The following is a 115343-nucleotide window of genomic DNA, read 5'->3' as shown; positions in this document are numbered from 1 at the left end:
GGTTCGGCGGCGTCCAGCACGCGAAGCTGTTCGTCGTCGACGAAGACGAGGCCTTCGTCGGCAGCCAGAACTTCGACTGGCGCGCGCTCCGCCACATCCAGGAGATCGGCGTCCGCGTGCGCTCGCGCGCCGTCGCGGGCGGGCTCCTCGACGTGTTCGAGACCGACTGGGCGCTCGCCGACGCGAGCACGCCGTCGACCACGCGCGTGCGTGCGCATCCGGCGCGCCCCGCCGCGGCGAGGTTCGCGCTCTACGGGAGCCCCGCCGCGTGGCTGCCGGATCCGTCGATCGGCGATCTCGATCGCCTCGTCGCGCTCCTCGACGGCGCGGCGCGATCGATCGAGCTCCAGGTCCTCACGTACTCGACGACGATGCGCGACAAGAGCACCTTCACGACGCTCGACGACGCGCTCCGCCGCGCGGCCGCTCGCGGCGTGCGCGTGCGGCTCGTCGTGTCGAGCTGGGCCGACAAAGAGGACAACCACGCCCTCCGCGCGCTCGCGTCGGTCCCGAACGTCGAGGTGCGGGTGATGACGATCCCGCCGTGGTCCGGCGGCGAGATCCCCTTCGCGCGCGTCACGCACGCGAAGTTCCTCCTCCTCGATCGAGCCAGCGCGTGGATCGGCACGAGCAACTGGGAGGGCGACTACTTCCTGAAGTCGCGCAACGTCGCGATCGTGACCGACGCGCCGAACGTGGTCGCGCCGCTCTCGCGCATCTTCGACGGCGACTGGGCGTTCAGCGCCGCTCTCGCAGCTCCACCATCAAGCAGCGATCCTGCACGACCGTGATCCCGGCGGCGGAGAGCTTCGCGGCGAAGTCGTCGTTCCGGATCCCGGACTGGAGCCACACCGCCTTGGGCTTCGCGGCGAGGACGTCGTCGAGGTGCGCCATCAGATCGGTCGGCCGGCGGAACACGTCGACGAGGTCGATCGTCCCCGGCACGTCGGCGAGCTTGCGGTAGACCGGCCGCCCGAGGATCTCCTTCGCGTCGGGGTAGTAGACCGGGACCGGGACGATCTCGAAGCCGGCCTCCGACGCGAACTTCGGCACGTAGTACGCGGGCTGCCCCGCCGCGTCCTCCGTCTTGATGCCGAGGACGGCGATGCGCTTCGTGGTCGCGAGGAGCTTCGTGATCGATTCCGCGTCGTCGATGATCGGCATCCTTCTTCTTTAGCGCGCATCGAGCTGGGCGAGGACGTCGCTCGCCTTGCCGCGGAGGCGGTGCTGATAGAGCTCGCTCATCGCGGTGTCCTCGAGGTTGACCTCGACCGTCACCGCGCCGCGCTCCGCGGCGATGCGAGGCAGCTGCGCGGCGGGGTACACCACGGCGGAGGTGCCGATCGAGACGAGGAGATCGCACTCCTCGAGCGCCTCGCGCGCGCGCCGCACGACGCGGTGATCGAGCTGGTCCTCGAACCACACGATGTCGGGGCGCCAGTAGCCGCCGCACTCGCACTTGCGCGGGCTCATCGGCACGCTGTCGTCGTCGCGGACGATGTTCTGCGGGTCGCAGCGCACGCGCCAGAGGCTGCCGTGCAGCTCGGCCTCCACCTCCGCGCCGGCGCGCTGGTGCATGCCGTCGATGTTCTGCGTGACGATCTTCGTGCCGGGCTGACGCTCCTGCACCTCGGCGACGATGAGGTGGCCGCGGTTCGGCTCCTTGCTCCGCACCATCTCCCGCCGCTTGTCGTGGAAGTCCCAGACCTTCTCCGGGTCCCGCTCGAACGCGCGCTGGCACGCGTAGTCCTCGTAGTTGTACTCCTTCCAGATCCCGCCGCTCCCGCGGTACGTGGGGATCCCGCTCTCGGCGGACATGCCCGCGCCGGTGAAGAAGACGATGCGCCGAAAATCACGGAACCGGATGGAGGTGGTCGTCATAGAGTAAATTATACTCTAACTCGCCGTCGCGAACGCGCAAGCTCACTCGTGACGCCGAAACACCACCGTGCGGCGGGCCGCCTTCGGGGGCAGCCTCGTCTTCGGCGCGGGGACGAGCACGATGCGTTCGAGCGGCTTGATCGGCGCCGAGCGCGGCTCGCCGTCGAGCGTCCACGGGGGGGCGTCCTTCGCCGCGAGCGGGAACACCCACGGGTCGACCGGGGCGATGGTGAGGGCGACGACGGCGTCCTCGTTCGCGCGGCCGAGCACCTCGGCGCCGGCGTCGGTCTCCGTCACCGCCTCGATCGTGGTCGGCTCGAAGCCCTCGCGCTTCAGCCGCCGTGCGAGCGTGATGAGCTGCGTCTCGCGCATGAGCGCGGCGGGCTCGGTCGCGTCCTTGAAGGCGAAGAGCCAGAACGGCGTCTTCGCGCGCGCGAGGCCGGTGACCGCGTCGCCCTCCACCCGCCAGCGCGAGAGCCCCGAGAACACGCACAAGCTCGCGACCGCGCTCTCGAGCGGCGGATCGCAGAAGGAGAAGATGCCCTCCGCCGTCTCGGGGTTCAGCGTCCCGGTCTTCGCGACGGAGAGCGACGCGATGCGCAGCTCCTTCTCGTCGTCGACGCGCTCGATCCCCGTCGTCACGAGCGACGCCGGGACCCAGCTCGCGGTCAGGAGCTCCTTCGCGATCCACTCGCGATCGTTCGGCGGCACCGCCGTCGCCGCGATCGCGACGCCGTCCTTCTTCGCCGCCTCGTGCATCCCGAGGAGGCCGCCGAGCTTCCCCGCCGGCGCGATCAGCACGTCGACGGCGCTCTGCTCGTCGGTGGGCGCGGGGCCCGGTTCCCGCTGAACGAGCACCGTCGCCGCCGCCGACGTGCACCACCCGATGTTGCCCGCGTGCGGTCCCATCGCGAGCGCGCCGCCCTTCTGCCGCAGCGACACCGGCCGCGGCTCCGACTGCAGCACGAGCGCGCAGCTCGCGGCCGGCACCTCGACGAGCCCGAACGGCTTCGCGGGCGGGATCGTGATCGCGGGCTTGAAGCCGGCCGCGCGGAGCGCCGTCAGGTCCGCGTTCGCGCGCTCGCCGCCGGCCGCGAGCGACGGGGCCTTCTTCGCGTCGAGCCACGCGTCGAGCTCCGCCTCCGCGCACGCGGTGTCGATCGTCGCCGTGGTCCCGGGAGAGAACGGCAAGAAGGGATACGCGCGCGACCCGCCGATCGCGCTCGCGTCGACGCGGAGGAGCACCATCCCTTGCGCGGCCCTGTCGCTCGTGATCGTCACGCTCGCGGGCTCGCAGAGGCAGGTGACGATCGGCGCGCTCCCTTCGATGACGCCGCCAGGATGCGCGAGCTTCAGCTTCGACGACGGCGTGACGGAGGTGGCGACGATGCACCCCGTCTCGACGCTCGCGGCGAGCTTGGTCGGATCGCCGCGCGCCGACGTCTCGACGACGGTGAACCCGAGCGCGGCGAACGGCGCCGCCGCGGCGTCGAGGGCCTTCGTGCGGTTGGTCTCGCGGATCAGGCTCCCGGCGATGACGCCGAGCGCGCCGAGGATCACGACCGCCACCGCGCCGAGCCGCAACCGCCGCCGCAAGATGCGCCTCGCGACGGCGCGGTGCTCGACCTCGTGCTCACGCGCACGCGCGGCCTTCTGCTCTTCGCCCTCGCGCCGCACGCGCTCGTGCTCCGGGTGGCGTCCATGCAAGATCGAGAGCGCGCGCTCGACCTCGGCCAACTCGGGAGCGTCCTTCTTCGACTCTTTCTTCTCCGACGACGACATACGGGCAGCAGCCCATCGTCGCGCGCCCCACTGCGAGCGCGCCAGTTCTTACTCAACGTCGGGGGCTTTGCCCCCGACACCCGCGCGAGGGCCGTGTCTGGGGTGGAGCGCTCGGGGCGCTGCGCGCCCGCTTTCGCGGCCGCTTCTGGGGCTCGGGCTCGATGGGCGCGGGGTGGGGTGGATTAGGCGCCGCGGGCCATCCATTTTGCGCCGCGGACGCTTTGGGCTTGTTGGACGGGTTCGTGTCCTTCGTCCTGGACGTCGCCTTCTTCGTCGACGGGGAGACTTCCGTCGTCGGAGAGGACGAGGAACGGTCCACCTTCCTCCTCGTCGACGACCTCGTCGCGGGCGGACTCGGACACCGACTCCCCGGTCGTCGCGGACCCGATGTACTCCTCACCGAAGAACTCGGCGTCGGCGGCCTTCGCGGTCACGCCCGGCGAAGCGTCGTCCGCGATGTCGGGGAGGAAAGCGTTGCCGTCATCGACGCGCGTGGCGGTCTGTCGTTTGGCTTTCATGGTGACGCGTGTGTGCAAGCGATGAGCCCCGCTCGCGCGACGACCTCGACCGCACGAACCCACGCGATTCCAGCGATCTCACGCGCCGGTCTCAGCTGTGGCGCAATTGCACTTCGTCACTCCCGTCTCACTCGTGAACGGAGAGTGACGCGGACGCGGTGCACGCGCCGGAGCAGCCCTGACCGCGGAGCACATAGTCCACGTACCGCCACTCGAGCTTGCCCCGCACGTCGCGCGGGACCGCTCCCGCGATCGTCCCCGTCGTCCCCCAGCGGCAGCCGTCGCCGTCGTAGTCGAGCTCCGTCTTCGCCTCGAGCGCGAGCTCACCGTTCGACACGCTGCCCTCGTAGCGGAGCGCGCCGAAGACGGCGTGGGCATCGCCGTCGCCGCTGCACGGGTACCGAAGCGTCCCGCCGCCCTCGACGCTCTGGTCGAGGTAGCAGCCGAACGACGACTTCTTGACCGCTCCGGCCACGAGCCGCGCAGTGCAGATCGGCGCGTCGGGATCGGGTGCGGGGCGCGGCGCCTCCGGCTTCACGCCGAGCGGCGGCACGACGAGATCGGAGGCGACGGCGACGGGCGGCGGCGGCGCCTCGTGCCCGCAGGAGGCGACGAGGACGGCCGAGATCAGGAGACGCTTCATGGGGCGGAGAAATGGATCGTGCGCGCGGTCGCGTCCGCGCCGGCGGCGATGCTACCCGAGTACAGGACGACGATGCGTGTCCCGCTGCGCGCCGCGATCACCTTCGCCGCCGCGCCGGACGGGAGCTCGAACGACGCGGTGCTCGCCCCCTTCGCGTCCACGACCCAGGCGCCGTTCGTCTTGTCGTAGGCGGGGCTCGCGATCGCGACGCCGACCGAGCGCACCCACGCCTCGCGCTGCACCCGGCTCGACGCTCCGTAAAACCGATATTCCCACGACGCGGAGAACTGCCCACTATAAAGAGGCTGCCCTTCGTAAATCCAGAATCGATTCCGCTTCGGATCGTCGTCGCTGATCCCGCGCTCCTTTTCGTGCGTCGCGGCGACGAGCGCCGTCGGCGAGCCCGTCCGTACGAGCTCGAAGCCGGCCCCGCCGAGCACGGTAGCGATGTCCCATTGCGTCTCCGTCGTCACGTTCGTGTGCCCGAACTCGAAGAAGCCGACCTTCGGCAGGTCCCCGCTCGTCTTCACGTAGGCGGTCGCCTCGACGATGCGCCCGTCGGCATAGATCGCGTACGTCGTCGTCGCGGTGTGCACCGAGCCGTGCGGCGGCCGGTGCGCGAACGTGGTCTTCAGGATCGCGCGCGCGGCGTTCTCCTCCACGATCTCGACGGTCCCGCCCTCGGAGCGCTGGGTGCCGTACGACAAGCCGTCGTACCCGACCTGGATCGGCTCGCTGATCGCGATCGGCTCGTAGCCGAGGTCGAACGCGGCCCCTCCTTCCACGCTGAGGTCATGCCACGAGACGAGCTGCCACGACCGCTTCGCGGTGAACCCGAACGACACGCGTCCGTCGACCACGAAGGCGATCGCCGGCTCGCTCGGCGATCCGCTCCGTCGAAGCGGCGTGGCATCGACCGGCAGCGGCGCGACGCCACCCTCACCACCGCTCTCGCTCTCGCCATCGCTCTCGCCGTCGCGCGGGAGCGCCTCGGCGTCGGGCGCTCCACCTTCTTCCGCCGAGCTCGCGCGATCGCCGTCGCTGAGGCCGTCGAGCGAGACGACGAGCTGACAAGCGCAGGCCGCGCTCGCGAACGCGACGATACCGGCGATGCGACGCAACATGGCCACGTTACCCCGCTTCTCCGGCCGCGACGTACGGCGCGACGCGGGCACGGAGCTCGTCGCTCCAGGGCGCGGGCCGGCGCGTCGCGGGATCGACCGAGACGAGGACGCGGGTGCCGCGCGCGTGGTCGACGTCCTCCTCCATCGGGAGGATGCGCATCGCGAACGTGAGGCTGGTGCGTCCGAGCTTCTCGATCCAGATGCGCACGCGGACCTGACCGAGCTCGCTCACGGGTCGCAGGTATTCGACGTTGTTCGCGCGGACGAGGTGCACGCGATCGGGGTTCTTCGTCTGATCGAGGACGCGGTCCCATCCCATCGTCCGCGCCCAGAAGGCCCCGATCGTCCGCTCGAACAGGAGCAGGTACTTGGCATTGTGGAGGATCTGGAGCGCGTCCAGATCATCGAAGTACACGTCGTGGATGGCCTCGAAAAATCGCATAACTCAATAAACGCAGCGAAATCCGATGGCGTAATAGCCATTGGGCTCGTCGGGCCAGTTCGTACGCCAGCTCCGATTGAGGAGCGAGGTGCCGTGCGCCTCCCACGAGCTCGTATAAATGAAGTTGTATTCGGTGTCGGAGGCCCAATGCAGCAGGTTGCCGGCGATCTCGACCCCCTGCAGGTTCCTGCCGGTGGGGAAACGGCCGGGAGGAGAGACGTGCCACGCGATGTCGGCGGCGTCGCCGCCGGCGAGGAGACGCCGCCCGGCGACGTTCGGGAATCCGTAGTTGAACCTGTGATTGAGGCGCGAGTCCTGCTGATCGGCGCTGTAGGGGCCGCTGCCCCACGGATGGGTCGTCGTACCTTTGTTGGTATATGCGTTCGTGAGCTGCGCGAGCGTCGGGAGCGCGCCGCCCTCCCACGAGCAGAACGCGCGCGCGAGGTGCCAGCCGACGCAGTTGAGCGCCTTCACGTCGAGCTGCTCTTGCGTGAAGTCGCTGAAGTCGTCCCCGCTCCGCGGCGTGAAGTAGGTGTGACCGCCGAAGGATCCCGGCGCGCAGGAGCGCTTCGACTGGTTGTTGGGGTTCGCGTCGTTCGGCGCGCCGACCCAATAAGAGCCGAGCATCCGGTTCGCCTCTTCGACGCTCGCCGGAACGAGCGCGTCCCAGCTCGCGTTCCAGCCCGCCGTCGTCTTCGCGAACGCGCGCACGTTGCCGTTCGTCCGCTCGATGAACGCGCGCATCCGTCCTGCGGTGACGTGGTACTTGTCGATGCGCGCCGCCGTGTCCACGATCGGCGCCCGCGCGCAGCAGCTCTCGTGGTTGGCGCCGGCCGCGCCGACCTCACCCACGCCGCAGGTGACGCCGCCGTGCTGGAGGGTGCAGCTACGGCCGGCCGCGCACTTCTTGTCGAAGGCGCAGCCGTTGGACGCGCAGTCGGTATGGACGGCGCAGCCCAGCCCCGCCGCGCAGCGCGGGGTCCCGGCGCCGGCGCCGCCGCAGTCGACGTCGGTCTCGTCGCCGTTCTTCACCCCGTCGTCGCCCTTCGGCTCCTGGCAGACGCCGGCCTTGCAGACCTTGCTCTTGCAGTCGCGCGCGCCCTCGACGCACGCCTTGTTCGCGTCGCACGCGGGCGCGGTGCCGCCACCGCAGTCGACGTCGGTCTCGTCGCCGTTCTTCACCCCGTCGTCGGCCAGCCCCGCCTGGCAGACGTCGTCCTTGCAGATCTTGCTCGTGCAGTCGCTCCCCTTCGCGCAGCCCTTCCCGGCGACGCACGCGGCCGCGACGGCGCCGCCGCAGTCGACGTCGGTCTCGTCGCCGTTCTTCACCCCGTCGTCGGGTCCCGGCGCGGCGCACGCGTCGTCGGCGCAGATCCCGTCGCGGCAGTCCTTGCCGGCCTTGCACTTCTTGTTCGTCTCGCACGGCGGCGCGGTCGGCCCGCCGCAGTCGACGTCGGTCTCGGTGCCGTTCTGCACCTTGTCGTTCGACGTCGCGGCGACGCACACGTCTTTCACGCAGACGAGCTCGTCGCCGCAGTCGCCGTCGCCCCTGCACCCGACGAGCGCCGCGCAGCGCGTCGCGCACGCCCCGCCGCAGTCGACGCCGGTCTCTTCCCCGTCCTTCTTCCCGTTCGAACACGACGCGCCCGGCGTCACCGGCGCGTTGCCGCTGCTGGCGCTACCGTCGCCATCGTCCCCGGCCGGATCCGCGTTCGTGCTCGCCGAACACGCGACGACGACGATGCCGAGCAGCGCCGGCGCCCAGAGTGCTCGCAGCATTCCTAGAATGCTACGTGACCCAGCGCACCCGCCATAGCGCACACCGCAGAAATTCGAGCCCACCGGCGAGCTGCTCGCTTCCTCTCTTCGTAGGATGACGACGCGCCCCGACCGCCATGGTCCCCCCACCTCCCGCGCCGACCTCGACGCCAACGCTTCCCGAGCTGAACGATCTCCAGCACGGTCCAGCTGACGATCACGAAGCGCACCGCCGAGCTCGTCGAGAGCATCTACGACGGCCGCTCCTCCAGCGCCGCCATCCTGACCGCGCACCCTTGCATCGAGCCGCTGTCGCACCTACGTTGTGGAGGCTCATCGCCATGGGGGCGATCGGTTTCGACGGAGATCTCGACCAACTTGCTGCGTGCCGTGGGGCTCGACGAACCACGTAAAAACTCGACGGGAACCATAATTGCGAACGACAACGCAATCGCTCTCGCTGCCTAAACAGCAGGTCTGAAAGCCGGTCGACCGATGGGCCCGCCAGCGCCCGCGGAAGCCCGTCAACAAGCTGGCTAGCCAGAGCCCGGGACACCGGGGCCGAGGCGAGATCAAACAGGTGCCTAGTCCCAGTGCGAGCGCGTCGGCCCGCGCAAACTGAGACGACCCAATAGGCCGAATACGCACGTAGACGCAGCTGGCCTCGAAATTTTCGGACCCGGGTTCGATTCCCGGCGCCTCCACCACGCCTCGCACCTTGTTTTCTAGGTCGCGAGGCGTTTCTACGTCCACCTGAAGACGATTCCGGGGACGATTCAGGGTCGTCTGGCAGGCCCAAGAGCGACCGCGGAAGAGGCGGGAACGGCGTGCCGAACGTCGCAGGGTCGAGGTTCTCCGCCTCGCGGATGTAGCCCTCGGTCGTCTCGTAGCGGTTGTGCCCCGCCCTCCTCTTGATCACCTGCGGCTTGTCACCTCGAACCGCCATCCACGTGATGCCGGTCGCACGCAGGTCGTAGAACGTGATCCGCTTCTGCGTCTTCGTATTCGCGAACAAGACGGAGCGCTTCACCTTCGCCGCCTCGAGACACCGATGAAGGAACGGCGCCAGCTTCGCGAGCATCGGCGGTGCGACGCGCCCCGTCCCACCCGCCTGCTTGTGCATCACCTTGAGGAGCGGCATCAACGTCGGCTCGATCGGATTGCGACGTGGCGTCTTCGTCTTCGTGGTCGTCACCGCGCCCTTCTTCCGATCGAGCGACGAGTGGATGTCCACCACCTGATGTTCGAGATCGACGTCTTCCCACTGGAGCGCCTCGAGCTCGCCAGGGCGAACGAAGAGGTACACCGCGAGCGCGATGAGGCGTCGATCGGCGAGCGGCACGTCCTTCGACGAGACGACCTGAAGGAGCTCGTTCGGGTAGAGGTAGCTCTTCGCCTTCTTCCCGCCGCGGTCGGGGCCTCGAACACTGAGACATGGATTGACCGTGAGGACTCGCAACGCTCGCGTCTTCGAGCTCACGGCATCGGCGAACATCGTCGTCACCACGCTCCACGCGTTCGCCGCCGTCTTCCACGCGATGTCACCGTTCGCGATGAGCCGGTCGAGGTCTTCGACGATCGACTCGACATCGTCGCGCGTGATCTCGGACATGGCGTCGTCGCCGAACTTCTTCAGCACATACTTACCGAGGCACCAGCGAACGTTGTCCGTATCGGCGAGACCGCGCGACTCGCGATCGGCAAGCCACCGCTCGCACCACGTCTCGACCTTCTCGTCCGACGTGAGATCGCGCTCGGCCCCGCGCGCCACCTTCACACGATTCTCGCGACGAGCACGCTCCGAAGCGGCCTTCGCCTTCGCTTCCGCCTCCTCTTTGCTCAAATCTTGGCGGAAGTGGACGTACGGGCGCGTCCCGTCCTTGAGCGTGATGCGCGCCTTGTAATGATCCTTGTCCCAAACGACGGTCCCTGTCGCCTTCCGCGGCATCTCACGCGCTCCGAAGAGGTAAACGCGTTCTTCTTCGTAGGCCGGTCCTCGGGCGCCATCCTTGGCCAACTCGGAGAGGTGACCCGGACCATCTGTAGGGGTGAGCCAAGTTAACCCCTCCCACGCCCCATGGGGGCTCGCTTGCGTGCTGGGGTCGTCACCATCTCTTCGTCGAGCAGTCGCTTCGGGTCGTCCTCCAGGGCGGAGAGACCGATCTTCAGCGCGGCGCGGGCGAGGGCGTGCCTCGAGACGAACGGAAGACGTTCGGCGAGGACATCCAGCCGCTCGTAGTCCTCGGGGAGAACCCGGATTGCGATCATCTCGCTGAACTTCGCCGCCTTCTTCTTCGCTGCCATCGGCGTTCCAGAGTACGCAGCGGAATCGGGCACGTCGATCTTCGCCGTCATCGCGCCTCCCTCGCCATGACTGCAACCTGCCGGAGGGCGAACGGACGTCCCGTGCGAGAGGTGAACCCCTTCAACTCGCACTCTGCGACAATCGCCCGGAGGCTGACGCCATCGCTACGGCGCCTCCTCACGTACTCGATGACGTGCCGCTCCTTCGGGCAGTCAACCAGGGTGCGCCGGTCGTCGGCGAGCGCGAAGCCGAAGGGCACGGCGCCAGCGCGTTCACCCCTCGCACGCTTGGCGGCGAGAGCGGCGCGTGTCCGTGAGGCAATCAGAAGCCGTTCGTATTGAGCGAAGACGTCGATGATCCCTCGAAGGAGAAGACCCTCCGGTCCGTTGGCCGCGCTCGTCCCGTCGGCCGCCGACACGCGCGCCCCGCATCGCTCAACGAGACGCTCAATGGCCGCGACGATGACGACATCGCGACCAATCCGATCTCTCTTCGCGATCACCAGGTGACCCGCGCGATGCATCTTCAGGTCGTCGATGGCGCGAAGGAGGATGGTTCGCTGTTCAAGCGGGGTCGCGCCGCTAACGCCCGCTTCCAGGTGCCAGGCGATGACGTTCACGCCCTCACGGGTTGCCCAGCTCGAGATCGCCGCGCGCTGCGCCTCCGGTCCGAGGTGCTGTTCGTCGGTGGAGACACGCATCAGAGCGACGCCGATCGCAGGGTCGCCAGCCTGTTTTCGTGGATGGTTGATTGTTTTCATCTGTTACAACATGAAGACTTTCACCTCTTCCCACCGTGTTCCAACCCCACGGTCGTTACACGGCGTCACGGGGTGTGGAAAACCTCGGGAGTCGGAGAACGCACCAGGACGCGCCCGTCCTCGCGTTGGTAGGTCCCCCCTCGCCTCCCGCATCCGGGGCGCTCCAGGGGCGTCCTGGCGCCCGGAAAGGGGATCCAAACGCGTCCCACCACGAACGGCGCTTTCCGAAGTATCCCACCATGTAGGATAGTGCGTCCCGAGACCTCCGCCGCGGACCACGGAGAGGCGTCGCAGCGTGGCGCCATCACCCGGCGCCATCCACGTCACGCGCGCCGACGCTACGCTGGCGTCATGCAGTCGCTGCGCGAACAGCTCGAAGCGGTCTACCGGGGCGAGCGCACGTCGATCACGATCCCGAAGGCGTGCAAGGTGATCATGCGGAGACCCCGTGGTCGTCCCCGCGTTCATCCCGCTGGCGCTCATCCAGGTCACGGCTACACGCTTCGTACGGCGAGCGGCTACCCCATGCGATGTCGGGCGCGAGGCTGCACGAAGATCCTCCCGATGCGCGCCACGTCGATCGTCTGCTCGTACCCGTGCGAGGAGCTGCTTCGTCGCGAAGTCGAGGAATGCCTCGCGATCATGAACGGCGAGATGCCCGCCCGCGAACTCGCTCCGTACTTCCGCGGGCGCCAGATGTCCTACCGTCGCGTGCGCCCCTGATCGGCGTGCGAGGCTGGGAGCCCGGACGCAAAGCGGCCACTGCCAGATCGTGCGCTCAGGGGTAGCCGCGACGACGAACGACCGGCATCAACCTCGCGGGTTTCTGAACGGGCGGACTCGAGAGAAGTTCGAGGCTCCGCCCTCTTCTTCGGCGCAGATGCGTCCATTCGCTGCCTCCTTTGCCCCTCCTCCTCGCGGGTCTCTTGCTTTTCAATAGCCGAAAGTGGCCTCCAAACCCCTGACCGCACCGTCCATCCGCCACACGCCTCGAGAGGCCCGTTGCCGTCGCCGCCCTCGTCACTCGACGAGCTCGCAGTACCGGATGATCACGTTCATCACGAGCCCGTCGACCTTCCCGCGAACGCGCACGCGGTCGCCCTTGTTGAGCGCCTTCACTTTCTCGGTCTGCGTTCGCTCGAAGAAACAATGCACTTGGGGATGCTCGAACGCCTTACCCGTGCCGATCGCGAGGGTGATCCCGCCGATGGTGCCACGTTCGAGCGCACCCGCGACGCCGCCGAACTCGACGACGTGTCCCTTGAAGGAGTCATCGGCTCGAACTTCGTTGCTGCCGTACTCCTTCAGTAGCTTCGCGAGATCGATCTCCTCGGGCGGAGCGTCACCGAGCTTCGACGCCTTCAACTCGGCGAGTCGCGCCGCCTCGTCCGTCGTGAGCGTCCCGATCAACGCAAGGCGCTCGAGGGCTGCTCGTTCTCGAACGAGATACGGTCGTACCGGCTTCGCGGAGTTTTCCCAACCTATCGGGCCGCCGCTTCGCGCGGTGATGAACTCGCGCATGTAGTCGGCGTCTTCGGGGTTGAGGTAGTACGCGAGTCCGGCGAAGTCGATCGGAGCTGTTCCCGCCTTCTTCGGCGACCAGACTCCGTGACGCGGCTCGGATGCCAGGCTCGAGATCGATCCCTTCGCCTTCGCAGCGAAGTCGCCAGGGAGCGCGCCCGTCCTCGGGATGATCGCGCTCACCTTCAAGACCATGTTCATCAGCTTCCGCCGCTCGAGCTCCTTCACGAGGTTCTCCGGGATGAAGACTCGATCGCTCTCAAGCTCCTCGGTGATCAGGAGCTCGGAGATGGCGCTGAAGACGAGGTTGCGATCGTCCAGATGCTTCTCGTCCCAGATCGTCGTGTACGACTTGTCCGCTACGAGCTCCGCCTCGAGCGCCGGCGCCTCCGAGGCTTTCGCCGAGAGGTAGGGCGATGGATCGGGCGGGAGCTTTCGCGGCGCCGTTTTCGGTGTCGCTGCGCTCACGATGCTCGTCGGGGTTTGGTCCCCTGCATCAGCGGTGGACGTCACACCTTTAGCTTTGCACCCGGTCTCCATGGCGCAAAGAACCGCCATCCCCATCAAGCATCGCCCGATCTTCATGCTCATCGCTCGCCTCCTCACGCACGCCCGAATCGGTGTTCATCGCCGATCGAGGGATCGTAGGGACGCGCATGAGATGACGTCAATCATTGCGTCTGTTCAGTCGTTTTACCTCTGTCCGTCGAGAGGTAACCGCGTTCAAGATGGCGCGAACACGCGGCGAAGATGTCCTTCAGAAGGTCGCCGCGAACCTTCGCTCGCTTCGCCAGCGACGTGGACTCACGCAGGCGGCACTTGCGGAGATCGCGGACATGGAGCTGCGTCAACTCCAGCGAGCAGAAAGCGGGCGGATGGACTTCGGCTTGGTCACGCTCGACATCCTCGCTCGTGCGCTGGAGGTCTCGCCGGGTCGCTTCTTTCGCAAGGCCGCACTGCCTGAACCTCGTCGCGGGCGACCGCCGAAGAAGAAGACACGAGCTGCGACGGCCACGCGGATCAAGCGAGGGTGATCGCTCTGCCCCACCGAGGGAGACATCAACAGGATCATCCCGCTGCATGCACTCCAAGAAGGACGGATCAATCCCCATACAAGAGGACCGACGACGAACACGGCGCACGAATCGTAGAGAGCCAGGCTCATTCCACGCTGCGCGGCGATGCTGAGATGAATCGCTTCACCAGGCGTGGGGATCGACGACGCAGCCTCGTCGTCGACACGCCGACCATCGCGGGCACGCGACGAGGAAGCCCCACGCACCATCCTTGGTGAGGTACTCCCCGCCACGTCGCTCGGGATCGAAGGGCTCGAACTTGTTCACCGTCCCGCACCGCTTGCTGAGATCGCGCCACCGCTCCTCGGCGAGCTTCGGATCGAAGCGGTCCGCGTTCTGGTGGACGTGAAGGAGCACGTGGAAGTGCGGCGCCTCGCGTTGCTGAAGCTCCATTCCGACCGCGAGAGACAGGTGCGTCTTCATCTCGCGAGCGAGACCCTGCGCCCACTCCTTCAGCAACGACAGCGCGAACGCTCCGCTGACGACGTGCCTGAACGTCAGCGTGATCCACCAGTCCCACGGGCGATACGATTGAACGAGGTCGCCGTCGCTCTGGCCGGGCAAGCGCTCCCACGTCGCAGAATGAACCGGAAACAGCTCCGCGAACTCGCTGACCGTCATCGTGCGCAGCGAAGCTCGCGTCTTCGCGGTCGCCTTCAATGGCTTCTTCCCTCGCCGACCACTGGCGTTTCGCTTCGCCGTCTCCCGTCCCTCGCCCGCCGCGCGTCGCTCGCCGACCAGCGGATCGTACTCGCTCGGGCAGGCTCCCGCCCGCTGCACCTTCCAGCGCTTCATCGTTGCCTCCGACGCCGGAGGTTTGCCTCGTCGAGGAGACGTCCGATCTCGTCGTCGTCCGTTCTCGTTCCCGCAGGGACCGCCGATGGTGTCCGCCGTCGCGACTCGATGAACCGATGAACGTCGTCGCGCAGCGCGTAGACGCGTCGCTTGATGACGAAGCTCGGGAAGTAGTCGGCGCGGGCCGCCGCCAAGAATGCCTTGCGCGGGAGTGGACTCGTCTGCGCCGTGTAGTACCGCGACGATTCGGTGCCAGCCGTCATCGCGCGGAGTTCGCCTGCCACGAACTTTCCGACGAGCGCCGCGAGAGGTTCAAGAATCACTCGGACCTCTCGCCCCATCGACTTCGCCTTGACCCCCTCGCGTGTCGTCGCTCCCCTGCTCGCCGTCTCTTGTCGCCGTTTCGCCATGCGAGAAAGCTGACTCAGGACGACGGCTCCGTGGAGCTGACATCGATTCGCCGGGGACGGCGCCAGGATCGCCGGGGAGGGCGGATCTCAGCGTGCCGGGGTCTGTCTTCGTTTGGTCATCAAGGCGCGCCACCGCCGCGGGATCGTCTTCACGTCCACCTCGACGAAGCCGAGAGTTCGCAGGAGGTCGACGACTGGCTTCCATCGCGGATGCGATGCCTCGCCCGCCTTCGCTGGCGACCACCCAGCAAGCGCAGCGGCGATCATCTCGTCCGTAGCGTTCGACGCCTTCGTCCCGAGGCGCCGCCGCAAACGCAGACGCATGAACCGAACGCGGTCCTCGGGCTCCTCACCCAGCGCGGCGTCGAGGTCGAGCAGGATCTCGTTGCGTGCGAGATCGGCTCCCTCGACGAGTCGGTGCAACTCCCGCAGCACGCGCCCCGCCGTCGCGCTCTCCAAAGATGCAGGTTCGTCCACGAGCCACTCCTGAACGCGCAGCGTCAACGCGAGTACCGCCTCTCGGGTCAGGGGCACACCTTCGGCCCATGCGCCATCGCGCTCGAGTCGGCGCGCGAGAAGGTCTCGCCAGACGACGGGATGCACACCACGCCGGTAGGCCCTCGCCTTCCGGTCGATCTCGAGGAGCCACCGTTCGTCGCCGGTCAGTTTGCTAGGCTCAACCGGCTGCGGATGAACACGCCATCCTCTCGTGGGACCCGGAGCGTTGCTCTCGTCGGCGGTCGATCTCGCCGTTCTCGTTTGCCTCGCGCCTCTCTTGGTAGTCGCCATCGTTCTCGGCCAAGCGGACAGAAGAGATGAAGAGGTTGAACTCTCGCACACCGCGCCCGTCGCCGGCGAGGATGAACGAGACTACCTCTGGAGCGATGCGCCTCCCTTCCGTCTGGGATCCGGCTCCGTCAACCACGGTGCGCATGTCGCGCGTCAGACGGTCCGGGTCGACTCCCGAGCTCGTCGTCCGCAAGGTCGTTCGTGAACTCGGCGGGACCTATCGCACGCAGAACCAGGATCTCCCCGGCTCTCCCGACCTCGCGAATCGCACGAGACGCTGGGCCATCTTCGTTCACGGGTGCTTCTGGCACCGGCACTCATGCCGACGCGCCACCATCCCTCGTCGGAACCAGTCGCTCTGGGAGGCCAAGTTCGAGCGGAACCGACGACGCGACCGTCGAGCCATTCGTGCGCTGCGTGACCTTGGATTCCTCGTCGTCGTCGTTTGGGAGTGCCGGGTCAAGGACGAAGCACGTCTTCGCCAGCGTCTACGTGCGCAGCTTCACGGAAGATTCCCGCGCCGACGCTCTGGTCTTGCTCCGTAGCTCAGGTTATTCTGCCGCCTCTCCATCATCCGTGAGGATGTAACCGCTCACGCATTCGTGGCTCGGCAGGTGGTCCTGGTGGCGCACAAGTACACGATGACGATCTCCCGGCTCACCGTCGACAAGCTCGGCGTGAAGCTCTACGATCGCGTGTCCGCCGTCATCGCAGAGCTCATCGCCAACAGCTACGACGCAGACGCGCGGAGCGTGCGGGTCGAAGCACCGATGGGTGAGTTGCTCGCGAACAAGGTCGGCGACGAGCTGCGAGACAAGGGCTTCGAGATCGTCATCGAGGACGACGGCATCGGAATGACGCCGGACGAGGTGAACGACTTCTACTTGCGCGTCGGTCGCGAGCGGCGCCTCGATCCGAAACGGGGCGACGTTTCCAAAGAGCTCGGACGCAAAGTCATGGGCCGAAAGGGGGTTGGAAAACTCGCGCCCTTCGGAATCTGTCAGTCGATCGAGCTCATTACGGCAGGCGGCGAGAAAACATCCGGGCACGATCTCCGCGGCAAGAAGAGCACCGGCTACGTGACCGCTCATCTCTTCCTCGAGAAGAATCGGATCCTGAAAGACACCGACGACGACTATCACCCTCGCGCCGGCGACCGAGACGGACTGATCAGCCCGACGCGTGGCACCAAGCTCATTCTGCGCAACTTCGCTCATCGACACGTCCCAGACATCGAGGACTTCGCGCGCCAGGTTTCGCAACGGTTTGGAATCCAGCAAGCAAGCTGGAAGATCGCGCTCATCGACAATACGAAGACCACATCACACGCAGATCGTGAGCGTGTCGTCGGTTCCTTCGACGTCGAACTGATGGAGGACACGGCGCTCTTCTTCGAGCAGCGACCTGCAAAGCGTGCCGGGCAGGAGCCCTCGTACGTCACGAAGGGCGCAGACGGAAAGGTGCGCGAAGACATCCCCGCAGGCGTCGCGCTCGACAACCGCTTCTACCCGATCACGGGTTGGCTCGGATACTCGAAGCATCCCTACAAGGACGACCTGATGGCCGGCGTCCGCATCTACTGCCGCGGGAAGATCGCTTCGCAGACGAGCATCTTCAACCGGAAGGCAGGCTTCACCGGAGAGCACGACATTCGGTCTTATCTCGTCGGCGAGTTGCACACCGACTGGCTGGATGAAGAGGAAGACCTGATCCAGACGGATCGCCGAGACATCCTCTGGTCGCATGAACTCGGCCGCGCGCTCGAGGAGTGGGGCCAGCGCCTCGTCGTACAGCTCGGGCGAATCGCCCGCAACCCGATGAAGAAGCGGACGTGGGATCTCTTCCTTGAGGTGTCGAAGATCGAACAGAAGATCGATCGTGCGTTTCCTGGCTCCGACCAGGCCCCGATTCGGGACGGAGCGCTCGGACTCGCGAAGTTGATGGCGCAGAACCTCCGCCACGATGAGCTCGATGATTCCGACCACGTGAAGTCGCTCGTACAGCTCACGATGAACCTTGCACCTCACGTGACCTTGAACGAGAAACTCCGCGAGGCCGCGGAGGATGTCGACTCGCCGCTGGCGGTCGTGAGTCAGATCCTGAAGACCGCACGCATCGCCGAACTCTCAGCTTTCGGTCTCATCGCGGACGAGCGTGTCCGGGTGATCACACGCGTCGAAGAGCTGAAGGACGACAGCGAGACCTTGGAGGCGGCGATGCAGGAGCTGATCACGCATGCGCCCTGGCTCGTGAACCCGCAGTGGTCACCGATCGTTTCCAACCAGACGTTTGCCACGCTCCGCGAAGAGTTCAGGAAGCTCTACAAGAAGAAGACCGGGCAGGATCTCGACCTGACGCCGATGTCGGCAGCAAACAAGCGCGCTGACTTCGTGATGGAGCCCTACGAGGGCACCGTGCAGATCATCGAGATCAAACGCCCCTCCTACAAGATCGGCGACGACGACTTCGGCCGACTCAACGTCTACGTCGATCTGATGACTGAGTTTCTCGACGCCAACCCAACCTTCAAGACCCAGTACGTCGGATTCCACATCACGCTGGTCTGCGACGGCGTGGCCCTCTCGAGCGTCTCGCGAAAGGCGTTCGATGGGTTGAAGAAGGATGGAATCCTAACGCAGATCAACTGGACCACGTTCTTGCTCCGAACACGCAAGATGCATGAGGACTTCCTTCGTGAAGCCGAGAAGCAGAAGAAGAATGCCGCAAAAGACGAATAGAACACGTCGGGCGATTGACCTCTTCTGCGGGTGTGGCGGTTTGACCGTTGGACTGAAGGCGGCTGGCTTTCAGGTCGTCGCTGGCGTGGAGCTCGAACCTCACGCCTTTGCGACGTACAAGACGAACCATCCAGAGGTCCACGCGTACCGTCAGGACATCCGAACCGTCGATGGTGCCAGCCTTCTCGGACACGCTGACGATGGTGTCGACCTCCTCGCGGGATGCCCTCCCTGCCAGGGATTCTCGAGCCTGACCGCAAAGTGGAAACGCAGCGATCCGCGGAATGCGCTGGTCGCCGAGATGACCCGACTGATCGGCGAAGTGCGGCCACGCGTCGTGATGATGGAGAACGTTCCAGGGCTTGCTCAGAAAGGGAAGCGACGTCTGAATGCCCTAGTCCGGGCGCTCGAGGATCTCGGGTATCGAGTCACGTTCGACGTCCTTCAAGTCGCCGACTACGGTGTGCCGCAACGTCGTCGCCGTCTTGTTCTCCTCGCTGGTCTCGGTTTCGAGATCCCGCTCCCGTCCGCGACGCATTCACGAACAGGTGCAGAGGGCCTGCCGAAGTGGCGATCCCTGCGCGACGCCATCGGTGCCCAACACCCTCGCCCGATCACGCTCGCCGAAGCCCAGAAGAAGGGCGGCCCAGCACGGTTCGACTGGCACGTAACGCGGACGATGTCGCCGCAGAACGTGCGACGGATGGCGCACGCAAAACCTGGCCGCGTCTGGTCGAGCATCCCGAAACGCCTCCGACCTGCGTGTCACCAAGATGCGGTTCGCAAGATCGGCTTTCGGAGCGCGTATGGCCGGCTGAAGTGGGACGAACCATCCGTCACGATCACCGGAGGCTGCACAACGTTCAGCAAGGGGCGTTTCGGGCATCCGACCCAACCTCGCACGATCTCCGTCCGCGAAGCGGCACTCATCCAGACATTCCCGCCGTCCTATGTATTCGACACGCCGTTCATCGACTACGCGTGCGAGATGATCGGGAACGCTCTTCCCTGTACGTTCGCCGAGGTGGTCGCACGACAGTGCTTGGACGCGCTCGAATCGCATCAAGCCGCTTCATCGAGGCGAACGCCGAAACCTACGAGCGCACGTCGTCCAGCTCGATCACCGTCACACCGCAGCCGTTCGCATTCGTGATCTCTGCGAGGGTTCGTACGGCGATCTGCACGAGGGCGGAGTCCCCGCTTGCCGCCCCTGCGCGCACCGCCGTTGCGAGCGCCGCGATGAGTACGCGACGAGGGTTCTCTCGAATCGTCCCCGAATCGTCTTCGACAGGTATCGAACGGTCGCCAACGGGACCAATCGGCGCCCTCGCATCGTCGCCGATCCCGCCGTTTGCGCCCGTTGGGTCCCCTTCGGTCGCCGCTCCCACGATTCGATTCCCGGCGCCTCCACCACGGGACCGCGGAAAAACCGCGGTCCCGTTGCTTTGTGCGGAGCGTCGCACGCCCGTCGCAAGGCGGGCCGGCGACGGCGCGACCACTAGAAGACGTGACGACCGCACGCCGGCAAAGTCGCCCCAGAGGAGCCTCACGGGCTCCGTCGAAGGCGTATCCTGGCCAAACCGTGGGTTCCGGCAGCACCTTCCGTAGGACGCCGTTCGCGGAGGCTATTTTGCGCCACGCACGTGAGGACCGCGCGCGGAGAGAGGGCCTTGCGACCGGGGCTGCCGCGCCGATGTTCGACCTCTGGACCGACGGCATCTTCCCGTCGTTGGCAGGCCACGCCGAGCGCGTCGCTCGCGACGATGGGGTCCGCCTTCACAGTCACGCCGCCGCGGTGAACTCGTCGATGGCGTTCGGGTTCAACCTCTTCCTCCCTTTTCGCTTCCAGAACCCCGCTCCTCTCGCCGCACTCTTGTCGCGAGCCACGAACCTCGACCTTCAGATCGAGCGGATCGCGTTCGAATACGGACCGACCGAGATCCTCGCGGAGACGCGCACGGATCCGCCAGGAAGCGATGAGGCATGGACCTCGTCTGACGTCGGCATCGAGGTTCGAGACTCGCTCGGTCGGCGCGGGATCGTCCTCATCGAGGTCAAGCTGACCGAGGACGGGTTCTCGCGGTGCAACGGGCGTACGAGCTCGGGGAACCGACGCCCCGAGGTCTGCGGCTCCGCACGCGCGTTCCTCGCGGAGCCGACTGCGTGCTACCTGACCCGCCCGGTTCGTGCGCGTCGCGATCGTCGCTACTGGGAGATCTTCGCTAGTGCACACGGCTCCGTCACCTCCGCGTTCCCGGGCGTCGACCAGAGTGGCCCTTGTCCGTTCGCCTTCGATCTCCAACAGCCGATGCGAAACCACGCACTGGCGCTGGGCCTCGTCCAGCAGCGCCGCTTCGACTTCGCGCGGCTCGGCCTCGTTCATCACGACGACAACCCCGACGTCGTCCCCCACTGGGAGCAGTACCGCGCGGCCGTCGCCGATGCCGAGACGCTCTTCCGCGTACCGGCGAGCCGGATGGTCGAAGCTGGTCGTGCTTTGAAGGCAGTCTGGTCGGCCGAGTGGGCCGACTACGTCTGTGCCCGATACTTGCTGACTCCGGGAACGGAACGATGAGTGGGATCTCCTTGGACGCGGCTCTGGATGGTCTCGGACGACGGTTGGGACGCCGCATCCGTGTCCCGAGCAGCGCGCGGTGGCGCGTCGAGGCCGGTCCAAGTCCCGTCGTGGTGGCGGCGATGCCGGCCGCAGACCTAGCGCTCAACCTCCAGAGCGACGCTGCCGCCGTTCCGTCGTTCGCCGTCTGCCTCGCGTGGTGGTTCGAGCAGTTCGAGCTCGTCGGGGCCGGCAAGATACGAGCGCGCGTCGAGGTGGTCGGCGAGCTACCAGCGGGCGAACACGTGAGACGCTCGCTCTTCCTCCTCCACGAGTTCGAGAGCCTGCTCGGCGACCGCTTCACGTGCGCGCCAAGATTCGCGGTCCCCTGGCCGCAACAGCCGTTCGTGAACGAGGCCGCAGTCGTGCGTGATGGGGGCGCGCCTCCGGCGGGCATAGACGACGAGCATGCGTTGGAGTGTGCGTTCACCTCGCAATCCCACGTCGTGGACGAGTTCGCGAAGATCGACACCGTGGACGAGTTCAGGCGGCAGCTTCCAGTGGGCATCTTCGACGGCACAATCGGCAGAGCGAGCCGGTGGAGCCCTGGCGGAAAGAGCCAGATCGATCTGTGGGCCGTCGCGGTCGACGGTCGGACCGTCCACCTGTTCGAGCTCAAGATCGCCAACAACGTGAAGCTCGGCATCCTGCCCGAAGCGCTCTGGTACTCACGGCTCCTGCATCGAATTCGAATCGGGGACTTTGGAGGAAGGGCCGTGGGCGGCGGTGGGCCTGCTATCGACGCCGTTCGCAAGGCAGATCGCGTCAGGATGTGGTTGCTGACTCCGAAGCTGCACCCGCTTCTCGAACATCAGGGGCGGTCTCCCCTCGAATGGTTCCGCGCAGGCCTCGCCGGGTCCGGCTTGGATCTGGGCATCCTGCCTTTCGAGATCGAGGGCGACCGCGTGCGGCTCCGAGTGGACCGCCAATGGCCTGCTCTCTCCCGTGGATGACGCGACCAACTACTTCTGCGCCATCAACTCGTCAGGGATCCCAGCGGCTGCACCAACTCGACCGAGGAGGGACCATGCGTACAGTTGCAGCTGTACGAGCAACACGTTCCGCACGTCACCGCCCTGCACGTCGGTCGCGGGCTTGTTCACGCTGTACGCGGTTGGGTGGACGAGTTTCGAGTACAGCTTGAACATCCCGACGTATTCGTCTCGACGCCCCACGGCTCGCGCGAGGTCCCCAGCTCCAAGCAGCTTGCCGTCGCTCTTCACGCCGTGTGCAGTGCCGAGGGTTCGGAGCCTCTGGAGTTCAACTTCGAGGACCTTCGCGTGCGACTCGGATTCGGGTTGCCGCAGAGTGAGAAGGCCTTCGAGGATCTCGATGCTGTCGCGCAGGAACTCCGCCTTCCATCCTTCTAGGCCATCGGGGACATGAAGCAGGTGATGAGCCCTAAGCTCCAATTCGAAGATGCTGCGGGTGCAGAACGCGAGCACTTGAGTGGGGCCTTCCGACTCCCTAGCCGCCACGTCAAGGTACGGCAGCGCCGCCGCCACGAGATTGTGGAGGAAGAGGTTTCGCTCGTCGCGAGCACAGTTGCCCTGAATCCACTCGGCAGCGCGACGGGTGACGTCGCGCAACTCGTCGAGTCGCCGACGGACGTCCGCCATCGATCCAAAGTCGACAAGCTCGCGGAGTCGGCGTGTGTCTTCCCCCATCGTTCGCCTCGGCGCGAGAGTCTATCCGAGAACCGCGGGCGAAGGCGTTGACGTGAAGAAGGTCATTCGAGTCCGGCTGGTCGTCATGCCTCAGACCGCTGGCTTCGCAGCAAGGCTTGTCTGACGGCAGGGGTGCCAAGCGGGATCAGAGCGTCAGGCGGCTCTTCGGGCGACGACAACGGCCTCGCCACGCTCAAGGGCCTCCGCGTTCAGAACGCGTGTTCGCGAAGAAGCAGTGGCGTCACCCCCGTTTGCGGATCGTCGCTTCCGCGATGCGTTCAAGAGCTTCCTTCAGCCACTCGGGCTGCTCGAAGACGCCCGTCACCGGCGAGTACGACTTGCCGCATTCGAGGCAGACGCAGTCCTTCATGTGCCAGGCGCGGACGTCCAGATCGGTCTCTGTGCAGGATGAGCACTTCGATGGCGGGCGCAGGAGCGTGCCGCTTGTGACGTGTCCGTTCTTGCAGCGCCAGAACGGCACGTCGCCTTCGAGGAATGCCCCCGCGTCCTTGCCACAGTTCGGACAGGGTGTAGACCTCATCGTGACGCCTTCACCCGCGGTTTCGGCGGAGCACTTTGCGGCTTGAGGGCGATGACGTTCGCGAGCAAGGTGACCTCCGCGTGAAAGGTCGCAGCGACGAGGGCCCACGCCTTATCGAAGCGCTCGCTTTGGTCCCAGCCACGGGGCGTGAGGATCGCCTGCGCGCCCGGCACACTCCATCGCATTCCACTTTGCTTGAGGCGCTGAGTGACGAGCGTTTTGCAGGCGGCTTCGACGACTCCCGAGCCGATCATGAATCCCCGCGTCTTGAGCTCGGCGTAGCGCATTCGCTTCTTGTGCTTCCGAAAGTATTTGAGCTCGCGTGCGACAACCTCTTTGCGAGGATGCTTCGTCGTGAGGTGCTTGCCCACCGACTTCATCGACACCGTCTGGTGGAACAGGTCGAGCGCTTGCTCGTTCTCGATCCCGAACCGACGGCGAAACGCGGCGCCGTAGCGCGGGAACGAATCCTCCACCTCGTGCCCGGCCTTCCGAAGGAGCTTCTTCAACAGGTTGATGTCGTGCCCGATCCGTCGGTTCTCGAGCCAGGCTTGGTCATCAAGGTACCGCCGAAGCTGTCCGGATACGCGCGCGACCGTGCGCTGCGTTACCTCACCGGCCTCGAGCCAGTCATAATGGATCCGGAGGAGCCGGCGATCGGGCTCGAACTCGCGTACAGCGGGGAGCGCGAAAACCTTTTCGAGCATCGCGGAGAGCTCGTCCTGTCGTTCCGGCGACATGAGCAGGTCCCAGAACGCGCGCAAGCTCGCTCCCTGATCGGAGTCGCGGATCGCGTCGCGCTCCCCGAAAATCTCGTCGAGCAGGGATCCCTTCGATCCCCCCCATGTTGCGATACGCTCCCGAAGGCCGCGGTCGAGATCACGGAAGTTCTGCTCCACCTCCCGGAAGTCGGAGAGAAGGCCGCGCGCGGTCGCCGCCATTTGCTGGAAGCGATCCTTGACCTGCGCCCCGTCCATCAAGCTCAGATTCCCGCCGCGCACGTCGGCAATCTCAGCGTCGACTTGCGCACGGCGCCGTTCGAGATCGGCGATGCGCGTCGCCGGATCGAGCTCCGTCCCCTCGGTCATCTGCCGGAGCAGCTCGAACACCATCATGAGGCGAGACTCGGTTCCGACGAAGTGACGCTGCTTCAGGCTCGCGAGCCAATCGATCGCCTTCTCTGTTGCCGGCGTCATGTCGAACCACGGCTCGTCGCCGTCGGGCGGGTAGTACTTGCGGAGCCACGCGTGCTCGTCGTCGGCCCACGTATCTAGATACTGTGCTGCGGACCGAGGGTACGCATCGGCGCCCTCCCGCTGCCTCGCCTGGTAGAGCCAGTCGTCGAGACGGGCGATCAAGACGCCCTGAGCCATCGTGCGTACATTCGGGTGAATGAACGTCGCGTGGAGGAAGCTCACGATCATCGGAGCGTGGTCGGCGGCGAGGAGCTTCCAACCCGGATGACCCTTCTTGAGCGCTTCGAGGGTGGCTTGGTCCATCGGCGGTGTTCCGGCGAGACTCCGCCCCGACCATAGCGCGGCAACCTTCGGAACGTGAGCCCCTAGCAAGGGCTGCGACACGCCTTGTCGCTGCTCACACGCCTTCGAATGTGGCTCTCGTCCGGGACGAGACTGGAGCACTGAGACAGCGACTCCGTGACGATCCGACTCGACGCCGTACGTACCGTCGCGTCGACCAACGCCATTCTGCGATGAGCTCGCTCTTCAGTTCGGGCGGAAGGAGCGCCTCGACTTCGACACGCGCGGCGCGCTCGTGAGGATCGCCGCTCGAACATCGCTCGGGATGCCCTCACTGCCGAGCTGGGGCTCGTCGCGCGCGCTCGATCCAGCTACGCGAACCGAATGATGCGCCACACGACGATAGTTCGATCTTCACGAACACGGGACAGCACGACGAAGTACGGGGGCACGAGCAGGATATCTTCAAGTCGTCCTTCAATCGCCGCGCGCCGCGTCGGGCCTTCGCCGGTCTCGGCTAGGCGCTGGACGGCCTCATCAATGCGCTCGGCGCTGCGCCAATGAGGGACCGCGTGAAGGTCGCGCAACGCCGCTGGTGCCCAGAGAAGTTGCCATGGCTTCACTTGTTGAAGCGTTCGCGCGCGCCTCGCATGACTTCGGCGTGGGGGATGAGTTCCGCCCCAGCCTCCACTTCCGCGCGTGCCTCTCGCAAGAGGCGCGCGACTTCCTCCGGGTTGTCGAGCTCGATCACTGGCGCATTCTCGAACGCTGCGTCCACTGGGTCGTGTTGAGCGACAGCGTTGGCGGGCAGCAACTTGGCGGTCATGGCCTACTCTACCACGCTGAGGACGTCCGGCAGAACGCCGATGCATCGACCTCCTCGCTCCAACCGTCAACCGCCACGGCAGCAGTAGATCATCGTCAGCCACGCGCTCGGCGGCGCAGACACGCTCGAGAACGTTCGGCTCCTCTGCCGAGCGCACAACCGGCTGGCCGCAGAGCAGACCTTCGGCACCGAGCACGTCGCGCACAAGATCGAGGAAGCCCGCGCCACGCGCCACGCCACCGCCGAACGCAGCGCCCGGCCGAACCTGACCGCCTCGCGAGCCGAGACAACCTCTCCGACCGCCCACGCCCACGCCTCACCACCGCCGCCGCGCCCAGCAGCACCGACGGTCGCGAGCGTTGCCGTCGCGACGAACGCGCACGCCCACGAAGACGCGAGCGCGAACCACAAGATCATGGACAAGCTCGGCGTGCGCTGAGCGATCGATCACATGGCCAAGAAAGACTTCTCCGTCACGTTCAAGTCCGAGCTCGACGGCATCGATGATCTCACGAGGCTCGACGTGCACCTCGTGACGGGCGAGACCATCTCGGGCGAACTCCAACACAAGTGCGCCGACTCAGCCCCGCACCCTCGTGCACTCAAGCCTGGAACGCTGGCGCCCGCAACCGCAGGCGCACGGCAGATCGAAGCTCCGCGTGACAACGTCCAACCGTTCTCTCACAATGAAGGCCATGAAACGCCCGGCCGTGTTCGCTGAAGCGTTGGCGCTGCCCACGGAGGATCGGCTCGAGCTCGCGGCGGAGCTCTTGGCGAGCGCACCGCCCGTACCTGGTCTACTCGTGGAAGGCACCCCCGAGTTCAGAGCCGAGCTTGCACGGCGGGTCGAGGAGGTGAAGAGCGGGAAGGCTCGCCTCATCCCGTGGGAGGACATCCGGAAAACGCTGCTCGGCAGCTTCGAGTCCAAGGTGTCGCGCAAAAAGAGGACTGCGCCGCGCGTCGGCCGCACTGCGAAGTGAAGCTTCAGGTTCTCGCGCGTGCGCGTGCCGAGATCGAGAAAACTGCGCGGTGGTACGAGAAAAAGGCCGGCCTCGGCGAGGCCTTCGTCAGCGAGATTGACACGATACTCCGGCGCGTCGCAGCACTTCCCCTGTCGTATCCGCCCCATCCCGATGATCGTGATGCTCGACGCGCGCTCGTCGGTCGGTTCCCCTACGCTGTTGCCTTCGTCGTAGAGGCCGACCAGATCGTGGTCGTCGCAATCACGCACCTCAGGCGACGTCCGCGACGTCGTCCCCTACCGCGAAGCTAGAGTCGATCCCGCGAGCGTGAGATCGCGAACCTCAATACTCGCTCTACCGCGGTGAGAAAGTCCTCTCCGAGATTGCGATCGTCGTCGTCGTCGTACCCGCGCATCCCCTCGCCGATTTCAGCGCTCATGCTGATCAAGCTCTCCCGTCCCTTCGATTCCCGCTGGAGTCGCCACGTTCGCATCGTACGATACGGCGTCTCGTCCACCTCGCGTGGCAACGAGGCCGTTCGTCGTCACGGACGGGGGGAGACGAGTTGGGAGAGGCTGCCGCTGGTCAGCTCTCGACGTCGCGCCTCCAGCGACGGCGCGCACGGGTGAAGGAGCTGGGATCCGAGAATCCGAGGAGGAACGCGATCTCCTTGTCGCTCGCCCCGCGAAGCGCGAGTGAGCGCGCACGCGAGCGGCGAAGAGCGTCGACGATGTCTGCCCAGGACGTTCCCTCCGCCCGAAGGCGCCTCTGAAGTGTCCGACTGCTCATGCGGAGGCGACGTGCGACGTCGGCCACGGCCAGAGAGAGCGCCGTCGGGTCCTCGTCGCAGATGGCGCGCACCCGGGCGGAGAGCGACGCCAACGCGGGTAGCGCCGCGACGGCGCGCTGGGCGATCATGTCGAGCCCTCGGGCGAGAGCTCCGTCGGGAAGATGGATCGGCGCGTCGAGGATCGCCGCGGGCAGGACGAGCTCACTGTTATCCGCGCTGAACGATGGTTCCACCCCGAACGCCTCGGCGAGCGCCGTCGAATCTCCGAGCGGCTCGTGCGCGAACCTCACCGCGACAGGACGAGCGTGAGGGTCGACGAGCGCACGCGCGCCCGACAGGGTCTCGAAGAGTGCGACCTCGGCGAGAACGGCGCGTGCGATTGCGTTTGACCCGGGATGGCGGAACCGGAGCACGCCGCCGCGGCGTGCATCGTCGGCGCGCCGCAGCGTGAATCGCTCTCCGTCGCCCCAGAGCCGCTGGTACGTCAGCGCCCGTTCGAGGCCCTCGCCGAACGTCGCGCCCGACATGAGCACGAGCGCGGCGACGTCGTATGTCGTCTCGTCGGAGACCCTGGAGAGCGCGAAGGAGAAACCCTCCACGCCAAGCTCGCGGACGCACGCCTCCAGAAACGCGTCGGACACGCAATACGGGATGCGGGCAGAGGGGTTGCTCACCTCCTCGATCTCGACGCCAGCTGCGGCGCATACCGCGGCTGCGTCGCGTCCGCGCTGACGCAGCAGGTGCACGAGCCGAACCGTCATGCGACCGGAGACGCCTCCTGAAGGGTCCGTGGCGCGCGCGGCCCGCCTTTCTGGCGCGCGCGGCTCGCCTCCCCCGTCCGCACTCGCCCTAGCTTCGGAGCCAATGATGCTCCGGGTCATGTGGTCGTTCCTTGTTTCCTTCATCAAGACGCTGCGCCTGCGCCGAGCGCGAGGTCCCGCGCGTCCGAGCTGGCCTTTGACGTTCGAGTGGATCGTACGTTATCTCCGGCGCGACTGGGAGCAGACGAGCGCGTGGCCTCTCCCGAAGTTGCGGGCGGAGCTCGACGCGCGGCCCTACCCACGAACGTTCGTCCGTAAGCTCGACACGCGCGACGGCGCGCTCGGCGGCGTCTCCGCTCGTTGGTTCATCCCACCGGGGGCTTCGGACGATCGCCTCGTACTCTTCTTCCACGGCGGCTCGTTCATCTACGGATCGGGGCGCACCACCCACGCGGACCTCGTCGCTCGCCTCGCGCTCGCGAGCGGCGTCACGGTGATCGCCGTGGACTACAGGCTCGCGCCAGAGCATCCGTTCCCGGCGCCGCTCGAGGACGCGCTCGCGGCGTTCGACGCGCTCGTGGAAGGCGGGACTGCGCCGGAGGCGATCGTCGTCGCCGGCGACTCCGCCGGAGGCAACCTCGCCATCGAGCTCCAGCTCGCGCTCCGCGATCGCGGAGGACCTCAAGCGGCCGGCGCGGTCCTGGTGTCGCCATGGTCGGATCTCACGATGCCCGCGCGGTCGTTCGTGGACAACGATCCATACGACTACGGGACACGTGATGTGCTGGAGATCCACGCGCGGACGTACGCGGGCGACGCCGCGCTCGACGACCCGCGCGTGTCCCCTGTCCAGGCGCGACTCGACGGCCTCGCGCCCGTGCTGATCATCGTGGGTGAAGTCGAGATCCCGCGCGACGACATCCTCGCTCTCGCGACGAGGCTCACGGATGCGAAGGTCGACGTCGCCGTGCACGTCGCCGAGGACATGCCGCACAACCCGCCCGTGTTCGCTGCGTACCATCCGAACGGGCAGACCGCGCTCGAGGAGGCAGCAAACTTCGTGCGCAAGGCCATGAAGAAGCCGTTGTCGTTGTAGAGACACGCTCTCGCCAGTCGCCATGACGGACAATGGGCCTCTTGTCCCGTCTTTCCGACGATGGATCCCCGCCCGCCCCCCTTCGGCTCGCGCATTCGGACGGCGCTGCCGTCAACCTCGTGATGTCGGGGTCAGAGGCAGAGATCGGCTAGGCCCTCGCACTGAAGGTCGTTGATCTTCAGATCGGCAGCGCAGGTGTTGCACGATGCCGGAGAGGTGACGGAGGCGCACGACGCGGGCGGCTGGACGCCGAGGACGTCGAACACCGCCTTCATGCACGCGCCTTCCTTCGCGCCGAAGCTCGATGCGCGCGCGCAGAACTGCGTGCAGCTCGCCACGCCGGGTCCTGGCTCCGCCGCCGGCGCCTTTCCTTCGAGCATGGTCCACGTCGCGGCCGTCGCGGCGCGCACGATGTCCGCCGCATAGTCGTGATCGAGCGTCGCGAGCGTGTCTGCGCTCTGCTTGCAGTGGTAATTTGGATTACGCAGATCTCCCGTGTCACCGATATGCGCGGCCGGGAATCCCGCCGCCCAGAACCCGGCGTGGTCCGTATTCTGGAGCTCGACGCGCGACAGGAGCGCGGTCGGGACCTGAACGCCGAGCTCCGCCCGTGAGACCGCGGCGCTCTGCTCTTCGAGCGCCCTCACGAACGGACGCGAGCGCTTGTCGTAGAACGTCCAGAGGAAGTCGCCCTTGAACTGACGCGCCTCGAGCGCCGCGTACTCCTTGCGATAGATGTCCTTGTACGTCGATGGCATTTGCTGCGAATTGGGCTCGCTCTTCGCATATCCGATCATGTCGAAATTGACGTACTGGACGACATTCGTATCCGTCGACTTGGCGCGCTTCACCCATGCGCGCGAGCCGATCTCGCCGCGCTCCTCCTCGTCCCAGCACGCGACCACCAGCGTCCGTGGATGGGTGTGGCCCGAGAGCACGCGCGCGAGCTCGAGCATCCCCGCCACGCCCGTCGCGTTGTCGTCCGCGCCGAGGCAGCCGTCGAGATGATCGTAGTGGGCACCCGCGACGACGACCTCCGTCGCCGCCGTCGTGCCCGGGAGGGTGCCGACGATGTTCGTGCCTGAGCCGTACGCGTGCCGCTCGACCGTGAAGCCGTGCGCCGAGAGCACCGCCGCGCAGCGGTCGCCCGTCGCCCGCGCGTGCGGTGAGCCTGGCGCGCGCATGTCGCCGGCGATGAACGTGACGTCCTCGGTGTAGCGATCCTTCGACACGCACCCACGCACGCCCGCCGCGTCCGTCGCCCCGCACGCGGTCGGGTTGTCGGGCCGACCGGCGCCTCCGCCCTCGATGATCGAGCCGCCTCCACCTCCATCCGTCGAGCCGCTCGAGCCGCTCGAGCCTCCCGGAGTCGACGGCGGCGAATCGCTCGAGCACGCCGACCCTGAGCCGGCCAACAAGACGAAGAACACGAGGAACACGAGGAGAGAAGCAGGAGACCGTACGTGCATGGCCGTGAGCATAGGTGGATCGACGCGCCTCCTGGAGAAGCGAGCGTCACTCGAGGCGGAGGCCGAAGAGCTCGGTGCCCATCTCCCCGGGCATGTCGCCTCGGTTCGCCCTGTCTGCGATGCCGAGGTTGTAGTAGCCGTTGTATCCCCAGCACTTGATGGTTCGGTCGTCGAGCGACGCGCAGACGTACTCGTGGCCAACGGAGAGCTGGCGGGCGAAGCGGCCGGGCCCGAGGTCGACCGACGCGAAGCTCGTCTCCGCTGGCTGATCGCCGCGCGGGGACGTGTCGCCGAGTCCGAGCTGCCCGCTCTTGTTGTCGCCCCAGCACTTGACGGCTCCGTCGTCGAGCAGGGCGCAGGAGAAGAAGCGCCCGCTCCCGACGTACCGAGCGGGGCGGTCGAGTCGGACGGCGGGGAGGTTGGCGCCCATCTCTCCGGACAGGCCGCCGCGGATCTTGGTGTCGCCGAGACCGAGCGCTCCGCGGACGTTGTTGCCCCAGCACTTGACGGTCGCGTCGTCGAGCAAGGCGCACGTGTGCCCGTCGCCCGCGGCGACGGCGCGAGCGGTGCGGCCGGGCCCGAGATCGACGCGCGGAAGGTTCGCGCCCATGTGCTCGGGCGCCGTCCCGCGGTCGACGACATCGCCGAGCCCGAGCTGTCCGATCATGTTGGCGCCCCAGCACTTGACGCTCGCGTCGTCGAGCACCGCGCAGGCATGACGGACCCCCAACGAGATGCTCCGCGCGATGCGGCCGGGTCCGAGGTCGACGGGCGGGAGGTTTGCGCCCATGTCCTCCGGCGCCCTCCCGCGCGGCCTCGTGTCACCGAGCCCGAGCTGGCCGACGTCGTTCCTGCCCCAGCACTTGACGCTACCGTCGTCGAGGATCGCGCACGTGCTCTCACTTCCGGCCGCGACCTGTCGGACGGAGCGACCTTCCCCGAGGTCGACCTCGGGGAGGTTCGCGCCCATATGCTCGATCTTGCTCCCACGCTCGAGCCTCTCGCCGATCCCGAGCTCGCCGCTGAAGTTCTCTCCCCAGCATTTGAGCTTCCCGCCGTCGAGGACGGCGCACGCATGACCGTAGCCGACTGCGATCTGCGTCGCGACGCGACCGGCGCCGAGAACGACCGGCGGGAAGTCGGCGCCCAGCGTCTTCGGCGAGGAGACGTAGCTGTCGATCTTGCCGAGCCCGAGACGACCGAACCGATTGTCGCCCCAGCACTTCACGACGCCGTGACGGAGGAGACTGCACGTGTGCGTCGTGCCGGCGACGACGACGGGATGAGCCGCCGCCGCGTCGGTCGCGGCGTCGACGGTCGCGTCGTCGCTCATGGCGCTTCCGTCGACGGCGTCCCGCGTCGCGCCGTCCACTGCGTTGTCGTCGCCAGCGTCAGCGTCGCCCATCGTCGCCGCGACCTCCGGGTCGCCACACGAGACCGTGAGGCCGATCCGCGCGAACGTGATGAGCACGAGGCCGACGATCGCAGGTGTGGAGGCTCTGGTCATGACCACCCGGGAGCAAGCACCGCTCCAGCGTGTTCTCCAGGATTCGTGAGGGGCGGCGTCGACCCAACGACCGGGATGTCACCGGATCGCGACACCACCTTGGAGTAGAGCTTCGCCGGATCTTCCGGGGTTGGACGGGGGTTGGACGGTAGAAGCGTCGAGCGTGGTTGCGTCGCCTCCTCCTCTGCATCACGTAATACGGGGGGCTTTTGCGCTCTCGGCGTGAAGAGAGAAGGAATCGCATGCCAGATGGAAGCAGCGGAACGGCGAAAGCGGCGATGTCGGAGAAAGGCACGGCGGGACGTAGGGTCGTCGTCGCGGGGGCCGGGATCGCGGGGCTCGCGGCGGCGCACGTGCTCGTGGACGCCGGGTTCGAGGTCGTCGTGCTCGAGAAGGCCGCGAGCGTCGGGGGGCGCTGCGCGTCGTACGTCGATCCCGACCTCGGGCACACCGTCGAGCACGGCATTCACGGCGTCTTCCCCCGCTACGAGAACCTGACGCGCCTCTGGCGGGACGTGGGGATCGACCTCGAGAAGATCCTGACGCGGACGAAGACCACCGGCGTGCCGGGGCCGGGCCGGACGATGCGGAGCACCGAGCTCGCGCACGCGCGTGGCCCCGCCCCGCTCTTCCTGACCGCGATGATCCCTCCCGGCGTGCTCCGCGCGCGCGACTACGCGTTTTCGCTGTTCCTCTTGATGCGCACGTACGCGGCGCGCAAGCCGATCGGTGGCGAGCTCGACACCGAGACGTTCGCCTCGATGATGCGCGCGGCGGGCGTGTCCGGAAGGATGGCGAACCTGCTCCTCGTGCCCTACGTGAAGAACCTCACCTACGCGCGCGGCGACGAGGTGAGCGCGCGGCTCGCCGCCGAGGCGCTCAACTACTACGTCCTCGAGGACGCCGAGGACGTGAAGGCGCAGTGGATCGACGGCGGGATGGTCCCGCTCCTCTTCGAGCCTTGGAAAGCGGCGCTCGAGAAGCGCGGCGTTCGCTTCAAGCTCGGGGCTCCCGTGCAGTCGATCGTCTTCGACGGCGACCGCGTCGTCGCGCTCGCGACGCAGGCGACGATCTCCGATCGCGAGCTCGGAGACGCGCCGAAGCTCTTCATGCGGAAGCTCGGCACGCGGAGCCTCGGCCTGAGCTGGGAGCCCTCCGACCGTCGCCTTCGCGCGTTCGACGCTGCCTGCACGCACATGGGCTGCCCGGTCGACGTACGGACGAGCGACGGAAAGAACGTCTTCCACTGTCCGTGCCACGGCGGTCAGTTCGACGCGAACGGCGAGGTGCTCCGCGCACCGCCACAAAAGCCGCTCACGCCGGTGCGCATGCGCCACGAGGCACAAGGTTCGGTGTGGGTCGTCGACGAGCCCACCAACGCCCCCGCCGCCGACGACGGGCTCGAGCGCGCCGACTATGCCGTGCTCGCGATGGACCTCGGATCCCTCAAAGCCGTCTTCCCTCGCGAGATGTCGCTCAATTCGTCGACATCGGGTATTCCACTATTGCGCACCACGTCGGTGATGGTGTTGCGCATGCACTTCGCGGCGCGGTCCGGTAAACCGAAATGGTCGGGCCCCGACAGCGGCGTCTTCGCGGCCGACGACCTGCTCGACAACTTCTTCGCGCTCCACACGATGCAGGAGGAGTTCGCGGAGAAGGACGCCCTCTTCTTGGAGTGTCACATCGGCGACTGCGAGCACATGTCTTCGCTCGAGGACGACGACATCTACGATCGCGCGCTCGACGTCCTCGACGCGTACTTCCCGGACGAAGGGCTCCGCGGGCGCCTCGACCGCGAGCGCAGCCGTCTCCTCCGCCACGTCGACGTGTTCCCGCTCTTCGCGCCCGGCGATCGCGAACGAACGCCGACCGTCAGCGACGCGTCCCGTCCCAACCTGATGCTCGCCGGCGACTGGGTGCGGACCGACGATCCCGAGGCGGTGAGCTTCTTCATGGAGCGCGCCGCCGTCACCGGGATCGAGGCCGCCAACGCCATCTTGCGCGCAGCGGGAGCGCCGGCCGCGCAGCGCGAGATCGCCCGCCGCGCGCCGCCGGTGACGAGCTCGCTCCTCGGCTTCCCGACGCGCGCCGTCGACGTCCTCACGCGTGGCCTCCGCCGGCTGCTCGGGGTGAGCTACGAGTGACCGCTCCTCCGACCCCGACCCCGACCCCGCCCCCGCTCGACGACTTCCATCCGCCGTATCACCTCGGCGCCTTCGGCTGCGTCGTCCTCGGAGCATGGAGCGACGCGCCCGACGAGCGCGCCGGCTTCGAGCCGCTCTCGTGGGGTCGCGGCTACCTCGGAGCGGCGTTGGTGCTGCGCTACGACCGGCCGCCGGCCGACTATCCGGTGCCTTACAGCGAGGTCATCCTCTCCTACGTAATGAGGCGCGGAGCGCGATGCGCCGCGCTGCCGTTCGATCTCGTCCTCGATAATCCGTTTTACGTGGAGGCGGGAATTCGGCATTACCATCTACCGAAACGCCTCGATCCGACGTTGCGGATCGAGCTCGACGCCACGCGACGCATCACGTGCGCCGGGAGCGACCTCGCGTTCGAGGCCGAGCTCGGCTCCGTCGCCGTCCCGGGCGCGAAGGGGATCGTCTCGATGCTCCTCCGCGGCTTCACCGGCCACGTGCCGATCCTCGGCGCCGCGAGCCGGCCCTTCCTCCGCACGATCATCCGCGTGAGCCCGGAGCCGGCGACGACCTACCGCGCGCGCGGCGCGCACGTCGCGGCGCGAGGGCGAACGCTGAAGCCGCTCGCGGCCTTCTTCTGGCGGTCGCTCGCCATCACCGTCGGCGCGCCGGCGCCGCTCTGAGCCGCTCACTCGGCGGAGGCGCCGTCGAGCGCGACGTCGTCTTGCGCGCTCTTCTGCAGCGCGTCGATCCGGTACGGGATCGCGACGGAGAAGCGCGCGCCTCGCGCCGGCTCGCTCTCGCACGTGATCTGTCCGCCGTGGGCGATCACGATGCCGTGGCTCACGGAGAGCCCGAGGCCGGTGCCCTCGGAGCCCTTCGTGGTGAAGAACGGATCGAAGATGCGGTCCGAGAGCGTCGGATCGAAGCCGTCGCCGGTGTCGCTCACGCGCACGACCCACCACGGCTCGCCCGCGCGCGTGATCTGCGAAGCCTCGACCGTGATTCGCTTGTCGTCCGTCCGCGTCGCGGCGCGCGAGAGGACGGCGTCGCGCGCGTTGGTGACGAGGTTCATGATCACCTGCTGCACCTGCGCCGCGCGGCAGGTCACCTCCGGCAGCCCGTCGTCGATGTGGACCTCCAGCGTGATCCCGCGCTGGGCGAGCGTGCTCCGGATGAGCCGGAGCGGTCCTTCGAGGAGCTGCGAGACGGGGACGGCGATCGCCACCGCGCCCTCCGCCGTTCCCTCCGCGCGCGCGAAGCGGAGGAGGTTCTGGACGATGTCGGCGATGCGCTTGCTCTCGACCGCGATCTCGTCGGCGAACCGGCTCACCGTCGTCTCCGGCGCGGCCTCGCGCTTGATGAGGAGCGCGTAGTTCATGATCCCCTGAATGGGGTTGTTGATCTCGTGTCCGACCCCCGCGGCGAAGGTGCCGAGCGAATCGAGCTTCTGTTTGTGGAGCATCGGCGCGGCGATGAGGAGGCGGTTTCGCTGATGCTCCAGCCGCTCGACCGCGCGCTGCATCTCGGAGATCGCCTCCTCGAAGCGGTTCGAGATGACGCGCCAGCATCCGATCACGAGCGCGAAGAAGCCGAAGTGCTGCGTGAACGGGAGGTCGACGATGCCGACGCAGATCCCGAAGTCGGAGATCGTGGCGCTGAAGTAGACGATGGCACCCACGACCATGGGGAGGAGGTCGCGCCGCGTGCGGTAGGCGCCGAGCAGCGTCGCCGCGAAGCACGAGAACGCGACGCCCACCCACGCCAGGTAGGCCATTCCGAAGCCGGTGAAGACGAACCGGTGCCGGTGGAGGCTCTCGAGATCGGTGAGGATCTCGGGCTTCATCGTGATCGACGTACGGAAGAGCATGTCCACGACGACGCCGGTCGCGAACGTGGTCGTCAGCCCGAGGTTCACCTGCTGGAGCCGCACGAGCCAGCGCGGCCGGCGCTCCGAGAGGTCCATCGTGAGCTCGCCGAACACCCAGGTGATGAACGGCGCGAAGGCGCAGAACGCCTGACCCCAAGGCAGCGCGCGCGCGCCGTCCGTCAGCATGAAGTAGCGCCAACCGACGAAGCAGTAGGCCGCCTCGAGCAGGGCGAGGAGCATCAAGTAGACGTAGCGAAGGCGGCGCGTCTGAACGGCGAGGCTCGCCGCGTGCATCGCGAACCCGATGCACACGCCCCCGACGATCAGGAAGCTCACGAAGTACTGGTCGGTCACTTCATGCCTCGCTCACAAAGCTACAACAGAGCCGGCCGCGCGTTGCGGTGCGCGTGCCGCGGAAGCGTCATATTATCGGAATTGACGGAATCAGCTTTGACGCGTAACCGCTCGAGTCACGGTGACGCGAGGCTCTGGAGGAGGTCCATCGCCTGCGTGCACTCTGCGTCGTAGCGCGCGGCGGCGGCGCCTCTGCAGACCTGTTTGGAGAAGCGGGTGAGGTCGAGGACGGCCTCGGACTTGCGCGCCGGGACGAGCGACGCGAGCGTGGCGCCGCGGTGGAAGTAGACGAGGCTCTGCGCGCCGTCGCAGGTCCCGCACGCGACGCGCGCCGACGTGTAGCGGTCGAGCGCCGCCGGCAGGTTCCGCTCCTCCGTCTCGAGGGCGCCGAGGAGCATGTAGAGCGGGAAGCGGTCCTGTCCGTCCGGCACGAACGAGAGGGCGGCGACGAGCACCGCGCGCGCGGTCGGGCGGAAGCCGAGGCGCATGTAGTGATCGCCGAGGCTCGCGTAGAACGCGGCGCGGTCGGGGCGGAGCTCGATCGCGCGCGTGTAGTGGAGCGCCGCCTCGCGGTCGCGCGCGCGGCGCTCCCTGAGATGAAGGAGCGCGGTGCCGAGCTCGTGGTGCGCCTCGGCGTTCGCCTCCTCGATCGCGAGGAGCTGCTCGTACGTCGCGACCGCCTCGCTCCAGCGATCGCTCGCGCCGTGTGAGCGCGCCGCCTCGAGGAGCGCCGGCACCGACGGCGCCGGCGCGACCTTGCACTCGGCGCGCGCCGGCGCGGGCAGGAGCGAGAGCGCGACCAGGAGCACGTAGCACGCCGCCTTCATCGCGCGCGATCGTGCGCTCGAAGCCGCGTCGAGCGCAAGGTGCTGCTACCCTGCCCGCGTGCGTGCGTGCGTGTTCGCTTGTGTCCTCGTCGCCGCGTGCGTCGAACCTGCCGCGACCCCCGCGCGTCCGGTCGCGACCGTCGCGCCGGTGCGCGCGCCGCCCGAGGACTGCGACGCCGGACACGAGATCGCCGCCGCGCCGGCCGGGCCGAAGCCGCCCCTCCCCGCCGTCCCCGACATCCAGGACGCGCCCGCGCGCGACGGTGACGTCTTCAGCGTCGCGGCCGCGATCCACGCGCTCCGGAGCGCGGTCGAGAGCGCCGAGCTCGCGCGCGGACCGATCACGATCGAGGGGTACATCATCGACACGAACCTCGCGCGCGCGCCGAAGTGCGCCATCCACCGGGCGGGCGTCCGCGATCCCGCCGGCTGCGACGCCGAGCTCCCCGCGTTCACGCTCGGCGATCGGCGCGGACAGGCGCCGGGCGCGAACGACGTCGTCCGCGTGATGGGATGGGCGTCGAGCCACGCCCAGGTCTTCGAGGCACGCCAGCAAGGCGGACGGAGCTACGTGGACGCCCTCTGGGGGATCGAGCTCCCGTCGCCGCTCCCCGCCGTCGGCGCGAAGGTCCGCGTCACCGGCCGCTACGCCGAGACGTTCTCGAAGTCGTCGCGCGGCGTCGTCACGGATCGGTATTCCGGAATCCTCACCTACGAATCGATGACGGTCCTCGACTGACCATCACGTGTTGCCGGTCGCCTTCAGGACGTCGGCGAGGAGCGCCGAGGCGGTCACCGCGCCGCCGGCGCCGGAGCCGCTCACGACGCGTCGCGAAGGTCGCGTCGACCTTCACGCGCGGGAAGGCGCGCATGGCACCGTTCTCAGCTTTTGGCTCCGGTTCGGACACCGGTCCCTACGGCGTAGGGTCCAACTCGCCGGCCTGTCAACAGTAAGACAGACACTCGTTCGCTATACTGAACCAGACCGCGCCGAGCCTCGACGGCGCAAAACGTGTATTCAGGAGCGATGAAGCCCCTGGTCCTCGGAGCCGCGCTCCTCGCGTTCGTCAGCGCATGCAAGGACGCGCCGCCGCCCGTCGTCGCGTCGCCGCCGGTCGCTCCGACCACCACCACCACCGCCGTCGCTCCGCCGGCGCCGGTCCTGCGAGGCCGCGTGCTCGGACGCGACGGCGCGCCGATGCCGCTCGCGCACGTTCACCGGCGCGGACCGGACGACAAGATCGCCGAGGAGATCGCGGTCGCGGCCGACGGCGCGTTCTCGCTCCCGCTCCCCAAGGACGCGCGGGGCATCGTGAAGATCGAGCTCACCGGCGCCGGCCACCGGCGGAGCGAGGTGCTGATCGTCCCGAGCGACGGCGCCGTCGACCTCGACGTGCGGCTCGGCACGTACACGCCGCGCACGCCGCCGGCGACCGAGCCCGTGGCCGTCCTGTTCCGCGGCCGCGAGCAGCTCGGACGTCACCGGATGAAGCGCCAGGACGACGGGACCTTCGTCGCCGAGGTCCCCCTCGCCGACGGGACGTACGGCTACGAGATCGCGGGGCTCGTGAACCAGAACGCGTCGTTCGCGGTGGTGGGCGACGGCTGGCAGTACGACGACGGCGGCGACTACACCGCGGCGTTGACCGCGAGCGGCGGGACCGCGCGCGTGATCTACGATCCCGCGAAGCTGCCGCCGGCGACGGAGGCCGTCGTCCGCGCCGGCGCGCCCGGCAGCATGACCGCGCGCGTGAACGAGATCGAGAAGCTGCGCGCGGCGGCGCAGGCGGAGGTCCTCGACGAGCTCAAGGCCGGCCGGAAGGCCGGCACGCCGTCGAAGCCGGAGCAAATCGCGCCGGCGATCGCCGCGAAGCGCGCGGCGTACCTCGCCGCAACGAAGGACGACCGGCCGCTCGTCCGCGCGTTCGCGACGATCGGCTATTTTTCGATCGGCTTCACGAACGACACCACCGACGCCGAGCGCGCGATGGCGCGCGAGATCGCCCACGCGCTCGCGCCCGACGATCCGCTGTGGAGCCCGAGCGCCGAGGGGCTCCTCGCGGTGGCGAAGGACGAGGAGGTCAACACGGCGCTCATCGAGCAGCACCCGAACGCCGACCTCGTCGCGATGCTCCTCCGGATGCGCCTGTTCGAGAAGAAGGACCTCGACGAGAGGCGGCGCATCATCGCGCTCCTCAAGACCCCACGCCTGAGGGGCACGTTCGAGGCGACCTTCGCGATGAGCCTCGACCCCGACCGCGTCCTCGCGGCGGGGAAGCCGATGCCGGCGTTCGAGGTCCCCGCCCTCGACGGCGATCGCTTGAAGGGCACGCACTCGACGAAGGCCCTCGCCGGCAAGGTCTACCTCATCGACGTCTGGTCGACGTGGTGCGGGCCGTGCGTCGACCAGATGCCGAAGCTCCACGAGCTCCACGCGAAGTACGGGAAGCGCGCCAAGAAGCGCTTCGAGATCCTGAGCGTCGCCCTCGACGAGAAGCCGGAGACGGCGGCGAAGTTCCGCGCCGACAAGAGCCACCCCATGCCGTGGCTCAACGGCGTCGCCGGCCCGGAGGCGAAGAACAACCCGTTCTACGCGGCGATGGGCTGGGACGAGCGAGCGGCGGGGATCCCGTTCATGGTGCTCGTCGATGCGAACGGCAAGATCGTCGACTCGTCGCCGGACCTGCGGATCGAGGCGCTCCCCGCCCTCCTCGACCGCCTCCTCCAATAGCTACTCAGCGGCGGCGCGCGCGGTCTCCAGCGGGGCCTTGCCGACGCGGCTCGCGCGCTTCATCGAAGTACGGCCGACCGCGATCGACACGAGCTGCTTCGCGCGCTTCCAGAGGCTCTCCTGCACGTACGGAATACCGTGTTTCGCGCAGAGCGCTTGGACCTTCGGCTGGATTTTCCGATAGGCCAACATCGGCAAATCGGGAAAGAGGTGGTGCTCGATTTGATAATTGAGCCAGAGCTGCGCGTAGTCGACGAGCTCGGTGCCGGTCGCGTAGTTCACCGAGCCGAGGACCTGGCGGACCGCCGACTCCGCGTGCGACTCCGACGGAGCGTCGAAGCGGTACACGTCGTCGCCGGTGTGGTTCGGGGCGATGACGAGGAACGTGTGAATGCCGCATAGCGCCTCGGCGCCGAGCGAGTTCACGAACGCGCTCATCGCCGCGAAGGGACCGAGCGGCAGGAACAGCGCCGGGAGCGCGACGAAGTGATGGAAGACGTACGGCGCGTAGCACTGGAGGTAGAGCGTGCGCCGGTAGCGCGGCACCTTCTCCGCCGTCTCGTCGGTGAAGGCGAGGCTCTTGCCGCGCGAGAGCCACGTCGAGACCGTGTTCGGCGCGTAGTAGAACGGGCGCCACGTCATCGCGAGGAGACCGATGATGCCGGCCTTCACCGCGTCCGGGACGTCGAGGCCACGGACCCAGTGCGTGTTGCGCTCGACGAGGTCCGGGTCCTTGAGCTCGCCCGTGTTCGTGTGGTGGAGCACGTTGTGCTCGTACTTCCAGGCCTCCGGCAGCATCCAGTCCGACCAGTCGACGAAGCGGCGCCAGCCCTTCGCGAACGTGCGGCTCGTGAATTCCTCCGGCACGCCCGGCACGCGGTCGTAGCCGCGATGGCCGATGTGATGCATCACGATCCAGCGCGTGCTGCGCCCGAGCGCGAGCGCCGCCATGCTGAGCGGGTTCGGGAACCACGCCGTCGCGAGGCCGACCGCGGTCGCGGTGCGCCCGTAGAGGATGGTCCGCCGGAGGTGGCGGATGTCCTCTTCGCCGAGCGCGGCCTCGGCTTCGAGCCGGATCGCCCGGAGCTCGCGGAAGAAAGCGTGACAATCGATGGTGCTGGGGTCGACGTTCGGTTGCGGCACGAAGCCACGCACTCTACACGATTGTCGCTCCGCCTCGCGCGAATCTCGACACGCGATCGCAGCGCGCGGGCTACGATCGGCGACCGATGAACGAGGAGCATCCGGCGGCGCACCTGCAGGAGTCGGTCGCGGCGCTCCGCCGTCGCGCGACGTTCGCCGTCGTCGGGCTCGCCGCGGCGATGCTCGCGCGCGGGATCGACCTCGTGTTGCGCGAGTGGTCCATCGTGCTCCTCGAGCCGGTCCGCGCCTCCGGCGAGGCGGCGAGCCCCGAGCTCCTCGCGCAGCTCACGACCGCGGACGCGACGATCGACGCGATCGTCGTCGCCGTCACCGTCACGTTCGTCGTGACCGGGTTCTTCTTCATTCGCTGGATGCACCGCCTCGTCGCGCTCACGCGGGCGCTCGGGGCGACGATCCCGTGGACGCCGTCGCAGGCCGGCTGGGCGTTCATCATCCCGTTCATCAGCCTCGTTCGCCCGTACCAGGTGCTCTCCTCCACGCGCGCCGCGCTCGAGCCGGAGAACGTCGCGCCGCCCGCGCCGCGCGTCGATCCGTCCGCGCAAGGCGACTACCGGAGCACCGCGTTCATCGTGCCCGCGCCCGCGCAGAGGCTCCCGGCCGCGTTGATCGGGCTGTGGTGGGGCGCCTTCCTCGTCCTGAGCCTCGGCGGCCGGCTCCTGCCCAAGGACATGAGCACGGTGGACAAGGTCGTCTCCGCTTACCAGATGAGCATGTTCGTGGACGCGGCGGCCCTCGTCGCGGGGGCGCTCGCGATCACGGTCGTGCGCGGCCTGACCGCGCGTCTCGAGGAGCGCTTCCGCCGGATCCGCGCGTCGACGCCGGAGGCCCTCGCGGCGCAGGGCATCGAGCTCGGCGCCTGAGCCGGGGCGCCTGAGCCGGACCCGGGCCGGCGCTCAGTTCTTCGGCGCGCCGCACGCGAGCCAGCCGTCGACGGCGACGACGAGCGCAGCGGGGACCTTGCCTCCGAGCGGCGGCATCTTCACTCCGCACTTGCCGGCGAGGTGGCACTGAATCGCGGAGGCGTTCGGGTCGATGGTCCCCGGCTGCACATAAGGCTTTCCGCCGAGCTTGAACCCGGTGAGCTCGGTATACGTGATGTCGGGGTTCTTCACCTCGATGCGGATCGCGCGGCCGAAGCGTGTGCCGTGGCATTGCGTCGCCGCGCAGCCCGCCATGTCGAACGCGGGCAATACGTCCTTCTCGAAGCTCGACGTACACGCGACGGGCTTGGCTCCCGCGTCGGCCGGCGGCGGCGCGTCCTCCTCTTCCGGCTCCTCCTCGGCGCCGGCGTCGACGGGCTCCACCTTCTTCGAATTCGAAAGGTCCAGGTCTTCGAGCGAGCTCGAATCGCGCGGAGGTCCACACGCGACGACGACGAAGGCGAGCACCGCGACCGTGTTGCTGCGGACAGTCATGGCCGCCTCGAGAGCAATCCTCGCGCCGCGAGCGCTGATCGATAATTCCGTAATTTGACAGTCACGCCATCGCGCCGCCGCACCCGAGTGGTGTCCACTTCTTTGACAACGTGGTCCGTCCACGGCTCGGTCGGGCGCGCACAAACGAAAACAGCCGACGTGCCCGGCTGGGCGCGTCGGCTGCGCGGGACGACGAGAGCTCGTTACTCGCAGGCGAGCCACGGCGCGCTCGCGTCGGTCCGCATGTAGCGCTTGCCGTCGACGACGCGGACGACCGCGGCGTGCGACACGAGGTCCTTCTCGTAGATGTCGTCCGCGATGATCGTCCCGTCGTGGCGCTCGGCGCGCACGGTCAGCGTCGTCACGTTGCCGGAGGGCGCGGTGCGCTGGAGCGTGCCCTTCGCGCTCCCGCCCTGCCACTCGAGGACGAGCTGGGTCGTTCCTTGCGTGAGGTCCTTCGTTCGACAAGCGACCTCCGTCGCCGTCGCCGACGTGGCGAGCACGAGGGTCAACACCGCGAGGAGGCCCGAGACGACGAGGGTGCGCATGCTCTTCGGTCTAGCAACCGCGCGCACCTCGTCCACCCAGACCGGACTTTTCCACCCTCGTGAGACGGCGATGAGTCGACTGGATCACCGCCGCGTCAGGCTCACGGCATGATCACGAGTCGCGGACCGATCGTGAGCCAGCTATGCACGGAGCGGCCGACGATCGGGCCGTCGACCTTGCCCGTCGTCGCGTCGGCCGAGAGCTCCTGGCGCGAATAGGTGCCGAGCGTGTAGTCGACGAAGACGCCCGCGCCGAACATCCGCGAGAGGCGCAGATCGAAGCCGAGGAGGAAGTGCGCGAAGTCGAGCCCGCGAAAACGCGCCTCGCGCTGGCCGTCGCCCGCCGTCATCCACGACCAGCCGAAGCCGTAGCCGACCCACGGCGTGAACCACGCGTTCGGCGAAAACACGTAATGGACCTGCGCGCCGATCCGCGTGTTGGTGGAGTAGCAGTCGAGCGGGAGGCGATCGCACGCGTCCGCGAGGGCGCCGGCGGTGAAGCCGCGCGCGTAGCTGATGAAGCCGCCGATGAAGACGTGCTTGTTCGGCTTGCCGCCGATGTCGACGATGAGCGGGACCTGCAGGCCGGTGAGATCGCGGAGCGACGACGACCAGTGCTCGGGGCTCGTCTCTTCTCCCGCGAACGAGTCCTTCGCCGCGCCGAACGGCAGCGACGCGCCGCTGCGGATCGCCATCTGGAAGCCGCTGTGCCCGATCGGCGGCGGCTCGGGCGGGGACTTGTGGACGTACTCCTCCGGCGGCGGGCGCACGTTCGCGGGCGTGATCGGCGCGGGCGGATCGCCGTAGGCCGGAGGCGCGGGGCGCGGCTCTTCGACCTCGACCTCGTCCGCGAGCGCGGCCCCAGGCACGAGCAGCACACACGAGACCAAGACGAAGCGCATCGCCCGGAAGCGTACCACCGCCGCGCGAGCGGCTCGCGATTACGGCGCCGCGGTGAAGCGGACGTTGTCGATGCGCCATCCCGGCGCTGTGTTCTCGCGGTGATGCCCGACGTTCGGCGTGCTCACGCCGGCCGCGGTCGAGAAGCGGATGCGCGTCCTCGTCGTGATCAGCGCGGACGGCACGACGATCGAGAAGTCGACGGCGGTGAGCTGCGAGCCGGTGAAGCCCGGCTTGCCGTCGGTGTGCCACGGCGCCGAGACGCAGTTGGCGCCGCCTTGTCCCTTCAAGATCTTGAGCACGCCCGGGAAGGTCGCGCTCGGCGCCGACCACGCCGTTCCGCCGTTGCCCGACAGCTCGACGATGCCGCCGTCGAACCAGTCGTTGCTGCCGACCCGGCCGGTCCAGAACCGGTAGGCGTGCGCGAACGTCAACGTGACCGTCGCGGCGGCGCAGGCGCTGAGGTCGATCGACGGCGACAGCAGCTCGCCGCGCGAGCACTGCGCGTAGTTCTGCGTCCGCTCGCCGGCCCAGCAGATGCCGGACGGACACGAGATCGTGCTCGCGGTGCCGCGCGACCACGGGTCGAAGGGCCAGCTTGCCTGGTTCTCCGCGCCGTCGGAGGGCCTGTGCGTCCAGCTCGTGTCGGCGGTCTCGAAGTCCCACGACGCCTTCGCGATCGCCGCCGCGCACGCCGCGCTCACGCCGGTCGGATTGGTCGGCCCCGCGTCGGCGCCGCCGTCGGGCTTCGGGCCGCCGTCCGGGCCGGTGTCGTCGTCATCGTCTCCGGGGACGACGTCGTCGTCATCGTCGTCCACCTTCTTCGGCGGGAGCTTCGCGCCGGTCACGTCGGGACCGGCATCGTCGGCGGCCGGACCGAACGGCAGGTCCTCCTCGCCGCCCTCCGCGCACGCGGCGACGAGCGCGAGCCCGAGCACGACGAGCCCACCACCGAGGAGCCAGGCCGAGCGTTCCGCCCCCATCCCCCTCATCATGACACGGCGGACGTCGGGCGGCATCAAAGCTACTTCTCAGGGCTTCCCGCACGGCGCGGGGATGACGCGCGCGAGCTCCGTCGCCATCTCGTCGTACGCGGCGGGCGTGGGGTGAATGCCGTCCTCGGCCCACTGCTTCTTGTCGGCCTGCTGGCGATAGAGGAGACGCAGGTCGACGACCTCCGCGCCGCTCGCCTTCGCTTCGTCGAAGAGGATCGCGTCGTAGCGATCGCGCTTCTCGAGCGTGCCGCCGTAGCCCGGCCCGTCGGGCGAGCGGAACCACTCGTTTTGACCGAGCACGATCACGCGCGCGCCGCTCTTCTTCGCCGCGGCGAGGATCGTCTTCACCTGCGCGCGGAACGTATCGGGCGGCACGTTGGTCGCGACGTCGTTCGAGCCGACCTGGAACGTGATGAGCGTCGGCTTGAACGTCTCGATCTGGGGGACCTCGTCCTTGATCACGTCGGCGGCGGTGTAGTGCGAGACGCCGAGGTTCTCGAGCGTGACCTTGCAGCCCTTCGCGCGCCACCGCTCGGAGAGCTTGCCGGGGAACGAGACGGCCTCGGGGTTCGGCGCGCCGCCGCCCTGGCTGATCGAGTCGCCGAGCGCGAGGTAGCGGATCTCCTGCGTGACCGGATCGGCGCCGCCGTCGGCGCTCGAGACGACGGGCGCCGGGGGCGGCGCGGGGAGGCGATCTTTGCAGCCGATCGCGAGGACGGCGAGCGCGAGCGAAAAGGCGGACCTCACCGTCCGAGAATAGCGCTATGAGGCGGGACCATGAGCAAGCGTGACTTCGAGCCCGGCATCGTCGTCGACCTGGCGACCGGGACGACGTACGGCGACTACCTCTGCCTCGATCAGATCCTGACCGCGCAGAAGCCGCGATCGACGGAGGGTCGTCACGACGAGATGCTCTTCATCATCCAGCATCAGACGTCGGAGCTCTGGATGCGCCTGATGATCCACGAGCTCGACGCCGCGATCGAGTCGGTGAAAAACGACAAGCTCGAGCCGTGCTTCAAGATCCTCGCGCGCGTCGGGCAGATCCAGCGGATGCTCTTCGAGCAGTGGAGCGTCCTCGAGACGATGACGCCGAACGAGTACCTCACGTTCCGTCCCGCGCTCGGCCCGGCGAGCGGCTTCCAGTCCTTTCAATACCGCGCGATCGAGTTCGCGCTCGGCAACAAGGACCCGAAGACGCTCGGCCCGCACAAGAACAACCCCGCCGTCCACGCCGACCTCCAGGCGCGCCTCGAGCGGCCGTCGCTCTACGACGAGTTCCTCCGCTACCTCGCGCGCCGCGGCCACCCCGTCCCCGCCAACCGCATCGAGCGGGACTTCACGCAGCCGTACGAGTCGAGCCCCGCGATCGTCGACATCTTCCGCGCGGTCTATCAAGACACCGCGCGGTACTGGAGCGAATACGACATGTGCGAGAAGCTCATCGACGTCGAGGAGCGCTTCCAGCTCTGGCGCTTCCGCCACGTGACGACGGTGAAGCGCGTCATCGGCTTCAAGCGCGGCACGGGCGGGAGCTCGGGCGTGCCCTTCCTCGAGAAGGCGCTCCTCACCGTGTTCTTCCCCGAGCTCTGGGACGTCCGCACGTCGCTCGAGAGCCCGCGCCAATGAACCAGGAGAGGCTCGACGCCGCGCGGCTGCGACCGTTCTACTCCTCCTTCTTGCAGCCGGGGCGGCTCTTGCTGACGGGGCACTCGCATCAAGCGTGGCCCGACGTCGCGCGCGAGGGGCTGCTCGAGGCCTTCACGCTCGCGGCCGCGCACGTCGACGACAAGTGGGACGCGGTCTTCGCCGCGCAGTCCGAGCTCCGCGCGCACATCGCGACACGCATCGGCGCGCAGGCCGACGAGATCGCGTTCGCGCCGAACACGCACGAGCTCGTCGCGCGGTTCCTCTCCGCGCTGCCGCTCGCGAAGCGGCCGCACGTCGTCACGACGACGGGCGAGTTCCACTCCGCGTTCCGCCAGCTGAAGCGGCTCGCGGAGGAGGGCGTCTCCGTCACGTTCGTCGACGCGCTGCCGGCCGCGACGCTCACGGAGCGCCTCGCGGCCGCGGTGACGGAGCGCACGAGCGCGGTGCTCGCGTCGACGGTGCTCTTCGAGACGAGCAGCGTCGTGCACGGCGCCAGCGAGCTCGTCGATCGCGCGGAGCGCCTCGGCGCGCGGGTGCTCCTCGACGCGTACCACGCGTTCGACGTCGTGCCGTTCACGGTGCCGGAGCGCGCCTTCCTCGTCGCGGGCGGCTACAAGTACGCGCAGTGGGGCGAGGGCGTCTGCTTCCTCCGCGTGCCGAGCGGGAGCGACCTGCGTCCGGTGTACACCGGCTGGTTCGCGGGCTTCGCCGACCTCGCGAACCGCCGCACCGACGGCGCCGTCGCGTACGCGGCCGACGGCGCGACGCGCTTCGCCGGCTCGACGTTCGATCCCACGAGCACGCTCCGCGCGCGTGCGGTCGCGCGCTTCTTCGAGGAGCAGGGCATGACGCCGGAGGCGCTCCGCGCGACGTCGCTCGCGCAGACGGCGCGGATCCTCGCGGCGGCGCGGGAGCTGCCGCGCGTGAGCATCGCGACGCCGGTGGAGGACGCCGATCGAGGTGGTTTCGTCGCGCTGCGAACACCGGAGGCGGGAGCGCTCTCGAAGGCGCTCCGCGCCGACGGCGTCTTCACCGACGCGCGCGGCGAGATGCTGCGCTTCGGCCCCGCGCCGTACCTCCTCGACGACGAGATCGACGAGGCGCTCGCGCGTCTCCGCGCGCGCCTCTGACGCACGCGCTCCTCACGCGCTCTTCACGACCGCGCGCGTTCGCGGCTTCGGATCATCGGATCAGAAGCAGGTCTCGGGCGAGCGGTTGTTGTTGACCGCGGAGATGACGCACGCCTTCTTCGCGCAGAGGTTCCGCGGGAGCTCGCGGCCGGAGCGCGACTGCTCCCAGGAGCGGAGCTTGAGGAGCGTGTTGCGCGGCATCGAGCAGACCCAGTTGAGCCGCGCGTGCTCGGCGAAGACGTAGGGATCGCCGGAGACGCCGCCTTCCCACGCCTTGTCGCCGGGGAGGTCCGCGCCGTTCGGCATCTCGGTCGCGACCCACGAGCCGAACATCGCGACGTTCGACGCGCCGTGGACGACGCCCGGACGCTGCGCGCCATTGGCGGTCGGGTAGTCGACGTCGACGTACTTGCCATCGACGCGGTCGTACTCGTTGATGACGCGGACCTTGATGCCCGCCGGCGGCGTGTAGCTGCGGTCGCCGTCGTAGACCTTGCGCATCGACATGCCGAGGACGTGCGCGACCTCGGTGACGTGCTCGCCGAGCATGCGGTTGCAGCCGTGCGAGACCTTCCCGCGCTTCAGGTACCAGACGTCGAAGTCCGGGTTGTCGCGGCTGTCCTCGTAGGAGATCGGCCCGTGCATCGCGATGCCGCCGTGGTACGCGAGGAACGGAAACCCGCCCCACGTGACGTAGCTCGTACCGAACGACGAGGTCGTCTGCCCATCGGGCCGAAAGAGCGTCGCGCGATAGAGCGAGTACTCACGCGGCCGCGCGTTGTAGCCGTTCGATTCACCGGTCGCGATCGGATAGACGAGGTCGACCTGCTGCCTCCCGCCGACGTTCCGCGCCTTCGCATGAGGCAAGCTCGACACGTTGACCGACGTGAAGCCACGAACACGCGCGGTGTGCCCGGTAAGCGAGATCGTGACCTCGGGCGACCCGAGCGCATCGAGCGGCCCGTTATAAAACCAGTGCTCGTTGCTCTTCCTCGCGAGGTCATCCTCAGCGACGCCGGCCGTCTCCTCCTCCGACTCGACCGCGCACCCCACCGCCATCAACGACCCCACCAACAGCCCAAGAAGAAGATGTGCGCGCATGAAGGTATGTGTGACCTATCTCACGACATGCGCAAGAATGATCTCAACCGTCATGCCTGGGGCGGCGGCTCGTAAGCAATGGGATCAACAAGACATTTTCTTCTCCCACGACATCAGAAAATCGTGTAGCTCCCTCCAAGATCGTCGCAACGCTCCGCAAGAGGGCGAATCGACGCGATGTCTCGCATCGCGTATCAGGTGCGCGACGTCGATGGCCTTCATCCGCCGCTGGACGCCCTCGTTGAACGTTGAACAACCATCTGCGTTCCGAGACGCGCAAGGCGGCCGAGGCCACGCCACGCCGCCTGCGGACGCGGCTGACCAAGGGGCGAGAAGCGTCATCGCAAGCGAATGGCGCAGGTCGCGGCGGTGTAACACCGTCGCGACGTACGTCCGGACCGTGCAGGACGTCGTCGCCGAGCTGCAGCCTGTCCGCGATACCGCCAAAGACTCGCGAGCGACCTCGACCGACAACAGCGCGTATGGGCCAGTATCGAGAAGGAGTCCGAGACCGTCATCGATACCTGAAAGGCGGCGTACGCATTCCATCCAGACGGCTCGAAGGAGTTCCACGAACGCATGATGGACGCCAAGCGCGACATCGTGACGTCGGAGATGGCGTGGCCCATGTCATCACAGCTACTTTCTTATGTTCTTCCTTCGTTGGCTCGTTGCTGAAGCCGGCGCGGACTGAGTCTGCGTCTTCTTCGCTCGGCGCCCCGCTATTCGAGCCTGGACAAGCTTCCTCGCCTCCTCATCCACCAATCGCTCTGCATGCTTGCTGAACTCAAGGCCGAATACGTCTTGGATCGTGCGTGGGATGCCGCTGTATCCAACCTCCCCTCCCAACCAGGTGAACTCCACGTCGAGTCCTTCGAGCCAGCTGCGCAATGCTTGAGCTGCCAGAAGGAGTGCCTGCAACGAATCAGCCCCCAGTGCCCGGCCCCAATACGCCGTCGAGAGGCCTCGCACGACGAACGGCGCAGCCCACTCGTATGCGCCAACCTTATAAGGTCGATACAATTTCGCCGTCAGTGCTCGACCGTCTTTTCTCCTGAATGTTCGGGTCGCCACAACGTCGTTCTGCCGAATTTTGTCGCTGGACATACGATACTCAGTTGCTGAACTCACCATCGCACCAGTTCTCGCAGGCCTCGATGGAGGTTCCATTTGTCGCGATTTGCCAGCACCGCGCCTTTTGCGCTGGATCCTTCAGCTTGCGGCAAACGCTTCGCGTCCAACCGCCCCCTGGTGGCAAGCATCTTTGCACGCGCTGAGCTTCGACCTCCTCGCTCCACAGATGCCTCCACCCGAGTCGAGCGGCGTATCGGCGTCATCCTCGGGTATCGCTGGAGCTCCGCCCGAGCCACCGGGGATGGGGGGCGCGTTCGGATCGAATGGCGCGCCATCGGATGGTGTGCAATTCCAGATTCCCGTCACGCACATGGCGCCAATCGTCGTCCCCAGGCCTGCGCCGAGCGCCGCCCCAATCGGGCCGAATGCGGCTCCCGCCGCAGCTCCAGCGACGGTCGGGCTGCGTCCGCTTTGGTCGACGAAGTTGGCCGGATCGTTGTTCGCGTACGCGTAGAAGTTCAGGCCACCACCAAAGCGGCTTTGGTCCTTACTGGTCCACCGCCCGGTCGTCGGGTCGTAGTCCCGCGCTCCGAACCGCACCAGCCCCATGTCGCGATCCCACAGCCCTCCCGCGAACCCGAAGGGCTGGAAGCCCGGGTTCGTATCGCTGGTCCCCCCACGCATTGAAGTCCATTCGCTGCGCGACGGCACCCGTCGCCGCGTCGACGACGAGCCTTGGGCTGCCGAGGTGGTCCTTCACGAAGCGATACGTCGCGCCGCTCTTGAGCATCGCGTCCGGCGAGTGGCTGCTCGTCGCGTACACGAACCGCGCGACGACCGCGCCCGTGTGGTCCAGCTCCGCGACGACCCTCCTGCCGTCGTACACGAAGCCTTGCATGAGGCTTTCACCCAAACGCTTGCCGATACGGCGGTTCTGGCCGTCGATGACGTACTGGAGCCGCTCGAATGGCGCGGGGCGCGTCACCTCGCGAAGATTGCCGTGCGTGTCGTAGCTGTAGAGCGTCTCCGCCAGCGTCGCGTCGTCGGTCTTCTTCGAGAGCTCGCCGTTCGGGCCGTACACGAAGGAGAGGCCACCGTGCGTCAACTGCCGATCTTGCGCGTCGTGCGTGCCATCGTTGCGGTTGCCGTTGTCGTCGTAGCCGTACTCCTGCTCTGGAGAGGAGGCTCCGTTGACGAACACTTGCCAGAGTCGGCCCGCCGCGTCGTACGTGTAGCGTTCGCTGCGCGCGACGCCGCCGAGCGTCTCCGCCTTCGTGTCGATACGCCCCGCCGCGTCGCGTGTGTACGTCGCCGCGTAGCTCGTCGCGCTGCCAGTCACGGCGTGTCCGACGACCTCGCCGTAGGCGTTGTAGATGGGCCCCCACCCGCGCGGCTGCGCCGCGCGGGTGGGGGAGGGCATCCTGATCTCCATCGCGGCCACACGCGCTGCGCGAGTCATCCAGTCCGTGCCGGAGTCGTCGCGCGTCGTGGAGACGCGATCGCCGTGGATGACGCGGGCCGTCAATCCCTCGCGTGCGGCCGCCGGCGCCGTCGAGAGCAGCGCGGTGAGCAGACAGAGGAGCGCGAGCAGCACGCTGCGCGCTTGTCCGCGCTGTCGCGTCGACGGCATCATCCCCCGCTCTTCGGCTCGGCAGATGGCGGCTTCGCGTTCTCGGCGGATAGCCGCATGAGCTCGACGACGAGCTGACGAACATGCGGTCATGCCGTCAACAGTAGTCGAGAACCGCACTGCGAGCATCCTGCGACGATTGGCCCTCACGTCCGCCCCCAGGGACGTCTGCGTCTCGGCGCTCTCGCGACATGCCACGCAACCGATCCAACCGAGCACCCGATAGGCCGGATGACCACACCGAGGGAGATCCTACCGGGTCGGACCTACATGATCACGCGCCGCTGCTCTCAGCGGCAGTTCCTGCTGCGGCCGGACAAGAAGACCAACGCGATCCTCGCCTATTGCCTCGCCGAGGCCGCCAGCCGCCATGAGATCTGCCGTGCCGGCCGCCTCGGCCTTCGACACGCCCAAGACCTCGGAGCCGCGCAGCAACCTCCGACCCGCCGTCGCCTGCAAGGACAAGGAGCGACGCATCGAGGCCCTCCGAGGACAAGGCACTTCCGGCGCCGCCGAACGATATCGCGCCCATCAGTCGCTCCAGTTCAGAATCGTATCGTACCAATGAGAGATTGCTTCGTCGTCCGGCTCCGCGAGCTTTGCCTTTCCGATCTCTCTTTTCGCGAGTTCAAGATCGCCGATTTGAAAGAAGGCTCGTGCGAGAGAGAACGATTCGACGGCAGGGGTCACCGGCACGTGTTCGGCCACAAGTGCCGACGGAACGAATATCTGACCTCGCCGTGCGATGAGGGTTTGCCGGGCGGGTATCCAGATCAATGCCCGAATGGAGCGCGCCAACTCGTGAATGACCGACGAGGCAACTTCCTCGTGAAGCTCGAAGGCGACTTGCTCCCTTTTTCGGTGGATCAACCGTTGGCCCACGCCACTCCAGTCGACATGAGCGGTACTCCTCGCCCCGGCGGGCTGGACCATCGCCTCTCCCAGAATCCGCCCCTCGTCCGTAACGACGACGGCCTCGCGTTCTGCAACTGCGCGGATGTGACCGGTCTCGGCGAGGCAACGAACTGGGTTTGTTTCGGAGCGGCATAGAACGAATGACCCCAACCACGTGACAATTTCGTGTTGTTGAATTGCGCGAAGTCTCGCCACAGTCGACGGTGCCGAGAAATCTTCGACCAGACGCTCCCTAGCATTGGCAACATCCCGCGCTCGATGCCTTGCGTTAATCGCTTCTCCGACGAATCCATTCCACTCAGCGGCCTCCGCAAGGGACGACCAGTCGCCATAGTTCCCTCGTTCACCTGCCGCGCGCCGCGCAAAGCGAAGGCGTAGTGCCTCCTTGTCGAGGTCAAGGGCACACGTTGCGACACATGCTGCATACTCAGCAGCATCTTCCACGCGGCGCTCTCGAACGGCTCGAAGACGTTCGCGCAGCGCGAGCCTAAGCGCCAACTCTGGATCCTGACGCAGAAGGACGATGAGGTCGTCGGGCGACATTGGCCGATTCACGGCGTTGCACTTTCACTCAGAGTTTCGGAACTCCATCCCCCATGCACGCGCTGAAGACGGCATCGTACGCTCCGCGAGGCCTGTCCGGTGGCCCCGCTTAATGAGCTCATCGACGGCGTCTTGGGCTCTCTTCTTACACGCCTCCCGTTTCTTGTCGGTGCATTGAATCCCCGACTCGGGGGAGCGTCATCCGTCGTACCGTCGCCGTCGCTCGCGTTCTGGTAACCGCCGGCACCGTCCTTGCGATCGCCGTGTGTAATGGTCGGGGGCTCGAAATCATCAAGCTGATGGACGATGTCCCATGCGGCCAATCCGATGAATCCCGCTCCGGCCAGCACGAATCCGCCTGCAAGGATGGCGCCTCCGGCCGCACCGGCGCCCAGGCCCACTCCGATTGCGGCAGCTGCTGCATGCCCGGTTGGATCGACGAAGTTGATTGGGTCGTTGTTGGCGTACGCGTAGAAGTTCAGCCCCCAGCCGAACCTCGAGGAGTCTTTACTGGTCCAGAAGACGATCAGCTCGACGGTCGTAGCGGGTACTGGTCCCTCAATGCTTCGGGCGCGAGAGACGGTCTCTCCCGATAGAGCGGGTCGAGTGCGTCGATGACGAGCGCGCCCACGATCCCGGCAAGCCGCTCTCGCCAGATCTCGAACTCATCGGCGGAACACTCCTCCTTTGCAAGTCGAATCGCGAGGCCCAACTCTTCATTCGCCGAGCGAAGATGCCGAACCAATTTCTCTGCCGTCTCGTCCGTCATTAGTCACCTCGCCATGCATTCGGCAACGCATCGATGGAAGTTCGAACTCTGAAGATCGCCTTGAGGATCTGGCAGTAGGTGCCTACATGCCGCGATACACTTGTTTCGCTTACGGTCGTCCTTCTTGTTCTTATCACCGCCGCAGATGCCGCCACTGTCGTCGAGCGGTCCAGTGTCCGGGACTGGAGGCGCTGGCGGATCCCAAGGTGGAGCCGTCGTCGGCCCGCCCATCGGCATCTCCGGGTCGTAGGGCATGTGTGGGAAGTCAGGCATCGAACCTGGCCGCGATTGGCTATCCGCGTAGTTCTGCAGCGCCGTGTACGTCAAGTAGCCAGCCACGAGGCCGATGCCGACCCCGATTGCTACCGCCACGGCGGGAGTGTGTCCTGTTACGTCGACGTAGTTGATCGGGTCGTTGTTCGCGTAGGCGTAGAAGTTCAGGCCGCCGCCAAACCGCGAAGCATCCTTCGTGGTCCACCGCCCGGTCGTCGGGTCATAGTCCCGCGCCCCGAACCGCGCGAGCCCCGCGTCGCGATCCCACAGCCCGCCCGCAAACCCGAAGGGCTGAAAGTCAGGGTTCGTGTCGGTGGTGATGTTGCCCCAGGGGTCGACGTCGAGGCGCTGGACGAGAATGCCGGAGGAGTCGAAGACGAGACGCGGCGTGCCGAGGTGGTCCTTGACGAAGCGATAGGTGACACCGCCCCGCACCATGAAGTCGGGGGAGTGGCCGCCCGTGGCGTAGACGAAGCGCGAGACGAGGACGCCGCTGGCGTCGAGCTCCGCGACGATGCGTGCGCCGTCGTAGAGGAAGCCCTGCACGAGGGTGCCGCCGACCTTCTTTCCGATGCGACGGCCGCGACCGTCAATGACGTAGTCGATCGGCGCGAGCGGCGCCGGTCGTGTGACGCTCCGGAGGTTGCCCTGCGCGTCGTAGTCGTAGAGCGTCTCGACGTGTGTGATGTCGTCGGTCTTCTTGAAGCGCTCGCCGTTGGGTCCATAGGCGAACGAGAAGCCTTCGTGCGAGAGCTGACGGTCCTGCAAGTCGTATGAGCCGTCGGTGCGGTTGCCGTTCGCGTCGTAGGTCCACTCGGAGAGCGGTGTGGAGGCGCCGTTGACGAAGACCTGCCAGAGGCGCCCGGCCGCGTCGTAGGTGTAGCGCTCGATCGTCGAGACGCCGTCGATCGTCTCCGTCTTTGTCTCGATGCGTCCGGCGGCGTCGCGCGCGTAGGTGACGGCGTAGGTCGTGGCGCTGCCGGAGAGCGCGTGGCCGACGACTTCGCCGTGGGCGTTGTAGCCGAACGTTTCGGTGAGCGCGCCGAGCGTCGTGCTCTTGAGGAGACCGGCGCTTCCACGCGTGACCGTCATGGGGCCGGCAGCGGTGACGAAGCCGTCGCGATCGTAGGTCAGCGCGACCGTGTCCGCGCCGTCGACGTTGGACGCCGAGACGCGCAAGAAGTTGTCGTACGTCTTGTTCAGCTCGTGGCTGAACGGCCCGGTGATGGCCTGCCTCGCGAGGAGCGAGCCGTCGTACGTGTTCGTGAGCGTGACGCCGTCGCTCGTCGTGATGCTCGAGAGGCGTCCTTGTGGATCGTAAGCGTACGTCCTCGCTACCGCGTCCGTCCTCTGGTGGGGTCGACCGAGCGCATCGTATGCGAACGTCGTCGGCGTCCCCGGCTGTGCTACGTGAAGGAGGAGTCCGTCGTTGTCGCGCGTGTACGTCGTGTCTTTCGGTGCGAAGCTCAGGTCTGGTGGCGCGTACGCGGCGAGGCGATTGGTCGGATCCCACGAGAAGGAGTGCGGGGGCTTGCTGGGCGGGGTGACCGAGAGCACGTTCCCGCTCGGATCGTAGCTTAGGCCGAGGGCGCGACCGCCCGGTAGGTTGATGAGCGTGGGGCGGCCGTTCGCATCACGGGACGCGTAGCTCACGTCGAGACCGGCGGGATTCGTCGTGCTCTCGACCCATCCGGTAGCGGGATCGTAGCTCGTCGTGTACACGCGAGTCCCGTGCGTGATCTGGTCGACACGACCGCGATCGTCGTAGTGGTAGTGGATCGGGTGAAGGACGGGATCGGTGCCGAGCACCGAGACGCTGCTGAAACGGTCGAGGGTGTCGAGCGTCACGCGCGTCTGGCGGCCCACGGGGCTCGTGGTGGTCCAGGTCGCGGGGGAGCCTGCAGCGAAGACGCGGGTGGAGGTGGCGTTCGGCAGACCGGCCCCGGCAACCGTCGTGGTGATGGTCTGGCCGCTGACGGCGAAAGGATTGTCGGGCGTAGCGAGCGTGGCCGTGCGCGACTCGCTGCGGAGCATCGAATGCGTCACCGCCGGGAAGCCGACGTCGGTGCGTATCGATGATGCGTACGTCGTTCCCCAACGCGGATCGGTCGCCGTCGCGAGAACGGTGACCTTCGTGCCGTCGGGCTCGGACGCGTTCTGGAAACCGCTCACCAGGCGATCGAGGACCGTTGCAACCGGTGAGCTCGTATTCGGGCCTCTGGTTATGGTCCGCCGCTCGACGATCTTCGTATCGCCGAAGCTGATACCGCGATCGACACGGTGGCGCGTCACGCGGTCCTCGGGTGACGTGACGTCAACGGACCAGCCCATGCCGTGGGTCGACGCGGCGAGCCGTGTGCCACTCGACCCGGGAATGGCATCACTGTCCTTGATGAGCCGGCCGTCATCATCGTAGTCGAAGTGATGGACGCGGCCGCCCGGACGGACGAGGTCGGTCAAGAGGCCGCCGGTGTCGTGTACGACATCGATGACGTCGGTGGACATCGGGCCGCTCAGACGCGCAAGGTGGCCCTTCGAATCGAGCATGAGCGTCGTGATCTGTCCGTGTGGAGCAGTGACCGTCACTCCGTCAGAGGTATAGGCAAAGCGCGTCTCGTTGCCGGAGGCATCGGTGACGGACTGGAGGTGACCGGTCGCTGGATCCTGGACAAACGTGTAGATCGGTGTGCCGCGCAGCGCAGAGAGCGTACGGAGATGGCGACCCGCAGCGTCCACTTCGTAGATCTCGCTACCGTCCTCACTAGAAATGCGGAACGACGAAGGCCCAGCGGCAGGAAACGTTAGCGGTCGTAGCCTGCGGATGTAGGGCCTGCCGTTGAATGCCATGCCAACGAAGAGCTCACCCTTCTGTCCGAAAGCCAGCATGCTGAGCTGCTGAAAGTGTGCATGGATTGCAGGGCCTCCATCGCCTGACAGACCGAAGACGTCCGGCTGACCGGCAATCCGAACCATCGCTCCTTGGGGCGAGCGCCGCAGAAGGTGACCGTAGCAGCCGACCATGAACCCGCCGTTGTCTAGTGGAACGATTTGCGTTGTGCTCGGCCCCGATGATTCTTCACACCACTGCTGAAGCTCCAATGGAGCTTGCGTTACCGGATCGCGCACAGTGGACTGGGTGCCGCTCGGGTCGATGCGAGAGAGAGCCGAGAAGTTTTCCACCAGGAGTGTGCCGTTGGACTGCAAATGGAGCCCAAACGGTAGCGATGCAACGCCATAGGTGGAGATTGTGCCCTCCGGCCCGATCCGTCGAATCCACTGATCGCTGGTCACGAAGACCGTTCCGTCGTTTGCGACCGCGAGATGCCTGGGAAACGGTAGGTCTGCTTGCCGGGCATCACCACCGTCACCGCAATTGGTAAAGCAGTTGCGATTAGGCGCGGGCTTGCCCGCGACGTGTTGCAGTGTGGGCGTGGGCCCTGGCACTATCTTCCATACCTGGTGAAGGGCTTCTTCGGCGAAGTAGATAGCACCATCGGCGCCGACTGCTATTCCGGCGGGGCGTACCTCGGCATGAAGCGCGGGCGCGCCGTCCACCTTCGGTACAGTCGGAGGCACTCCGGCGAGCGTCGAGATGCTGCCGTCCGTTCCAACGGCGCGCACGCGGCTGAGGCCGCTGCTACTACCATCGGAGACGAAGTAGAGCGTCCCGTCCGGTCCCGTTGCCATCTTCAATTGGGTGCCGAGATACGCCTGCTGGGCATCGCCACCATCGTTGAAATTCGGATAGATGCCGCCGCCCGCAAAGGCGTCAACAATGTAGCCAGAGTCTGGTTGGCGCTTGGTCCGGCCGTCTCCTCGATACAGCGTGAGCGCTTCCATGTCCGCCGCATGCTGAACGTCGAGCATCCAACCGCCGAACCCCGCCGGCGCGATCGGGCGCATGACGGAGCTCGTCGCAGTCTGCCATATTGTTATCGTACGCGCGTCGCGATTGCCGTCGATCGGGAATCCCGAGATCGCGCCGAAGACGGCCGTGCTGAACGTCGTAGACGCCGCATACTCGTAGCCGACACGGACGCGCACGTCAAACCGCCCGGCACCGACATCACGCCCGTACGCGTCCCGATTGTCCCAAGTCCATTCGAACGTCTCTTTCGGCACAATAGGGGGATACTTCACGAAGGTCTCTCTCCGGCCAGCGACCTCGATCTCTATTCGTACGCGCTGGAGGGAGGACGGTGGCGGCGTGTCACCCGCAAGCCGCATCCGAATTCGAGACTTGAACCCGGAGCTTCGGGAGCTCAGGTACCGAAGGTTGAACGGGGTGCCAATCAGCGGGAGTGTCTCCCCGAGCGTTCGTGATTCGCATCCAATGATCGAGCCATCCCGCTCACACGGGTCATCGACCTCGTCGTCGGCCGGGTCCGGAGTTGGAGGCGGCACCGCTCCATCTGGGGGACCGAACCCCCAATTGCAGTCCCACGCTGAGAAATGGCTCATCGTCACGCGCCAGAGCTCGGCTCCGACGGGGTGTTGTCCCGCGAGCGCCGATAGCTCGCTCGTCGTGATTCCGAGATCCGCGAGTGCAGCACCCGTGTCGGCAACGCCATCGCCGGTGACGTCGACCATCGCCATGCCGCCGGTCACACCCACGATCTTCAGAATGCGTCCGGACTTCTCGGCCATCCACGCGCCCTTGGCGCGGTCGTAGTAGCCAAGAGGCACCGTCTCGCCGACGGGATAGTGCGTGAAGTTGTCGACGTAGACCGAGACATCTCGATCAAACGTCACATCGGCGACGCCCGCAGCCGTCGCCGCTGGGAAGCCCAACTCGAAGGCATAGGTGTACCCACTCGTCGGAGGAAGCTCCCCGGGCATCCGACTCTGTCCTCGCGGACCACGCGTGTACTCGGTGACTTGGACTTCGAGCGGCGTCCCGTCGGGAACAGCATAGTTGGTGAAATGGGTATTCGGTGGAAAGACAATCAGCGCCTGCCGTTCGCCGTCAGCATCTTCACCACTCGGCGTTACAAGACCACGAACTACTTGAGCTGCGTCGCTGCCGCTGATGAAGAGATCGGCACTGGACTGAGGCCGCGTAAGGACGATGTCCTCGACGATTCCCCAACCATGCCAACCGACGCTTCCGCGACGCTGCACCGGCAGGTAGCCTGCACCTCGAGCGTCGACGACGTAGCTGGTCCCGCCGTTGACGGCGAGGTCATACGTCCCGTCCGCGCGGGTTATTGTCTGCCCGAACTCCGGGTGTCCATTGATGCGGACGGTTATCCCGGCCCTTGGCGTCACCTCATCTGCGTCGAAGACGCGTCCGCGAAGGACCGCGACGCGCTCCGGCGCAATGATACCGACAGCAACACCAGTCTGCACGGGTGACGATCCAGAGTAGAGGAACGCCATGCGGTCAGCCGTGCTTGCGGCCACAGTCGGATCAACTGGCGGTGGTTCGAGAACCGGCGCACAACCAGGTGCGCCGACAACCGGCGTGAGCGTGCAGCCGGTCGTGGGTTCGCACGAACCAACGAAACACGGATCCGCCGAGGCGCAACTGGGCGCTGCCTCGGGCTGACATGCACCCGCGGCCGTACACCTGGCCGTGCCATTGCAGACGTTCATGTCCACATCGCATACGGTCCCTTCGGCGACAGGGGTGAGAACGCATCCAGCCTCCAAGTCGCATGTCGCGGTGAGACACGCAGATGTCGAAGTGCACGCGATCGGCGCGCGGGGCACGCAGGCGCCAAGCCCGTCACACGTGGATTGACCCGCGCACGCAGGCCCTCCTCCGCAGACAGTCCCTGCGGGCACCGGCATGAGCTGGCAGCCGAGAGTCGGATCGCACGTCGCGATGACGCACGGCTCCGGTGCTACGCAGGCGGGTGGCGACCCGTCGATGCAGTGGCCGCTTCCATCGCAGGACGACGTTCCGTTGCAGGCGTTGCCGTCGGTCTCGCAGCTCGTCCCGGGCGGTGCATTCGAAACGACGCAGCCAACCAGTAGGCGTTTGGCTGCGCGTAGGACGAGCCGACCGTCGACCGGGACCGCGCAGCCGAAACGTCGAGTTGAACGAAGCCGAGCTGGGTGTTCGCGGTGGGTCCGCTATGGGAGAAGTGGCCAGCGGCTCGGCGTCGGTGAGGGGGCGCGAGCAGATCGCCGGGCGGGACGGCGCTGGGTGGATCGCGAGATCGTGGTGTCGTGCGGCGTGCGGAGTGGGACCGACCGGTCGCCCGACGTCGACGCCGGAGACGCGGGCAACACGTCGCCGTCGACGGCGGCCGGAGCGACCTCGCGGGGCGACACGATCGGGAAGCGGAAGTTCGTGCTCATGAAGTGTCCGGCGGCGTCGGCCCGGCGAGGGTCAGGGGGAGCGGGTGGCGGCGCATCGCGAGCTCGCCGCAGCGGGGACAGCTCCGGAGGTCGACGCCGGTGAGCGCGAGGAGGAGTTCGCGGAAGTCGGCGGGGCTCCGCGAGACCTCGGGAGCAGCGGGCAGCGGGGCACGATCAAGGAGGCGACGAGCCGCGACGAGCCGAGTCGTGACGTTGCTCGCGGCCATCAGGCCGTGGTGCCGGATCTTGACGTAGCCCTTCGGCAGGACATGAAGGAGGAAGCGCCGGAGGAACTCGTCGGGCGCGAGGGTGGCGGTCCGCTCGCCGTGCGTGCGGAATGTGACGCCGCGCTCGTCGAGCGAGACGAGGCGGCGATTCGAGAGGCCGACGCGGTGCGTGTAGCGGCCGAGATAGCGGAAGACCTGCTCGGGGCCGCCGAAGGGGCGCTTGGCGTAGACGACCCATCGCGTCCGATGGAGCTTGTCCTTCACACGCGCGAAGCGCGTCTTGTCGGCGAGCCCCGCGGCGGGACCGTCGAGCCGAAGCGCGCCGCGATCGTAGAGGCGGGCGAGGCGGTCGAGGAACTTGCCGCGGAAGAGCGCGCCGAGGACGCGGACCGGGAACAGGAACTCGGGACGCGCGGCGATCCATTCGGTGCCGTCGGGGGAGAGGCCGCCGCCGGAGACGACGCAGTGGACGTGGGGGTGGAAGCGAAGGTCGCGCGTCCACGTATGCAGGACGCTCGTGATCCCGAGCTCGGCGCCGAGCCACCGGCGATCGCGCCCGAGCTCGAGGAGCGACTCGGCCGCTGCGGCGAAGAGGATGTCGAAGATCTCTTCGCGGTTGACGAGCGCGAGGCCGTGGAGCTCGGAGGGGATCGTGAAGACCACGTGGAAGGCGTGGGTCGGCAGGACGCGCTCCATCCGCCGGTTGATCCATCGCGACTGGCTCAATGCCTGGCACTTTGGGCAGTGACGGTTGCGGCACGAGTTGTAGGCGATCGCGCCGTAGCCGCACGCGTCGCACACGTCGACGTGTCCGCCCAGCGCCGCCGTCCGGCACCGCGCGACGGCGCGGAGGACGGCGTGCTGATCCGGCGAGAGGGCGTGCGCGCGCACGAAGGCCTCACCGTGGAGGCGGACGATATCCGCGACCTCGAGAACGGGCCTACCTTCGGCGTGCACCCCGGCGGGCGGGTGCGCGTGCGCGACCAGAGCGCGTTAGCCGATCATCTTCTGCTTCGGCGTGCCGAGGACGTCGGCTGGGCTCTTCGTCTTGGCGAGCACGCGGCTCGTGACGCGCGTGTAGCGGACGGTCGTCCGGATCGAGCGATGCCCGAGGAGCATCTGGATCACGCGGATGTCCGTACCGAGCTCGAGGAGGTGGGTCGCGAACGTGTGCCGGAGGATGTGCGGCTTCACGCGCTTGGCGACGCCCGTCTTCTTGGCCGCCGCGTCGAGGTGATACCGCACCGACGCCTGCGACAACGGACAGCCGGCCTGGGCGCCACCGAAGAGCCACGGTTTCGTCGGGCGCTCGACAGCCCAGTATCGCCGCAGAAGGAAGAGCACCCGCTCGGGCAGCGGGACGTACCGCGCCTGGTTCCCTTTCCCGTGGCGGACTCGGATCGTCATCCGCTTGCTGTCGATGTCCTCGACGCGCAGCCCGCAGACCTCGCTGATCCGGAGCCCGGCGCCGTACGCGGTCATGATGACGGCGCGGTGCTTGACCGACTCGACGGCGTCGAGGAGCGCCGCGACCTCGCTGCCGCTCAGGATCTCGGGTACGCCCTGCGGCACCTTCGGCCACGGGATCCTGGCGACGACATCCGGCCGCCGCAACGTGACCTGGTAGAGGAACTTGATCGCGGCGACGTGCATCTTCCGGTGGGCCGGGCTCACCTTCCTCTTCTCGACGAGGTGCATCAGGAACTCGCGGACCTCGAGCTCGCCCATCTGCTGCGGCGGCTTGCGGTGGTACGCTACGAACGCCCGCGCGCAGTCCACGTACGACCTGCACGTTTTCCGCGCGTAGTCGCGAAGCTGAAGGTCCTCGATCATCTGGTCACACAGCTTTCCCATGGCGATCTCCTTGGTCTGCTCGGCGCTGGAACGCCGAGATGGACCAGGATCGCCGCGCTCGAGGACGGACGGATCGCACGTGACGCTGCGCGCGGGCTCTTCCCCGCCAGCGGCTACGCCGACGACGTGATCAGCTCGTCACGACCCCGGCCGAGCTGCCGGCGAAGCCGGCTTCGTTCAACCGTCGGATCGCAGACGGCCGTCTCGCATGGGCCAGGAGACGTGCACGTGACCGGAGTACCGCCCGTACACGCGCCATTCGCGCAGAACGCCGCGACGCAACGGTCGCCGCTATCGCACGGCTGGCCGTCCGGCGCAGGTGGATTCGAGCACGTTCCCGTCGACGGATCGCAGGTGCCCGCGACGCGGCATGGATCGAGCGGAGCGCAGATGACGGGATCTCCACCGACGCACGTGCCGCCTTGGCACGTATCCGTGAGCGTGCACGGATTGTCGTCGTTGCAAGCGGTTCCATTCGACACAGGCGTGTGCTCACAGGAGCCGGACGAGCACGCGTCGGTCGTGCAGGGATTGTTGTCGTCGCACGAGTCGCACGTCCCCGAGGAGAAGCCGTCCTCGAAGGTCACGCGCGCGTCGAGGTTGACCAAGACGTCGCGCGCGAAGAGAGCACCGGTCGCGTTCGTGCGATGCCCCGTCTGCAGTGTCCCGTTCGGCACGAGCACGAGCGCGCGGACGACCGTGTCGTTTCCGAGCACGGCCGCACGCGGCGTCGCGTTCAGCGCTCCCGAGGCGCCGTTCTGGCCGTGGACCTCGAGCCGCATGTCCTTCGCCGTGAGCGAAATCCCGCTCGGGACGATGCGTGCGCGATCGCCCGTCGCGAGGCGGCCCGCTATGCGAACCGTCGACGACGCGAGGGCCTGAAGCCTGGCGTCGTTGCCGAGCATGAGCGACGCGAAGTCATACGTGCCGCCGCCGAGGTTGAGGGTACCGTTCACCGTTACCGCGGCGTACGCGCCGGCCGCCAGCGTCTGCGTTTGTCCCGAGGGAACCGTTCGGGGCGTGCTCCCTGGGATCGCCGCAGCGGCCTCTGGAAATGCGGGCATCGGCGGGAGCGGATACTGCTGCGCGAACACACCAAACTGGTTGGTGATGTGTGTCGCCTCGACGTCCCCCACGGTCGCGCGGTCCTTGAGCAAGACACGCTCCGCGAGGAGATCGCGGCTCGTATCGACGCGCGAGTCCGCGGCAAGGGCGGCCTGGTAGCCGTTCACGAGGAAGGGCCCGCCTGCAGAGAGCTTGACGCCCACGTGACCGCCGGCGACGACCACGCGATCCATGAGCGCCACCGAGTTCGACGCATAGACGGCGAACTGCGAGATCTCCGGTGTGGTCACGAGCGCCGTGCGGGCGCTCGCGACCAGCGGCGACGCGTTCGTAGTGGCCGACTCGTCCCGCTCCGGACCGCACGCCACGAAGAGCCCAAGCACGACGAACGGCCACACCCCACGACGACGCTCGGACATCTTCCCCTCCCGGACCATCTGCGAAAAATCGCAACGACGGCAGGATCGAGAAGTTACTTTATGACCTATGCATCGTAAAGCACGAAAATACCGATACGTAAAAGCACGAGTAATGCGACCACAGCGCCTGTCACGCACCCACCGCTCCGCACCAGCATGGTGGATACTCTCTGTCCTTTTCATGGCCCGCACGACGTCTTCGCTTCGTTTCGGCGTGATCGCGTGGGGCGCGGGTGGGTCTTCTCACCTGGGGCGTCTCACGGGGGAATCGGGTACGTGGGGGCGGCGTTGAGCGCTCCCATGCTTGCAACATGCACGCGACGGCGGCTCCTTGCGGGTGCGGTTGCCCTTCTTGCTTCGGCTGGCTGCGCGCCGGCCGCGCGGGGAGGGGCGTGCGCGCCGCGGCGTGAGCCGATCGGGCGCGGAAGGGCTGTCGCGGCGGGCGCGACGATGCCGCGACGAGCGGAGGAGCACGTCGCGAGCAGCGCGATCGCGAGCAGCGCGATCGCGAGCGGCGCGATCGCGGAGGTGGAGCGGCGGGTCGGTGGGCGGGTTGGGGTGTTCGCGATCGATACTGCGAGCGGGCGCGCGATCGCGCATCGGGACGATGAGCGGTTCGCGATGTGCTCGACGTTCAAGTGGGTGCTCGCGGCGCTGATGCTCGAGCGCGTCGATCGAGGTGCGCTCGACCTCGGCGAGCGCCTCGCTTACGGCGATGGCGAGCTGCTCGAGCACTCGCCGGTGACGCGGGAGCATGTCCGCGACGGAGGCATGAGCGTCGAGGCCCTCGCGGAGGCGGCGGTCACGGTGAGCGACAACGCCGCCGCGAACCTCCTGCTCGCGCGGCTCGGCGGCCCCGCCGCGCTCACGAGCTTCGCGCGCGCGCACGGCGACGAGGTCACGCGGCTCGATCGCACGGAGCCCTCCTTGAACGAGAACGCGCCGGGCGATCCGCGCGACACGACCTCGCCCCGCGCGATGGCGGGGCTCATGCGCGCGCTCCTCTGCGGCGAGGCGCTCACGACCACGAGCCGCGAGCGACTGCTCGGCTGGCTCCGCGCATCGACGACAGGCAAAGACCGCCTCCGCGCCGGCTTCCCCGCCGACTGGAGCGCGGCCGCCGGCGACAAGACCGGGACCGGCCCCCGCGGCGCGACGAACGACGTCGCGATCGTATCGCCGCCGGGACGCGCACCGATCCTCGTCACCGCCTACCTCAGCGACGGCCACGCGGACGCCACCGCGCTCGCCGACATCGGCCGCATCGCCGCCACGCACTTCGCGTAGCGACATAGCGACCGACCCGCGGACGCCACCGCGCGGCGAGACCGGCCGCGTCATCGCGTAGCGACCGGCATGCGGACGCAGCGGTCGCCGAGATTGGCCGCGGCGTCGCCGCGCGCGGAGCGGCCTTGGCGTGGCGTGCGCGCTAGGGGCACTCCGTCGTGATGTTGCCCGTTTGATCGCCCTTCAAGAAGATGCCGCTCACGAAGCCGACGGCGCCGTCGGCGTCGATCTTTACCCAGCGGTCGTGCTCGTAGCCGTTCGAGGAGACCGTGTCGCCGGTCGTCCAGCAGACCGCCGGGTAGCTCTTCTTCGCCGTCGCTTTGCCGATGACGTCTGCGTCCGTCTCTGCCGAGGCGCGGACGTCGGTCGTCTTCCAGACGTCGACCGTGACGCCGTCGTTCTCGTCGTCGCCGTCGGCGCCGTCGTCCTTTGCGCCCGGCGGGGCGACGTCGTCGTCCGTGAGCGTCGCGCCGCTCGGCTTGCAAGGCAACGAGACGCCGCGCGCCTTGAGGTACTCGGTCGGGCTGATGCCGTTGCCGGAGCCCGTCTTGTTGGCGCTGCGGTACGTGCGGAGATGGAGATGCGGACCCGTCGAACGACCCTCGGACCCCATGAGCGCGATGCGCTGCCCCGCCTTCACGCGAACGCCGACCTTCACGTCGCGCCGGTACATGTGGCCGTACTCCGTCATGCTGCCGTCGTCGTGCTTGATGCGGATCCACTGGCCATAACCCTGCGCCGGACCCGACGCCGTGACCACGCCGGCCGCGACCGCGAAGATCGGCGTCCCCTTCGCGTTCGCGAGATCGACGCCGTCGTGACCCTTCTTGAAGCCCTGCGACATGCGCCCGTCGGTCGGGCACGCGCCGCCGGCCGCGGAGACGATGCTGCTCTCGGTCGAGCCTTGCTCCTCCTCCTCTTCTTCGAGCGGTACAGCACAGCCGATCGGCGCGAGGACGGTGAGGCAGACGAGCAGCAGAAGGAGCCAGTTCTTCATCGCACTTACGGCGATGTGGAGCACGCTGTATGCCGCATATCTGAATCTGAAAGAGCCTCGTTTCGGCCGTATTTTCCGGCTTCAGAATACGAATTGCGCAATCGCCTCCGGCGCGTGCCCGAGCCGGCGGTCCACGATCCGCGCGATCGGACTGGTGTCTTCCAGGACTGGTGTCTTCCAGAAGAGACGCGCGCCGCGCGATCGTGCGCGCACGATCCAGGACCCATCGCTGCTAGGCTCGCCGCCCATGCGTCGCGCGGTCCCCTTCGCTCTCGTCTTCACCCTCGGTGTGGCCTGTCACCTGCCAAGCACCAGCACCTCCGCGCAGACGCAGCCACCACCGCAGCAGCCGTACCCGTACTACTACCCGCCGCAACAGCAGCCGCAGCCCTATCCGTCGTACCCGCAACCCGGCTACCAACCCGCGCCCGCGCCCGCACCGGCCCCCGCGCCTGCGCCGGCACCCGCGCCCGCGCCGGCACCCGCGCCTGCGCCTGCGCCTGCGCCGGCACCCGCGCCTTCGCAGCAGCCGGGCCAACCCTACAACCCGTGGCTCACGCTGCTGAACGATCTCCTGAAAGGCGGCGCCCCGCCGTTGCCGTGGCCCGTCCCTCCGCAGCCCCAGCCGCAACCGCAACCCCAGCCGCAACCGCAACCGCCGTCCGGGATCGACGCGCGCGGGCTCGAGCTCGCGAACGCGATCAACACGTACCGCGGCCAGAACGGCCTCCCGCCGATCCCGATCTCGAAGTCGCTGTCGAAGGTCGCCGCCGCGCACGTGAACGATCTCCGGTCGTCGCCGCGCGTCTCGCCCGCGTGCAACGGACATAGTTGGACCTCCAACGGTCCGTGGACCCCGTGCTGCTACACCGCCGACCACGCCCAGGCGAAATGCATGTGGTACAAGCCGCAGGAGATCGCGGGCTTCAAGGGGACCGGCTTCGAGATCACGATCGGCCAGCCGGGCGAGATCAGCGCGGGCCTCGTCCTCGACTCGAGGCAGGCGATCTCGATCTGGCAGAGCAGCGCGCTCCACAACGACGTCATCCTCAACAAGGGGTCGTGGACGTCGATGACGTGGCGCGCGATGGGCGCAGGCATGATCGACAGCCACGCGAGCGCGTGGTTCTCCGATCAGGCCGACACCGCGCCCTGAACCAGAGCCGAATCAGAGCCGAATCAGAACGACCAGCCCGCGGAGAGGAGGAGCCGCGGCAGCACGTGCGGCGCGGTCACGTTCACGTTCGGCGCGCCCGGCGGCGGCGTCGCGGACCTCGGCGGATCGTAGGCGAGGTACATCGCGCCGATGCCGCCGCCGACGGTGAAGCCCCAGCTCGTCTGCACCTGCACGCCGACGTCGAGCGCGCCGCCGAACGCGTGGAACGACACGACCTCGGAGCGGAAGTCCGGCGTGAGCCGCGGCAGCGCGAGCGGCATCGCCACGCCCGAGACGCCGGCGAAGAACCCGTGCGCGCCGCGATCGCCGGAGTAGACGCGGTAGCCGAGCTCGCCGCCGAACCTCGCGTCGGCGCCGCGGCTCACGTCGACCACCGAAGGCATCAGCACCTCCAGCATCCGCGGCGTGAAGGTCTGGTAGAACGCCGTCCCCACGATCGCGTGATGCCGGAACGGCAGCACTTCGACGTTGACGCCGTAACGACCGGCGATGATCGGCAGCGGATTGATCCCCACCGTGAAACGACGGAGCGGATCGGGCGGCGGTGCGATCACCTTGTCCGTATCGTGCGCCACGAGCACCGGTGCCTGTACAGGTGCAGGTGCAGGCTCTACAGGTGCAGGCGGCGCGACGGGCGTGACCTTCTTCGTCGCAGGCTTCGGCTTCGTCGTGCGCGCGCGCGGACGATGACGCGGCGCCGCCGCGACCGTGCTCACCAGCGTCAGCGTCGCGAAGAGCATGCCGAAGAGCATCGCCGCGCGCACATCGTGACTCGTTACAAGTCGCGTGCCGCCGCGCGCTCGCTCGGGAAATCACGCGTTCTCGTCGTTCGCGTCGCGCGCCTGGATCGCCGATGGCTCGAATGTGTCCGCTTGTCCTTCGAGGTGGGTGTCGGACATGACCTCGAGATTTCGGTGCAACAGGTGAGCACCGGCACGTGTCTTCTTCGCGATGATGAGAAGCGACGGGCACGGGGTCGCGATGTACGATGCGCAACGTCCCCCACGAGGCAACAGCATGGACGCGATTTACGGCATGACGATGGAGATGCTCGCCGAGACGATGAGCAAGCACGGCGAGCTCCGCGCGCAGTTCGGCGAGCAGCAAGGGATGGTCGAGTTCGACCGCTGGCTCGGCGGCAAGGGCTTCAACCAGCACACCTGGTCGATGGCCCACAACGCGTGGCACGACCGCTTCAAGGCCGACCCGACCGGACGCCAAGAAGCGCAGTTTCACATGATGCTGCAGCAGCTCACGGCGAAGGCGCACTTCGGGGACGTGCGCGACATGAGCCAGGACAAGGAAGAGGGCATCACCCTCGACCAGTACGCGCAGATCACGGTCGCCGTGAGCCGGCAGGGCGCGGACGTCGATCAGATCGTGAAGGGCTTCGGCCTCCAGGACGCCGCCCACTGGCAGCGCGCCAACGCCGCGTGGTCCGCCAAGATGGGGCAGGACACGACCCACAAGCTCACGATGCAGTTCGGGCAACTCTACCAGAAGTACGCGGGCCCCTCGTTTCAGCAAGAGATGGTGGACCAGACCGCGGGCTTCCTCGCGGAGGCGAACAAGCCGCGCGACGTCGTCGACGAGCCCGAAGAGGAGCTCACCCCCGACCTGTGTCTCCAGAAGATGCAGTCGCCGAGCCGCAACGAGCGCTGGAAGTACGCGCGGCACTACGCGCACATGGCCGACCTCGGCAACGTGCCCGACAAGGCCGCCGCGATCGCGACGGTGACGCCGATCCTCATCGACATGATCGAGCAGCACGACGAGCACACGACGAGCGACGCCGAGGACGGCGCGCGCAAGCTCTGGGACCTCGGCGTCCGCCACGACGACTTCCGGGGCGCGATCGGCCGCTGCCTCAACCGCGCCGAAGAGAAGCTCACCTCGCTCCAGGCGGCGTTCGCGCCGATTCAGAATCAGGCGGTGCCCGAGCGCATCACGCTGCAAACCCGTATTCAGGATTACCAATCGCTCATCGGCACGATGCGCGATTACATGAACGAGGACTGGAGCTCCGGCGGCGGCGGCGAGGTCCCCTCCCCGTTCGGGGCGCCTGCCCCCGCGCAGGCGCCGGGCGGCTGGGGCGGCATGCAGAGCTCGCCGGGCGGCTCCGGCCCCGTCGGCTTCCCGTCGATGCCGGGGATGTCGGCGATGCCGGGGCTCCCGAAGATGGGCGGCGGATTCCCGAAATGGATCATCGCGCCGATCGTCATCGTGCTCGTCGTCGGAGGCATCGCGGTGTCGAGGGGCCGCGCGATGCTGAACAGCGCCAAGCACGAGAAGGCCGTCGCGAGCGCCGCGGCTCAGGCGTCCGCGCCCGCGGCGGTCGCCGCGAAGACGCCCGAGAAACAGGAAGAGAAGCCGGTCGAGAAGGCGGCGGACAAGGCCGAGGAGCCCGCGGCCGAAGCGCCCGCGCCCGTCGCGGCACCGAAGGCCAAGGCCGGGAAAAAGAAGAAGAAGAAGTAACGATGAATTGTCCCCACTGCGGCGCGCCGCCTCCGCCGGGGTTCGTCCCCCCGCCCGGTCAATTTTCGTACACGTGCCAGTACTGCCGGCAGACGTCGATGCAGGGACAGGCCGCCGCGCCGCAACCGCAACCGCCGACGACGGGACCGATCTACATCGTCATGGGTCATCACGGCCACGACGACGACGACGACGATCATCACCCGCACCATCAGTACCAGCAGCAGTACCACTCCGCCGTCGCGCACGCGGCCGCGGCGCGGAGCATGTCGTGGATCGTCTGGCTGATCGTCGTCCTCGTCGTGAGCCTCGGCGGAAGCGGCGCCGCGATCATGCGCTGCACGAAGCACAGCACGGTGCTCTCGAGCCTCGTGTGGGACGGGTCCGAGCCGCTCCACTGCAGCGGCAACGAGAAGATCTCGGTGAGCGGCGTGACTGCCAACTTCAACGCCGGAGTGGCCATTTCGGCGGGCGGCAATTGCCAAGTTCGTTGTACGAACTGCACCATCACCGCGCCCACCGCGATCGAGGCCGGCGGCAACGCCGAGGTCATCATCATCAACGGAACGATCACGGGCACCGCCTTCCTCGCCGAGGCGAGCGGCAACGCGCGCGTGAACATCTCCGGCAACGTCACCGCGTCGGGCGAGGTGAAGAAGTCCGCGAACGCGAAGGTCTCCGCGCCGACGCCGCCCGCCGCCACGCCGGCGGCGCCCACGACGCCGACGCCCGCCCCGACGCCGAGCCCCCCCGCCGCAAAGGCCGCGAAGCCCGTCGCGAGGCCCGCCCCGAAGCCGAAGCGGTGATGACGAGACGCGTCGCGGTCCTCTCCCTCGCCTTCCTCGCGGCCTGCACGCACGCCCAAGCCGCGCCGCCGCCGCCACGCCCCGCGCCGCCACAACGCCCCGCCGCGCCCGCGCCCGCGCCGCCGCGTGACGATCCGCACCGCGTGCACGTCGAGGCACGCGCGCGCGCCGCGCGGTTCGCGGAGGCGGGGGACTTCGAGAGCGCCGCGAGCGCGATCGTGTCGATCATGCCGGCGCTCGCGAAGCACCCCGAGCTCCCCGACGAGTTCTGGGCTCACAACGCGATGATGATGATCCGCGTCGCGCAGGGCGATCCCGCCGCCGCGCTCGCGGAGAACGATCAGGCGACGCTCTGCGCCGCGCGTGGCACGTGGGACCCGGAGGGCCGCGCCGAGCTCGCGCTCCAGAAGGACCGCTGGCATCGCGCCTACCTGACGCGCATGCTCGCCGAGTCGCGCAGCGGATCGACGAAGACGGCGCTCGTGCAATACGCGGAGGCGGCGCTCGCCGAGTACCGGCCGATCGGGTACCCGGACTCGATCGCGATCCTCGACGCCTACTTCGCCGCGCTCGACGGCAAGAAGGACGAAGCGCTCGCCGCGGCCCGCCGCGTCGACGCGACCAAGAACGACGACATCGAGGACCTCTACCTCGTCGTCGTCGGCCTCGAGGCGGGCGGCGATCGCGACGGCGCGGAGGCGGTCCGCAAGGTGATGCGGAAGACGCCGGCGGGGAGCGTCGCGCGTCCGATCATGCTCCGCTGGCTCGAGATCGACGCGCGCGCGCCGAAGCCGGGCGACTTCTCGCCCTGGCGCGCGCAGACCCGCTGAGCCGCGCGGCTACTTCTTCCCCGCCAGCGTGTCGAGGCGTCGGCGCGTCGCGAACCTGGCGTCGCTGAGCCAGAGGCGGCACACCGCGCGCGCGGTGAAGACGTAGCCGAGCGCGGTCGTGCTGAGCCCGAGACCGATCTGGTTGTCGTTCTGGCATCGCAGCGGGAAACCGGGAGCGAACTCCTGCGGCGGACGCTCGCCGTCGAGCGCGAGCACCTTCTGCGCCCAATCCTTCGCCGCGGCGGCGTTGGGCTCGTTCTCGGCGAGCCAGCGATAGAGGAAGATCGCGGTCTCCTTCATCCCCTGCTCCATCGCCTGCGCCGCGGCGGGCACGGCGTGCGGGCGGAGGTCCGCGAAGGTCGCGCCGCGCGCGAGGCTCACGTTGAGCCAGGCGATGACGTGCGGCTCCCCCGCCGCGCCGCCCTCGGCCGCGCCGTCCCACAGCGTCAGCGCGTCCTGTCCCGCGCGCCGCAACGCGTAGGCGCGGTTGTTGCGGAGTCGCGCGCGCTGCGACGAGAGCATCGTCTCCGCCCGCTCGTAGAGACGCGCGACCTCGTTCCACGACGCGCCCTTGTTCCCCAGCGCCTCGAACATCGCGACGTCGGCGAGGAGCGACTGGCGGAGCCCCTCGCGATCTTCGTCGGTGTCGGGCGGGATCGCGTCGAGCGCGGCGCGCATGGACGGCAGCGCCTTCGTGTCGTTGGCGTCGGCCATCAACGTGAGCACCGTGCCGACGCGCTCGAGCGCGACGTCGACGTCGCGCGGCGGCGAGCCGTACCCGGCGTCGTCGAGCGCGAGCGCGAGGCCGCGCGCGGGCTCGGGATGGCGCGCGGCGTACACGAGCGCGATGCGCATCAGATCGACGTTGGCCGGCAGCCGCTTGCGCAGCGCGGCGATCTCCGTCGCTCCGTCGCGCATGACGCGGTCCATCTTCTTCGCGCGCTCCTTCTCCGTGAGGGAGAGGAGATCGCGGACGCGGTTCGCGGCGTGAACGACGCCGGCCGCGCTGTCGGCGTCGAGCTTGGCGAACCGCTCGAGCGACGCGTCGACCGGCGCCATCGCCGCGACGAGCTCGCTCGGCTTCGAGCTCTCGCTCAGCTTCGCGGTCGCGGTCGCGATCTCCATGCCCGCGAACGCGAGATCGAGCTGCGCGTCGTCGAGCGAAGGCGCCGTGATCGGCACCGCCTTGAGGACGGCATGACCGTCGCTCGCCGCCTCGATCAGGCCCTTCGTCACGAAGCCGCGGCGGAACGCGCGATGAGCGAGCCGCGCGCGGACGCGTCCGTCGCCAGGCGCCGCGCGCTCGAGCGCGTCGAGCTCCGCGTCGGCGTCCTTCGTGCGCGCGAGGTCGTCGAGGAGCGTGTAGCGCTCGAGGCGCGTCGCGACGTCGTCGCCGCGGAGCGTCGCCAGCCGCTCCACCGCCGCGCGCTTCCGCTCCGCCCGCGCGACGCGGGCGAGGAGCGGACGCTTGGCGCCGTCCACCTTCTCGATCGCGGCGCGCGCGGCGGCGACGTCGGCGTCGAACGTCGCGCGCGCGCCGTTCTGGGCGTGGAGCTCCGCGATCCGCGTGAGGTCCTCCGCGTCGAGCACCGGCTTCAAGCGGCGGTACTCCGCGATCATGCTCTCGAAGCTGCTGGCCTCGTCGGCGTTGCGGAGGAGCTGCCACAGCACCGCGACGACGGCGGGCCGCGGCGCGCCGGCGCGGAGCACGCGCGCGGCGTGGAGCATCGCGTGCGTCATGAGCTGCGGAGCGAGCGCCTCGTAGCCCTTGAGCATCGCGGCCACCTTCTGCGCCTCGGCGTTCTCGAGCGAGGCCGCGGACGAGCGCAGCATCGCGGCGACCCCTTGCCGGGCCGCGAGCCGCCAGAGCTGCTCGACGAGGAACGCGCTCGCCTCGATCGAGGCGGGCGGCTCCCCCGCCGCCGCGCGCTCCGCGAGGGCGATCGCGAGGAGCGTGTTCGTCACCGTCGTCGCGTAGTCGTCCCGCGACGCCTGCGACGGCGGAGGCACCTTGTCCTCTGCGCGGCGCAAGAGCTCCGCCGACGAGAGCGCCTCCTCTTTCGGCGGGAGCGCGACGCGCAGCTCGAGCGGCATCTGCGGCTCGAGCGGGTTCGCCTCCTTCGGCTCGATGTCGTTCGCGAGCGCGACGAGCGGCGAGACCGGCGCGGGAGGCGCGACCGGCGCCGGCGGGCGGGGCGGAGGGGCCGGCGGCTTCCCGCAGGCTCCGAGGACGACAAAGGACACGAACGCGAGCGCGCGGATCTTCACGGATGCAGTCTACGCCGAAGAACCGCGGTATGAGGGTGCCGTGCAGCCGCGCGAAGAGCGACCGAGTGGAGCGATGCTCGCGCTTGCGCTGTTCGCGGTCTACGTCGTATGGGGCTCGACGTACCTCGCGATGCGGATCGCGATCGAGACCGTGCCGCCGTTCCTCATGGCCGGCCCGCGCTTCCTCCTCGCCGGCTCCGCGATGTACGCGTTCCTCCGCCTGCGCGGGATGAAGGCGCCGACGCGCGCGGAGTGGGGCGCCGCGGCGAAGGTCGGCGTGCTCCTCCTCACGTTCGGGAACGGCGCGGTCGCCGTCGCGGAGCAGTCGGTCTCCTCGGGCGTCGCGGCGGTCATCGTCGCCTCGATGCCGCTCTGGGCGGCCGTGTTCGGGCGGCTCTTCGGCGACGCGCAAGGCCGCCGCGAGTGGATCGGCCTCGCGCTCGGCTTCGCCGGCGTCGTCATCTTGAACCTCGGCGGCGATCTCGCATTCGATCGCCGCGGCCTCGTCTGCCTCCTCGCGCCGATCACGTGGGCGTTCGGCTCGGTCTGGGGCAAGCGCCTGCCGCTCCCGCGAGGCGGGATGGCGACGGCGGCGCAGATGATCTGCGGCGGCGCGGCGATGATCGTGCTCGCGATCGTCACGGGGGAGCGGTTCACGCAGGTGCCTTCGTTGCGCTCGCTCGGCGCGATCGCGTACCTCGCGCTCTTCGGATCGATCGTCGCGTTCACGGCCTATACCTGGCTCCTCCGCCACGCGCGCCCCGCGCTCGCGACGTCGTATGCCTACGTGAACCCGCTCGTGGCGGTGCTCCTCGGGCGCTTCGTCGGCGGCGAGCCGCTCGGCCTCACCGTCCTCGCCGCCGCCGGCGTCAGCATCGCGGGCGTCGCGCTGATCGCCCGGCGCAATTCATAATTCCGCAATTCGCATTTTCGTAACTCGGTATTTCAGCTCGCCATTCGGCGGCCGGCGTCGCGGAAGGCCGCCTCGACCGCGTGGACGACGGCGGTGACGACGCGCTCCGCCTCGTCGATGCGCGCGTCGTTGCATTCGCGCCCCGGCCATTCGAGCGTCACGCGGCCGCGCCGATAGGCAAGTACGACGTCGTCGCGCTGGCGGAAGCCGAGGAACGCGCGGCGCGTGGCGTCGTCGAGGACGCGGGTGGAGAGGCCGGCGGGCTGCTCGCTGACGTCGGGGGTCGCGGCGGGGCGGAGGACGAAGCTGCCGAGGATGCGCCCGCGCGGCCGCGCGCCGAGGCGCGTGCGCGCGTTCGCTTCGACGCCGAGGGCGGTGAGCTCGTAGACGACGTCGTCGTGCGTCCAGCGAACGCCGGGCGAGCTCCGGTTCGGCCACTCGCCGCGCGCGGGGACGTACTCGCGGACGCGGCGCGCGGCGAACGTCTCCCACGTGTCCTCGACGTGACGTCGCTCGCGGCTCGTCATGATCCAGAAGACCACGAAGCCGAGGATGACGAGCGGCGTCAGCGCGGCGAAGAAGAGGCCGCCGAGGAGATCGTAGCCCACGGAGGAAAGACTACTTGGCGGCGCCGAGAATGAAACCGATGCGCCTCCACGAGAATCGTTCGCCCGCGAATGGGATCCGCCCGGCTCCATCAGGCACGACGCAGGCGGAAAGCGCGCCGTCCGCGGACCTCAGCGACGCGGCGGCCCCGGCGGGTTGTACGCCGGCGGCGCGCCGTACCCCGGAGCGGGGCCGGGCCCGAACGCCGGCGGCGCGCCGTACCCCGGAGCGGGGCCGGGCCCGAACGCCGGCTGCTGCGGGTGCTGCGCCGGCGGCGGCCCGAAGCCATGCGGCTGCGGAGGCGCACCGTACCCGGGTTGCGGAGGCGCACCGTACGCGTGCTGCGGAGGCGCACCGTATGCCGGTTGCGGAGGTGCGCCGTACGCGGGCTGGCCGAAGCCGCCGGCGGGCTGCATCATGCCTGCGGGCTGCGGTTGGCCATATCCCATTTGTGGCTGCGGCGGGCCATATCCCATTTGCGGCTGCGGCTGTTGCGGGACCTGGTACGCCGTCTGCGGGCTCGCGCCCGCGTGGTCGTCGATGCCGAGGGTGGCCATGAGCTCGGCGCGACGCTGCGCGGAGCAGCTGCCGAAGATCTTCCCGAAGAGCGGGAACGCCCCGACGGAGAGGCCGGCGACGACGGCGGCCGCGACGCCGCCGATGACCTCGCCGTCGGCGAACGCCGCGATCGCGCCGATCGTCGACCCGATCGCGGACATGAGCGCGCCGCCGCGGAGCCAGCCGCTGACCGCGGCCTTGAAGCTGAACGGGAGCTTCACGCCGCGGTCGTCGCCGAGGAGGAACATCGTCTCGATCGGAACGAGCGGCACGAACATGATGTGGACGAACCTGCACGCCACGTGGCCGACGCCTTCGACGGCGTCCGCATGTCCCCAGAACCGCGTCCCGTAGACGATGATCATGAGCCGAATGGTGCATGGAAGGCCCGACCGCGCCAAGACACGCGAAACGCGCCGCTGCAGATGCGTGGGGACAGGTGGGCCTCGGCCCGCCATCGACTCGTAGCTCATGACGACGAGGTCCTTCCGTTGCTAAGCAGACGCCATGACGCCCGCCGCGCGCTCGCTCGATCTCGTCCGCTCCGCGCAGTGCGCGACGCTCGCCACCCTCGCGCGCGATCCGGCGGGGTACCCGTTCGGATCGCTCGTCGCCGTCGCGGCCGACGCGCGAGGACGCCCGCTCCTCCTCCTCTCGAAGCTCGCCGAGCACACGCAGAACCTCCTCGCGCGCGCGGAGGCCTCGCTCCTCTTCTGCTCGGAGGTCCCCGCCGGTGACGATCCGCTCGCGGCCGGACGCGTCACGGTCCTCGGCCGCTGCGAGCCCGTCCCCGCCGCCGAGCGCGACGACACCCGCGCGCTCTTCCTCGCCCGCCATCCGAACGCGACGGCGTACGTGGACTTCGCGGACTTCGCGTTCTACCGCCTCGAGCCGGAGGCGCTGCGCTGGGTCGGCGGCTTCGGCCGCATGACGTGGGTGACCGCGGACGACTATCGCGCCGCCGCCGCGGCGCCGTCACCGTAGTACGCTCCGCGCATGTACGACGATCGCGATCTGAAAGGATCCGAGGTCCGCCTCTGGAAGATGATCGAGGAGCGCGCGCGTCCGGGCGCCGACGTCGAGCGGATCGACGAGCGCATCTGGGACCTCTTCGGCGAGGAGCGGGCGATCGTCTTCACGGACCTCTCCGGCTTCAGCCGCAAGGTCGCCGAGTTCGGGATCGTCCATTTCCTCCAGATCATCTTCGAGCAGAAGCGCCTCCTCCTCCCGATCGCCGCGCGGAACGACGGAATCCTGATCAAGGTCGAAGCCGACAGCTTCCTCATCGTCTTCAAGCGCGCCGCGGCCGCGGTCCGCGCCGCGATCGACATGCAGCGCGCCTGCCAGCGCCACAACGAGGGGCTGCTCCCCGAAGAGCGGGTGCTCCTCTGCGTGGGGATCGGCTACGGCCACATCCTCCGCATCGGCGACAGCGACGTGTACGGCCAGGAGGTCAACGCCGCCTCGAAGCTCGGCGAGGACACGGCCAAGGCGAACGAGATCCTCGTCACGGCCGCGGTCAAGAACGCCGTCGAGCTCGAGGGAATACGGTTCGAGAAGCTCGACCTCTCGGTCCCCGGCTCGGAAGACAACTACCGCCTCGTCTACGATACGAAGTAGCGATGCTCGATTATCCGGAGCCCACCGTCTACGCGACGCCCTTCTTCATCGCGACGGTCGCGATCGAAGCGGCGCTCCTCGCGCGCTGGAAGCGGGACGGTCGCGACGTCGTCGGCTACGAGAAGCGCGACACGTGGGCGAGCCTCGGCATGGGGATCGGCTCGCTCGTCACGGTGACCGCGATCAACGCCGGCATCTTCTTCCTCGCGACGTGGCTCTGGAGGCACCGCCTCCTCGACCTCGGCACCGGCGCGCTGGGCTGGCTCGTCGCCGTCGTCGGCTGGGACTTTCTTTATTACTGGCATCACCGCGTGGAGCACGAGAGCCGCTTTTTGTGGGCGAGCCACGTGAACCACCACTCGAGCCGCCATTTCAACCTCTCCACCGCGCTGCGCCAGCCCTGGACGCCGTGGACCGGCCTCCTCTTCTTCCCTCCCCTCGCCTTCTTCGGCGTGGCGCCGTGGATGATCATGGTCTCGGCCGGCATCAACCTCATTTACCAATATTGGATCCACACCGAGGCGATCGGCCGAATGCCGCGCTGGTTCGAGGCGGTCTTCAATACCCCGTCCCATCACCGCGTCCATCACGGCTCGAATCCCGAATATCTCGACAAGAACTACGCCGGAATCCTGATCGTCTGGGACCGGCTCTTCGGGACCTTCACGCCCGAAGACGCGCGCGTCATTTACGGACTCACGAAGAACATCGAGACGTTCAACCCATTCCGCATCGCGTTTCACGAATACGCGGCCATCGCGCGCGACGTCCGGGCGGCGCGCACGTGGCGGCGCCGCGCCGGCATCGTCGTACGCGGCCCCGGCTGGAAGCCGAGCGACGACGTCACTTGAAGTCGTCGACCTCCTTCGCCGCGCGCTTCACGTACCCCTCGAGCGTGTCGAGCTGATAATCGGCATAGTCCTTCGCGCGCTTCAGGTCGTCGGCCGCCGCGGCCGAGATCCGGTCGATGCTCGTCTTCGCCTGCACGCGCTGATCGTCCACCGCCTTGAGCGCGTCCCGCGCCTTCGTCGTCGCCTTGGCCCCCGCCCGCGCGACGACGTCGCGGAGCTCGTTCGCGCGAGCGTCCGCCTTCTCGAAGCGCTCGAGCGACTTCGCCTTCGCGACCTCCCGCTCCTCGACGAGCTTCGCGTCGGCTTCCACGCGCTCGCGCGTCGCCTCGGGCTGCCCCGCCGCCGACGCCGTCGTCATGCGCCGTTCGTGCTCGGCCTGGTCCTGCGCCTGATCGCTGCGGCGGTCCGCGGCTTCTTGTTGTGCCTTCCGCTGCGCCTCCGTCTCGGCGTCCCGCGCGTCGGCGGCGTTCTTGTTCGGATCACTCGCGCAAGCCGACACCGCAAGCGCGAGCGCACCGAGGAGGAAAATGGATCGCTTCATCATGCCGCCCGCCAAGCGAGCCACGTGCCATCGCCCAACTCCCGCCCAACCACGGTCACCACGACAGCGCCCAAGCCACAGCCGAGACAACTCGCCCCCGCCACATCGCCGCGCGCTCGAGTCGTTCAGTGCTTTTTAATGGCCTCGCACTGACCTCGTCTCCCGCTTCGCACGTCTCGGAGTGGGGCGCTTCACCCCTCGTCTCGACCTACGAGGTCCTCACGATGCCCCGCCTCACCGCGTGCTCGCGCGGCACCACGTCGTCGGGCAGATGGCCGAAGTCGCTTAGTCTGGTCCCATGCGGGCCGCGCGACGCATCCTCATCGTCGCCGTCCTCACCATCGCCGTCACCGCGTGTGCCCGGCGCCCCGCGGTCGGGGCGAGAGTCGACGACGGCGGGGCGCTCGTCGCGGCGGAGGGCGACGCCGCGGCGTCGGTGGATGCCGTGCGCGTGCTCGAGGGTGCGGAGCAGATCGAGCTCGCGGTCGACGGCGGGGCGCCGCTCGGGGTCGTGGCGGTGCCGGTGGGCGCGCGGGCGCCGCGGCCGATCATGATCGCGCTCCACGGCGGGAGCGATCACCCCGAGTGGGCGTGCGCGGCGTGGCGCGGGATCACGAGCGCGTATCCGTTCGTCGTGTGTCCGCGCGGGGTCGGGGCGACGAACGCGCTCGCGTGGTCGGGGCCCGCCGACACCAGGGCGCGGGTCGACCGCGCCGTCGCCGCGACGCGCGCGCGCTTCGGCGACTGGGTCCGGCCGACGACGACGCTCGTGCTCGTCGGCTTCTCGATGGGCGCGACGCAGACGGCGCTCCTCGCGCAGTCGGAGCCCAAGCGATACCCCCGCGTCACGCTCGCGGAGTCCGCCTACGCGCCGGAGCCCGCGCTCGCGTTCGCGGCGCCGTGGGCGCGCGGCGGCGGAGAGCGCGCGATCTTCTTGTGCACGACCGACGGCTGCGAGGCCACCTACCGCAACGCCGCGCGCAACGTCGCGGCGCAGCGCTCGCGTGCGCGCCTCGTCATCGCCGGCACGCACGCGCACGGCATGTGGGACCAGGTCGTGCGCGCCATGCGCCGCGACTGGCCCTGGCTCGTCGAAGGCGCAGAAGGCTGGAACGAATACGTCGCCCCGACCGAAGATTTCCCCGGCCGAAGCGAGTCCTATTGAGCGCGCCGGTAGTGCATGGCGACCGCGCCGCTGCGGAGCGGCTTCGCCGAGACCAGCTCGAGCCGTCGCGTGCCGGGCAGCCCGCCCTGGTACAGGGTCGGGCCGTGGCCGGCGATCCTGGGGTGGACGAGGAGCTGGTACTCGTCGATCAGATCCAGCCGGTCCAGCTCGGTCGCGAGCTTGCCGCTACCGAGGAGCACGCCGGCCGGGGTCGCGTCCTTGAGCTTCTGCACGCCCGCGCGCAGGTCGCCGGCGACGTGGTGGCTGTTGGTCCACGGGAAGTCCTTTCGCGTCGACGACACCACGTACTTCGGCTTGGCCTCCAGCTTGACCGCCCACTCGCGGATCGCCGGCGGCGCCTCCTCGTCGCCGCGGGCGACCGCCGGCCAGTAGCTCTCCATCATCTCGTAGGTGACGCGGCCCCACAGCATCGCCCCGCCCTCGTCCATGAGGCGGGTGAAAAACGCGTGCGTCTCGTCGTCGGCGATCCCCTCCTGATGGTCGACGCAGCCGTCCAGAGTGACGTTGATGCTGAAGGTCAGGAGTCCCATGCAGCGACTCTACGCCATACACTCCTGGCGCTGGAACGGCAGGCCGTCGCCGGCTCGGTTCATTCACGATGAACAAGCAGCTCCGCAAGAAGAAGCACGTCGGCGACTGGGTCGCCTCCAGATAGGGTCGCATCGCGCGCTCGACGTGGCGCATGCGGGCGTACTTGATGCCGAGCTGGTTCCGGTAGCGGAAGCAGTCGATGAGGGTCTTCTCCGGGTCGTAGATGCGTACCTGTACGCCGTCGAGCTCGTGGGGTTCGATGCCCTCGTGGAACGCCGGCCCGAAGTGAATTGGTTTTGTCTCCAATGCCCGGACGATCCCTATTGAGCGAGGCTCACGCGGAAGCGGGAGCCTCCGAGATCCCACGCGCGGAGGCGGAGGCCGGTGAAGGCGCGGATGACCTCGATGTTGGTGCGGGAGTGGAGCGTGAGCTCGTTCGTGGTGTAGCTGCCGGCGCCCGCGAGGGCGATCGGGAGCATGACCTGATCGGCGAGGTGGCCCTCGACGCTCGTGCCGCTCTCGCGCCACGCGAGGAAGGACTCCGCGACGCCCTTGCCGATGTCCTCCGCGCGGACGCCGACGTCGCCGATGCCGGAGAACACGTTCGCGACGCCGGTGGCTTCGTCGCGCGCGACGAGCCACATCGCGTTGCCGGGGCCCGCGCTCTTCACCGTCTCGCTCGTGAGCGTGAGCTTCGTGCTCGCGAGGAGCTCCGCCGCCGCGGTGAGCTCGCGGCGCGCGATGCCCTCCGCGAGGTGACTCACGATCGCCTTCGCCTCGAGCGGCGCGAGGACGCCGCCGTCGCCGAGGTGGAGCGGCGCGAGCTTCTCGGAGGGCTGCGTCTTGAGGATCACCTCGCCGCCGCCGGCCGGGTAGAAGCCCACCGCGGTGAGCTCGATGTCGACGCGCGCGCCCGCGCGACGAACGAGCGGGAGCCACGCGTGCTCGAGGAACGGGTACGGCGGCGCCCACTGCGCGTGCGTGCCGCCGCGGATCTTCACGCGGCTCGGGTGCGCGGAGAGCGCGAGGGGAAGCGCGATCGTCTGGAGGACGAGCGCGACGGAGCCTGCGCTGCCGATGTCGAGCGTGTGATCGCCCGACACCATCGCGCCGGGACGGAACACGATGCGGGAGCTCCCGAGCTCGGCGCCTTCGACGTGCGCGCCAGAGAGGAGCGCCGCCGCCTTCACCGAGGTGAGGTGCTGCCGCATGAGGCCCGGCTTCTTGCGGCCGGCGCGGATCTTCTCGAGGACGAAGGGCGTGCCCGTCGCCATCGAGAGCGCGAGCGACGTGCGAAGCATCTGCCCGCCGCCCTCGCCCGCGCTGCCGTCGATGACGAGCGGGCTCGCGTCGCTCGCCTCGCGGAGGACGACCGGGATGTCGATCGCGACCTCCGTCCCCGCGTTCGCGGCGGGCTCGGGCGGCGTTGCGTCCGCCGCGGTCGCCGCGACCGTGCGCGGCGTGGCGAGGCCTCCCGTCTTCGACCAGATCTCGGCGCCGTCCGCCCCGACCACCGCGAGGAAGCGATGGTACGGAACGAACACCGCGTCGCTCTCGTCGTTCTCGGGCGTGAGCTCGATGCCGGCCGAGCGCACCGCTGCGATGCGGCTCCCGCCGATGACGCGCCGGTCGCCCGGCGCGCCCCGGTGGAGCACGTGGATCTCGAGCGCGTGAAGACCGGCGTCCTTCCAGCGTGCTCGATTCAGGATGTCGCGTAGCGATGACATGGCTCAACCCTTCACACAAACGACCTGCCGCAGCGTGTGGACGATTTCGACGAGGTCAACCTGCGCTGCCATGACCGCGTCGATGTCCTTGTACGCGAGCGGCGTCTCGTCGATGACGTCCTCGTCCTTACGGCACTCGATCCCCGCCGTCGCCGACGCGTGGTCCGCGAGGGAGAAGCGGCGCTTCGCCTCCGCGCGGCTCATCGCCCGCCCTGCGCCGTGCGAGCACGAGCAGAACGAGTCGGGGTTTCCCTTCCCGCGGACGATGTACGAGCGCGTTCCCATCGAGCCCGGGATGATCCCGAGCTCACCCGCGCCCGCGCGCACCGCACCCTTCCGCGTCACGAAGACATCCTCACCGAAGTGCGTCTCCTTCGCGACGTAGTTGTGGTGGCAGTTCACCGCCTCGGCGTCGAGATCGAACGCGCGGAGCTCACGCCCGAGCGCGGCGATCGTCGCCTTCATCATGAGCTCGCGGTTCTTGCGCGCGAAGCGCTGCGCCCAGTCGAGCGCCTCGACGTAGTCGTCGAAGTGGCTCGTCCCCTCCGCCAGGTACGCGAGGTCCTGGTCGGGGAGGTTCACGTGCCACGTGCGCATCTCGTTCTTCGCCAGCTCGATGAAGTACGAGCCGATGCGGTTCCCGACGCCGCGCGATCCGGAGTGCAGCATCACCCAGACGCGGTCCGCCTCGTCGAGGCAAAGCTCGATGAAGTGGTTGCCCGTGCCGAGCGTCCCGAGGTGCGCGACGTGGTTCGACTTCGCGATCTTCGGGTGCTTCGCGCAGATGCGCTCGAAGTCCGCCGCGAGGTCCGCCGACCACACGTCCGTCACCGCCGCCGGCGCGTCTCCCCACGCGCCGCGGTCGTTCGTGCCGGCCGAGCGGCCGTGCGGGACCGCCGCCTCGATCGCGGAGCGAACCGCGAAGAGGTTGTCCGGCAGGTCCGCCGCGCGGAGCGTCGTGCGCACCGCCATCATCCCGCAGCCGAGGTCGACGCCGACCGCCGCCGGGATGATCGCCTTCGACGTCGGGATCACGGACCCGATCGTCGCGCCCATCCCCCAGTGCACGTCCGGCATCACCGCCACCCACTTGTGGATGAACGGCATGCCCGCGACGTTGAGGAGCTGGCGGCGCGCGTCGTCTTCGACCGGCACGCCGCGCGTCCACATCTTCACCAGGCCGGAGCCCACATTCATTACGTCGTAGTTCCGCTCGTTCATAGTGCCGAGCCGTAGAGCGACGAGCGTGCCGGCGCGTTTTCCTCGTGATTTTGCGGATCCGGCTCGGCGAGAGCTATCTGCAAGGATAAATTTGTATCCTGGCCGATAAGTTAGAGCTCGGCGCGCTGGAAGCCGTGCCGCTCGACGAGCTCGCGGACGTAGCCCGGCACGTGGGCGCGGCCCATGACGACGACGGCGGCCTCGGGGTCGGGGTGCTCGCGGAGCATCCGGACCGTTCCGTCGGCCATGAGCGCGTCGCGGACGGTGACGAGGCCCACCGCGGGGTGGATGAGCCACGCCCACGGCTCACGGCGCAGCAGGTAGGCGGGGACCAGCGCGAGGAGGTGGAGCTGTAGCAGCGCGGCCGCCGCTACGAGCCACGGCACGAAGACGCCGAGCAGGTTCAGGATCGCGGTCGCGTAGAGGACGCTGAACAGGACGGTGAGGTAGACGGACGCGACGTGGAGGGCGAGCGGGACGTCGCTCGTCGGCTCGAGGTCCGCGGTGTGACCGTGGTCGAGCGCCTTCGCCTCGGTGATGGTGCTGCCCTTCACGAGGCCGAACGTCGCGACGCGGAGCAACGTGCGCGGCGCCTGGATGAGGACGCCGAGCAGCGTCCCGAGCACGACCTGCTTTCGCTGGAACGTCTCGACGCCGCGCAGCTCGAAGCGCGAGACGACGCCCTTTCCGAGCTCCGCCGCCTCGGCGAGCTTGATGTGCGCCTCACCGAGGACGACGACCGCCCGCGGCCGCGGCCCCGGCGCGACGACGTACGCGGCGGTGTAGCTGAGCGGCCGCGCGAGCGCCTTCTCGATCGCAGGGCGGGCGCCGGCGGGCAGGAGCTCGTGAACGTGCAACGCTTGCATCGCTCATTCGTAGCGCGTTCGCGCGCCGCGTGGGCGAACGCGCTCGTATCCTGAGGGATAGCTTCTTATCCTATGGGCGATGGCTCGCCCCGCGAACCTCCCCACCGTCGTGATCGGGTTCTTCGGGACCACGATGGACTCGGCGCGGGGGCCGAAGCGGTGGGAGCGGTGGCGGCCGACGCTCTCGGCGGTCGCGCAGCCGGACCTGCTCGTCACGCGGCTCGAGCTCCTCAGCGTGAACGCGGAGCCCGACGCGGAGGAGACGCTGATCGACGACATCCGGCGCGTGTCGCCCGAGACCACGGTGAACGTGCATCACCTCGCGATCGAGGATGCGTGGGACTTCGAGGAGGTCTACGAGGAGCTCCTCGAGCTCGCGCGCGCGTACCCCTTCGACCCGGACAAGGAGCGGTACCTCGTCCACATCACGACGGGCACGCACGTCGCGCAGATATGCCTGTTCCTCCTGACCGAGACCGGCTTCTTTCCCGGCGCGCTCTTGCAGACGGAGCCGCCGAAGAAGCAGGCGGTCACCGGCGGCTACAGCGTGATCGAGCTGGACCTCGCGCGCTACGACCGCATCGCGCGCCGCTTCGAGGCCGAGCGCCGCGAGCGCTCCGGCGTCCTCAAGGCCGGCATCGCGACCGCGAACCGCGAGTTCAACGCGCTCATCGATCGGATCGAGCGCGTCGCGAGCACGTCGCGCGCGCCGATCCTCCTCGGCGGGCCCACCGGCGTCGGCAAGACGCGGCTCGCGCGGCGCATCCACGCGCTCAAGCACCAGCTCGGACGCGCGAGCGCCACGTTCGTCGAGGTCAACTGCGCGACGCTGCGCGGAGACCAGGCGATGAGCGCGCTCTTCGGCCACAAGAAGGGCGCGTTCACGGGCGCGGCCCTGGACCGGCGCGGGCTCCTCCTCGCGGCGGACGGCGGCGTGCTCTTCCTCGACGAGATCGGCGAGCTCGGGCTCGACGAGCAGGCGATGCTCCTCACCGCGATCGAGGACCGGCATTTCACGCCGGTCGGGGCCGAGCGACAGGTGAGCTCGGACTTCCAGCTCGTCGCGGGGACGAACCGCGATCTCCGCGTCGACGTCGCGCGCGGGCGCTTCCGGGAGGACCTCCTCGCGCGCATCGACCTCTGGCATTTCGAGCTCCCCTCGCTCCGCGACCGGCGCGAGGACATCGCACCCAACGTGGAGCACGAGCTCGAACGCATCGCGCGCGAGACCGGACGCCGCGTGCTCTTCCACGAAGACGCGCGCCAGCGCTTCCTCCGCTTCGCGACGAGCGCCGCCGCGCTATGGCGCGGCAACTTCCGCGACCTCGGCGCCGCGCTGACACGCATGGCCACCCTCGCACCGTCGGGCGGCATCCGCGTCGCCGAGGTCGACGACGAGATCGCCCGCCTCGAAGCGAGCTGGCGCCGCGACGCCGGCGCCGCCGCGAGCGATCCGCGCGAGCGCGGGCTCGGCGGCGCCGCCGGCGACCGTGTCGTCGAGGTGCTCGGAAGTGAACGTGCGAACGGGCTCGATCTCTTCGATCGCGCGCAGCTCGCGATCGTGCTCGACGTCTGCGCGACGGAGCCGAGCCTCTCCGCGGCGGGGCGCCGGCTCTTCGCGAACAGCCTCGGACAGCGGACGAGCAAGAACGACGCGGACCGGCTCCGGAAGTACCTCGCGCGGTTCGACCTCGACTTCAAGTCCGCGCGCGGCGAAGGGTGAGCGCCGAGGTCCGCCGCGAGGGCACGCCCGGTAGGCGCGTTGGCCGTCGCTTCGAAATCGACGGCTGAGGACCCGCGCGCGTATCGGTGGGGCGACCGTACGTGTACGGTGCAGCATGGCGGATTCGGAGCGTGAGATCGTCCTCGAGGAAACAGCGCGGGGGACGGCTCGTTCGTGGACGACAGGCTGGCTCCGATCGCTCGCTGCCGATGGCCGTCCCGTCAAAGGCGGCTGGCCCGGAACGATGAACGAAGCGCGCGCGCGCTTCGAGGGCGACGCGTCGCGCGCGCTGGGTAGCGCGTCCTTGTCGCCGCTCACGCGCGACGAGCTCGCGCGCCTCACGCGCTTCACGTACGACGAAGCACGCAGGCTCTGGCGCACGAACGTCGTGCCGAGCGGTTGAAGCCTCGAACGCGACGAGCGAACGGCCGCCTGTCGCGCGACTACTGGAGCGACACCACCGCGACGTCGGCGCTCGGGTTGGAGAGGCGGTTCGCCTTCACGCGCAGGTCGGAGATCGAGAAGACGACATCGTCCATGATCACGCTGCGCTTCACCTCGGAGCTCGCGTTCGTCCACCAGTTGTAGCAGCCGCTCGAGTTGTAGCCGTCGCCCGTGGAGACGCTCGGGTGCGCGACCTGGCCACGCTTCTGGAAGCCACCGGCGGTCGTGACGTCGTAGAGCATGAGGCCGCTGAACGACATCGTCATGCCGTAGCTGCCGCCGCCGCCCTGCGAGTCCTCGCAGACCGTCATCGGGAGCGCGAGGAGGTTCTTCGGCGCGTAGTACGTGAACGCGAGGTGGTTCGTGAGCGCCTCCGAGCTCGAGCCGCGCGTGCCGATGATCTCCTTGTGCGCGAGGCGCGGGTTCTTCATGTCGGAGACGTCGAAGACCTGGAGCATCACGCCCTGGAAGTACGCGAAGGAGCCCTGGTCGTCGGCGTCGTAGCCGATCGTGAGGAGGTGCGACGCGTCCATCATGTGCATGTACGTCGAGAAGCCGGGGATCTTGAGCTCGCCGGTGATGCGCGGGGCCGTCTTGTCGCCGAGGTCGAAGACGTAGAGCGGGTCGGTCTTCTTGAACGTGACGATGAAGCCGCGCGAGCCGTCGAAGCGCACGCTGCGGATGTCCTCCGTCGGCGCGATCTGGTCGACCTTGCCCGTGAGGACGAGGCCGGGGCCGCGGCGCTCGAGGACGGACATCGTGCTGTGCGTGTCCTTGCTCGGCGCGCGACCCGTCGTCGTCGCGACGCGGAGCGCGCCGTCGTGCTCGTCGAGCGCGAACTGGTTGAGGACGCGGCCCTTCACGACGCCGCTCGCCTCGTAGCCGGTGAGCGCCGGCGTCGCGCCGACGCGGAACTTGTGGACGACGCTCGCCTGCTTCTCCGACTCCATCCCGGTGTACCAGGACAGGCCCTCCGAGCGGCGGTGCGGGACGCTCATGTAGAGGCCCGTCTCCGAGGCGTAGACGACGCCGGGATCGCTCACGACCGTCGCCACCGTCGACGCGCCGCCGTCGATGTCGACCGAGACGAGCGACGTGAGCGTCGTGCCCTCGGCGACGTTCGGACGGAAGTAGCCGCCGCACGCCGCGAGCGCAGAGGCGCCGTTCTCGGTCACGGCCGGGAGCTGCTTCATGACGTCGACCTTCGCGATGACGGCGAGGTTCTCGGCGCGGAGCGCCTCCCAGGACCTGATCGCGCGCGACCGCCAGCTCGCGGTGTCGTCCGCCTCGCACCAGTCGCTCGTGTCCTCGGGGTACGACCTGAGTCCCTCGACCCGGGGCGGCGTGTCGACGACGACGGTGTGGACCGCATTGCCGATGCGACGCGCCGAGAGGAGCGAGCCGGAGAGCGCGATCTCGCGCACCTTCTTCGGCGCGCGGCGGTCGGCGATGTCGAAGACGACGAGCTTCGTCGCGGTGCCGTCGCCGCTCGGGACGCAGTCGTAGCCGTAGGTGCACTCGGAGCCGGAGGAGTACCCGACGCCGTTCGCGTACGAGTCGCCGTTCGCGTCGCCGATCTCCCGCGGGACGGAGACGTACACGAGCGCGCGGTCACCTTCGACGAAGAGCTTCTTCGGCGTGCCGTCGATCGCGATCTTCGCGACCTCCGCCATGCTCTCCGCCGGCCACGCCTCGACGACGCGGAACGCGCCGTTCGACGCGAGGTAGAGGTACTTGTCGTCGTTCTTGATGAAGTCCGCCTCGTCGACGCCGGCGGTCTGGTTGTTCGTCGAGGACGACTCCTTCGCGCTGTCACCGCTGCTGCTTCCGCTGCCGTTGGTGTTGGTGCCGGAGCTGCCGCTCGACGAGCCCACGCTGCCCATCGCGTCGTCGTCGTCATCGCCGTCGTAGCCGACGTAGCGCGAGCAGGTCTCACGCTCGTTGACCGACTTGATCGCGGCGTCGATCCGCCGGTTCACGGCGTCGGCGAGGCGCCCGCGGAGGTACTGCTCGACCTCGCCGCAGCCCTGCAGCGGGACGAGCGCCTCGAGCGGTTGCGCGACGTTGCCGGGCGCGCTGGGATCGTTCGGGTCGGCCTGGAGGTAGCCTCCGCCGCCGGCACAGGCGAGGAGCGTCGAGCCGGCGATGAAGGCGAAGACGGCACGGTGGGAGCGCATGACGTTCGCCATCAGCAGAGGTCGTGCCGAGCGCGATCTCGCGGAAAACATGCGCTCTCGAGCGCGCGTGCGCCACCGGCGTGTGCCACCGTGAGCCGAGCGGGCACACGCGGATCGCCGATGCACCACGGGAGCGAGAGGCCTCGCGATCATGAGGGGCCGAGATCGTGCCGGTCGGTTGCCACGCGCGCCTCGCGGTGCCGCCGTTGCGGCAGCACGAGGACGGCCACCGCAAGCCGCGCTTGAATCGCCGACGCCCAGCGCGTAGGGTCCCGAAGACGGCCATGGCCGAGCGGCAGCGCGTTTCGGTCGGCGATGAAGCTACGAGGCGCCGCGCGTGAGCGAGCGTGCGCGTGTCGATCGCCGAGATCGGGGAGTCGCTGCGAAGCGGCTCGTCGCGCAGAACCGCGCGGCGACGTTTCACTACGAGATCACGGAGCGGCTCGAGGCGGGGATCGTCCTCAAAGGCAGCGAGGTGAAATCGCTCCGTGAGGGGAAGGCGTCACTCGTGGAGGCGTACGCGGCGGTGGAGCGGGGGGAGGTGTGGCTCAAGCAGATGCACATCGCGTCCTTCTTCGCCGCGCGCGCGTTCCCGCACGCCGAGCGCGGGGCGCGGAAGCTCCTCCTGCATGCGCGACAGATCCGTCACCTCGAGCGCGCGGTGTTGCGTGAGGGATACACGTTGATCCCGCTCGCCCTCTACTTCCAGAACGGGTGGGTGAAGGTGCTGCTCGGGCTCGGACGTGGGAAGAAGCTCCACGACAAACGACGAGCCATCGCCGCGCGGACCGAGGAGCGCGAGGCGCTCGAGGTGATGCGCGAACGCCGCCGCGACGGACGCGACTGACGCGACCTCCGCGGGAGCTCGACGAACGAACACGGCCGGTGAGGACCATGCCCCACCGGCCACGTCGGTCGGCGTCAGCGCCGGCAGGTCAGGTTCTGCATCGGTGAGATCGCGGCGGCGGTGCCCATCGTCCAGCGCGCGCCCGCTGCGTCCCACTTCAGGTAGGGAGGGGTCGACAGGCCGAAGCCGCTCGCCGTGTCGTAGCCGTTGCCCGTGATCGAGCCGCAGATCGCGTTCGCCTCCACGGGCCCGAGGTACACGTCGATGCCGTTCAGCTTCAACCCGCGGCACTCCGTCGTCGCCGGCGTCTCGTTGACCGTCGTGCACGTGACGACCGCTCCCTTCGCGACCTGGCTCGGAAGGAACTGGCCGAGCCGCGTCTCCGATCCCGACGCTCCCGGGTCGCCCTTCTCCCCCGGGTCGCCCTTCTCCCCCGGGTCGCCCTTCGTCCCCTGCGCGCCCTGATCGCCCTTCGCCCCCTGCGCGCCCTGATCGCCCTTGTCGCCCTTCTCTCCCTGCGCACCTTGCTGGCCCGTCGCGCCGGTGTCGCCCTGATCGCCCTTCGCGCCGTCGAGGCCGTTGCAGGCGACGAGGCTCGTGCCGTCGCCCGCGTCGATCGCGACGCCGCCGTTCGGGCAGCGCGGATCGCCGGGGAGGATCTCCTCGACGCTCGTCGACGCCTCCGCGCCGTTGCAGACGAAGGAGCGGCTCGTGATCTCCGCGTCGTCGAGCGTGCCGTTGCCGTTCGTGTCGACGCCGACGGAGAGCGCCTGCCCACCCTCCGCGCAGCTCGCCCCCGCCGGCTCCGCCGTCGCACGCACCAGCGTGCTCGCGCCGCGCGCGCCGTCCTGTCCCGCCGCGCCCATCGCGCCGTCCTGTCCCGCCGCGCCCGCCGCGCCCATCGCACCCGCCGCGCCTTCCGCGCCGCTCTCGCCGGCGCAACCGACGAGCGCCGCCATCCCCACCACCGCCACGAGACCACCGAGCCAACCCTTGCGCGACATCACGAAAATCCCCTTCGAATTGAGCGGGCACCGTTTGCGCCGCCGAAGAAGGATTGAGCAACGCGCGGGCCAGACGTCCCGACCCACGAAATGCCGTAAATCACGCCCGACTCGAGGCGTTCATGCGCGATACACGCTGATACAGCGAGACAGGCTCAGGGCACCGCGACGTCGAAATGCACGGACCAGTTGTGGAGGTCGTAGCCGTGCTTCGACGGCGTGTCGTCGGAGTCGCGGAGGTTGCCGCGCGCGCCGCGCGGCGTGCCGATGCAGCCGCCGACGTCCTGGTTCATCGCGTAGCGGAGGCGCTTCTTGCCGCCGGTCGGCGCGGCGGCGAGCGTGATCGTCACCGTGTCCGGACCCGAGAGCTCCACCTTCGCGATCGACGGCGGGCTCGCGTCGTCCGTGTACGAGAAGCCCATGTCGGGCGCGGCGGCGACCTTCGTCGTGTCGAGGACGAGCGGCGGCTTCGGGACGTGGAACGTGACGGTGATGACCGCGCCCGCGAGCGTGATCGACTTCGGTCGCACCGGCTCCCACGCCCTTCCTTCGAAGACCACCCGCGCGTAGGCCTTCGCGAAGTACTCGCCGAGGCGCCGCGAGCCCTCGTTCGTGTAGTGGAGGCAGTCCTCCTGGCTGAGCGGGATCGCGTAGGCAGGCGTGACGAGCACCACCTTCCCCGGCGCGCGCTCGTGGGCGTCGAGCTGCCACTGTGCGATGCGGCTCGCGACGAGGTCGTTCCAGCCGCTGATCTGCGAGACGAAGAGCGGCACCGGCTGCGCCTGGCCCGTGATCGCCTTCACGCTCGCCTCGTAATCGCGTTGCCACTCGACGAGACCGTCCGCGTAATCCTTTATCGCGTCCTTGGTGCCGTCGGTGCCGTCGAGCGGGAACTCCTGCGAGCCGTCGGAATAGGAGTAGTGGTCGCTCTCGCCGTGCACCGCCACGACCGCGCGGACGACATACGACTTCTTCGCCTCCTCCGCGAGCTTCTTCGCGGCGGCGACCTCCTTCATCCCTTGCTCGAACGGCTCGAGGTATCCTTGTTTGTAATTGCAGCCGTCCTTCCGGAGGCACTGATAGGTATTCCCGCTCCGGCCGTGGACGCTCGCGAGCACCACGTGCCCGGCGCGGAGGTGCGTCACCTCGTTCGCGAGCCCGGCGGCGGGGGTCTCGACCGCGTAGTCGAAGAACGTGTCGCCCTCGACGAGCGGCACGAACGACGTCGGCTCGTTCCACGTCTTGCAACCTTCCCCGTCGCAGCGGCTCATCGGCATGACGCCGGTGTCGAACATGAGGTTCGCGAACGGCTGCGTCGTCGAGAGCGGAGGCGTCCCGCCGTTCGCGACCGAGTTCGACTGGCCGGTGACGAGCACGTGATTGACGTCGAAGTCGACGTACGGCTCGGCGGGGGCGCCGCTCGTGCCGCCCGAGGACGAGGTCGACGTCGAGCCGCTCGACGACGAGGCGCCGCCGTCGGGAAGGGCCGTAGTCGCGGGAGGATCGCTGCTGCACGCGCCGAGCCCGAGCACGACGAGGGCGACGCGGAGCTTCATCGCTCCACGTTAGCAGCGGACGTGCACCGGCAGGTACACGCCGAACGTCAGGCCGGCCCGCGCCGTGCTCTCGACGTCGATCGCGCCGCCGCACTCCTTCACGATGCCGTACGTCGACGCGAGCTCGGGAGCGTCGCCGCCGCTCCCCGCGCCGCGCACCGTGAGCTGCACGTAGGTGCCCGGCGCGACCGCGAGCTCCGCCGCGCGCTCGGCGCCGACGGCGGCGTTCTGCGTCGCGATCGTGATGCGGCCGCCGCCGGGCATCGCGTCCCGCGCGTGGACGACGAGGTTCATGACGACGTGCTCGATCCGCGCGCGATCGAGCCTGAACGCGTGGAGGTCGTCGCTCCGCTCGATCCGCAGATCGACGCCCTCGCCGAGGACGCGGCGCAGGAGCGGCGCGAGCGTGTCCACGACCTCGTCGAGGAGGAGCGGCGCCGACGGCGCGCGCTGGCGGCGGCCGAACGCGAGGAGCTGGCGCGTCCGCCGCTCCGCGCGGCGACCCGCGCCGGCGATCTGGGCGAGGTCCTCCTGCGCGGCGTGCTCACGCGGGATCGCGTCGCGCGCGAGCTGGGCATACGAGACGATGACGGTGAGCAGGTTGTTGAGCTCGTGCGCGACCCCGCCGGCGAGGCGGCCGATCGCCTCCATCCGCTCCTCCGCGAGGCGACGATCGCCGAGCGGCTTGATCGCGCCAGAGAGGACCACGTGCCCCGTCGCCGGATCGTGCGCGAAATACGTCTGCGCCTCGATCCGCATGCGGCCGCCGTCGGCGCGGACGACGTCGAGCTCGTCGACGTAACGCGCGCGATCGCCGGCGAGGAACGCGGCGTGGCGCGCGGGCTCGACGCGACGGAGGTACGTCGCGGACTCGTCGCTCCACTCCGCCCCGCGCGGGAAGCCCTCGAGCCGACGTTCCACAGCCCTCCTTTAACGGCGGGACGCGCGCCGCCTTCAGTCCTCGCCGCGGTATGCTGCGCCGCGATGTCGCCCCGGAAGCTCTTCCTCGGTCTCTCTCTCTTCGGGCTCACCAGCTTCGGCGCCCTCGCGTGGTGGACGCCGGCCGGGTACGTCCCGCTCGCCCTCGTCGCCGGCGTCGTCGGGCTCGGCCTCTACGACATGATGCAAAGGAGCCAGAGCATCCGCCGGAACTTCCCGGTCGTTGGGCGGCTCCGCTACCTGTTCGAGGCCTTCCGGCCGGAGCTCCAGCAGTACTTCGTCGAGTCGAACTCCTCGGGCCGGCCGTTCAGCCGCGACCTTCGCTCGCTCATCTACCAGCGCGCGAAGAACGTGATCGACACGGTGCCGTTCGGCACGGAGAAGGACGTCTACGAGACCGGCTACGAGTGGATCAATCACTCCCTCGTCGCGAAACATCCGCACGATCCGCACCCGCGCGTCCGCATCGGCGGCCCCGACTGCAAGCAGCCCTACGACGCCGCGATCCTCAACGTCTCGGCGATGAGCTTCGGCTCGCTCAGCCACGCCGCGATCCGCGCGCTCAACCGCGGCGCCAAGCTCGGCGGGTTCGCGCACAACACCGGCGAAGGCGGCCTCTCGCCGTACCACCTCCAGGAGGGCGGCGACGTCGTCTGGCAGATCGGCACCGGCTACTTCGGCTGCCGCGACGAGGACGGGGGCTTCCACCCCGAGCGCTTCGCGGAGAAGGCGGCGACGCCGGCGGTGAAGATGATCGAGATCAAGCTGAGTCAGGGCGCGAAGCCCGGCCACGGCGGCATCCTCCCCGCGAGCAAGGTCACGCCGGAGATCTCGAAGATCCGCGGCGTGCCGATGGGCGCGGACGTCCTCTCTCCGCCCTCGCACCGCGCGTTCAAGACGCCGCTCGAGCTGTGCGCCTTCGTCAAACAGCTCCGCGACCTCTCGAAGGGCAAGCCGATCGGCTTCAAGCCTCGTCTTCGTTCACAACGCGCTCGTCGGCTGCGACCTCCGCGATCGGATCAAGGTCATCGCGAGCGGACGCGTCGTCACCGGCTTCGACATCGCGCACAAGCTCGCGATCGGGGCGGACCTCTGCAGCTCCGCGCGCGCGATGATGTTCGCGCTCGGCTGCATCCAGGCGCAGAAGTGCAACAACAACACCTGCCCGACCGGCGTAGCGACGCAGGACCCCGACCTCGTCGTCGGCCTCGACGTCGACGACAAGGCGGTGCGCGTCTTCAACTACCAGAAGAACACCGTGCGCGCGTTCACCGAGCTCCTCGCCGCGGCCGGGCTCGACAAGCCGCACCAGCTCCGGCCGTGGCACGTCATCCGCCGCGTCAGCCCGACCGAGTCGAAGCACTACGGCGAGATGTACGAATACGTCGAGCCGGGCGCGCTCCTCCGCGACGACGTGCCGAAGAGCCTCGAGCGCGCGTGGCTCGCCGCGCAGGCCGTGAACTTCGAGTCCGCCACCGCCGATCCGCCGAGCATCCATAGCCAGTGAATCTGTGCCGGCGCGGGAGCGGCGCGGCTGTGCCGCGACGGGCGCCGGCGCGGGCTCTACGCTCGGGCGATGATCCGGATCGTCGGGCGGAGCAGCTCCCACTACACGCGCGTCACGCGGATGTTCGCCCTCGAGCTCGGGGTGGAGCACCGCTTCGAGCCGATCCTGCAGCTCGGATCGGTCGACGCGTCGACCTACGCCGGCAACCCCGCGCTGAAGATGCCGAGCCTCGTCGACGACGAGGGCCCGCTCTTCGGGACGGAGAACATCTGCCGACGCCTCGCGCGCGGACGGCGCGACGTCGTGCTCCGCGGCGACGTGGAGGTACGCGTGGTGGCGAACGCGGAGGAGCTCACGCTCCACGGCATGGCCGCCGACGTCGACGTGATCCTCGCGAAGCTCGCGGGGCAACCGGCGTCACCGAAGGTCGTGCGCGGGCTCGAGAACAGCCTCGCCTGGCTCGACGAGCACCTCGCCGCCGTCCGCGCCGCCCTCCCGGCCGGGCGCGCGCCGAGCTTCGTCGAGGTGGCGCTGTATTGCCTCGTCGAGCATTTGCCCTTTCGCGAGGTGGTCGACGTCGCGCCGTATTCGCGATTGGCGACGTTCTGCCAGGAATTCGGCGCGCGCGCGAGCGCGGTCGAGACCGCTTATCGCTTCGACGCGAAGGCCTGAATCAGGAAATCGCCCGTCCGCTGCCACATATCGGCCCACTCCGGCTCTTCGACGAAGTGCGGCGTATTTGGATATTCGTGGTGGACGAGCGACGCGCCCGCGCCGGCGGCCTCGTAGAGCGGGCGGAGGCGCGCGGCGAGATCGCGGGCCGGGCCGGGGCGGACGTTGTCGTCGGCGCCGCCGTTCAAGAGGAGGAGCGGCCGCGGCGCGAACGCCTCCGGGCGGTGATGGGGAGACTCGGCGACGGCCTCCCGGAGATCGTCGGGGACGGCGCCGTCGCGCGGGGTCCAGTCCGGCGTCCCCAGGATCGACACGAACGCGTCGAGGCGCGGCTCCACCGCGGCGGCGGCGAGCGCGATGAAGGCGCCGAACGAGACGCCCGCGATCGCGACGCGCTCGTGGCCGAGCGCGCGCGCGTGATCGACGAGGGCGGGGATCTCCGCCCGTGCCTCGCGCAGGAGACGGAGGAGGACGTAGTGCCCCTCGAGCGTAAGCGCGTCCGGCATCGTCTCGACGACCTCGGAGGAGCGGCGGCCGTGGTGCGGGGCGTCGACGCCGAGGACGGTGAAGCCGCGCGCGACGAGCCAGCCGGCCTCGCGCGCGAGGGAGTCGGCGCCCATGCGGAGGCCGTGGAAGAGGAGGACCGCGCCGCGGCCCTCTCCCCCGGGCTCGGGGGCCCAGGTCAGGAGCGGAATGTCCCCCGCGGTGCTCGGCGTCACTACTCGATCATCGACGGCTTGAAGATCTTCTCCGCGATCGCCTTCCACTTCGGGCCCATCGCCTTGTCCTTGAAGATCGTCTTGTGGCGGATCGGCTTGCCCGCGATCGCCGCCGGATCGTGCTGGAAGGCGACGCCGTTCTTCGCCGACGCGTCCTTCACGACGCGCCACGCCTGCGCGGGGGCCTCCTTGTTCGTGGCGGGGACGTAGAGGACGAAGTCGAACTTCCCGTCCGCGTCGGTGTCGTAATAGACCCAGTCCGCGCCGCCGTCGCCGAGGCCGCGATGCACGATCGCGACCTCCGCGTCGAACTTCCCGTCCGCGACGATCTTCGGGATGTCGGGGTCCTTCGCCGGGACCTTCGAGTCGCGATCGACGTCGACGAGGATGACGCTGGCGGAGCCGGCCTCGCTCTCGACGATGGTCGAGGCGGGGAGGCCCTTGACCTCGCGCGCGCGGAAGCGGCCGCGCGCGGCGGTGGGATCGGGGACCGAGCCCATGCCCTCGTCGGCGGCGACGTCGGAGCCGAAGTAGCGGAACGCGTTCGCGACGCGCGGGTGCTCGGGGAGGAGGCCCGGGCGCAGCACCTTGCGGCCGACGTTCTCGGGCGCGGGGGCGAGCTCGCCCTTGTCGCCGATCTTGTAGGCGCTCGTGGCGATGAGCGACGACGGATCGCCGCCGTTCGACGCGACGAGCGCGAGGTCGAACTTGCCGTCGTTGTTCGTGTCGTACTGCGCCCAGAGGGTGGTGCCCTGGACGACGATCGCCACCTCGGCGTCGACCTTCTTCGCCTTCACGAGCTCGTCGGCGGAGGCGCCGACCTTGAGCGTGCCGAGCGAGTCCTCGTCCGCGTCGATGAGGACGCCGCGGCTGAAGGCGCCGCGCACGGCGGCGAGGTCGGGGCGGCCGTTCGCGTCGGTGTCGAGCACGCGGCCCTGGTTACCGCCGCCGAGGAGCGGATCCGGGAGCGTCGTCGTCGCGGACGCGGCGGCGAGGGTCTTCGCCGAGATCATCTTCGTGCCGCCGATCGCCTGCGCGATCTTGGCGAGGCGGACGTGGAGCTTGGGGTCCTTCACGAAGCGCGCGCTGAGGTCGTGATTGGGGATCAGCGATTTGTCCTTCTCCTCCGTCAGCGCGCCGTTCGGGCCGAGGTGGAAGAGCTGCTCCGGCTTTCCGTCGTTGTCCTTGTCGACGAGGAGGACATCGAACTTGTTGTCCCCGACCGTGTCGTACCAGACGTACGTGGTATTGCGGATCGTGAGGAGGGCGATCTCCGCGTCGAAGGACTCGGCCTGGCCTTCCTTCGATTTCTTGCCCTGGTCCTCGTCGAGGTCGATGAGGAGCGAGAGCCGATCGAAGCTGCCGAGGAGCCCCTGATTGCCTTTCGTGACGAGCGTCTCCGGGACTCCGTCGAGGTCGACGTCCTCGAGCGTGGGGTTGAACCCGCCGTCGCAATACGGATCAGGGAGAATGGGGACTCCCTCCTCCGGGTATTTGCCGATGAACTCGCGGAGCTCGTCGAGGTGCACGTGGAACGAGACCGTCGCGGCGTCGACGGCGATGCTCTGGTTGAGGCCGACGACCTCGCCGACGACGTTGACGAGCGGGCCGCCGCTGTCGCCGTGCGTGATCGCGCAGTCGGTCTGGATCGCGAGGCCCTGCGTGGCCGCGTTGAGCGCGTCGGTCATGCGCTTCTTCGCCTCGTCGCAGCGGGTCTTCTTCGCCTCCGCCTCCGCGGGCGGCGCGGCCGGGTCCAGGTTCGCGCAGTCGAACGCGGCGAGCATGCTGACGTCGCTCTGGCGCTCGCCGATCGTGGCGACGCTGCAGGTCTTCGCCGCCCAGAGGAAGCCGATCCCGGCGTGGCCGACCGCGATCACCTTCTCCGCGACCTGCGGCGCGCTCTTGGCGAACTTGGCGACCTCGAGCTTCGGCGGCGGGTCCTTGATCTTCACGATCGCGACGTCGCGCACGGGATCGGACTTCACGACGACGCCCTCGTAGGTCTTCTCCTGCCGGACCATGCGCCCCGTCGGCGCGAGGTCGCCGAGCGTGACCTTCACCGTGATGACGAAGTCGTGCTTCCGGCCGTCGGCGACGACGTGGTTGTTCGTGAGGACGTAGCCCTTCGGATCGATGACGACGCCGGTGCCGAGCCCGTTGTCGGTGCGGATGAGCACGGTGGAGGGGGCGACGACGCGGTAGGCCTGGTTCGCCGGGATCCTCGCGGCGCCGGCGGTGACGCTCGACGGCGGCGGCGCGGCCTCGGCGCTCTGCTCGAACGGCTCGATCGGCGCCTCGTTCTTCTGCCCGAGGAGCTGCGCGACCTTCTTCCGCGCGGCGCAGACGTGCGGGACGACGCGCTCGTGCACCGTCGGCGGCGGCGCGGACGCGACGGGCGGCGCGCTCGCGACCACGGGCGCCGGGTTCTTCGGCTCGGTCTTGCCGCACGCGAGCGCGCCGGCCGCGGCGACGGAAACGAGGAAAAGAGTGAGCGTCTTGGCCTTCATCGGCGGCCAGCGTAGACGTTTCTCGTGACGGCGAGGGAGGAAGAGAACGCGCCCCGGCGGAGGAGGACGCGCGCGCGATGATCCGACGCTGACAATTTCGTCGCCGTCTCGCGCGCGCCTATCCTCGCTTCGTTGACGCTCGACGACGTCCCGCGTGAAGCGCTCGTGGCCCTCGCCGCGGTCGCGATCGCGTGCGCACTCCTCCTCTGGGTGCGCGGCTGGCTGCGCGGCCTCGCGATGCGGCGCCGGTTCGATCGCGGCGCGGAGGGCGAGCGCGAGGCCGCGCGCCTCCTCGAGGCGGCGGGCTTCACGATCGAGGGGCGGCAGGTCGCCGGCGGCTACACGCTCGCGGTCGACGGCGCGCCGGTGACGATCGCGGTGCGCGCGGACTACCTCGTCTCGAAGGCGGGCGCGCGCTTCGTCGCCGAGGTGAAGACCGGCGCGGTCGCGACGCGCATCGAGACCGCCGCGACGCGGCGGCAGCTCCTCGAGTACCAGCACGCCTTCGAGGTCGCCGGCGTGCTCCTCGTCGACGCCGACGCGGCGCGCGTGCACCGCATCGAGATCGCGTAGGCGTCACGCGCCGGGTGACGGTGGAGGGCTGCCGACCTCAGCCCCCGCCGAGAAATACGGCGGAATTCCCCGGCACGCGGAGTGCTCAGGGCGCCACCATGATGCTTGCTCACCTTTCCACGGTCGTCCTCGTTCTTGGTCTCACCGGCTGCGCCGCGGCTTCGTCGGAGGACGCCGCCGCCTCGTCGAGCGCGGTGGCTTCGGAGTGCGTCGACGCGGGGGCGGCGCTGAGCGACTTCGTCGCGGCGAACGTCTCGCTCTCGATCGACGTTCGCTTCGCGCTCCTCCATGGCGCGCCGCTCTCGCTCGAGGAGCTCGACGACCTCGTCGCGACGTCGACGGTGCTCCACGGCCACGACGACACGTGCACGACCTGCGACGAGCAAGTCGATTCCTGGGTCCTCGACGTCGACGGCGAGGCGCGCACGTTCCAGCGCGTGACGAAGACGGCGACGGGCGAGGTCACCGCGCGCCGCGGCCGCTCCCTCCCCCGGAACGACGGCTCGAACCTCGCGAAGTACCTCGCGGCGCGACGCGCGCTCGTCGCGTGCTACGGGCCGCCGTCGGGTGGGGGCGCGCCGGCGTCGGTGACCTTGCCGAGCGGGAGCGAGCGGAGGTAGGCGAGGATGCCGTCCTTCTCGGGCTCGGTGAGACCCCACTTGTGGGTCGTGAGCGTGAGCGGACCCGAGGGCCGGAACGCGCTCGTCGTCGAGCTGCCGGCGCCGCCGTCGGGGTAGGTCGCGTCCTGGATCACGCCGAGGATCGTGGGATCGTCGAAGCCCGCCATCTTGAGCGGCGAGTGGTCGACGCCCTCGGGCTTCGTGTGGCAGTCGGCGCAGGGCTTCCGCGCGGGCTCGGCGCCGTTGGTCGCGTCCGTGTCGTAGCGCGCCTTGCCGAGGACGACCTGCTCGTCGGTGTAGCCCTTCACGACGAGCTGCGCGTCGAGGACCGTGTCGCCCGAGCGCACGTGCACCGTCGTCTCGCCCGCCTTCGTCGTCGTCACGAGCGCGAACTTGAGGTTCGAGACGTCCACCCCCGGGATCGACGGCGGCACGGTGGGCGCGATCGTGCCGATCGAAGGATCGTCGATCGACCACTCCGGCGCGGGCGCGCTCGTCGCGTAGACGACGTTGAAGCGCGTGGTCGCGTTGAAGCCGGAGTGCGCGATCTTGGGGAAGAGGCCGAACTCGTAGGTCGGCTTCTCCACTTCGTCGGTCTGGCATGCGAGGGCGCCGACGGCGCCGACGAGGAGCAGGGCGAGCCCGAGACGGGACATGGCGCCCAGCGTATCCCACGCGAACGGGCGGCTCAAAGGCGCCTAGCCGCGTGCGCTCTGCACGTGCTCGGCGACGAGGCGGTTCGTCTCGTCCGCGCGCGTGATCGGGAGACCGTGCGCGGCGTCGCACTCGACGAAGCGCGCGCCCGGGATCGCCGCCGCGAGCGCGCGGCCGAACGCGGGGAGCGCGAGGCGATCGTGCGCGCCGCTCACGACGAGGGTCGGGACGTCCGCGAGCTCCGCGAGCCGCGCGCGGACGTCGTGCTTCGCCGCCGCGCCGAGCTGCTTCATCGCGATCGCGGCGGGATCGCCGAGGTCGCGGCCGAAGAGCGGCGCGAGCTCCGCCGCGTAGTCGTCCAGCGCGGAGGCCCGCGCGGCGCGCTCCGCGGGCGAGAGGAGGATCTCGAGGAAGGCCCGCCGCCGCATCGAGCGCGTGCCGACGTACGTGCGGAGCCCGGTCCACACTATCCACGGCGAGAGGCGGCTCGCCTCCGCGCCGCGATGGAACGTGCACATCAACGTGAGGCTCGCGACGCGGGCGCGCGCCTCGAGCGCGAGCGACTGCGCGACGAGGCCGCCGAGGCTGTGCCCGACGACGTGGGCGCGCTCCCAGCCGAGCGCGTCGAGCACCTCGAGCGCGTCGGCGCGCCAGTCGTCGATCGTGAACGCGCCGTCCGCGCGGCGGCTCTTGCCGGTGCCGCGGTTGTCGAACGACGCGCAGTGGAAACGATCGGAGAGGCCGGCGAGCTGCGGCTTCCACCCCGCGCCGGGGACGCCGGCGCCCTGGATGAAGAGGACCTTCTCCGCGCCGCCGCCGGCCGCCTCCCACGCGATCGTCACCGCGCGAGCGTACGATAAGAGCCGGTCTTGAAGTGGGCCGACTCCGGCTTCGCGGAGGAGACCGTCTCGAGGTCGTTCTCCTCGTGCGAGGTCCCCCAGCGCACGCTGTCGAGCGGCTGGAGCGTGACCGGGAACTGGAGCTGGAGCGGGAGCGCGACGCGGCCCGCCCACGACGCGGTGTGGTGCGCCTGCCCCGGGAACACGAGGCGATGCAGATCGAAGCCGACGTCGAAGCCCGCCTGCGTGAGCGCGCGCAGCATCGAGCGCGTGTGATGGAAGCCGTCGACGAGGCGGACGTCCTCTTCCATCGGCTGCGGAGCGGCGCCGGAGTCGAGGTAGAAGACGGGGCGCGGCTCCGGCGGCGGCGACGACTGGACGTGGCGCACCGCCCAGCGGTCCGCCCACCAGAACGAGCTCGAGAGGCAGGCCGCCTTGCCGAAGACGTCGGGCCGCGTCCACGCCGCGTAGAGCGCGAAGAGGGCGCCGAGCGAGCTCCCGAGGATGCCGGTGTCCTCGCGATCGGCCTCTGTGCGGAAGGTGCGGTTCACGTGCTCGACGACGCCGTCGACCATGAGCTCGAGGAACTCCTTCGCGTTGCCGCCGCCGTAGTGCGGATCCGGCACCGGGGTGAGGTTCTGGAGGCGGTACTCGGACGTATGGACGCCGACGACGATGAGCTCCGCGATCGCGCCGAGCTCGTAGAGGAACCACAAGGTCCCGTCCATGCCCCACGTGCCGAAGGGATCGGTCGAGTGCTGCCAGAGCGCCTGCCCGTCGAGGACGTAGAGGACCGGGTAGCGCTTCTTCGGCTGCTCGTCGTAGCTCGGCGGGAGGAGCACGTCGAGGCGCTGGGACTTTCCCTTGTGCTCGACGATGACGTCGCGCACGAACTTCGGCTCCGGGCTGTCGAAGTACGGCTCGATGCGCAGGTGCTCGCCCGCGTGCACGACGTAGTTGCGGCCCTGCGCCCAGTGGTCGTCGCGCACGACCTTGAGCTCGACGAGCTCGCCCTCTCTCATCGGCACCGAGAAGAGGTGGTGGTCTCCGATGCGCCGGGTCGGCGCGGTCGTGTGCTCCCAGGAGAGGGGCGCGTGACTGCCACGGAGACCAATCACGCCACGGTTTGCGGGATAGCTGACCTCGATCCAGGTCGGCAGGATGTCGTTCGATTCGTCGGTCACGGGTCGTCGATTTTTTCGCGTCTACGCGTGCGCATGCGCGCGGAGCGGTCGCTCATACTTCCTTCTCACCTTTGCCCGCACCGCGTCGAGACTAATCTCACCGCCTCCCGCACCAGCGAAGTAGGCTCGACCGCACGTCATGGCGATCGAGCTCCTCATCGAAGGACGGCCGCGCGATCTCGGAGGCTTCTCCGTCCGCCGCGTGCTCCCCGCAGTCCAGCGCCGGCTCGTCGGGCCGTTCATCTTCTTCGACCACATGGGGCCCGCCGACTTCGCGCCCGGGGTCGGGTTCGACGTGCGGCCTCATCCCCACGTCGGGCTCGCGACGGTCACGTACCTGTTCGCCGGCGAGATGCAGCACAAGGACAGCGTCGGCTCCGATCGCGTCGTCCGCCCCGGCGACGTGAACTGGATGATCGCCGGTCGCGGCATCGCGCACTCCGAGCGCGCGACCGCCGAGGGCCGCAAGAACGGCCTCGCGATGCACGGGATCCAGAGCTGGGTCGCGCTCCCGCTCGAGCACGAGGAGACGGAGCCGCGCTTCGAGCACCACCCCCGCGCGACGCTCCCGCACCTCAGCGTCGACGGCGCGTCGCTCGACGTCATCGCCGGCACGGCCTACGGCAAGACCTCGCCGGTGGGCGTGCTCTCGCCCACGATCTACGTCCACGCCCGCCTCGACGCGGACGCCGAGCTCCCGGTCGACGACGGCCACGAGGAGCGCGCGGTCTACGTCGTCGAGGGCCGCGTCCGGCTCGGCGAGCAGGCGCTCGGTCCCGGCGCGCTCGCGGTCCTCGAGCCCGGCGCGCGGGTCCGCGTCGTCGCGGAGGAGGCGGCGCGCGTCATGCTCCTCGGCGGCGCGCACCTCGAGGGCCGCCGCGAGATCTATTGGAACTTCGTCGCGAGCTCGAAAGAGCGAATCGAGCGCGCGAAGGACGACTGGAAGAACCGGCGATTCCCGATTATCCCCGGCGACGACGTGGAGCTCATTCCGCTCCCCGAAGTTTAGAAATTTGGAGAACCATTGGAGCCCTCGCTGAAGCTCGCCGAGATCCGCGCCCGCTACGTCGACGGCGACCGGCCGCTTCCGAAGGAGCTCGAAGAGCGGCTGCGCGAGGACCCGCGCTCCGGCGCGCAGGCGATCCTCCGCGCGATCGAGCGGCGCCGGCGCGCCCGCCGCGCGGAGGGGCAGCGCCTCCGGAGGATGCTCCGCTTCGAGCAGGAGCTGTGGACGAGCGGCGTCGTCCACGTCGCCGGCGTCGACGAAGCGGGGATGAGCCCGCTCGCCGGTCCGGTGTCCGCCGGCGCGGTCGTCCTCGCGCCGGGGACGCGCCTCGCCGACGTCGACGACTCGAAGAAGCTCACCGCCGCCGAGCGCGAACGTCTCGCCGTCGTCATCAAGGAGAGCGCGGTCGCGTGGGCGGTCGGCTTCGCGACGCCGGAGGAGATCGACCGCATCAACATCCATCACGCCGGCCTCCTCGCGATGCGCCGCGCGGTCGAAGGGCTCGCCGTCGCGCCCGCGCACCTCCTCCTCGACGCGCGGCTGCTCAAGGACCTCGCGATCCCGCAGCAGAAGATCGTGAAGGGCGACTCCCGGAGCCTCTCGATCGCCGCGGCGTCGATCCTGGCGAAGACCGCGCGCGACGCGCTGATGAGCGAGCTCGACGCGACCTACCCGGGCTACGGATTCGCGCGGCATAAGGGCTACCCCGTGAAGGAGCACGTCGCCGCGCTGCAGAGGCTCGGCGCGTGCGTCGTCCATCGCCGGTCGTTCGCGCCGGTCCGCGAGGCGCTCGGCCTCCCGCCGCTCGCGCCGGATCACTGGAAAACGACGCCCAGAGACGCCCCGATGACGACGGGATGACGACGGGATGACGACGGGATGACGCCACGGATAGCGACGAGCCGTTCTTCCCATTCGGCGGCACGCGCGTATGATGCGGCCGTGCTACGTCCTCGGTTTGCCTTTGCTTTAACGGCGCTGGCGCTCGCCATCGGCTGCGGCGGCGATGACGATCCGGCCGTCCGCTCGAACAACCTCGCGTTCGAGGGCGTCGCCTGGGTCGTCCCCGACGAAGCGGGCAAGCTCGTCGTCGCGTGGAAGCCGGCCCCGGACGCGCAAGACTACCGCGTCTACATCACGCGCCTCCCCGGTCGCGAGCTGAAGACGATCCCGATCAAGACCGACGGGACCGCGGTCACGATCACGCCCGAGAAGCAGGGCGAGCGCTACTACGTGATCGTCCGCGCCGCCGACGCGAGCGGCCTCGAGGACCGGAACACGATCGTGAAGTCCGCGATCGCGTCGCCGGACACGGCGCCGCCGAGCTTCAACGGATTGAAGACCGCCGAGCCGTCCGGCAACGCGGGCGCGAGGCTGACGTGGGAGCCGGCGACCGACGATTTCACCCCGCCGGAGGCGATCGTCTACGACGTCTACGCGGGACGGCCGCGGACCACCCTCACGCGCATCGCGCGGACGGGCCCGGGAGACACGACCATCACCCTGAACGAGCTCGGCGTTCCGCGAGAGCCGTTCGTGTTCGAGGTGCGCGCGCGCGACATCGCGAACAACGAGTCGGCCGGGGGCGCGGTCGTCAACTCCGCGCTCGGTCAGGACGCGACCCTCCCCACGTTCGCGGGCTGCGACGCGGCGACGGCGCTCGGCGCCACCTCGGTCGAGGTGACGTGGTCGCCCGCGACCGACAACCACTCGCCGGCGTCGGAGCTCACGTACGAGGTCTTCACGTCGACGAGCGCGGGGCAGTTCGACTTCACCGCCGACCCCGCGGCGAAGGTCAGCGCCGCGACGGCGGTGACGCTGACCGGCCTCCAGCCGGGCGTCACGTACTCCTTCGTGTGTCGCGCGCGCGACGCGGCCGGCAACGCGGAGGAGAACACGGTCGAGCGCTCCGCCACGACCGCGTCGGACGTCACGAAGCCCACCTTCGCCGGCATCAAGGGGTTCGACTTCGATCCCGTGATGCGCAAGGTGAAGCTGAGCTGGGACCCCGCGACCGACGATCAGACGCCGCCGGGGAACATCGTCTACGACGTGTTCGAAGCGCGGACCGCCGGCGGCTACGACTTCGACGCGCCGCCGCGCGCGACGAGCGCCCCCGGCGCGCCGTACGTCGAGCTCTCCGACCTCGCGTCCCGCGCGACGCTCAACTGGGTCGTGCGCGCGCGCGACGCGACGAACAACCGCGACGATAACCTCGTCGAGAGGAGCGGCACGACGGACACGAGCTACAGCATCGACGTGCAGGGCGTCTTCAACAAGAACTGCGCCGTCGTCGGCTGCCACGTGAGCGGACCCACGGCGGGCGGCCTCAACCTCGCGCCCGCGTTCTCGTATGACCAGCTCGTGGACGCGCGGTCCATCCTCGGCAACATCGACGGCCGGAACATCCCGCGCGTGACGAAGAGCAACCTGCAAGAGAGCTGGCTCTCCATCAAGATCAACCCGAACCCGCCGCGTGGTCTCGTGATGCCGGCGCCTCAGACGGGCAACGCCCTCACCGCCATCGAGAAGGACATCATCACGTCCTGGATCATGCAGGACGCGCCGAGGAACTAGATGCGCGCGCTTCGTCTGACCTCCCTCTCCGCTTTGCTCACGACGGCGGTCGCCGCCGGCTGCAGCCTCGTCAACTCGCTCGACGACGTGAAGCCCGCCGACGACGGGCAGTTCACGAGCGTCACGCGCCCCGACGCCGCCGGCGTGACGGTGGAGGAGACCGGGCCGCCTCCGACGACCGTCGACGCCTCGGAGACGTCGACGACGGGCGAGGCGTTCTCGCCGCTCGTCGTCGGCGGCGAGGTCGCGTCCGACGGCGGTGTCCTCGAGCCCGTGCTCACCGTCCTCGACAGCAAGAGCGGGCGCGAGGTCTCGACGCGCGAGAGGATGTGGGTCGCGGGCATCGCGCACGATGCGCCGCGCGACCTCTGGTACATCTTCGAGGCCGCGACGCACTTCATCGCGAACACGACGGAGGACGTGAAGCTCCACATCCGCCGGCTCGACACCACGACCGGCGCGTGGACGGAGCTGTCCGCGGTCGCCGTCGGACCGCTCGTCTACTACGACGCGATCGGCGTCACGAGCGAGCGCGTCTCGATCGTCGCCCACCCCGCGTCGGGCTCCGCCTTCCGCCTCGTCACGATCAACACGACGAACCCGGCGTCGCCGGTGGTCGCGACGCCGATCACGCTCCCGCAGAACCCGCGCGGCATGGTCGCGACGCGGAGCCTGTCCGGCACCGGCGGGTACCTGAGCTTCTACAACCCCGGAGTGCCCCCGGCGACGCCGCCGAGCGACGCGGGAACCGAAGACGCGGGGCCGCAGCCGACGCCCGAGTGCGAAGGCCCGCAGGGCAACATGGTCTGCGTCGTGCGCGCGCGGCAGTACTTCCTCCCGAACGGCACGGACGTGCCAGTCGCGCAGGGCTCGCACACCTACGGCCGCATGGCGCAGACGGGACAGCCCGGCTTCGGCTCGATCGTCTGCAACGCGGGCCCGGACGACGTGACGCTCCTCCCGCTCGCGGACGGCGTCCACGCCCTCTACACGCGCCCTTACCTCCAGCCGGCCACGAGCCAGCTCCCGCTCCGCACCTTCACGATGTCGACCGAGGCGACCGCGCCCACCGTCCTCCGGAAGGCGGCGATCGACAACGCGCGCCGCCTCGTCTTCATGGTCGAAGCGAACGCCGACACGAACCTGCACGCGATCTCGCTCGATCCGAGCGTGCTCGTGCAGCGCGTGTCGATCCGCCACTCCGGCCAGTCGGTGTACTACGACCCCGCATCGGAGACCGTCTTCGCACCTTTCAACCAAGGCGAGGGCTACACGTTCAGCCCCTTCCTCGTCCGCGGCGGCCCTTCGTCGTTCAACCTCCAGGAGCGCACCGCCACGACGCCCGACGCGCCCTGGACCGCCCCCCCGGACCTCCGCCCCACCATCCTCGGGATCCGAGAGCCGCTAGATCTATGCCAATGATTCCTACTTTTTGTCCTCTCTTCGGGTGAGGAATTTTCCACCCACCGTTGCTATGCTGCGAGACGTGCGGCTTCTGACATTTTGCAGCGCGGCGGCGTTCGCCCTGATGTGCAGCGCCGCCCCCGCGTTCGCGCAGGGAAAGCCGGCGCCTCCCGCCCCGGCGCCCGCGCAGCAGCAGGACGCGCTCCAGCAAGCGCGCCTCCACTTCGCCGCCGGCGTTAACCTGCTCCGCGATCCGGCGAAGCCCCGCTACGAAGAGGCCTACCGCGAGTTCAAGGTCGCGTACCAGCTCTCGCCCGCCGCGCAGATCCTCGGCAACCTCGGCCTCTGCGCGATGATGCTCGAGCGCGACTCGGAGGCGATCGAAGCGTACGAGAACTACATCAAGGGGATGATCGAGATCGCCCCCGCCGAGCGCGAGCAGCTCGATCGCGACCTCCAGACGTTGAAGCTCGGCGTGGCGCGCGTGACCTTCACGAGCAACGTCCCCGAGACGACGATCCTCGACCGGCGCATCCCCACCCAGGGCGACTCGATCAACAACGTCTACGGCCCGCTCACCGCGACGGTGCCGTTCCCGGTCGGCATCCGGCAAGGTCATCACATCATCACCGCGCGCGCGCCTGGCAAGCAGGAGATCGTCTGGGAGGTCGACGCGACGGCGGGCGATCTCGGCGTGCACCCGTTCGAGTTCCCGGAGGACAAGGTCGCGGTCGCTCCGGCGCAGCCGAGTCAGATCGTCTACGCGCCGCCGCCCCCGCCGCCGGAGCGCCCGATCCCGAAGAGCTTCTGGTACGGCGCCGGCGCGACCGGCATCCTCGGCATCGCGACGGTGGTGACCGGCATCGTCGCGACGAGCACCGCCTCTTCCTACGAGAGCGCCAACGACGGCACCAACCCGGAGCGCGCCGACGAGCTCCGGAGCCGCACGCTGGGGCTCAACGTCACGACCGACGTGCTCCTCATCGGCACGATCGTCGCGGCCGCTTTCACGGGCTACGTCTACCTTACGCGACCGGAGAAGGAGCGCGCGCCGGCGACGACGGCGTTTCTGAGAGGATTCATCCGATGAGCGCAGGCCTCCCCGCAACCGGCGAGCTCCTCGAGGGCAAGTACCGCATCGAGCGCGTCATCGGCGAGGGCGCGTGGGGCGAGGTCCTCGAGGGCGTCAACGTCCGCATCAAGCGCCGCGTCGCGATCAAGGTCCTGAAGGCGCAGTACGCCTCGAACCCGGCGATGGTCGGGCGCTTCGAGCGCGAGGCGCTGGCCTCGACGCACATCGAGTCGCCGCACGTCGTCCAGATCTTCGACGCCGGCGTGCTCGCCGACGGCCGCCCGTACATGGTCATGGAGTTCCTCGTCGGCGAGGACCTCGGCAAGCGCATCGACAAGGCGAAGGGCAACAAGCTCTCGCTCATCGAGTCGATCGGCTACTGCATCCAGACCGCGCGCGGCCTCGCCGCGGCGCACGCGGCCGGCATCTTCCACCGCGACATGAAGCCGTCGAACGTCGTCATCGCGAAGACGAAGTCCGGCCGCGAGGTCGCGAAGATCGTCGACTTCGGCATCTCGAAGCTCCTGAACGATCAGGAGGCGACGTCCAACACGCAGACCGGCACGATCATGGGCTCGCCCGTGTACATGTCGCCGGAGCAGGCGCGCGGCGCGAAGACGACCGACCACCGCTCCGACATCTACTCGCTCGGCGTCGTCCTCTACGAGTGCGTCACCGGGCGCACGCCCTTCGTCGCCGACAGCTTCAACGAGCTCCTCTTCAAGATCGCGCTCGAAGAGGCCCCGACCCCGCAGAACCTGCGCCCGGACATCGACGACGACCTCAACGCCATCATCGTCAAGGCGACCGCGCGCGCGCCCGAGGCCCGCTACCAGACGGCGGCGGAGCTCGAGGAGGCGCTGATCGGCTGGCTCCAGAAGAACGGCGGCCAGGCGGGCGACTGGGCGACCGACACCGGCGGCCGCGGGCTCGACCTCACCGCGTCGCCGACGCGCGGCAAGTCGCTCCCCGAGATCCTGATCACCGGCGAGACGCCGAACGCCCCCGCGACGACGACGGGCGCGAACCAGACCGACGCGAGCGTCTCTCCTCCCGCCACCGTGGGCAAGGAGACGAGCACGAGCCTGTCGAAGACGGCCGACCCGCTGAAGGAGTCGGCCGGCGCGCCGCCGAACGGCTCGAAGAAGAAGCTCGTCTACGCCGGCGCCGCCGCCGCGCTCGCCGTCATCGGCGTCATCGGCATCTCCACGATGCGGGGCCCGGGCACGACGGAGGTGAAGCCCGACCCGAAGACGGCGTCGAGCGGGATGCAGACCGCGGACACCGCGACTACCGCGGACTCCGTGAACACCGCGGGCACCGCGGCGCCGAAGCCGTCCGAGACGGCGCCGGCGATGGACACCGGCGACTCCGCCACGACCGCGGCGGCGGACGCAGGCGCGACCGCGACGAGCGCCACCGCCGGCACGAAGCCCGCGTTCACCCATCGCCCAGCCCCGGGGCCCGCCCCCGCCGCCCAGCCGGCGACGAAGCCCACGACCCCGGCGAGCGCGCAGACGAGCGTCGGCGGCCGCACGATCCGCACGGACTTCTGAGCGCTGGCTCCGACCGTCGTCGTCACGGGCAGCACCAAGGGTCTCGGGCTCGGGCTCGTCCGCGCCCTCGTCGCGCGCGGCGCCAACGTCGTCGTGTCGGGGCGGAAGGACGCCGACGTGGCGAGCGTCTGCGCCGAGCTCGGCGACGACAAGGCGCACGGCCGCGCCTGCGACGTCTCGAGGTACGACGACGTCCGCGCGCTCTGGGGCTCGGCGCGGGAGCGCTTCGGGCGCGTCGACGTCTGGGTGAACAACGCGGGCACGAGCAACGCGCAGCGGCCGTTCGTGGAGCTGCCGCCGAGCGACATCGCCGCCGTGGTCGGGACGAACCTCGCCGGGATGATGAACGGCTCCCGCGTCGCGCTCGAGGGGATGCTCGCGCAGGCGCCGCACGACGGATTCCACGGCCTCCGCGGCGCGGTCTACAACATGGAGGGGTTCGGCGCCGACGGCGCGCGCCAGCGCGGGATGGCGCTCTACGGCAGCACGAAGACGGCGCTCCGCTACTTCACGCGCTCGCTCGTCGACGAGACGCGCGACAGCGGGGTCGTCGTCGGCACGACGAGCCCGGGCATCGTCGTGACCGAGCTCCTCACCGGCGTCTACGAGCGAGGCGAGCCCGAGCTCTGGCGCTCGAAGCGGCGCCTCTTCAACTTCATCGCCGACCCGGTCGAGACCGTCGCGCCCTGGCTCGCGCGGCGGATCCTCGACAACACGCGCCCCGGCGCCCACCTCGCGTGGATGACGGTGCTCAAAGGGGCTCTGCGGTTCTTTCGACCGAAATACTGGCGGCGCGACCTCTTCGCGAAGGGCGGGTGAATCGATGAAGCTCTTTCGCCAGGCGCTGATCTTCACGTTCCTCGCGCACGGCGCCGCGATGCTCGGGATGGCCGCGTTCCTCCTCCCGCTCGTCCCCGGCGGCGGCGGCGCGGGCGACGACGTCGAGCGGATGATCCGGATCGCCGATTCCCCCGTCGCCTATCGCCTCGGGTGGCTCGGCTGGCAGATCACGGCCGTCTCCGACATCGTATTTGCCATTGCGCTACTTCGAATTACGAAGCCGGGGACGAGGCCGCGGACGTTCGCGATCGTCACCGCGGTGCTCGTCGGCCTCGCGGTGCTGCCCGATCAAGCGGCCCAGTTCCTCCTCGTCACGCGCGGCGTCGAGCTCGCGCGCGAGGGCGCGGAGGTGCGTGACGCGACCGACTTCCTCGCGTTCGAGGGCGTGATGTTCCCGCTCACGTCCGGGTGGGCCGCGATCCTCTACACCGGCGCCGCGATCGCGTGGACGCTCACGCTCCGCGTGCGCGGAACCTGGAGCAAGCTGCTCGGCCGGCTGTCGCCGCCGATGCTCCTCCTCTTCGTCGCGATCTCGCTCGCGCCGCTCGTCCCGCGCGCGGTCCGCCCCTCCCCCGAGCTGATCGGGGCCGGCAACGCGCTCGCGTTCACGGTCCTGGAGGCGTGGTTCGTCGCGGTGTGGATCGTGATCCGGAAGCCGTCACTCGAATGAGAGGTCGGCGAGGTCCTTGCCGAAGTGATCGATCTTCTGCACCTTCGCGCGGTCCTCCGCGATCGAGTAGACGAGGTCGTCGAGGAACACGCTCCGCTTCACGACCGAATTCGCGTTCGACCACCAGGTCTGGCAGTTCGCGCCCCGCGCGCCGTGGTCGACGCCGCCGAGCCGCGTGAAGCCGCGCTCGACGTCGACGTCGTAGACGAGCAGGCCGCTGAAGGCGAGGTTCGAGCCGAAGCTGCCGTTGCCGCCGCCCTCGCAGATCGTCATCGGCACCGCGAGGAGCCCCTCGCTCGGGAGCCAGTTGAACGCGAGGTGGTTCGTCGCCGCCTCCGAGCTCGAGCCGCGCGTGCCGATCGTCTCCTTGTGCGTCAGCTTCGGGTTGGTCGGCTCCTTCACGTCGAAGAGCTGGAGGATGACGCCGTTGAAGTAGGCGAAGTCGCCCTTGTCGTCGGCGTCGAAGCCGATCGACATGAGGTGATCGGGATCGATGCGGTGGAGGTACGTCGAGAAGCCGGGGATCTTGAGCTCGCCGAGGACCTTCGGCTGCTGCGGCTGGAACATGTCGATGACGAAGAGCGGGTCCGTCTTCTTGAACGTCACGATGTAGCCGCGGTCGTCGTCGAAGCGGACCGCGCGGATGTCCTCGCCCGGCGCGATGTGGTCCACCGCCCCGACGCGGACGAGGTTCCCGCCCGCGGCCTCGGCGAAGATCGAGATCGCGCTCTCCACCTTCGGATCGGGGACGCGGCCCTTGGAGGTGGCGACTCGCAAGTAGCCGTGCCACTCGTCCATCGAGAACTGATTGAGCACGTGCCCCGGCACCGTCCCGCTGCCGACGTATTTCGTCTCTTTCGGTGAGCCGCCGATACGGAACTTGTGAATGTCGCTCACCTCGGGCGTCGACGAATAATGCGAATACCAGCGGTTGCCCGCCGTCCGCTTGTGGACGACGGAGACGTAGAGCGCGCGGTCCGACGCGAACACCGCGCCGGGGCGGCTCTCGATCGTGGACGTCGCCGGCGCGGTCTTGTCGTCCGTCAGGTCGAAGGAGACGACGCTCGTGAAGGCCTGTCCGTCGCGGATCGCCGGCTTCAGGATCCCGCCGCACATCGTCCGCTCCACGCCGTCCTCGGTCACGGTCGGATATCCCGCTTTGTGCTCGCTCCGGATCCTCGCCTCGTTCGCGGCGCGGAGCTTCGCGAACTTCGCGCGGACCTCCTCCTCCGGGGTGCCGCACATCTGGAAGTCGGCGGGCCAGCGGTCGAACGCGGGGCGATCGACGTCGCGATCGGCCACCACGGTGTGGACCGCCTTGCCGACGCGGCGCGCGGCGATGAGCGAGCCGGAGAGCTGGATCGAGCGCACGAGGCGCGGCTTCGCGCGTTCGGCGAGATCGAAGACGAGGACCTTCGTCGTCGTGCCGTCGCCGCCGAATTCGCAGTCGTACGCGTAGGTGCACGCCTTGCCCGCGTGGCCGTTCGAGACGTAGACGACCGCGCGATCGCCCTCCACGAACATCTCGCGCGGCTTGCCGTCGAGCTTCGTCGTCGACACGACCTTCGGGTCCATCGCCTCGAGGACGCGGAGCGCGCCGTTCGCGACGACGTAGACCCATCGGCCGTCGGTCTTGACGATGTCGGCCTCGTCGACGCCCTCGACCTGGGTGTTCGTCTTCGACATGACCTTCGCCGATCGCGGCGCGCTCCCGCGAGCGCTCCCCGCCGCCGAGCCCGCGCCGTATCCGATCGTCCCGATCGTGCCGAGCCCGATCCCCTCTCCGCGTCCGCCGCCGCCCTCGCCGACGCCCCAGAGACGGAGGCCGTTGCCGTCCTCTTGCGCCTTTCGCCAGCGGTACTCCTCGCGCATCTGGCGCCAGCACGCGGGCTGCTCGTCGTGCCACTCCTTGTACGACTCGGCGAGCGCGGCGCGCATCTCGCGCAGCACCGGCTCGACGTCCTCCGACGTCGTCTGCTCGCACGTCATCGAGGTGAGGCGCGCCTCGGCGAGCTGCGCCGGCGCGGGCTCGCCGGGGAGCGGGGTCGTGATCCTGAGCTGCGGGACGCGCCGCGGGGCGACCGCGCGCGCGGTGCGCGGCGGCCTCGGGTTCGAGCCGATCGCGGGCTCCGGCGCGTTCGGCGCGTCCGGCGCGCCCGGCGCGGGCGCGTCCGCTCGCGGCGCATCTTTCGGCGGCGGAGTCGAGATGGCGTGCTGGGCACACCCGGCGACGAGCACGGCCAGGAGCGAGATCCTTCGCATGCCCCGTCCGGACAACCGCGCGCGGCACAAGTTCCGGCCGTCAGAAGCGCATCGCGAGGGCGGCGGTGAAGATCGGCGACCACGCGACGGAGCCCCCGTGCTCGGAGACGTCGAAGGCCGCGAAGTCACCGCGGAGGACGAACGCGCCGCCGACGGTGCTCGTGCGGAGGAGGTCGATCCCGAGCTCGGCGCCGGCGGCGAGCCCGTAGACGCCGCCTCTCCTCATCGCGCCGTTCTCGACGACGACGACGTGCGACTGCGTCGCTCCGACGAAGATGCCCGACGCGCCGATCCCGACGAACGGCGCGATGTCGTTCGCGGTGAAGTGGTGACGCACGCCGCCGGAGAACCCGAGGAGGATGTTCGTCCTCGTGTCGATGCTCCCCACCGCGCCGACGCGTGCTTCGCCGACGAACGACCAGCGATCGTTGCCGCCGGAGAGCGCGAACCCGCCGACCGGCCCGACGCCGATCGGCGGGAGGACGACGCCGCCGAGCGAGAGCCACGCGTGCATCTCCGACGGCTTCTTCTTCGGGACGCGCGTCTCCTCGCCGAGCACGTTCGTCACCTGCAGCGTCTCGGCGAGCGGCTTCTTCTCTTCTACCGCCTCCGCGAGGCGCGGCGTGGCGACCGGCAGCTCATCGATGTTCTGGAGGATGACCTGATGCTCCGACGGCCCGCGCCCACCGTCCGAGAGCACGGTGACGATCAGCTTCGACCCGAGCTTCCCGACGCGGACACGCACGACCGAGCCCGGCGCCGCCTCGCGGAGCTTCGGGCAGAGCACCTCCTCCACCGCGTCGCGATCGGCGTCCTCGACGCCGGGGCGCGCCTCCACCACACACGGCTCGGCCGCGTGCGCGAAGCGCGCGAGCGAGAGGAAGCCGACGACCGCGAGCACGACGCGAAGGACCTTGAGCATCGACGGCCCCGCTTGCGAAGACTGGACCACTGGTTGAACCACTTGCAACTGGTTGAACCAGTTAGCTACTGCGAACGGCCGTGCTCAGCGGCGGTGTGAACGCTTCGCGGTCCGCCGCTTGCGTGGGAGGCGAGCATGAAGGCGAACGCGCCCTCTCGAGCGTCTGCACGCACCTCGGTTGCACCGTGAAGTTCAACCCCGCACGACGCCGCCCGACCCCACTCGCGTCTCGCCTACACAGCGCGCAATTTTTAGGCGTGCACGACTCTCCAGTCCACTGCAACGCCTTCGGTATGCGGCGTCGCGAGGATCTGCCTTTCCGCTACGCATCGCGCCCACTTCCCAGCCAAGGCCCCCTCCGTCGCGACCAGCGATCCGCGCCGTCGCGGCTCAACCTCCCGCCATCCACCCACCCCAATGGCGCCACAACCGCGACCGCAAGCCGAGCGAAGAGC

General features: G+C 68.8%; 101 protein-coding genes, 1 other RNA gene and 3 pseudogenes (1 of these 105 cut by a window edge). 45 read left to right on the top strand and 60 right to left on the bottom strand.

What is annotated here, in order from left to right; genetic code table 11:
• Positions 1 to 791, top strand: partial view of a hypothetical protein gene (locus KF837_03240; GenBank protein MBX3226293.1) — the 3' portion only. The gene continues 394 nt to the left of window position 1, outside the view; only the last 791 of its 1185 coding nucleotides appear in the window; its start codon lies off the left edge, out of view; it ends in the stop codon at positions 789 to 791.
• Here the strand turns inward: KF837_03240 and KF837_03235 are convergent.
• The 8 genes from KF837_03235 to KF837_03200 form a co-directional block, all read right to left on the bottom strand.
• The gene (locus KF837_03235) at positions 739 to 1164 is read right to left on the bottom strand and encodes a CoA-binding protein (GenBank protein ID MBX3226292.1); all 426 of its coding nucleotides are present in this window, start codon (positions 1162 to 1164) and stop codon (positions 739 to 741) included. The genes KF837_03240 and KF837_03235 overlap by 53 nt on opposite strands.
• Positions 1165 to 1173: 9 nt before the next feature.
• Positions 1174 to 1881: an NAD-dependent deacylase gene (locus tag KF837_03230; protein MBX3226291.1), complete on the bottom strand. Its 708-nt coding sequence runs from the start codon at positions 1879 to 1881 to the stop codon at positions 1174 to 1176.
• 42 nt (positions 1882 to 1923) lie between these two features.
• Positions 1924 to 3663: a hypothetical protein gene (locus KF837_03225; protein MBX3226290.1), complete on the bottom strand. Its 1740-nt coding sequence runs from the start codon at positions 3661 to 3663 to the stop codon at positions 1924 to 1926.
• Positions 3664 to 3845: 182 nt separating this feature from the next.
• On the bottom strand, positions 3846 to 4181 hold the full coding sequence (locus KF837_03220) for a hypothetical protein (GenBank protein ID MBX3226289.1): 336 nt from the start codon (positions 4179 to 4181) through the stop codon (positions 3846 to 3848).
• 127 nt (positions 4182 to 4308) lie between these two features.
• Positions 4309 to 4824 carry a hypothetical protein gene (locus KF837_03215; protein MBX3226288.1) on the bottom strand — a complete coding sequence of 172 codons (516 nt, stop codon included), beginning with the start codon at positions 4822 to 4824 and terminating at the stop codon, positions 4309 to 4311.
• Positions 4821 to 5948, bottom strand: a complete 1128-nt coding sequence (locus KF837_03210; protein ID MBX3226287.1) for a hypothetical protein — start codon at positions 5946 to 5948, stop codon at positions 4821 to 4823. The genes KF837_03215 and KF837_03210 overlap by 4 nt, the downstream gene beginning before the upstream one ends.
• Positions 5949 to 5955: 7 nt before the next feature.
• Positions 5956 to 6390: an acyl-CoA thioesterase gene (locus tag KF837_03205; protein MBX3226286.1), complete on the bottom strand. Its 435-nt coding sequence runs from the start codon at positions 6388 to 6390 to the stop codon at positions 5956 to 5958.
• 3 nt (positions 6391 to 6393) lie between these two features.
• Entirely contained in the window at positions 6394 to 8169 is a 1776-nt protein-coding gene (locus tag KF837_03200; GenBank protein ID MBX3226285.1) for a hypothetical protein, read from the bottom strand.
• Positions 8170 to 8491: 322 nt separating this feature from the next.
• On the opposite strand from KF837_03200, the gene ssrA reads away from it, so the two are divergent.
• Positions 8492 to 8855: a transfer-messenger RNA gene (gene ssrA, locus KF837_03195) on the top strand.
• Positions 8856 to 9004: 149 nt separating this feature from the next.
• Here the strand turns inward: ssrA and KF837_03190 are convergent.
• The 3 genes and pseudogenes from KF837_03190 to KF837_03180 form a co-directional block, all read right to left on the bottom strand.
• Positions 9005 to 10096: pseudogene (locus tag KF837_03190) on the bottom strand (tyrosine-type recombinase/integrase).
• Between the two features lie 110 nt (positions 10097 to 10206).
• Positions 10207 to 10503: a ribbon-helix-helix protein, CopG family gene (locus tag KF837_03185; protein ID MBX3226284.1), complete on the bottom strand. Its 297-nt coding sequence runs from the start codon at positions 10501 to 10503 to the stop codon at positions 10207 to 10209.
• Positions 10500 to 11213: a recombinase family protein gene (locus KF837_03180; GenBank protein ID MBX3226283.1), complete on the bottom strand. Its 714-nt coding sequence runs from the start codon at positions 11211 to 11213 to the stop codon at positions 10500 to 10502. The genes KF837_03185 and KF837_03180 overlap by 4 nt, the downstream gene beginning before the upstream one ends.
• 564 nt (positions 11214 to 11777) lie before the next feature.
• Here KF837_03180 and KF837_03175 point away from each other — a divergent pair.
• Positions 11778 to 11936 (top strand): hypothetical protein, encoded by a 159-nt coding sequence (locus KF837_03175; protein MBX3226282.1) that lies wholly within the window; start codon positions 11778 to 11780, stop codon positions 11934 to 11936.
• A gap of 297 nt (positions 11937 to 12233) precedes the next feature.
• Here KF837_03175 and KF837_03170 read toward each other — a convergent pair whose 3' ends face one another.
• Complete coding sequence (locus KF837_03170; GenBank protein ID MBX3226281.1) at positions 12234 to 13202, bottom strand: hypothetical protein; 969 nt, start codon at positions 13200 to 13202, stop codon at positions 12234 to 12236.
• A 260-nt stretch (positions 13203 to 13462) separates the two neighbouring features.
• Between KF837_03170 and KF837_03165 the strand changes: the two genes are divergently transcribed.
• Entirely contained in the window at positions 13463 to 13768 is a 306-nt protein-coding gene (locus KF837_03165) for a helix-turn-helix transcriptional regulator (protein MBX3226280.1), read from the top strand.
• 165 nt (positions 13769 to 13933) lie between these two features.
• On the opposite strand, the gene KF837_03160 is transcribed toward KF837_03165, so the two are convergent.
• The 3 genes from KF837_03160 to KF837_03150 form a co-directional block, all read right to left on the bottom strand.
• Positions 13934 to 14605, bottom strand: coding sequence for a hypothetical protein (locus KF837_03160; GenBank protein ID MBX3226279.1), 672 nt, complete (start codon positions 14603 to 14605; stop codon positions 13934 to 13936).
• Complete coding sequence (locus KF837_03155) at positions 14602 to 15015, bottom strand: hypothetical protein (GenBank protein MBX3226278.1); 414 nt, start codon at positions 15013 to 15015, stop codon at positions 14602 to 14604. The genes KF837_03160 and KF837_03155 overlap by 4 nt, the downstream gene beginning before the upstream one ends.
• 87 nt (positions 15016 to 15102) lie before the next feature.
• Positions 15103 to 15618 (bottom strand): hypothetical protein, encoded by a 516-nt coding sequence (locus KF837_03150; protein ID MBX3226277.1) that lies wholly within the window; start codon positions 15616 to 15618, stop codon positions 15103 to 15105.
• 257 nt (positions 15619 to 15875) lie between these two features.
• Here KF837_03150 and vsr point away from each other — a divergent pair, with 257 nt between their 5' ends.
• The 5 genes from vsr (at position 15876) to KF837_03125 (ending at position 22109) form a co-directional block, all read left to right on the top strand.
• Positions 15876 to 16349: a DNA mismatch endonuclease Vsr gene (gene vsr / locus KF837_03145; GenBank protein MBX3226276.1), complete on the top strand. Its 474-nt coding sequence runs from the start codon at positions 15876 to 15878 to the stop codon at positions 16347 to 16349.
• Between the two features lie 78 nt (positions 16350 to 16427).
• A complete protein-coding gene (locus tag KF837_03140; GenBank protein MBX3226275.1) occupies positions 16428 to 18542 on the top strand; it encodes an ATP-binding protein in 2115 nt (704 codons plus the stop codon).
• Between the two features lie 40 nt (positions 18543 to 18582).
• A complete protein-coding gene (locus tag KF837_03135) occupies positions 18583 to 19695 on the top strand; it encodes a DNA cytosine methyltransferase (GenBank protein ID MBX3226274.1) in 1113 nt (370 codons plus the stop codon).
• Between the two features lie 540 nt (positions 19696 to 20235).
• Positions 20236 to 21117, top strand: a complete 882-nt coding sequence (locus KF837_03130; protein ID MBX3226273.1) for a hypothetical protein — start codon at positions 20236 to 20238, stop codon at positions 21115 to 21117.
• A 110-nt stretch (positions 21118 to 21227) separates the two neighbouring features.
• A complete protein-coding gene (locus tag KF837_03125) occupies positions 21228 to 22109 on the top strand; it encodes a hypothetical protein (GenBank protein MBX3226272.1) in 882 nt (293 codons plus the stop codon).
• Positions 22110 to 22118: 9 nt separating this feature from the next.
• On the opposite strand, the gene KF837_03120 is transcribed toward KF837_03125, so the two are convergent.
• The 5 genes and pseudogenes from KF837_03120 to KF837_03100 all read right to left on the bottom strand — a co-directional run bounded on the left by KF837_03120 (position 22119) and on the right by KF837_03100 (position 25668).
• Complete coding sequence (locus KF837_03120) at positions 22119 to 22775, bottom strand: hypothetical protein (GenBank protein MBX3226271.1); 657 nt, start codon at positions 22773 to 22775, stop codon at positions 22119 to 22121.
• A gap of 289 nt (positions 22776 to 23064) precedes the next feature.
• Complete coding sequence (locus KF837_03115; protein MBX3226270.1) at positions 23065 to 23304, bottom strand: hypothetical protein; 240 nt, start codon at positions 23302 to 23304, stop codon at positions 23065 to 23067.
• Positions 23305 to 23891: 587 nt separating this feature from the next.
• Positions 23892 to 24863: pseudogene (locus KF837_03110) on the bottom strand (DUF3375 domain-containing protein).
• Between the two features lie 350 nt (positions 24864 to 25213).
• The gene (locus KF837_03105; protein MBX3226269.1) at positions 25214 to 25465 is read right to left on the bottom strand and encodes a hypothetical protein; all 252 of its coding nucleotides are present in this window, start codon (positions 25463 to 25465) and stop codon (positions 25214 to 25216) included.
• Positions 25462 to 25668: a hypothetical protein gene (locus KF837_03100; protein MBX3226268.1), complete on the bottom strand. Its 207-nt coding sequence runs from the start codon at positions 25666 to 25668 to the stop codon at positions 25462 to 25464. Before KF837_03100 ends, KF837_03105 begins: the two co-directional genes overlap by 4 nt.
• A gap of 451 nt (positions 25669 to 26119) precedes the next feature.
• Between KF837_03100 and KF837_03095 the strand changes: the two genes are divergently transcribed.
• From KF837_03095 to KF837_03085, 3 genes are read left to right on the top strand one after another with little or no spacing between them, the layout of a single operon-like run.
• A complete protein-coding gene (locus KF837_03095; GenBank protein ID MBX3226267.1) occupies positions 26120 to 26389 on the top strand; it encodes a hypothetical protein in 270 nt (89 codons plus the stop codon).
• Positions 26364 to 26648 carry an addiction module protein gene (locus tag KF837_03090; protein ID MBX3226266.1) on the top strand — a complete coding sequence of 95 codons (285 nt, stop codon included), beginning with the start codon at positions 26364 to 26366 and terminating at the stop codon, positions 26646 to 26648. The genes KF837_03095 and KF837_03090 overlap by 26 nt, the downstream gene beginning before the upstream one ends.
• Positions 26645 to 26941 (top strand): type II toxin-antitoxin system RelE/ParE family toxin, encoded by a 297-nt coding sequence (locus KF837_03085; GenBank protein ID MBX3226265.1) that lies wholly within the window; start codon positions 26645 to 26647, stop codon positions 26939 to 26941. Before KF837_03090 ends, KF837_03085 begins: the two co-directional genes overlap by 4 nt.
• Positions 26942 to 27215: 274 nt before the next feature.
• On the opposite strand, the gene KF837_03080 is transcribed toward KF837_03085, so the two are convergent.
• Positions 27216 to 28181 (bottom strand): AraC family transcriptional regulator ligand-binding domain-containing protein, encoded by a 966-nt coding sequence (locus tag KF837_03080; protein MBX3226264.1) that lies wholly within the window; start codon positions 28179 to 28181, stop codon positions 27216 to 27218.
• Between the two features lie 103 nt (positions 28182 to 28284).
• On the opposite strand from KF837_03080, the gene KF837_03075 reads away from it, so the two are divergent.
• Entirely contained in the window at positions 28285 to 29277 is a 993-nt protein-coding gene (locus tag KF837_03075) for an alpha/beta hydrolase (protein ID MBX3226263.1), read from the top strand.
• Positions 29278 to 29408: 131 nt separating this feature from the next.
• On the opposite strand, the gene KF837_03070 is transcribed toward KF837_03075, so the two are convergent.
• Positions 29409 to 30746, bottom strand: a complete 1338-nt coding sequence (locus KF837_03070; protein MBX3226262.1) for a M20/M25/M40 family metallo-hydrolase — start codon at positions 30744 to 30746, stop codon at positions 29409 to 29411.
• Between the two features lie 46 nt (positions 30747 to 30792).
• On the bottom strand, positions 30793 to 32253 hold the full coding sequence (locus KF837_03065) for a hypothetical protein (GenBank protein ID MBX3226261.1): 1461 nt from the start codon (positions 32251 to 32253) through the stop codon (positions 30793 to 30795).
• A gap of 278 nt (positions 32254 to 32531) precedes the next feature.
• Here KF837_03065 and KF837_03060 point away from each other — a divergent pair, with 278 nt between their 5' ends.
• Entirely contained in the window at positions 32532 to 34400 is a 1869-nt protein-coding gene (locus tag KF837_03060) for an FAD-dependent oxidoreductase (protein ID MBX3226260.1), read from the top strand.
• Entirely contained in the window at positions 34397 to 35077 is a 681-nt protein-coding gene (locus KF837_03055; protein ID MBX3226259.1) for a hypothetical protein, read from the top strand. The genes KF837_03060 and KF837_03055 overlap by 4 nt, the downstream gene beginning before the upstream one ends.
• A 5-nt stretch (positions 35078 to 35082) precedes the next feature.
• On the opposite strand, the gene KF837_03050 is transcribed toward KF837_03055, so the two are convergent.
• Both KF837_03050 and KF837_03045 read right to left on the bottom strand, forming a co-directional pair.
• Positions 35083 to 36618, bottom strand: a complete 1536-nt coding sequence (locus KF837_03050) for a HAMP domain-containing histidine kinase (protein ID MBX3226258.1) — start codon at positions 36616 to 36618, stop codon at positions 35083 to 35085.
• A gap of 116 nt (positions 36619 to 36734) precedes the next feature.
• On the bottom strand, positions 36735 to 37445 hold the full coding sequence (locus KF837_03045; GenBank protein ID MBX3226257.1) for a hypothetical protein: 711 nt from the start codon (positions 37443 to 37445) through the stop codon (positions 36735 to 36737).
• 58 nt (positions 37446 to 37503) lie between these two features.
• Between KF837_03045 and KF837_03040 the strand changes: the two genes are divergently transcribed.
• A complete protein-coding gene (locus KF837_03040) occupies positions 37504 to 38184 on the top strand; it encodes a hypothetical protein (GenBank protein ID MBX3226256.1) in 681 nt (226 codons plus the stop codon).
• 288 nt (positions 38185 to 38472) lie between these two features.
• Positions 38473 to 40176, top strand: a complete 1704-nt coding sequence (locus KF837_03035; GenBank protein ID MBX3226255.1) for a redoxin family protein — start codon at positions 38473 to 38475, stop codon at positions 40174 to 40176.
• Here the strand turns inward: KF837_03035 and KF837_03030 are convergent, their stop codons facing one another.
• A complete protein-coding gene (locus KF837_03030; protein ID MBX3226254.1) occupies positions 40177 to 41319 on the bottom strand; it encodes a fatty acid desaturase in 1143 nt (380 codons plus the stop codon).
• Between the two features lie 86 nt (positions 41320 to 41405).
• Here KF837_03030 and KF837_03025 point away from each other — a divergent pair, with 86 nt between their 5' ends.
• Positions 41406 to 42200 (top strand): DUF4328 domain-containing protein, encoded by a 795-nt coding sequence (locus KF837_03025; protein ID MBX3226253.1) that lies wholly within the window; start codon positions 41406 to 41408, stop codon positions 42198 to 42200.
• 33 nt (positions 42201 to 42233) lie between these two features.
• On the opposite strand, the gene KF837_03020 is transcribed toward KF837_03025, so the two are convergent.
• From KF837_03020 to KF837_03000, 5 genes are all read right to left on the bottom strand, one after another.
• Positions 42234 to 42755 carry a hypothetical protein gene (locus KF837_03020; protein MBX3226252.1) on the bottom strand — a complete coding sequence of 174 codons (522 nt, stop codon included), beginning with the start codon at positions 42753 to 42755 and terminating at the stop codon, positions 42234 to 42236.
• Positions 42756 to 42958: 203 nt separating this feature from the next.
• Positions 42959 to 43303, bottom strand: a complete 345-nt coding sequence (locus KF837_03015; protein MBX3226251.1) for a hypothetical protein — start codon at positions 43301 to 43303, stop codon at positions 42959 to 42961.
• Positions 43304 to 43404: 101 nt separating this feature from the next.
• A complete protein-coding gene (locus KF837_03010; GenBank protein MBX3226250.1) occupies positions 43405 to 44205 on the bottom strand; it encodes a hypothetical protein in 801 nt (266 codons plus the stop codon).
• Positions 44206 to 44244: 39 nt separating this feature from the next.
• Complete coding sequence (locus KF837_03005) at positions 44245 to 45186, bottom strand: hypothetical protein (GenBank protein MBX3226249.1); 942 nt, start codon at positions 45184 to 45186, stop codon at positions 44245 to 44247.
• A 48-nt stretch (positions 45187 to 45234) separates the two neighbouring features.
• Positions 45235 to 45945 carry an SGNH/GDSL hydrolase family protein gene (locus tag KF837_03000; GenBank protein MBX3226248.1) on the bottom strand — a complete coding sequence of 237 codons (711 nt, stop codon included), beginning with the start codon at positions 45943 to 45945 and terminating at the stop codon, positions 45235 to 45237.
• Between the two features lie 30 nt (positions 45946 to 45975).
• Here KF837_03000 and KF837_02995 point away from each other — a divergent pair, with 30 nt between their 5' ends.
• Complete coding sequence (locus KF837_02995) at positions 45976 to 46827, top strand: tryptophan 2,3-dioxygenase (GenBank protein ID MBX3226247.1); 852 nt, start codon at positions 45976 to 45978, stop codon at positions 46825 to 46827.
• A complete protein-coding gene (locus KF837_02990; GenBank protein ID MBX3226246.1) occupies positions 46824 to 47978 on the top strand; it encodes an aminotransferase class V-fold PLP-dependent enzyme in 1155 nt (384 codons plus the stop codon). The genes KF837_02995 and KF837_02990 overlap by 4 nt, the downstream gene beginning before the upstream one ends.
• Before the next feature lie 60 nt (positions 47979 to 48038).
• Here KF837_02990 and KF837_02985 read toward each other — a convergent pair whose 3' ends face one another.
• The 8 genes from KF837_02985 to KF837_02950 all read right to left on the bottom strand — a co-directional run bounded on the left by KF837_02985 (position 48039) and on the right by KF837_02950 (position 64154).
• Complete coding sequence (locus KF837_02985) at positions 48039 to 49052, bottom strand: hypothetical protein (GenBank protein ID MBX3226245.1); 1014 nt, start codon at positions 49050 to 49052, stop codon at positions 48039 to 48041.
• 1239 nt (positions 49053 to 50291) lie between these two features.
• The gene (locus KF837_02980; GenBank protein MBX3226244.1) at positions 50292 to 50837 is read right to left on the bottom strand and encodes an RHS repeat-associated core domain-containing protein; all 546 of its coding nucleotides are present in this window, start codon (positions 50835 to 50837) and stop codon (positions 50292 to 50294) included.
• Positions 50838 to 52314: 1477 nt separating this feature from the next.
• A complete protein-coding gene (locus tag KF837_02975) occupies positions 52315 to 53241 on the bottom strand; it encodes a hypothetical protein (protein MBX3226243.1) in 927 nt (308 codons plus the stop codon).
• 8 nt (positions 53242 to 53249) lie between these two features.
• Positions 53250 to 53897 carry a hypothetical protein gene (locus KF837_02970; GenBank protein MBX3226242.1) on the bottom strand — a complete coding sequence of 216 codons (648 nt, stop codon included), beginning with the start codon at positions 53895 to 53897 and terminating at the stop codon, positions 53250 to 53252.
• A 116-nt stretch (positions 53898 to 54013) separates the two neighbouring features.
• Positions 54014 to 59662, bottom strand: a complete 5649-nt coding sequence (locus KF837_02965) for a hypothetical protein (protein ID MBX3226241.1) — start codon at positions 59660 to 59662, stop codon at positions 54014 to 54016.
• Between the two features lie 923 nt (positions 59663 to 60585).
• Positions 60586 to 61707, bottom strand: a complete 1122-nt coding sequence (locus KF837_02960; protein ID MBX3226240.1) for an IS91 family transposase — start codon at positions 61705 to 61707, stop codon at positions 60586 to 60588.
• Positions 61708 to 61809: 102 nt separating this feature from the next.
• The gene (locus KF837_02955) at positions 61810 to 62670 is read right to left on the bottom strand and encodes a site-specific integrase (GenBank protein MBX3226239.1); all 861 of its coding nucleotides are present in this window, start codon (positions 62668 to 62670) and stop codon (positions 61810 to 61812) included.
• A gap of 113 nt (positions 62671 to 62783) precedes the next feature.
• A complete protein-coding gene (locus KF837_02950; protein MBX3226238.1) occupies positions 62784 to 64154 on the bottom strand; it encodes a hypothetical protein in 1371 nt (456 codons plus the stop codon).
• Between the two features lie 300 nt (positions 64155 to 64454).
• On the opposite strand from KF837_02950, the gene bla reads away from it, so the two are divergent.
• Positions 64455 to 65441: a class A beta-lactamase gene (bla, locus tag KF837_02945; GenBank protein MBX3226237.1), complete on the top strand. Its 987-nt coding sequence runs from the start codon at positions 64455 to 64457 to the stop codon at positions 65439 to 65441.
• A gap of 142 nt (positions 65442 to 65583) precedes the next feature.
• On the opposite strand, the gene KF837_02940 is transcribed toward bla, so the two are convergent.
• Positions 65584 to 66438 (bottom strand): M23 family metallopeptidase, encoded by an 855-nt coding sequence (locus KF837_02940; protein ID MBX3226236.1) that lies wholly within the window; start codon positions 66436 to 66438, stop codon positions 65584 to 65586.
• A gap of 247 nt (positions 66439 to 66685) precedes the next feature.
• On the opposite strand from KF837_02940, the gene KF837_02935 reads away from it, so the two are divergent.
• Positions 66686 to 67594: a hypothetical protein gene (locus KF837_02935; protein MBX3226235.1), complete on the top strand. Its 909-nt coding sequence runs from the start codon at positions 66686 to 66688 to the stop codon at positions 67592 to 67594.
• Between the two features lie 23 nt (positions 67595 to 67617).
• Here the strand turns inward: KF837_02935 and KF837_02930 are convergent, their stop codons facing one another.
• The gene (locus KF837_02930) at positions 67618 to 68379 is read right to left on the bottom strand and encodes a hypothetical protein (protein MBX3226234.1); all 762 of its coding nucleotides are present in this window, start codon (positions 68377 to 68379) and stop codon (positions 67618 to 67620) included.
• A 253-nt stretch (positions 68380 to 68632) separates the two neighbouring features.
• Between KF837_02930 and KF837_02925 the strand changes: the two genes are divergently transcribed.
• From KF837_02925 to KF837_02915, 3 genes are read left to right on the top strand one after another with little or no spacing between them, the layout of a single operon-like run.
• Positions 68633 to 70090 carry a hypothetical protein gene (locus KF837_02925; GenBank protein MBX3226233.1) on the top strand — a complete coding sequence of 486 codons (1458 nt, stop codon included), beginning with the start codon at positions 68633 to 68635 and terminating at the stop codon, positions 70088 to 70090.
• A gap of 2 nt (positions 70091 to 70092) precedes the next feature.
• Positions 70093 to 70896 (top strand): hypothetical protein, encoded by an 804-nt coding sequence (locus KF837_02920; protein ID MBX3226232.1) that lies wholly within the window; start codon positions 70093 to 70095, stop codon positions 70894 to 70896.
• Positions 70896 to 71726 (top strand): hypothetical protein, encoded by an 831-nt coding sequence (locus tag KF837_02915; protein ID MBX3226231.1) that lies wholly within the window; start codon positions 70896 to 70898, stop codon positions 71724 to 71726. Before KF837_02920 ends, KF837_02915 begins: the two co-directional genes overlap by 1 nt.
• Before the next feature lie 9 nt (positions 71727 to 71735).
• Here KF837_02915 and KF837_02910 read toward each other — a convergent pair whose 3' ends face one another.
• Positions 71736 to 73994, bottom strand: coding sequence for a hypothetical protein (locus KF837_02910; GenBank protein MBX3226230.1), 2259 nt, complete (start codon positions 73992 to 73994; stop codon positions 71736 to 71738).
• Between the two features lie 73 nt (positions 73995 to 74067).
• Between KF837_02910 and yedA the strand changes: the two genes are divergently transcribed.
• Entirely contained in the window at positions 74068 to 74907 is an 840-nt protein-coding gene (yedA, locus tag KF837_02905) for a drug/metabolite exporter YedA (GenBank protein ID MBX3226229.1), read from the top strand.
• 32 nt (positions 74908 to 74939) lie between these two features.
• On the opposite strand, the gene KF837_02900 is transcribed toward yedA, so the two are convergent.
• Both KF837_02900 and KF837_02895 read right to left on the bottom strand, forming a co-directional pair.
• On the bottom strand, positions 74940 to 75515 hold the full coding sequence (locus KF837_02900) for a hypothetical protein (GenBank protein ID MBX3226228.1): 576 nt from the start codon (positions 75513 to 75515) through the stop codon (positions 74940 to 74942).
• 129 nt (positions 75516 to 75644) lie between these two features.
• A complete protein-coding gene (locus KF837_02895) occupies positions 75645 to 76436 on the bottom strand; it encodes a hypothetical protein (protein ID MBX3226227.1) in 792 nt (263 codons plus the stop codon).
• A gap of 142 nt (positions 76437 to 76578) precedes the next feature.
• On the opposite strand from KF837_02895, the gene KF837_02890 reads away from it, so the two are divergent.
• From KF837_02890 to KF837_02880, 3 genes are read left to right on the top strand one after another with little or no spacing between them, the layout of a single operon-like run.
• Complete coding sequence (locus KF837_02890) at positions 76579 to 77055, top strand: pyridoxamine 5'-phosphate oxidase family protein (protein ID MBX3226226.1); 477 nt, start codon at positions 76579 to 76581, stop codon at positions 77053 to 77055.
• Positions 77056 to 77067: 12 nt separating this feature from the next.
• Positions 77068 to 77691 (top strand): adenylate/guanylate cyclase domain-containing protein, encoded by a 624-nt coding sequence (locus KF837_02885; protein MBX3226225.1) that lies wholly within the window; start codon positions 77068 to 77070, stop codon positions 77689 to 77691.
• A 2-nt stretch (positions 77692 to 77693) separates the two neighbouring features.
• The gene (locus KF837_02880) at positions 77694 to 78542 is read left to right on the top strand and encodes a sterol desaturase family protein (protein MBX3226224.1); all 849 of its coding nucleotides are present in this window, start codon (positions 77694 to 77696) and stop codon (positions 78540 to 78542) included.
• Here the strand turns inward: KF837_02880 and KF837_02875 are convergent.
• A complete protein-coding gene (locus KF837_02875; GenBank protein MBX3226223.1) occupies positions 78535 to 79086 on the bottom strand; it encodes a hypothetical protein in 552 nt (183 codons plus the stop codon). The genes KF837_02880 and KF837_02875 overlap by 8 nt on opposite strands.
• A gap of 295 nt (positions 79087 to 79381) precedes the next feature.
• Between KF837_02875 and KF837_02870 the strand changes: the two genes are divergently transcribed.
• Positions 79382 to 80248 carry a hypothetical protein gene (locus KF837_02870; protein ID MBX3226222.1) on the top strand — a complete coding sequence of 289 codons (867 nt, stop codon included), beginning with the start codon at positions 79382 to 79384 and terminating at the stop codon, positions 80246 to 80248.
• On the opposite strand, the gene KF837_02865 is transcribed toward KF837_02870, so the two are convergent.
• From KF837_02865 to KF837_02850, 4 genes are all read right to left on the bottom strand, one after another.
• Positions 80242 to 80799: a dihydrofolate reductase family protein gene (locus KF837_02865; protein MBX3226221.1), complete on the bottom strand. Its 558-nt coding sequence runs from the start codon at positions 80797 to 80799 to the stop codon at positions 80242 to 80244. The two genes, KF837_02870 and KF837_02865, sit on opposite strands and share 7 nt — an antisense overlap.
• A gap of 321 nt (positions 80800 to 81120) precedes the next feature.
• Complete coding sequence (gene rtcA / locus KF837_02860) at positions 81121 to 82527, bottom strand: RNA 3'-terminal phosphate cyclase (GenBank protein ID MBX3226220.1); 1407 nt, start codon at positions 82525 to 82527, stop codon at positions 81121 to 81123.
• A gap of 3 nt (positions 82528 to 82530) precedes the next feature.
• Positions 82531 to 83748: an RtcB family protein gene (locus tag KF837_02855; protein ID MBX3226219.1), complete on the bottom strand. Its 1218-nt coding sequence runs from the start codon at positions 83746 to 83748 to the stop codon at positions 82531 to 82533.
• 110 nt (positions 83749 to 83858) lie between these two features.
• On the bottom strand, positions 83859 to 84614 hold the full coding sequence (locus KF837_02850) for a hypothetical protein (GenBank protein MBX3226218.1): 756 nt from the start codon (positions 84612 to 84614) through the stop codon (positions 83859 to 83861).
• Between the two features lie 79 nt (positions 84615 to 84693).
• Between KF837_02850 and rtcR the strand changes: the two genes are divergently transcribed.
• A complete protein-coding gene (rtcR, locus tag KF837_02845) occupies positions 84694 to 86337 on the top strand; it encodes an RNA repair transcriptional activator RtcR (protein ID MBX3226217.1) in 1644 nt (547 codons plus the stop codon).
• A gap of 244 nt (positions 86338 to 86581) precedes the next feature.
• The gene (locus KF837_02840) at positions 86582 to 86740 is read left to right on the top strand and encodes a hypothetical protein (protein MBX3226216.1); all 159 of its coding nucleotides are present in this window, start codon (positions 86582 to 86584) and stop codon (positions 86738 to 86740) included.
• A gap of 40 nt (positions 86741 to 86780) precedes the next feature.
• Here KF837_02840 and KF837_02835 read toward each other — a convergent pair whose 3' ends face one another.
• Positions 86781 to 88958 (bottom strand): beta-propeller domain-containing protein, encoded by a 2178-nt coding sequence (locus KF837_02835; GenBank protein MBX3226215.1) that lies wholly within the window; start codon positions 88956 to 88958, stop codon positions 86781 to 86783.
• A gap of 337 nt (positions 88959 to 89295) precedes the next feature.
• On the opposite strand from KF837_02835, the gene smpB reads away from it, so the two are divergent.
• Positions 89296 to 89805, top strand: coding sequence for an SsrA-binding protein SmpB (gene smpB, locus KF837_02830; protein ID MBX3226214.1), 510 nt, complete (start codon positions 89296 to 89298; stop codon positions 89803 to 89805).
• Between the two features lie 74 nt (positions 89806 to 89879).
• Here the strand turns inward: smpB and KF837_02825 are convergent, their stop codons facing one another.
• From KF837_02825 to KF837_02815, 3 genes are all read right to left on the bottom strand, one after another.
• Positions 89880 to 90809: a collagen-like protein gene (locus KF837_02825; GenBank protein MBX3226213.1), complete on the bottom strand. Its 930-nt coding sequence runs from the start codon at positions 90807 to 90809 to the stop codon at positions 89880 to 89882.
• 155 nt (positions 90810 to 90964) lie between these two features.
• Positions 90965 to 92365 (bottom strand): hypothetical protein, encoded by a 1401-nt coding sequence (locus tag KF837_02820; protein MBX3226212.1) that lies wholly within the window; start codon positions 92363 to 92365, stop codon positions 90965 to 90967.
• Between the two features lie 9 nt (positions 92366 to 92374).
• Positions 92375 to 93286: a hypothetical protein gene (locus KF837_02815; protein MBX3226211.1), complete on the bottom strand. Its 912-nt coding sequence runs from the start codon at positions 93284 to 93286 to the stop codon at positions 92375 to 92377.
• A 63-nt stretch (positions 93287 to 93349) separates the two neighbouring features.
• Between KF837_02815 and KF837_02810 the strand changes: the two are divergent.
• Positions 93350 to 94811 (top strand): annotated as a pseudogene (locus tag KF837_02810) (FMN-binding glutamate synthase family protein).
• A 69-nt stretch (positions 94812 to 94880) separates the two neighbouring features.
• Entirely contained in the window at positions 94881 to 95483 is a 603-nt protein-coding gene (locus tag KF837_02805) for a glutathione S-transferase family protein (GenBank protein ID MBX3226210.1), read from the top strand.
• On the opposite strand, the gene KF837_02800 is transcribed toward KF837_02805, so the two are convergent.
• Together KF837_02800 and KF837_02795 are read right to left on the bottom strand one after the other, a co-directional pair.
• Positions 95459 to 96202: an alpha/beta fold hydrolase gene (locus KF837_02800; GenBank protein MBX3226209.1), complete on the bottom strand. Its 744-nt coding sequence runs from the start codon at positions 96200 to 96202 to the stop codon at positions 95459 to 95461. The two genes, KF837_02805 and KF837_02800, sit on opposite strands and share 25 nt — an antisense overlap.
• A complete protein-coding gene (locus KF837_02795) occupies positions 96202 to 98709 on the bottom strand; it encodes a trypsin-like peptidase domain-containing protein (protein MBX3226208.1) in 2508 nt (835 codons plus the stop codon). The genes KF837_02800 and KF837_02795 overlap by 1 nt, the downstream gene beginning before the upstream one ends.
• A 132-nt stretch (positions 98710 to 98841) precedes the next feature.
• On the opposite strand from KF837_02795, the gene KF837_02790 reads away from it, so the two are divergent.
• Positions 98842 to 99282, top strand: coding sequence for a hypothetical protein (locus KF837_02790; protein ID MBX3226207.1), 441 nt, complete (start codon positions 98842 to 98844; stop codon positions 99280 to 99282).
• Between the two features lie 98 nt (positions 99283 to 99380).
• On the top strand, positions 99381 to 99902 hold the full coding sequence (locus KF837_02785; GenBank protein ID MBX3226206.1) for a hypothetical protein: 522 nt from the start codon (positions 99381 to 99383) through the stop codon (positions 99900 to 99902).
• Here KF837_02785 and KF837_02780 read toward each other — a convergent pair.
• Genes KF837_02780 through KF837_02770 form a run of 3 tightly spaced genes read right to left on the bottom strand, consistent with a single transcriptional unit; the run spans position 99833 to position 102579 of the window.
• Positions 99833 to 100558 (bottom strand): hypothetical protein, encoded by a 726-nt coding sequence (locus KF837_02780; protein MBX3226205.1) that lies wholly within the window; start codon positions 100556 to 100558, stop codon positions 99833 to 99835. The two genes, KF837_02785 and KF837_02780, sit on opposite strands and share 70 nt — an antisense overlap.
• 42 nt (positions 100559 to 100600) lie before the next feature.
• Entirely contained in the window at positions 100601 to 101398 is a 798-nt protein-coding gene (locus KF837_02775; GenBank protein ID MBX3226204.1) for an alpha/beta fold hydrolase, read from the bottom strand.
• The gene (locus KF837_02770) at positions 101395 to 102579 is read right to left on the bottom strand and encodes an alpha/beta hydrolase (protein ID MBX3226203.1); all 1185 of its coding nucleotides are present in this window, start codon (positions 102577 to 102579) and stop codon (positions 101395 to 101397) included. The genes KF837_02775 and KF837_02770 overlap by 4 nt, the downstream gene beginning before the upstream one ends.
• Before the next feature lie 139 nt (positions 102580 to 102718).
• Here KF837_02770 and KF837_02765 point away from each other — a divergent pair, with 139 nt between their 5' ends.
• The 8 genes from KF837_02765 (at position 102719) to KF837_02730 (ending at position 111704) form a co-directional block, all read left to right on the top strand.
• Positions 102719 to 103588, top strand: coding sequence for a pirin family protein (locus KF837_02765; GenBank protein MBX3226202.1), 870 nt, complete (start codon positions 102719 to 102721; stop codon positions 103586 to 103588).
• A gap of 15 nt (positions 103589 to 103603) precedes the next feature.
• Entirely contained in the window at positions 103604 to 104446 is an 843-nt protein-coding gene (locus KF837_02760; GenBank protein MBX3226201.1) for a ribonuclease HII, read from the top strand.
• Positions 104447 to 104527: 81 nt separating this feature from the next.
• Positions 104528 to 106162 carry a fibronectin type III domain-containing protein gene (locus tag KF837_02755; GenBank protein MBX3226200.1) on the top strand — a complete coding sequence of 545 codons (1635 nt, stop codon included), beginning with the start codon at positions 104528 to 104530 and terminating at the stop codon, positions 106160 to 106162.
• Positions 106163 to 107584: a hypothetical protein gene (locus KF837_02750; GenBank protein MBX3226199.1), complete on the top strand. Its 1422-nt coding sequence runs from the start codon at positions 106163 to 106165 to the stop codon at positions 107582 to 107584.
• Positions 107585 to 107648: 64 nt separating this feature from the next.
• Complete coding sequence (locus tag KF837_02745) at positions 107649 to 108656, top strand: hypothetical protein (GenBank protein MBX3226198.1); 1008 nt, start codon at positions 107649 to 107651, stop codon at positions 108654 to 108656.
• Positions 108653 to 110194 carry a serine/threonine protein kinase gene (locus tag KF837_02740; protein MBX3226197.1) on the top strand — a complete coding sequence of 514 codons (1542 nt, stop codon included), beginning with the start codon at positions 108653 to 108655 and terminating at the stop codon, positions 110192 to 110194. The genes KF837_02745 and KF837_02740 overlap by 4 nt, the downstream gene beginning before the upstream one ends.
• Before the next feature lie 3 nt (positions 110195 to 110197).
• On the top strand, positions 110198 to 111013 hold the full coding sequence (locus tag KF837_02735) for an SDR family oxidoreductase (protein MBX3226196.1): 816 nt from the start codon (positions 110198 to 110200) through the stop codon (positions 111011 to 111013).
• Positions 111014 to 111017: 4 nt separating this feature from the next.
• The gene (locus KF837_02730) at positions 111018 to 111704 is read left to right on the top strand and encodes a hypothetical protein (protein ID MBX3226195.1); all 687 of its coding nucleotides are present in this window, start codon (positions 111018 to 111020) and stop codon (positions 111702 to 111704) included.
• Here KF837_02730 and KF837_02725 read toward each other — a convergent pair.
• Both KF837_02725 and KF837_02720 read right to left on the bottom strand, forming a co-directional pair.
• Positions 111693 to 113966 (bottom strand): beta-propeller domain-containing protein, encoded by a 2274-nt coding sequence (locus tag KF837_02725; GenBank protein ID MBX3226194.1) that lies wholly within the window; start codon positions 113964 to 113966, stop codon positions 111693 to 111695. The genes KF837_02730 and KF837_02725 overlap by 12 nt on opposite strands.
• A 40-nt stretch (positions 113967 to 114006) precedes the next feature.
• Positions 114007 to 114888 carry a hypothetical protein gene (locus tag KF837_02720; protein ID MBX3226193.1) on the bottom strand — a complete coding sequence of 294 codons (882 nt, stop codon included), beginning with the start codon at positions 114886 to 114888 and terminating at the stop codon, positions 114007 to 114009.
• Positions 114889 to 115343 lie beyond the last annotated feature (455 nt).

The organism is Labilithrix sp. (assembly GCA_019637155.1).
In the GTDB taxonomy this organism is placed as follows: Bacteria; Myxococcota_A; Polyangia; order Polyangiales; family Polyangiaceae; genus Labilithrix.
Note: the sequence above shows the minus strand (reverse complement) of the source record. Positions and strands in the feature narration are given on the sequence as shown.

What these genes read in the sequence shown, in the direction of transcription:
- KF837_02725 (MBX3226194.1), bottom strand. Translation starts at nt 113,966, where the DNA reads ATGCGAAGGATCTCGCTCCTGGCCGTGCTCGTCGCCGGGTGTGCCCAG.
- KF837_02890 (MBX3226226.1), top strand. Translation starts at nt 76,579, where the DNA reads ATGACGCCCGCCGCGCGCTCGCTCGATCTCGTCCGCTCCGCGCAGTGC.
- KF837_02850 (MBX3226218.1), bottom strand. Translation starts at nt 84,614, where the DNA reads ATGCAAGCGTTGCACGTTCACGAGCTCCTGCCCGCCGGCGCCCGCCCT.
- KF837_02915 (MBX3226231.1), top strand. Translation starts at nt 70,896, where the DNA reads ATGACGAGACGCGTCGCGGTCCTCTCCCTCGCCTTCCTCGCGGCCTGC.
- KF837_02885 (MBX3226225.1), top strand. Translation starts at nt 77,068, where the DNA reads ATGTACGACGATCGCGATCTGAAAGGATCCGAGGTCCGCCTCTGGAAG.
- KF837_03130 (MBX3226273.1), top strand. Translation starts at nt 20,236, where the DNA reads ATGTTCGACCTCTGGACCGACGGCATCTTCCCGTCGTTGGCAGGCCAC.
- KF837_02975 (MBX3226243.1), bottom strand. Translation starts at nt 53,241, where the DNA reads ATGTCGCCCGACGACCTCATCGTCCTTCTGCGTCAGGATCCAGAGTTG.
- KF837_03035 (MBX3226255.1), top strand. Translation starts at nt 38,473, where the DNA reads ATGAAGCCCCTGGTCCTCGGAGCCGCGCTCCTCGCGTTCGTCAGCGCA.
- KF837_02805 (MBX3226210.1), top strand. Translation starts at nt 94,881, where the DNA reads ATGATCCGGATCGTCGGGCGGAGCAGCTCCCACTACACGCGCGTCACG.
- KF837_02895 (MBX3226227.1), bottom strand. Translation starts at nt 76,436, where the DNA reads ATGATCATCGTCTACGGGACGCGGTTCTGGGGACATGCGGACGCCGTC.
- KF837_03100 (MBX3226268.1), bottom strand. Translation starts at nt 25,668, where the DNA reads ATGACCGCCAAGTTGCTGCCCGCCAACGCTGTCGCTCAACACGACCCA.
- KF837_02925 (MBX3226233.1), top strand. Translation starts at nt 68,633, where the DNA reads ATGGACGCGATTTACGGCATGACGATGGAGATGCTCGCCGAGACGATG.
- KF837_03090 (MBX3226266.1), top strand. Translation starts at nt 26,364, where the DNA reads ATGAAACGCCCGGCCGTGTTCGCTGAAGCGTTGGCGCTGCCCACGGAG.
- KF837_03160 (MBX3226279.1), bottom strand. Translation starts at nt 14,605, where the DNA reads ATGAAGCGCTGGAAGGTGCAGCGGGCGGGAGCCTGCCCGAGCGAGTAC.
- KF837_02935 (MBX3226235.1), top strand. Translation starts at nt 66,686, where the DNA reads ATGCGTCGCGCGGTCCCCTTCGCTCTCGTCTTCACCCTCGGTGTGGCC.
- KF837_02750 (MBX3226199.1), top strand. Translation starts at nt 106,163, where the DNA reads ATGCGCGCGCTTCGTCTGACCTCCCTCTCCGCTTTGCTCACGACGGCG.
- KF837_02855 (MBX3226219.1), bottom strand. Translation starts at nt 83,748, where the DNA reads ATGAACGAGCGGAACTACGACGTAATGAATGTGGGCTCCGGCCTGGTG.
- KF837_02820 (MBX3226212.1), bottom strand. Translation starts at nt 92,365, where the DNA reads ATGAAGCTCCGCGTCGCCCTCGTCGTGCTCGGGCTCGGCGCGTGCAGC.
- KF837_02880 (MBX3226224.1), top strand. Translation starts at nt 77,694, where the DNA reads ATGCTCGATTATCCGGAGCCCACCGTCTACGCGACGCCCTTCTTCATC.
- vsr (MBX3226276.1), top strand. Translation starts at nt 15,876, where the DNA reads ATGAACGAGACTACCTCTGGAGCGATGCGCCTCCCTTCCGTCTGGGAT.
- KF837_02955 (MBX3226239.1), bottom strand. Translation starts at nt 62,670, where the DNA reads ATGGGAAAGCTGTGTGACCAGATGATCGAGGACCTTCAGCTTCGCGAC.
- KF837_02980 (MBX3226244.1), bottom strand. Translation starts at nt 50,837, where the DNA reads ATGCGTGGGGGGACCAGCGATACGAACCCGGGCTTCCAGCCCTTCGGG.
- KF837_02730 (MBX3226195.1), top strand. Translation starts at nt 111,018, where the DNA reads ATGAAGCTCTTTCGCCAGGCGCTGATCTTCACGTTCCTCGCGCACGGC.
- KF837_03235 (MBX3226292.1), bottom strand. Translation starts at nt 1,164, where the DNA reads ATGCCGATCATCGACGACGCGGAATCGATCACGAAGCTCCTCGCGACC.
- KF837_03045 (MBX3226257.1), bottom strand. Translation starts at nt 37,445, where the DNA reads ATGAAGGCGGCGTGCTACGTGCTCCTGGTCGCGCTCTCGCTCCTGCCC.
- yedA (MBX3226229.1), top strand. Translation starts at nt 74,068, where the DNA reads ATGCTCGCGCTTGCGCTGTTCGCGGTCTACGTCGTATGGGGCTCGACG.
- KF837_02920 (MBX3226232.1), top strand. Translation starts at nt 70,093, where the DNA reads ATGAATTGTCCCCACTGCGGCGCGCCGCCTCCGCCGGGGTTCGTCCCC.
- KF837_02950 (MBX3226238.1), bottom strand. Translation starts at nt 64,154, where the DNA reads ATGTCCGAGCGTCGTCGTGGGGTGTGGCCGTTCGTCGTGCTTGGGCTC.
- KF837_02785 (MBX3226206.1), top strand. Translation starts at nt 99,381, where the DNA reads ATGATGCTTGCTCACCTTTCCACGGTCGTCCTCGTTCTTGGTCTCACC.
- KF837_02740 (MBX3226197.1), top strand. Translation starts at nt 108,653, where the DNA reads ATGAGCGCAGGCCTCCCCGCAACCGGCGAGCTCCTCGAGGGCAAGTAC.
- KF837_02840 (MBX3226216.1), top strand. Translation starts at nt 86,582, where the DNA reads ATGAACGAAGCGCGCGCGCGCTTCGAGGGCGACGCGTCGCGCGCGCTG.
- KF837_02940 (MBX3226236.1), bottom strand. Translation starts at nt 66,438, where the DNA reads ATGAAGAACTGGCTCCTTCTGCTGCTCGTCTGCCTCACCGTCCTCGCG.
- KF837_03015 (MBX3226251.1), bottom strand. Translation starts at nt 43,303, where the DNA reads ATGCGCACCCTCGTCGTCTCGGGCCTCCTCGCGGTGTTGACCCTCGTG.
- KF837_03020 (MBX3226252.1), bottom strand. Translation starts at nt 42,755, where the DNA reads ATGACTGTCCGCAGCAACACGGTCGCGGTGCTCGCCTTCGTCGTCGTC.
- KF837_03230 (MBX3226291.1), bottom strand. Translation starts at nt 1,881, where the DNA reads ATGACGACCACCTCCATCCGGTTCCGTGATTTTCGGCGCATCGTCTTC.
- KF837_03095 (MBX3226267.1), top strand. Translation starts at nt 26,120, where the DNA reads ATGGCCAAGAAAGACTTCTCCGTCACGTTCAAGTCCGAGCTCGACGGC.
- KF837_03065 (MBX3226261.1), bottom strand. Translation starts at nt 32,253, where the DNA reads ATGACCAGAGCCTCCACACCTGCGATCGTCGGCCTCGTGCTCATCACG.
- rtcR (MBX3226217.1), top strand. Translation starts at nt 84,694, where the DNA reads ATGGCTCGCCCCGCGAACCTCCCCACCGTCGTGATCGGGTTCTTCGGG.
- KF837_03215 (MBX3226288.1), bottom strand. Translation starts at nt 4,824, where the DNA reads ATGAAGCGTCTCCTGATCTCGGCCGTCCTCGTCGCCTCCTGCGGGCAC.
- KF837_02795 (MBX3226208.1), bottom strand. Translation starts at nt 98,709, where the DNA reads ATGAAGGCCAAGACGCTCACTCTTTTCCTCGTTTCCGTCGCCGCGGCC.
- bla (MBX3226237.1), top strand. Translation starts at nt 64,455, where the DNA reads ATGCTTGCAACATGCACGCGACGGCGGCTCCTTGCGGGTGCGGTTGCC.
- KF837_02780 (MBX3226205.1), bottom strand. Translation starts at nt 100,558, where the DNA reads ATGTCCCGTCTCGGGCTCGCCCTGCTCCTCGTCGGCGCCGTCGGCGCC.
- KF837_02870 (MBX3226222.1), top strand. Translation starts at nt 79,382, where the DNA reads ATGCGGGCCGCGCGACGCATCCTCATCGTCGCCGTCCTCACCATCGCC.
- KF837_02875 (MBX3226223.1), bottom strand. Translation starts at nt 79,086, where the DNA reads ATGATGAAGCGATCCATTTTCCTCCTCGGTGCGCTCGCGCTTGCGGTG.
- KF837_03225 (MBX3226290.1), bottom strand. Translation starts at nt 3,663, where the DNA reads ATGTCGTCGTCGGAGAAGAAAGAGTCGAAGAAGGACGCTCCCGAGTTG.
- KF837_02865 (MBX3226221.1), bottom strand. Translation starts at nt 80,799, where the DNA reads ATGGGACTCCTGACCTTCAGCATCAACGTCACTCTGGACGGCTGCGTC.
- KF837_02835 (MBX3226215.1), bottom strand. Translation starts at nt 88,958, where the DNA reads ATGCGCTCCCACCGTGCCGTCTTCGCCTTCATCGCCGGCTCGACGCTC.
- KF837_03005 (MBX3226249.1), bottom strand. Translation starts at nt 45,186, where the DNA reads ATGGGGGCGGAACGCTCGGCCTGGCTCCTCGGTGGTGGGCTCGTCGTG.
- KF837_03025 (MBX3226253.1), top strand. Translation starts at nt 41,406, where the DNA reads ATGAACGAGGAGCATCCGGCGGCGCACCTGCAGGAGTCGGTCGCGGCG.
- KF837_03120 (MBX3226271.1), bottom strand. Translation starts at nt 22,775, where the DNA reads ATGGCGGACGTCCGTCGGCGACTCGACGAGTTGCGCGACGTCACCCGT.
- KF837_03180 (MBX3226283.1), bottom strand. Translation starts at nt 11,213, where the DNA reads ATGAAAACAATCAACCATCCACGAAAACAGGCTGGCGACCCTGCGATC.
- KF837_03070 (MBX3226262.1), bottom strand. Translation starts at nt 30,746, where the DNA reads ATGCACGTACGGTCTCCTGCTTCTCTCCTCGTGTTCCTCGTGTTCTTC.
- KF837_03080 (MBX3226264.1), bottom strand. Translation starts at nt 28,181, where the DNA reads ATGACGGTTCGGCTCGTGCACCTGCTGCGTCAGCGCGGACGCGACGCA.
- KF837_02825 (MBX3226213.1), bottom strand. Translation starts at nt 90,809, where the DNA reads ATGTCGCGCAAGGGTTGGCTCGGTGGTCTCGTGGCGGTGGTGGGGATG.
- KF837_02990 (MBX3226246.1), top strand. Translation starts at nt 46,824, where the DNA reads ATGAACCAGGAGAGGCTCGACGCCGCGCGGCTGCGACCGTTCTACTCC.
- KF837_02720 (MBX3226193.1), bottom strand. Translation starts at nt 114,888, where the DNA reads ATGCTCAAGGTCCTTCGCGTCGTGCTCGCGGTCGTCGGCTTCCTCTCG.
- KF837_03165 (MBX3226280.1), top strand. Translation starts at nt 13,463, where the DNA reads ATGGCGCGAACACGCGGCGAAGATGTCCTTCAGAAGGTCGCCGCGAAC.
- KF837_03175 (MBX3226282.1), top strand. Translation starts at nt 11,778, where the DNA reads ATGCGCGCCACGTCGATCGTCTGCTCGTACCCGTGCGAGGAGCTGCTT.
- KF837_03200 (MBX3226285.1), bottom strand. Translation starts at nt 8,169, where the DNA reads ATGCTGCGAGCACTCTGGGCGCCGGCGCTGCTCGGCATCGTCGTCGTC.
- KF837_03060 (MBX3226260.1), top strand. Translation starts at nt 32,532, where the DNA reads ATGTCGGAGAAAGGCACGGCGGGACGTAGGGTCGTCGTCGCGGGGGCC.
- KF837_03185 (MBX3226284.1), bottom strand. Translation starts at nt 10,503, where the DNA reads ATGACGGCGAAGATCGACGTGCCCGATTCCGCTGCGTACTCTGGAACG.
- KF837_03220 (MBX3226289.1), bottom strand. Translation starts at nt 4,181, where the DNA reads ATGAAAGCCAAACGACAGACCGCCACGCGCGTCGATGACGGCAACGCT.
- KF837_02995 (MBX3226247.1), top strand. Translation starts at nt 45,976, where the DNA reads ATGAGCAAGCGTGACTTCGAGCCCGGCATCGTCGTCGACCTGGCGACC.
- KF837_03010 (MBX3226250.1), bottom strand. Translation starts at nt 44,205, where the DNA reads ATGCGCTTCGTCTTGGTCTCGTGTGTGCTGCTCGTGCCTGGGGCCGCG.
- KF837_02965 (MBX3226241.1), bottom strand. Translation starts at nt 59,662, where the DNA reads ATGGCGTTCCTCTACTCTGGATCGTCACCCGTGCAGACTGGTGTTGCT.
- rtcA (MBX3226220.1), bottom strand. Translation starts at nt 82,527, where the DNA reads ATGTCATCGCTACGCGACATCCTGAATCGAGCACGCTGGAAGGACGCC.
- KF837_03075 (MBX3226263.1), top strand. Translation starts at nt 28,285, where the DNA reads ATGATGCTCCGGGTCATGTGGTCGTTCCTTGTTTCCTTCATCAAGACG.
- KF837_02765 (MBX3226202.1), top strand. Translation starts at nt 102,719, where the DNA reads ATGGCGATCGAGCTCCTCATCGAAGGACGGCCGCGCGATCTCGGAGGC.
- KF837_03210 (MBX3226287.1), bottom strand. Translation starts at nt 5,948, where the DNA reads ATGTTGCGTCGCATCGCCGGTATCGTCGCGTTCGCGAGCGCGGCCTGC.
- KF837_03155 (MBX3226278.1), bottom strand. Translation starts at nt 15,015, where the DNA reads ATGGCGAAACGGCGACAAGAGACGGCGAGCAGGGGAGCGACGACACGC.
- KF837_03205 (MBX3226286.1), bottom strand. Translation starts at nt 6,390, where the DNA reads ATGCGATTTTTCGAGGCCATCCACGACGTGTACTTCGATGATCTGGAC.